Origin of the sequence: Phenylobacterium kunshanense (assembly GCF_003254525.1) — a bacterium.
GTDB classification, from domain to species: domain Bacteria; phylum Pseudomonadota; class Alphaproteobacteria; order Caulobacterales; family Caulobacteraceae; genus Phenylobacterium; species Phenylobacterium kunshanense.
This window is the reverse complement of the sequence record NZ_QFYS01000002.1, coordinates 56,439-166,147: the sequence shown is the minus strand read 5'-3', so window position 1 is coordinate 166,147 and position 109,709 is coordinate 56,439. Positions and strand designations below refer to the sequence as shown.

Annotated in this window: 113 protein-coding genes, 1 tRNA gene and 2 pseudogenes (1 of these 116 only partly in view); 60 read left to right on the top strand and 56 right to left on the bottom strand. The window is 69.6% G+C overall.

Annotated features, from left to right (window positions below):
* The first annotated feature begins 127 nt into the window (after positions 1–127).
* Positions 128–1,246: a DNA polymerase III subunit beta gene (gene dnaN / locus DJ019_RS05100; RefSeq protein ID WP_111274919.1), complete on the top strand. Its 1,119-nt coding sequence runs from the start codon at positions 128–130 to the stop codon at positions 1,244–1,246.
* 6 nt (positions 1,247–1,252) lie between these two features.
* On the opposite strand, the gene nth is transcribed toward dnaN, so the two are convergent.
* From nth to DJ019_RS05085, 3 genes are read right to left on the bottom strand one after another with little or no spacing between them, the layout of a single operon-like run.
* Entirely contained in the window at positions 1,253–1,945 is a 693-nt protein-coding gene (gene nth, locus DJ019_RS05095) for an endonuclease III (protein ID WP_111274918.1), read from the bottom strand.
* A 1-nt stretch (position 1,946) separates the two neighbouring features.
* Positions 1,947–2,717: an SDR family NAD(P)-dependent oxidoreductase gene (locus DJ019_RS05090; protein WP_240606377.1), complete on the bottom strand. Its 771-nt coding sequence runs from the start codon at positions 2,715–2,717 to the stop codon at positions 1,947–1,949.
* Positions 2,714–3,280, bottom strand: a complete 567-nt coding sequence (locus DJ019_RS05085; RefSeq protein ID WP_165843900.1) for a DJ-1/PfpI family protein — start codon at positions 3,278–3,280, stop codon at positions 2,714–2,716. The genes DJ019_RS05090 and DJ019_RS05085 overlap by 4 nt, the downstream gene beginning before the upstream one ends.
* Before the next feature lie 52 nt (positions 3,281–3,332).
* On the opposite strand from DJ019_RS05085, the gene DJ019_RS05080 reads away from it, so the two are divergent.
* Together DJ019_RS05080 and DJ019_RS05075 are read left to right on the top strand one after the other, a co-directional pair.
* The gene (locus DJ019_RS05080) at positions 3,333–3,869 is read left to right on the top strand and encodes a DUF2244 domain-containing protein (protein ID WP_165843899.1); all 537 of its coding nucleotides are present in this window, start codon (positions 3,333–3,335) and stop codon (positions 3,867–3,869) included.
* Positions 3,870–3,880: 11 nt separating this feature from the next.
* Positions 3,881–5,023 carry a DmpA family aminopeptidase gene (locus DJ019_RS05075; RefSeq protein WP_111274915.1) on the top strand — a complete coding sequence of 381 codons (1,143 nt, stop codon included), beginning with the start codon at positions 3,881–3,883 and terminating at the stop codon, positions 5,021–5,023.
* Here DJ019_RS05075 and DJ019_RS05070 read toward each other — a convergent pair.
* Genes DJ019_RS05070 through hslV form a run of 4 tightly spaced genes read right to left on the bottom strand, consistent with a single transcriptional unit; the run spans position 5,020 to position 8,556 of the window.
* Positions 5,020–5,796 carry a M48 family metallopeptidase gene (locus tag DJ019_RS05070; RefSeq protein WP_111274914.1) on the bottom strand — a complete coding sequence of 259 codons (777 nt, stop codon included), beginning with the start codon at positions 5,794–5,796 and terminating at the stop codon, positions 5,020–5,022. The two genes, DJ019_RS05075 and DJ019_RS05070, sit on opposite strands and share 4 nt — an antisense overlap.
* Positions 5,796–7,100, bottom strand: a complete 1,305-nt coding sequence (gene hslU, locus DJ019_RS05065) for an ATP-dependent protease ATPase subunit HslU (protein ID WP_111274913.1) — start codon at positions 7,098–7,100, stop codon at positions 5,796–5,798. Before hslU ends, DJ019_RS05070 begins: the two co-directional genes overlap by 1 nt.
* 18 nt (positions 7,101–7,118) lie before the next feature.
* Complete coding sequence (locus DJ019_RS05060; protein WP_111274912.1) at positions 7,119–8,018, bottom strand: DUF4440 domain-containing protein; 900 nt, start codon at positions 8,016–8,018, stop codon at positions 7,119–7,121.
* The gene (gene hslV / locus DJ019_RS05055) at positions 8,005–8,556 is read right to left on the bottom strand and encodes an ATP-dependent protease subunit HslV (protein ID WP_111274911.1); all 552 of its coding nucleotides are present in this window, start codon (positions 8,554–8,556) and stop codon (positions 8,005–8,007) included. Before hslV ends, DJ019_RS05060 begins: the two co-directional genes overlap by 14 nt.
* Before the next feature lie 53 nt (positions 8,557–8,609).
* Between hslV and DJ019_RS05050 the strand changes: the two genes are divergently transcribed.
* Together DJ019_RS05050 and DJ019_RS05045 are read left to right on the top strand one after the other, a co-directional pair.
* Positions 8,610–9,359 (top strand): HesA/MoeB/ThiF family protein, encoded by a 750-nt coding sequence (locus tag DJ019_RS05050; RefSeq protein WP_111274910.1) that lies wholly within the window; start codon positions 8,610–8,612, stop codon positions 9,357–9,359.
* A complete protein-coding gene (locus DJ019_RS05045) occupies positions 9,356–9,775 on the top strand; it encodes a bleomycin resistance protein (protein WP_111275475.1) in 420 nt (139 codons plus the stop codon). Before DJ019_RS05050 ends, DJ019_RS05045 begins: the two co-directional genes overlap by 4 nt.
* A 6-nt stretch (positions 9,776–9,781) precedes the next feature.
* Here the strand turns inward: DJ019_RS05045 and DJ019_RS05040 are convergent, their stop codons facing one another.
* Together DJ019_RS05040 and DJ019_RS05035 are read right to left on the bottom strand one after the other, a co-directional pair.
* Positions 9,782–11,791 (bottom strand): alpha/beta hydrolase family protein, encoded by a 2,010-nt coding sequence (locus DJ019_RS05040; RefSeq protein ID WP_133255247.1) that lies wholly within the window; start codon positions 11,789–11,791, stop codon positions 9,782–9,784.
* A gap of 73 nt (positions 11,792–11,864) precedes the next feature.
* Positions 11,865–12,851 (bottom strand): 2-hydroxyacid dehydrogenase, encoded by a 987-nt coding sequence (locus tag DJ019_RS05035; RefSeq protein WP_111274908.1) that lies wholly within the window; start codon positions 12,849–12,851, stop codon positions 11,865–11,867.
* A gap of 119 nt (positions 12,852–12,970) precedes the next feature.
* On the opposite strand from DJ019_RS05035, the gene DJ019_RS05030 reads away from it, so the two are divergent.
* From DJ019_RS05030 to DJ019_RS04985, 10 genes are read left to right on the top strand one after another with little or no spacing between them, the layout of a single operon-like run.
* Positions 12,971–13,468 (top strand): SH3 domain-containing protein, encoded by a 498-nt coding sequence (locus tag DJ019_RS05030; RefSeq protein WP_111274907.1) that lies wholly within the window; start codon positions 12,971–12,973, stop codon positions 13,466–13,468.
* A 56-nt stretch (positions 13,469–13,524) separates the two neighbouring features.
* Positions 13,525–14,052, top strand: a complete 528-nt coding sequence (gene fabA, locus DJ019_RS05025; RefSeq protein WP_111274906.1) for a 3-hydroxyacyl-[acyl-carrier-protein] dehydratase FabA — start codon at positions 13,525–13,527, stop codon at positions 14,050–14,052.
* A 31-nt stretch (positions 14,053–14,083) separates the two neighbouring features.
* Complete coding sequence (fabB, locus tag DJ019_RS05020; RefSeq protein WP_111274905.1) at positions 14,084–15,289, top strand: beta-ketoacyl-ACP synthase I; 1,206 nt, start codon at positions 14,084–14,086, stop codon at positions 15,287–15,289.
* 59 nt (positions 15,290–15,348) lie between these two features.
* On the top strand, positions 15,349–15,999 hold the full coding sequence (locus DJ019_RS05015) for a hypothetical protein (protein WP_111274904.1): 651 nt from the start codon (positions 15,349–15,351) through the stop codon (positions 15,997–15,999).
* Between the two features lie 57 nt (positions 16,000–16,056).
* On the top strand, positions 16,057–17,046 hold the full coding sequence (locus DJ019_RS05010; RefSeq protein WP_111274903.1) for an adenosine kinase: 990 nt from the start codon (positions 16,057–16,059) through the stop codon (positions 17,044–17,046).
* Positions 17,047–17,051: 5 nt separating this feature from the next.
* Positions 17,052–17,642 carry an imidazoleglycerol-phosphate dehydratase HisB gene (gene hisB, locus DJ019_RS05005; protein ID WP_111274902.1) on the top strand — a complete coding sequence of 197 codons (591 nt, stop codon included), beginning with the start codon at positions 17,052–17,054 and terminating at the stop codon, positions 17,640–17,642.
* Between the two features lie 11 nt (positions 17,643–17,653).
* Positions 17,654–18,289 carry an imidazole glycerol phosphate synthase subunit HisH gene (gene hisH / locus DJ019_RS05000; protein ID WP_111274901.1) on the top strand — a complete coding sequence of 212 codons (636 nt, stop codon included), beginning with the start codon at positions 17,654–17,656 and terminating at the stop codon, positions 18,287–18,289.
* Entirely contained in the window at positions 18,286–19,008 is a 723-nt protein-coding gene (gene hisA / locus DJ019_RS04995) for a 1-(5-phosphoribosyl)-5-[(5-phosphoribosylamino)methylideneamino]imidazole-4-carboxamide isomerase (protein WP_240606376.1), read from the top strand. Before hisH ends, hisA begins: the two co-directional genes overlap by 4 nt.
* A complete protein-coding gene (gene hisF, locus DJ019_RS04990) occupies positions 19,005–19,778 on the top strand; it encodes an imidazole glycerol phosphate synthase subunit HisF (RefSeq protein WP_111274899.1) in 774 nt (257 codons plus the stop codon). Before hisA ends, hisF begins: the two co-directional genes overlap by 4 nt.
* Positions 19,775–20,101, top strand: a complete 327-nt coding sequence (locus tag DJ019_RS04985; RefSeq protein WP_111274898.1) for a phosphoribosyl-ATP diphosphatase — start codon at positions 19,775–19,777, stop codon at positions 20,099–20,101. The genes hisF and DJ019_RS04985 overlap by 4 nt, the downstream gene beginning before the upstream one ends.
* A gap of 30 nt (positions 20,102–20,131) precedes the next feature.
* Here the strand turns inward: DJ019_RS04985 and pyrF are convergent, their stop codons facing one another.
* Positions 20,132–20,854, bottom strand: a complete 723-nt coding sequence (gene pyrF / locus DJ019_RS04980; RefSeq protein WP_111274897.1) for an orotidine-5'-phosphate decarboxylase — start codon at positions 20,852–20,854, stop codon at positions 20,132–20,134.
* A gap of 57 nt (positions 20,855–20,911) precedes the next feature.
* Here pyrF and DJ019_RS04975 point away from each other — a divergent pair, with 57 nt between their 5' ends.
* Complete coding sequence (locus tag DJ019_RS04975) at positions 20,912–21,598, top strand: MarC family protein (protein WP_111274896.1); 687 nt, start codon at positions 20,912–20,914, stop codon at positions 21,596–21,598.
* Here the strand turns inward: DJ019_RS04975 and DJ019_RS04970 are convergent.
* The gene (locus tag DJ019_RS04970) at positions 21,595–22,395 is read right to left on the bottom strand and encodes an SDR family NAD(P)-dependent oxidoreductase (protein ID WP_111274895.1); all 801 of its coding nucleotides are present in this window, start codon (positions 22,393–22,395) and stop codon (positions 21,595–21,597) included. The genes DJ019_RS04975 and DJ019_RS04970 overlap by 4 nt on opposite strands.
* A 182-nt stretch (positions 22,396–22,577) precedes the next feature.
* On the opposite strand from DJ019_RS04970, the gene DJ019_RS04965 reads away from it, so the two are divergent.
* The 3 genes from DJ019_RS04965 to DJ019_RS04955 all read left to right on the top strand — a co-directional run bounded on the left by DJ019_RS04965 (position 22,578) and on the right by DJ019_RS04955 (position 26,167).
* Positions 22,578–24,500 carry a potassium transporter Kup gene (locus DJ019_RS04965; protein WP_111274894.1) on the top strand — a complete coding sequence of 641 codons (1,923 nt, stop codon included), beginning with the start codon at positions 22,578–22,580 and terminating at the stop codon, positions 24,498–24,500.
* A 1-nt stretch (position 24,501) separates the two neighbouring features.
* On the top strand, positions 24,502–24,873 hold the full coding sequence (locus DJ019_RS04960; protein ID WP_111274893.1) for a hypothetical protein: 372 nt from the start codon (positions 24,502–24,504) through the stop codon (positions 24,871–24,873).
* A gap of 67 nt (positions 24,874–24,940) precedes the next feature.
* Positions 24,941–26,167 carry an argininosuccinate synthase gene (locus DJ019_RS04955; RefSeq protein ID WP_111274892.1) on the top strand — a complete coding sequence of 409 codons (1,227 nt, stop codon included), beginning with the start codon at positions 24,941–24,943 and terminating at the stop codon, positions 26,165–26,167.
* Here DJ019_RS04955 and DJ019_RS04950 read toward each other — a convergent pair.
* The gene (locus DJ019_RS04950) at positions 26,164–26,370 is read right to left on the bottom strand and encodes a KTSC domain-containing protein (RefSeq protein WP_111274891.1); all 207 of its coding nucleotides are present in this window, start codon (positions 26,368–26,370) and stop codon (positions 26,164–26,166) included. The two genes, DJ019_RS04955 and DJ019_RS04950, sit on opposite strands and share 4 nt — an antisense overlap.
* Positions 26,371–26,506: 136 nt before the next feature.
* On the opposite strand from DJ019_RS04950, the gene DJ019_RS04945 reads away from it, so the two are divergent.
* Complete coding sequence (locus DJ019_RS04945) at positions 26,507–26,911, top strand: MAPEG family protein (RefSeq protein ID WP_111274890.1); 405 nt, start codon at positions 26,507–26,509, stop codon at positions 26,909–26,911.
* 82 nt (positions 26,912–26,993) lie between these two features.
* Positions 26,994–27,575: a CC0125/CC1285 family lipoprotein gene (locus DJ019_RS04940; RefSeq protein ID WP_111274889.1), complete on the top strand. Its 582-nt coding sequence runs from the start codon at positions 26,994–26,996 to the stop codon at positions 27,573–27,575.
* Between the two features lie 28 nt (positions 27,576–27,603).
* On the opposite strand, the gene DJ019_RS04935 is transcribed toward DJ019_RS04940, so the two are convergent.
* Positions 27,604–29,349, bottom strand: coding sequence for an ATP-binding protein (locus DJ019_RS04935; RefSeq protein ID WP_111274888.1), 1,746 nt, complete (start codon positions 29,347–29,349; stop codon positions 27,604–27,606).
* A gap of 207 nt (positions 29,350–29,556) precedes the next feature.
* Between DJ019_RS04935 and DJ019_RS04930 the strand changes: the two genes are divergently transcribed.
* Both DJ019_RS04930 and DJ019_RS04925 read left to right on the top strand, forming a co-directional pair.
* Positions 29,557–31,590 (top strand): caspase family protein, encoded by a 2,034-nt coding sequence (locus DJ019_RS04930; protein WP_111274887.1) that lies wholly within the window; start codon positions 29,557–29,559, stop codon positions 31,588–31,590.
* 21 nt (positions 31,591–31,611) lie between these two features.
* Positions 31,612–33,054, top strand: coding sequence for an SH3 domain-containing protein (locus tag DJ019_RS04925; protein ID WP_133255246.1), 1,443 nt, complete (start codon positions 31,612–31,614; stop codon positions 33,052–33,054).
* A 46-nt stretch (positions 33,055–33,100) separates the two neighbouring features.
* Here DJ019_RS04925 and DJ019_RS04920 read toward each other — a convergent pair whose 3' ends face one another.
* The 5 genes and pseudogenes from DJ019_RS04920 to DJ019_RS21735 form a co-directional block, all read right to left on the bottom strand.
* On the bottom strand, positions 33,101–34,078 hold the full coding sequence (locus tag DJ019_RS04920) for an NAD(P)H-dependent flavin oxidoreductase (RefSeq protein WP_111274885.1): 978 nt from the start codon (positions 34,076–34,078) through the stop codon (positions 33,101–33,103).
* A gap of 131 nt (positions 34,079–34,209) precedes the next feature.
* Positions 34,210–34,284 (bottom strand) — tRNA-Gly (locus DJ019_RS04915).
* A gap of 92 nt (positions 34,285–34,376) precedes the next feature.
* Entirely contained in the window at positions 34,377–35,120 is a 744-nt protein-coding gene (locus tag DJ019_RS04910) for a DUF6065 family protein (protein WP_111274884.1), read from the bottom strand.
* A 130-nt stretch (positions 35,121–35,250) separates the two neighbouring features.
* Positions 35,251–35,349, bottom strand: a pseudogene (locus DJ019_RS21640) (PEPxxWA-CTERM sorting domain-containing protein); the annotation flags it as partial.
* Between the two features lie 27 nt (positions 35,350–35,376).
* Positions 35,377–35,811, bottom strand: a pseudogene (locus DJ019_RS21735) (Npun_F0296 family exosortase-dependent surface protein); the annotation flags it as partial.
* Between the two features lie 321 nt (positions 35,812–36,132).
* On the opposite strand from DJ019_RS21735, the gene DJ019_RS04900 reads away from it, so the two are divergent.
* The 4 genes from DJ019_RS04900 to DJ019_RS04885 all read left to right on the top strand — a co-directional run bounded on the left by DJ019_RS04900 (position 36,133) and on the right by DJ019_RS04885 (position 38,505).
* Positions 36,133–36,651, top strand: a complete 519-nt coding sequence (locus DJ019_RS04900; protein WP_111274882.1) for a prolyl-tRNA synthetase associated domain-containing protein — start codon at positions 36,133–36,135, stop codon at positions 36,649–36,651.
* A 68-nt stretch (positions 36,652–36,719) separates the two neighbouring features.
* Positions 36,720–37,634 (top strand): thioredoxin family protein, encoded by a 915-nt coding sequence (locus tag DJ019_RS04895; protein WP_111274881.1) that lies wholly within the window; start codon positions 36,720–36,722, stop codon positions 37,632–37,634.
* A gap of 9 nt (positions 37,635–37,643) precedes the next feature.
* Entirely contained in the window at positions 37,644–38,300 is a 657-nt protein-coding gene (locus tag DJ019_RS04890; protein ID WP_111274880.1) for an LON peptidase substrate-binding domain-containing protein, read from the top strand.
* A 10-nt stretch (positions 38,301–38,310) separates the two neighbouring features.
* Positions 38,311–38,505: a Trm112 family protein gene (locus DJ019_RS04885; RefSeq protein WP_111274879.1), complete on the top strand. Its 195-nt coding sequence runs from the start codon at positions 38,311–38,313 to the stop codon at positions 38,503–38,505.
* On the opposite strand, the gene DJ019_RS04880 is transcribed toward DJ019_RS04885, so the two are convergent.
* Entirely contained in the window at positions 38,506–39,759 is a 1,254-nt protein-coding gene (locus tag DJ019_RS04880; RefSeq protein ID WP_111275474.1) for a UbiH/UbiF/VisC/COQ6 family ubiquinone biosynthesis hydroxylase, read from the bottom strand. It lies immediately after the preceding gene.
* 162 nt (positions 39,760–39,921) lie between these two features.
* Between DJ019_RS04880 and DJ019_RS04875 the strand changes: the two genes are divergently transcribed.
* Genes DJ019_RS04875 through DJ019_RS04865 form a run of 3 tightly spaced genes read left to right on the top strand, consistent with a single transcriptional unit; the run spans position 39,922 to position 43,284 of the window.
* Positions 39,922–41,034, top strand: coding sequence for an HlyD family secretion protein (locus DJ019_RS04875; RefSeq protein ID WP_111274878.1), 1,113 nt, complete (start codon positions 39,922–39,924; stop codon positions 41,032–41,034).
* Positions 41,035–41,038: 4 nt separating this feature from the next.
* Positions 41,039–42,676 carry a DHA2 family efflux MFS transporter permease subunit gene (locus tag DJ019_RS04870; RefSeq protein WP_420849838.1) on the top strand — a complete coding sequence of 546 codons (1,638 nt, stop codon included), beginning with the start codon at positions 41,039–41,041 and terminating at the stop codon, positions 42,674–42,676.
* Positions 42,676–43,284, top strand: coding sequence for a TetR/AcrR family transcriptional regulator (locus DJ019_RS04865; protein WP_111274877.1), 609 nt, complete (start codon positions 42,676–42,678; stop codon positions 43,282–43,284). The genes DJ019_RS04870 and DJ019_RS04865 overlap by 1 nt, the downstream gene beginning before the upstream one ends.
* Positions 43,285–43,287: 3 nt before the next feature.
* Here DJ019_RS04865 and DJ019_RS04860 read toward each other — a convergent pair whose 3' ends face one another.
* The gene (locus DJ019_RS04860) at positions 43,288–44,109 is read right to left on the bottom strand and encodes an enoyl-ACP reductase FabI (protein WP_111274876.1); all 822 of its coding nucleotides are present in this window, start codon (positions 44,107–44,109) and stop codon (positions 43,288–43,290) included.
* Positions 44,110–44,190: 81 nt separating this feature from the next.
* Positions 44,191–44,484 (bottom strand): zinc-finger domain-containing protein, encoded by a 294-nt coding sequence (locus DJ019_RS04855; RefSeq protein WP_111274875.1) that lies wholly within the window; start codon positions 44,482–44,484, stop codon positions 44,191–44,193.
* A gap of 86 nt (positions 44,485–44,570) precedes the next feature.
* Between DJ019_RS04855 and DJ019_RS04850 the strand changes: the two genes are divergently transcribed.
* On the top strand, positions 44,571–45,524 hold the full coding sequence (locus tag DJ019_RS04850) for an ABC transporter ATP-binding protein (protein ID WP_111274874.1): 954 nt from the start codon (positions 44,571–44,573) through the stop codon (positions 45,522–45,524).
* 50 nt (positions 45,525–45,574) lie between these two features.
* Positions 45,575–46,201, top strand: coding sequence for a trimeric intracellular cation channel family protein (locus DJ019_RS04845; RefSeq protein WP_111274873.1), 627 nt, complete (start codon positions 45,575–45,577; stop codon positions 46,199–46,201).
* A 9-nt stretch (positions 46,202–46,210) separates the two neighbouring features.
* Here DJ019_RS04845 and rimM read toward each other — a convergent pair whose 3' ends face one another.
* From rimM to DJ019_RS04810, 7 genes are all read right to left on the bottom strand, one after another.
* Complete coding sequence (gene rimM / locus DJ019_RS04840; protein ID WP_111274872.1) at positions 46,211–46,720, bottom strand: ribosome maturation factor RimM; 510 nt, start codon at positions 46,718–46,720, stop codon at positions 46,211–46,213.
* Positions 46,721–46,731: 11 nt separating this feature from the next.
* Positions 46,732–47,247: a 30S ribosomal protein S16 gene (gene rpsP / locus DJ019_RS04835; protein WP_111274871.1), complete on the bottom strand. Its 516-nt coding sequence runs from the start codon at positions 47,245–47,247 to the stop codon at positions 46,732–46,734.
* 24 nt (positions 47,248–47,271) lie between these two features.
* Complete coding sequence (gene ffh, locus DJ019_RS04830; RefSeq protein WP_111274870.1) at positions 47,272–48,804, bottom strand: signal recognition particle protein; 1,533 nt, start codon at positions 48,802–48,804, stop codon at positions 47,272–47,274.
* A gap of 164 nt (positions 48,805–48,968) precedes the next feature.
* On the bottom strand, positions 48,969–49,520 hold the full coding sequence (locus DJ019_RS04825) for a P-loop NTPase family protein (RefSeq protein ID WP_111274869.1): 552 nt from the start codon (positions 49,518–49,520) through the stop codon (positions 48,969–48,971).
* Between the two features lie 26 nt (positions 49,521–49,546).
* On the bottom strand, positions 49,547–49,798 hold the full coding sequence (locus DJ019_RS04820) for a hypothetical protein (RefSeq protein ID WP_111274868.1): 252 nt from the start codon (positions 49,796–49,798) through the stop codon (positions 49,547–49,549).
* 72 nt (positions 49,799–49,870) lie between these two features.
* Positions 49,871–51,100, bottom strand: coding sequence for a CaiB/BaiF CoA transferase family protein (locus tag DJ019_RS04815; protein WP_111274867.1), 1,230 nt, complete (start codon positions 51,098–51,100; stop codon positions 49,871–49,873).
* Positions 51,101–51,118: 18 nt separating this feature from the next.
* Entirely contained in the window at positions 51,119–51,859 is a 741-nt protein-coding gene (locus DJ019_RS04810; protein ID WP_111274866.1) for an IclR family transcriptional regulator, read from the bottom strand.
* A gap of 137 nt (positions 51,860–51,996) precedes the next feature.
* On the opposite strand from DJ019_RS04810, the gene DJ019_RS04805 reads away from it, so the two are divergent.
* The 3 genes from DJ019_RS04805 to DJ019_RS04795 are packed head-to-tail and all read left to right on the top strand — an operon-like array spanning position 51,997 to position 54,759.
* On the top strand, positions 51,997–53,163 hold the full coding sequence (locus DJ019_RS04805) for an acyl-CoA dehydrogenase family protein (protein WP_111274865.1): 1,167 nt from the start codon (positions 51,997–51,999) through the stop codon (positions 53,161–53,163).
* Entirely contained in the window at positions 53,160–53,942 is a 783-nt protein-coding gene (locus DJ019_RS04800; protein WP_111274864.1) for an enoyl-CoA hydratase/isomerase family protein, read from the top strand. Before DJ019_RS04805 ends, DJ019_RS04800 begins: the two co-directional genes overlap by 4 nt.
* A gap of 1 nt (position 53,943) precedes the next feature.
* Positions 53,944–54,759 carry a hypothetical protein gene (locus DJ019_RS04795; RefSeq protein ID WP_111274863.1) on the top strand — a complete coding sequence of 272 codons (816 nt, stop codon included), beginning with the start codon at positions 53,944–53,946 and terminating at the stop codon, positions 54,757–54,759.
* 8 nt (positions 54,760–54,767) lie between these two features.
* On the opposite strand, the gene DJ019_RS04790 is transcribed toward DJ019_RS04795, so the two are convergent.
* From DJ019_RS04790 to otsB, 5 genes are all read right to left on the bottom strand, one after another.
* The gene (locus tag DJ019_RS04790; protein ID WP_111274862.1) at positions 54,768–56,261 is read right to left on the bottom strand and encodes a carboxylesterase/lipase family protein; all 1,494 of its coding nucleotides are present in this window, start codon (positions 56,259–56,261) and stop codon (positions 54,768–54,770) included.
* Positions 56,262–56,354: 93 nt separating this feature from the next.
* On the bottom strand, positions 56,355–56,816 hold the full coding sequence (locus DJ019_RS04785) for a chemotaxis protein CheW (RefSeq protein ID WP_111274861.1): 462 nt from the start codon (positions 56,814–56,816) through the stop codon (positions 56,355–56,357).
* A gap of 136 nt (positions 56,817–56,952) precedes the next feature.
* Positions 56,953–59,577 carry a DNA ligase D gene (gene ligD, locus DJ019_RS04780; RefSeq protein ID WP_111274860.1) on the bottom strand — a complete coding sequence of 875 codons (2,625 nt, stop codon included), beginning with the start codon at positions 59,575–59,577 and terminating at the stop codon, positions 56,953–56,955.
* Positions 59,577–60,971: an alpha,alpha-trehalose-phosphate synthase (UDP-forming) gene (gene otsA, locus DJ019_RS04775; RefSeq protein ID WP_111274859.1), complete on the bottom strand. Its 1,395-nt coding sequence runs from the start codon at positions 60,969–60,971 to the stop codon at positions 59,577–59,579. The genes ligD and otsA overlap by 1 nt, the downstream gene beginning before the upstream one ends.
* Positions 60,968–61,717, bottom strand: coding sequence for a trehalose-phosphatase (gene otsB, locus DJ019_RS04770; protein WP_111274858.1), 750 nt, complete (start codon positions 61,715–61,717; stop codon positions 60,968–60,970). The genes otsA and otsB overlap by 4 nt, the downstream gene beginning before the upstream one ends.
* A 144-nt stretch (positions 61,718–61,861) precedes the next feature.
* Between otsB and zwf the strand changes: the two genes are divergently transcribed.
* On the top strand, positions 61,862–63,319 hold the full coding sequence (zwf, locus tag DJ019_RS04765) for a glucose-6-phosphate dehydrogenase (protein ID WP_111274857.1): 1,458 nt from the start codon (positions 61,862–61,864) through the stop codon (positions 63,317–63,319).
* Positions 63,320–63,323: 4 nt separating this feature from the next.
* Here the strand turns inward: zwf and DJ019_RS04760 are convergent, their stop codons facing one another.
* Genes DJ019_RS04760 through DJ019_RS04750 form a run of 3 tightly spaced genes read right to left on the bottom strand, consistent with a single transcriptional unit; the run spans position 63,324 to position 68,449 of the window.
* Positions 63,324–65,216, bottom strand: coding sequence for a glycoside hydrolase family 15 protein (locus DJ019_RS04760; protein ID WP_111274856.1), 1,893 nt, complete (start codon positions 65,214–65,216; stop codon positions 63,324–63,326).
* A 16-nt stretch (positions 65,217–65,232) separates the two neighbouring features.
* The gene (locus DJ019_RS04755) at positions 65,233–67,386 is read right to left on the bottom strand and encodes an amylo-alpha-1,6-glucosidase (RefSeq protein ID WP_111274855.1); all 2,154 of its coding nucleotides are present in this window, start codon (positions 67,384–67,386) and stop codon (positions 65,233–65,235) included.
* A gap of 13 nt (positions 67,387–67,399) precedes the next feature.
* Entirely contained in the window at positions 67,400–68,449 is a 1,050-nt protein-coding gene (locus DJ019_RS04750; protein ID WP_111275472.1) for a glycosyltransferase family 4 protein, read from the bottom strand.
* 148 nt (positions 68,450–68,597) lie between these two features.
* Between DJ019_RS04750 and pgl the strand changes: the two genes are divergently transcribed.
* The 3 genes from pgl to glk are packed head-to-tail and all read left to right on the top strand — an operon-like array spanning position 68,598 to position 72,047.
* Positions 68,598–69,260, top strand: a complete 663-nt coding sequence (gene pgl / locus DJ019_RS04745) for a 6-phosphogluconolactonase (RefSeq protein WP_111274854.1) — start codon at positions 68,598–68,600, stop codon at positions 69,258–69,260.
* Between the two features lie 4 nt (positions 69,261–69,264).
* Complete coding sequence (edd, locus tag DJ019_RS04740; protein WP_111274853.1) at positions 69,265–71,076, top strand: phosphogluconate dehydratase; 1,812 nt, start codon at positions 69,265–69,267, stop codon at positions 71,074–71,076.
* Positions 71,076–72,047, top strand: coding sequence for a glucokinase (glk, locus tag DJ019_RS04735; RefSeq protein ID WP_111274852.1), 972 nt, complete (start codon positions 71,076–71,078; stop codon positions 72,045–72,047). The genes edd and glk overlap by 1 nt, the downstream gene beginning before the upstream one ends.
* Positions 72,048–72,051: 4 nt before the next feature.
* Here glk and ku read toward each other — a convergent pair whose 3' ends face one another.
* Together ku and DJ019_RS04725 are read right to left on the bottom strand one after the other, a co-directional pair.
* The gene (gene ku / locus DJ019_RS04730) at positions 72,052–72,921 is read right to left on the bottom strand and encodes a non-homologous end joining protein Ku (RefSeq protein ID WP_111274851.1); all 870 of its coding nucleotides are present in this window, start codon (positions 72,919–72,921) and stop codon (positions 72,052–72,054) included.
* Between the two features lie 42 nt (positions 72,922–72,963).
* Positions 72,964–74,493 carry a carboxylesterase/lipase family protein gene (locus DJ019_RS04725; RefSeq protein ID WP_165843896.1) on the bottom strand — a complete coding sequence of 510 codons (1,530 nt, stop codon included), beginning with the start codon at positions 74,491–74,493 and terminating at the stop codon, positions 72,964–72,966.
* A gap of 138 nt (positions 74,494–74,631) precedes the next feature.
* Here DJ019_RS04725 and DJ019_RS04720 point away from each other — a divergent pair, with 138 nt between their 5' ends.
* The 9 genes from DJ019_RS04720 to DJ019_RS04680 all read left to right on the top strand — a co-directional run bounded on the left by DJ019_RS04720 (position 74,632) and on the right by DJ019_RS04680 (position 84,664).
* Complete coding sequence (locus DJ019_RS04720; protein WP_240606374.1) at positions 74,632–76,815, top strand: TonB-dependent receptor domain-containing protein; 2,184 nt, start codon at positions 74,632–74,634, stop codon at positions 76,813–76,815.
* A gap of 70 nt (positions 76,816–76,885) precedes the next feature.
* Complete coding sequence (locus tag DJ019_RS04715; RefSeq protein WP_111274849.1) at positions 76,886–77,689, top strand: ImuA family protein; 804 nt, start codon at positions 76,886–76,888, stop codon at positions 77,687–77,689.
* Positions 77,592–79,142, top strand: a complete 1,551-nt coding sequence (locus DJ019_RS04710; RefSeq protein ID WP_111274848.1) for a DUF6504 family protein — start codon at positions 77,592–77,594, stop codon at positions 79,140–79,142. Before DJ019_RS04715 ends, DJ019_RS04710 begins: the two co-directional genes overlap by 98 nt.
* An 8-nt stretch (positions 79,143–79,150) precedes the next feature.
* Positions 79,151–79,555 (top strand): VOC family protein, encoded by a 405-nt coding sequence (locus tag DJ019_RS04705; RefSeq protein WP_111274847.1) that lies wholly within the window; start codon positions 79,151–79,153, stop codon positions 79,553–79,555.
* Positions 79,552–82,755 carry an error-prone DNA polymerase gene (locus DJ019_RS04700; protein ID WP_111274846.1) on the top strand — a complete coding sequence of 1,068 codons (3,204 nt, stop codon included), beginning with the start codon at positions 79,552–79,554 and terminating at the stop codon, positions 82,753–82,755. The genes DJ019_RS04705 and DJ019_RS04700 overlap by 4 nt, the downstream gene beginning before the upstream one ends.
* Before the next feature lie 26 nt (positions 82,756–82,781).
* Entirely contained in the window at positions 82,782–82,955 is a 174-nt protein-coding gene (locus tag DJ019_RS04695; RefSeq protein WP_111274845.1) for a CopG family transcriptional regulator, read from the top strand.
* Between the two features lie 36 nt (positions 82,956–82,991).
* Entirely contained in the window at positions 82,992–83,222 is a 231-nt protein-coding gene (locus tag DJ019_RS04690) for a type II toxin-antitoxin system RelE/ParE family toxin (protein WP_205854109.1), read from the top strand.
* A 60-nt stretch (positions 83,223–83,282) separates the two neighbouring features.
* Positions 83,283–84,404 carry a WD40/YVTN/BNR-like repeat-containing protein gene (locus DJ019_RS04685; RefSeq protein ID WP_111274844.1) on the top strand — a complete coding sequence of 374 codons (1,122 nt, stop codon included), beginning with the start codon at positions 83,283–83,285 and terminating at the stop codon, positions 84,402–84,404.
* Positions 84,401–84,664: a MoaD/ThiS family protein gene (locus DJ019_RS04680; RefSeq protein ID WP_205854089.1), complete on the top strand. Its 264-nt coding sequence runs from the start codon at positions 84,401–84,403 to the stop codon at positions 84,662–84,664. The genes DJ019_RS04685 and DJ019_RS04680 overlap by 4 nt, the downstream gene beginning before the upstream one ends.
* On the opposite strand, the gene DJ019_RS04675 is transcribed toward DJ019_RS04680, so the two are convergent.
* The 6 genes from DJ019_RS04675 to DJ019_RS04650 form a co-directional block, all read right to left on the bottom strand.
* Positions 84,661–85,398 carry a glutathione S-transferase family protein gene (locus tag DJ019_RS04675; RefSeq protein ID WP_111274843.1) on the bottom strand — a complete coding sequence of 246 codons (738 nt, stop codon included), beginning with the start codon at positions 85,396–85,398 and terminating at the stop codon, positions 84,661–84,663. The two genes, DJ019_RS04680 and DJ019_RS04675, sit on opposite strands and share 4 nt — an antisense overlap.
* Positions 85,399–85,463: 65 nt before the next feature.
* A complete protein-coding gene (gene serA, locus DJ019_RS04670) occupies positions 85,464–87,038 on the bottom strand; it encodes a phosphoglycerate dehydrogenase (protein ID WP_111274842.1) in 1,575 nt (524 codons plus the stop codon).
* Positions 87,039–87,113: 75 nt separating this feature from the next.
* Positions 87,114–88,298: a phosphoserine transaminase gene (locus DJ019_RS04665; RefSeq protein WP_111274841.1), complete on the bottom strand. Its 1,185-nt coding sequence runs from the start codon at positions 88,296–88,298 to the stop codon at positions 87,114–87,116.
* A 122-nt stretch (positions 88,299–88,420) separates the two neighbouring features.
* Positions 88,421–88,858 (bottom strand): hypothetical protein, encoded by a 438-nt coding sequence (locus tag DJ019_RS04660; RefSeq protein ID WP_111274840.1) that lies wholly within the window; start codon positions 88,856–88,858, stop codon positions 88,421–88,423.
* Between the two features lie 31 nt (positions 88,859–88,889).
* Positions 88,890–89,339 (bottom strand): hypothetical protein, encoded by a 450-nt coding sequence (locus tag DJ019_RS04655; protein ID WP_111274839.1) that lies wholly within the window; start codon positions 89,337–89,339, stop codon positions 88,890–88,892.
* Between the two features lie 83 nt (positions 89,340–89,422).
* Entirely contained in the window at positions 89,423–89,758 is a 336-nt protein-coding gene (locus tag DJ019_RS04650; protein WP_240606373.1) for a hypothetical protein, read from the bottom strand.
* 222 nt (positions 89,759–89,980) lie between these two features.
* Between DJ019_RS04650 and DJ019_RS04645 the strand changes: the two genes are divergently transcribed.
* Together DJ019_RS04645 and DJ019_RS04640 are read left to right on the top strand one after the other, a co-directional pair.
* A complete protein-coding gene (locus DJ019_RS04645; protein ID WP_111274838.1) occupies positions 89,981–91,873 on the top strand; it encodes an ATP-binding protein in 1,893 nt (630 codons plus the stop codon).
* Between the two features lie 134 nt (positions 91,874–92,007).
* A complete protein-coding gene (locus DJ019_RS04640; RefSeq protein ID WP_240606372.1) occupies positions 92,008–92,406 on the top strand; it encodes a hypothetical protein in 399 nt (132 codons plus the stop codon).
* 64 nt (positions 92,407–92,470) lie between these two features.
* On the opposite strand, the gene DJ019_RS04635 is transcribed toward DJ019_RS04640, so the two are convergent.
* Positions 92,471–93,289, bottom strand: a complete 819-nt coding sequence (locus tag DJ019_RS04635; protein ID WP_111274837.1) for a PhzF family phenazine biosynthesis protein — start codon at positions 93,287–93,289, stop codon at positions 92,471–92,473.
* A 96-nt stretch (positions 93,290–93,385) separates the two neighbouring features.
* Here DJ019_RS04635 and DJ019_RS04630 point away from each other — a divergent pair, with 96 nt between their 5' ends.
* The gene (locus DJ019_RS04630; protein WP_111274836.1) at positions 93,386–93,832 is read left to right on the top strand and encodes a GNAT family N-acetyltransferase; all 447 of its coding nucleotides are present in this window, start codon (positions 93,386–93,388) and stop codon (positions 93,830–93,832) included.
* Here the strand turns inward: DJ019_RS04630 and DJ019_RS04625 are convergent.
* Positions 93,820–94,398 (bottom strand): nucleotidyltransferase family protein, encoded by a 579-nt coding sequence (locus DJ019_RS04625; RefSeq protein ID WP_111274835.1) that lies wholly within the window; start codon positions 94,396–94,398, stop codon positions 93,820–93,822. The genes DJ019_RS04630 and DJ019_RS04625 overlap by 13 nt on opposite strands.
* Entirely contained in the window at positions 94,395–95,195 is an 801-nt protein-coding gene (gene thiD, locus DJ019_RS04620; protein ID WP_111274834.1) for a bifunctional hydroxymethylpyrimidine kinase/phosphomethylpyrimidine kinase, read from the bottom strand. Before thiD ends, DJ019_RS04625 begins: the two co-directional genes overlap by 4 nt.
* A gap of 165 nt (positions 95,196–95,360) precedes the next feature.
* Here thiD and DJ019_RS04615 point away from each other — a divergent pair, with 165 nt between their 5' ends.
* Positions 95,361–95,570, top strand: coding sequence for a hypothetical protein (locus DJ019_RS04615; RefSeq protein WP_133255245.1), 210 nt, complete (start codon positions 95,361–95,363; stop codon positions 95,568–95,570).
* 4 nt (positions 95,571–95,574) lie between these two features.
* Here DJ019_RS04615 and DJ019_RS04610 read toward each other — a convergent pair whose 3' ends face one another.
* A complete protein-coding gene (locus DJ019_RS04610; protein WP_111274832.1) occupies positions 95,575–96,270 on the bottom strand; it encodes a GGDEF domain-containing protein in 696 nt (231 codons plus the stop codon).
* 129 nt (positions 96,271–96,399) lie between these two features.
* On the opposite strand from DJ019_RS04610, the gene purE reads away from it, so the two are divergent.
* Positions 96,400–96,879: a 5-(carboxyamino)imidazole ribonucleotide mutase gene (purE, locus tag DJ019_RS04605; protein ID WP_111274831.1), complete on the top strand. Its 480-nt coding sequence runs from the start codon at positions 96,400–96,402 to the stop codon at positions 96,877–96,879.
* A gap of 11 nt (positions 96,880–96,890) precedes the next feature.
* Positions 96,891–97,970: a 5-(carboxyamino)imidazole ribonucleotide synthase gene (locus tag DJ019_RS04600; RefSeq protein WP_111274830.1), complete on the top strand. Its 1,080-nt coding sequence runs from the start codon at positions 96,891–96,893 to the stop codon at positions 97,968–97,970.
* Here DJ019_RS04600 and DJ019_RS04595 read toward each other — a convergent pair.
* Positions 97,967–98,623, bottom strand: coding sequence for a COQ9 family protein (locus DJ019_RS04595; RefSeq protein WP_111274829.1), 657 nt, complete (start codon positions 98,621–98,623; stop codon positions 97,967–97,969). The two genes, DJ019_RS04600 and DJ019_RS04595, sit on opposite strands and share 4 nt — an antisense overlap.
* Positions 98,624–98,762: 139 nt before the next feature.
* Between DJ019_RS04595 and DJ019_RS04590 the strand changes: the two genes are divergently transcribed.
* On the top strand, positions 98,763–99,440 hold the full coding sequence (locus tag DJ019_RS04590) for a DUF1013 domain-containing protein (RefSeq protein WP_111274828.1): 678 nt from the start codon (positions 98,763–98,765) through the stop codon (positions 99,438–99,440).
* A gap of 39 nt (positions 99,441–99,479) precedes the next feature.
* Here DJ019_RS04590 and DJ019_RS04585 read toward each other — a convergent pair whose 3' ends face one another.
* Positions 99,480–99,653 carry a YdcH family protein gene (locus tag DJ019_RS04585; RefSeq protein ID WP_111274827.1) on the bottom strand — a complete coding sequence of 58 codons (174 nt, stop codon included), beginning with the start codon at positions 99,651–99,653 and terminating at the stop codon, positions 99,480–99,482.
* 126 nt (positions 99,654–99,779) lie between these two features.
* Between DJ019_RS04585 and DJ019_RS04580 the strand changes: the two genes are divergently transcribed.
* The 3 genes from DJ019_RS04580 to DJ019_RS04570 are packed head-to-tail and all read left to right on the top strand — an operon-like array spanning position 99,780 to position 101,061.
* Positions 99,780–100,388 carry a UbiX family flavin prenyltransferase gene (locus tag DJ019_RS04580; RefSeq protein ID WP_111274826.1) on the top strand — a complete coding sequence of 203 codons (609 nt, stop codon included), beginning with the start codon at positions 99,780–99,782 and terminating at the stop codon, positions 100,386–100,388.
* 1 nt (position 100,389) lies between these two features.
* Positions 100,390–100,833, top strand: a complete 444-nt coding sequence (locus tag DJ019_RS04575; RefSeq protein WP_111274825.1) for a TIGR02444 family protein — start codon at positions 100,390–100,392, stop codon at positions 100,831–100,833.
* A 12-nt stretch (positions 100,834–100,845) separates the two neighbouring features.
* Complete coding sequence (locus DJ019_RS04570; RefSeq protein WP_111274824.1) at positions 100,846–101,061, top strand: YdcH family protein; 216 nt, start codon at positions 100,846–100,848, stop codon at positions 101,059–101,061.
* A gap of 9 nt (positions 101,062–101,070) precedes the next feature.
* Here the strand turns inward: DJ019_RS04570 and folP are convergent, their stop codons facing one another.
* The 5 genes from folP to DJ019_RS21520 all read right to left on the bottom strand — a co-directional run bounded on the left by folP (position 101,071) and on the right by DJ019_RS21520 (position 107,036).
* The gene (gene folP / locus DJ019_RS04565; protein WP_240606371.1) at positions 101,071–101,907 is read right to left on the bottom strand and encodes a dihydropteroate synthase; all 837 of its coding nucleotides are present in this window, start codon (positions 101,905–101,907) and stop codon (positions 101,071–101,073) included.
* Positions 101,908–101,926: 19 nt separating this feature from the next.
* The gene (locus DJ019_RS04560; protein ID WP_111274823.1) at positions 101,927–102,595 is read right to left on the bottom strand and encodes a hypothetical protein; all 669 of its coding nucleotides are present in this window, start codon (positions 102,593–102,595) and stop codon (positions 101,927–101,929) included.
* A 91-nt stretch (positions 102,596–102,686) separates the two neighbouring features.
* Complete coding sequence (gene ftsH / locus DJ019_RS04555) at positions 102,687–104,573, bottom strand: ATP-dependent zinc metalloprotease FtsH (RefSeq protein WP_111274822.1); 1,887 nt, start codon at positions 104,571–104,573, stop codon at positions 102,687–102,689.
* Positions 104,574–104,837: 264 nt separating this feature from the next.
* Positions 104,838–105,071 (bottom strand): 30S ribosomal protein S21, encoded by a 234-nt coding sequence (rpsU, locus tag DJ019_RS04550; protein WP_111275467.1) that lies wholly within the window; start codon positions 105,069–105,071, stop codon positions 104,838–104,840.
* Positions 105,072–105,224: 153 nt separating this feature from the next.
* A complete protein-coding gene (locus DJ019_RS21520) occupies positions 105,225–107,036 on the bottom strand; it encodes a M57 family metalloprotease (RefSeq protein WP_111274821.1) in 1,812 nt (603 codons plus the stop codon).
* Between the two features lie 120 nt (positions 107,037–107,156).
* On the opposite strand from DJ019_RS21520, the gene dapB reads away from it, so the two are divergent.
* Complete coding sequence (gene dapB, locus DJ019_RS04540; protein WP_111274820.1) at positions 107,157–108,062, top strand: 4-hydroxy-tetrahydrodipicolinate reductase; 906 nt, start codon at positions 107,157–107,159, stop codon at positions 108,060–108,062.
* A 4-nt stretch (positions 108,063–108,066) separates the two neighbouring features.
* Positions 108,067–109,530, top strand: coding sequence for an amidase family protein (locus tag DJ019_RS04535; protein WP_205854088.1), 1,464 nt, complete (start codon positions 108,067–108,069; stop codon positions 109,528–109,530).
* 22 nt (positions 109,531–109,552) lie between these two features.
* Here DJ019_RS04535 and DJ019_RS04530 read toward each other — a convergent pair whose 3' ends face one another.
* Positions 109,553–109,709: the 3' portion of a copper chaperone PCu(A)C gene (locus DJ019_RS04530; RefSeq protein WP_165843895.1), read on the bottom strand. The gene runs 284 nt beyond the window's last position; only the last 157 of its 441 coding nucleotides appear in the window; its start codon lies off the right edge, out of view; its stop codon occupies positions 109,553–109,555.

The window sequence follows — 109,709 nt, the reverse complement described above, 5'->3', positions numbered from 1 at the left end:
GTGGGTGAGGCCCCGTCGGGCTTCCACACCCTTAGGAATTCGCTAATGTCGCAAGTCCCCTCCCTTCGGGGCGTGCGCCGGCTCGGGTGATTCGCCGACGGCGCGCGATTGGCGAGCCGGGACCGATATGAAGCTGACGATTGAACGCGCCGCGCTGCTTCGCGCGCTGGGACACGTGCAGAGCGCGGTGGAGCGCCGCAACACGATCCCGATCCTGTCGAACGTGCTGCTGTCGGCCGACCGCGACCGGCTGACCTTCTCCGCCACCGACCTCGACATGGAGATCGTCGACGAGGCCGTGGCCCAGGTGGACCAGCCCGGACAGATCACCGCCCCAGCGCACACCCTGTACGAGATCGTCCGCAAGCTGCCCGAGGGCGCCGACGTCTCGCTCAGCTTCACGGGCGAGGATCCGCGCCTGACCGTCGCCGCCGGCAGGTCGCGCTTCAACCTGCCGGTGCTGCCGGCCGGCGACTTCCCGGTGATGTCGTCCGAGGGTTTCGCCGGCTCGATGGCCGTCGACGTGAACGACCTGATCCGGCTGATCGACAAGACCCGCTTCGCCATCTCGGCGGAGGAGACCCGCTACTACCTGAACGGCCTCTACCTCCACACGATCATCGTGGACGGCCAGGCCCGTCTGCGCGCGGTGGCCACCGACGGCTCCCGCCTGGCCCTGGCCGACATGCCGGCCCCGGAGGGCGCGGCCGGCGCGCCCGGCGTCATCGTGCCCCGCAAGACCATCGGCGAGGCCCGCCGCCTGCTGGAGGACGCGGGCGAGACCGTCGACCTGCAGATCAGCCCGCAGAAGATCCGCATGGAGCTGAACGGCGCGGCCCTGACCTCCAAGGTCATCGACGGCAACTTCCCCGACTACGGGCGCGTCATCCCCAAGGACAACAACCGTACGGTGATGGTCGACGCCAAGCTGTTCGCCCAGGCGGTGGACCGCGTCGCCACCATCTCGGCCGAGAAGAGCCGGTCGGTTCGGATGGCCATCGAATCCGGGCGGGTCGTCCTGACGGTCCGCAACATGGAAGCTGGCCAGGCGGTGGAAGAGCTCGAGATCGACTACGACGGCGAGCCCTTCGAGCTGTCGTTCAACGCCCGCTACCTGCTGGACATCACCGACCAGATCTCGGGCGGCACTGCCGAACTGCGGTTCGGCGGCCCGAACGACCCGGCCCTGGTGCTCGACCCGGCGGACGCCGACGTCCAGTACATCCTGATGCCGCTGCGGGTCTGATCCCGCTCAGGATCCGACGAACAGATGCCGTGACGGGCAGAGGTCCGCCACGGGGCAGTCCTCGCACTTGGGCCGCCGGGCGACGCAGACGTAGCGCCCGTGCAGGATCAGCCAGTGGTGCGCCCGCGTCAGGTACGGCTCGGGCACGACGGCCATCAGTTCGGCCTCGACCGCGTCGGGCGTCTTGCCGGTCGCCAGCCCCAGCCGGTGCGAGACCCGGAAGACGTGGGTGTCGACCGCGATGGCCGGCTCGATCCTGAGCTCGTTCAGCACCACCGAGGCGGTCTTGCGGCCGACCCCCGGCAGGGCCTGCAGCTTCTCCCGCTCCAGCGGGACCTCGCCGCCGTACTCGTCCACCAGGATCTGGGCCGTGCGGATGACGTTCTTGGCCTTGGTGTTGAAGAGGCCGATCGAGGAGATGAACGGCTTCAGCCCCTCCTCGCCCAGCGCCAGCATCTTCTGCGGGGTGTCGGCGACCGCGAAAAGCTTCGCCGTGGCCTTGTTGACCGACACGTCCGTCGCCTGGGCCGACAGCGCCACCGCCACGACCAGGGTGTAGGGGCTGGAATAGTCCAGCTCGGTGCGCGGGTCCGACTCCTGGGCCTGGAACCGCTCGAACAGCTCGGCGATCCGGGCCTGTTCCGCGGGCTTCAGCTTCTTCGGAGCGGGCCGCTTCGTCTTCGGTGCGGGCCTGGCCACGTCAGCCGCGGTCCACGGCGAAGGGCGAGAAGGCCTGCTGCACCGGCATCAGCTCCAGGGTGTTCACGTTGATGTGGGCCGGCAGGCGCAACACCTGCTCGCACACCAGGGCCACGTCGTCGGCGCTCATGGCGTGGACGCCCTGATAGACCTTTCCGGCCGCGCCCTCGTCCCCCTTGAAGCGGACCACCGAGAACTCCGTCTCGGCCATGCCCGGCTCGATCGACGTGACCCGCACTTTCGTGCCCAGCAGGTCGGCGCGCAGGTTCAGGGAGAACTGGCGCACGAAGGCCTTGGTCGCCCCGTAAACATTGCCGCCCGGATAGGGGTAGGTCGCCGCCACCGACGAGATGTTCATCACGTCGCCGCGGTTACGGGCGACCATGCCCGGCAGCACCGCCCGGGTGATGCGGACGAGGCCGGTGACGTTCGTGTCGATCATCGTCGTCCAGTCGTCGAGGTTCGCCTCGTGCGCCTTGCCCAGGCCCAGGGCCAGGCCGGCGTTGTTGTAGAGTACGTCGATCGCCGCGAACTCGGCGGGAAGGCTGGGCAGCAGGGCGTCGATGGAGGCCGCCGAACGGACGTCCAGCTCCCGGGTCAGCACCTGTTCGCCCAGATCGGCGGCCAGCGCCCGAAGCCGGTCGGCCCGCCGGCCGGTGGCGATCACCTTGGCCCCGCCGGCGACCAGCCGCCGGGTCATGGCCTCGCCGAAGCCCGAGGTGGCCCCCGTCACCAGGGCGATGCGGCCCTCCGCCCAACGTTCGGTCATCATTCCACCTTCGCCACGGAATCCACGATCTGCGTCGCCGCCTGCGGACCGACGAGCCGTCCCACGATCCAGGCCGCCAGGTCCTGGCAGGCCAGGCAGCCGCCGCCGGTGGCGACATTGCCGTGGATCACCAGGGGCCGCCGCTCGGTGCGCACGCCCATCGCCTCCAGTTCGGCGAAGATGCTGGGATAGGTGGTTGCGCTGAGCCCTTCAAGCAGGCCCAGCGCCGCCAGCACCAGCGCGCCGGAGTCGATTGCGGCGACCATCTGCCGGGCGGGATCGAGCCGCAGGGCCGCCAGGAATGCCGGGTCCCTGATCTTCCGCCGGCTGCCGACGCCTGAGACCACGAACACCGCATCCGCCCCCTGCGCCCACTCCAGCGGCTCGTGCCGGTCTATGGCGAGGCCGGAGTACGACGTGATCCGGGGCGTGTCGGCGCAGATGCGCACGTCCCATGCCCCTTCGTAGGCGGCATAGGTTGGGTCCTTGACCCGGTAGAACAGGTCCCAGGGCAGGAAGAGGTCGACGTCGGTGAACCCGTCGTACGCGACCATGGCGATCTTCATGGCAGGTCTCCTTGCTGTCGCGCCGAAATCTGGGGCGCGGGAGACCTTTGAGGTGAGCGCCAGTTCCGCGACGGTGGACTTGGCGCCCGGCCGGCGTAGTGTCCGCCCCATGCCCGCCGCGCCCCTCTTCATGGACGCCGAGATCCGCCCGAACCGCTCGCTTTCGCGGCGCGGCTTCATGATCCTGATCGCCGTGGTGACGGCGGCCAATGTGGCGGCCGCCCTGGTGTTCCTGTCGCAGGGCGCGTTCCTGGTTCCGATCTTCATGGGCATCGATGTGTTGGCGGTGGTCGTGGCGTTCATGGCCAACTACCGGTCCGGCCAGATGGTCGAGCGCGTGCAGGTCAGCCCCAGCCACGTGAAAGTGACCCACGAGGCCGGGGGCGCCGTGCGGCTGGTCTGGGAGAGCCCGACCGCCTTCACCCGCATCACCCGCGAGCATGACGAGGAGGACCGGGTCATGGCCCTGGGCCTCGCGCTGTCGGGCCGCGGGACGCCCGTGGCGGCCAGCCTCAGCCCCGGAGAGCGGCGCGAGTTCGGCCGCGCGCTGGAGGAGGCCATCTGGCGCGCCCGGCGGCACCGCGACTGAAAGGACATTCCATGCGTGCGTTGATGCTGGCTATGGCGCTGGCCACCCTGGCCGTCAGCGGGACGACCGCCGCCGAGCGTCCGCGGGCCCGCGACCTCGGCATCGCACCCGGCGTCCTGGCGACGGGCCCGCACAACGCCATCACCGACGTCTCCGGGGTGCTGGTGGGACACGTCACACGGATAGAGGGCGAGGATGTCCGGACCGGCGTCACCGCCATCCTCCCGCACGGCGGCAACGTCTTCCAGGACAAGGTCCCGGCCGGCCTCGCTATCGCCAACGGCTTCGGCAAGCTGACCGGGATCAGCCAGATCGTCGAGCTGGGCGAGATCGAGACCCCCATCGTGCTCACCAACACCCTCTCGGTCTGGCGGGCCGCCGACGCCCTCGTCACCTGGACCCTGGCCCAGCCGGGCAATGACAAGGTGCGGTCGGTGAACGCCGTGGTGGGCGAGACCAACGACGGCTACCTGAACAACATCCGCAAGCGCGTCATCACCGAGGCCGACGTCCTGACGGCGCTGCGCGAGGCCAAGGCGGGCCCAGTGGCGGAGGGCGCCGTCGGCGCCGGAACCGGGACCATGGCCTTCGACCTCAAGGGCGGCATCGGCACCAGCTCGCGCGTCCTGCCGGCGAAGCTGGGCGGCTACACGGTGGGCGTCCTGGTCCAGAGCAACTACGGCGGCTCGCTGGTGATCGACGGGGACCCCGTCGGCCGCCGTACGGGCCGCTTCTACCTGCGGGAATACGCACCCGCCGCGGCGTCGAGCCCCTCGGTGGCCGACGGTTCGATCATGATCGTCATCGCCACCGACGCGCCGCTGGGCGACCGGGCCCTGACACGGCTGGCGCGGCGCAGCTTCGCAGGCCTCGCGCGAACGGGCTCGGCCTTCACCAACGGGTCGGGCGACTACGCCATCGCCTTCTCCACATCCGCCTCGGTGCGTCGCACGCCTGCCCGCCGCCTGGGCGTAGCCAAGGTCGAGGAGGTCGCCAACGACGACACCTCGCCCCTCTTCGTCGCGGTAGCCGACGCCACGGAGGAGGCGATCTACAATTCGCTGCTCAAGGCCCGCACGATCGAAAGCCGCGACCTCGACGGCCGGCCTGTAAAGGGCGAGGCGCTCGATCCGGCCCTGCTGCGGAAGCGCTAGACGGCGGGGGCGCCCGCTACCGCCGCCTTCAGCTCGGCCAGCCGCCGCTCATCGGCCGGATGCGTCGAGATCACTTCCGGGGGTCGCTGAGCCTCGGCGCCGCGGGCCACCATCCGCTCCCAGAACCGCACCGCCGCCGACGGATCGAGGCCGGCCTTGCGCATCAGGTCCACGCCCACGCGGTCGGCCTCCAGCTCGTGCTTGCGCGAGTAGGGCAGGATCACGCCGTAGACGGCCCCCATCCCGAGCGCGGCGCCGATCTCGTCGGTGTACTCGCCCGCCTGGTCGGAGATCAGCATCTGGGCGATGGCGACGCCCGCCTGGGCCGCGATCTCCTGGCTCATCCGCTCTGCCGCGTGGCGCGCCAGGACGTGGCCGACCTCGTGGCCCAGCACCGAGGCGACCTCGTCGTCGCTCTTCGCCAATTCCAGCAGGCCGCGGAAGAAGCCCACCCGCCCATTCGGCAGGACGAAGGCGTTCAGCTCCGGGCTATCCAGCACCGTGAACGACCAGTCGAGGTCGGTGCGGCCCGAGGCCTTCACCAGGGGCGCGCCGATCCGCGCCAGCCGCGCATGCGCCGCGGGGTCGGCCACCGGCTTCACCTTGGACAGCACCTCGTTCCAGGCCTGGTCGGCCATGCCGGCGAGCTGGCCATCGTCGACCACCACGAATTGCTTGCGCCCGGTGGCGGCGTTCTCGCTGCAGCCCGCCAGGGCCGCCGCGCCGATACCGGCCAGCACCCAGCGCCGCGAAAGCGCGCAGCGGCAGCACATCAGAGGATGAACTTCGACAGGTCGGCGTTCTTCGCCAGGTCGCCGATCCGGCTGGTGACGTAGGCCGCGTCGATCACGATGGTCTCGCCCGTGCGGTCGGCGGCGGTGAAGCTGATCTCCTCCATCACCTTCTCCAGCACGGTCTGCAGGCGGCGCGCCCCGATGTTCTCCACCGAGCCGTTCACCGCCACAGCCGCGTCGGCCAGCGCATCGACGGCGTCGTCGGTGAAGGTGACGGTCAGGCCCTCGGTCGCGAGCAGCGCCTGGTGTTGCCGGATGAGGTTCGCCTCGGGCTCGGTCAGGATCCGGCGCATGTCGTCGCGGCTCAGGGCCTGCAGTTCCACGCGGATCGGCAGGCGGCCCTGCAGCTCGGGCAGCAGGTCGGACGGCTTGGCCACGTGGAACGCGCCCGAGGCGATGAAGAGGATGTGGTCGGTCTTTACCGGACCATGCTTCGTGGAGACGGTCGTGCCCTCGATCAGCGGCAGCAGGTCGCGCTGCACGCCTTCGCGGGAGACATCGGCGCCCTGGCGCTCTGAGCGGCTGGCCACCTTGTCGATCTCGTCGAGGAAGACGATGCCCTGGTTCTCGGCCAGCTCCAGCGCCTCGGTGGTCAGGGCCTCCTGATCCACCAGCTTGTCGCTCTCCTCGGCGATCAGCGGCGCCCAGGCGCCCGACACCGTGGTCTTGTGCGTCTTGGTCCGCCCCCCGAACGCCTTGCCGAACATCTCGCCGATGTTGAGCATACCCATCGAGGGGCCCGGCTGGCCGGGGATGTCCATCATCCCGAGCGGCGAGGCCGTGTCGGCGAGCTGTAGTTCGACCTCCTTGTCGTCCAGTTCCCCGGCGCGCAGCTTCTTGCGGAAGCTCTCGCGCGCGGCCGTCGAACCGGGTCCCGTCAGCGCGTCGAGAATCCGCTCCTCGGCCGCCGCTTCGGCCCGAGCGCGCACGCCGGCGCGGCGCTTCTCGCGCACCATGGCGATGGCGCTTTCGACCAGGTCACGGACGATCTGGTCCACGTCGCGGCCCACATAGCCCACCTCGGTGAACTTGGTGGCTTCCACCTTCAGGAACGGCGCCTGGGCCAGCTTGGCGAGCCGCCGGGCGATCTCGGTCTTTCCGACGCCGGTCGGCCCGATCATCAGGATGTTCTTCGGCGTCACCTCGTCGCGCAGGTCGTCCGCCACGCGCCGCCGCCGCCAGCGGTTGCGCAAGGCCACGGCCACCGCGCGCTTGGCCTCGGCGTGGCCGACGATGTAGCGGTCGAGCTCTGAGACGATCTCGCGGGGGGAAAACTCGGTCATGGCCCGCTAGATAGGGGATCAGCCCGCGCCTGACACCCCTGCCGGCGCCTGGGGAGCGACGGGCGGCGTCTTCAGCGGCGGGCCGGGCAGCAGCTCGTCGAACAGCAGGCGCCAGCCGACGGCGTCGTTCCGCCAGATCCGGACGTAGTGCCCGCGACGTTCGCCCTCGGCCTCGGTCCAGCGGGCGACTCCATAGGTCCAGGCCATGTCGCCGGCGCTCGACGCCGATCCGCCGAGAGGGCCATAGGTGATCGAGGATGACCGCCGGCCGAGTTCGGTCTCCAGCTCGGCGCGGCCGGCCGGCGGCCGGGCCTTCGAGCCCACCACGCGCCCGTCCTCGGCGAGGACGTCCAGAAACGCGGACTTCACGTCGTTGCGGGCCGAGGCGTGCAGCGCCGCTTCGGCGGCGGCCACCTCCGCCATCGCCTTGGCGGGCGAGCCTGCCACCCGCGTGGAAAGCCGCGCGTAGGCGACCGGGGAATCCTTGGGCGGCGCCCCGGTGGAGTCGCTCGGCGCGCCGCCGTCGAACACCCACTTCCACGACCCGTCGGCCCGCCTCGTCCAGACGGTGAAGTAGTACCCCCGCGGCTCGCCGCCGAAGGTGTAGGGCCCGGTCGTGAACCCCAGGTCGCCGGACCGGGCGATCCCCGCCCACAGCGGCCACCACACCAGCGGCGCGCCCTTGGGCCGGGGCTCGCCATAGACCGCGTGCGCCAGCACCGGCTCGGGCGCGAAGACGATGCCGTCCGGCGCGGAATGTTTCAGGAAGCTCGCCTGTACGCCCAGCTCCAGCCCGTCGGCCGCGAACGCGCGCTCCGCGGCGACCACCGGCGCGGGGTCGATCTCGGCGGCGACGGCCGGCGAGGAGCTGACCAGCAGGGCGGCTATCAGGGCGGCGCCAGACCTAGAGCGTTTCAACGGTCAGGTTTCCGTTGGTGTAGACACAGATCTCCGCGGCGATCGCCATGGCCTTGCGGGCGATGGTCTCGGCGTCGAGGCCGTCGACGTCCACCAGCGCACGGGCCGCGGCCAGGGCGTAGTTGCCGCCAGAGCCTATGGCTGCGACCCGGTGCTCGGGCTCCAGCACGTCGCCGGCGCCGGTGACCGTGAAGATGCTGTCCTTGTCCGCCACGATCAGCATGGCCTCCAGCCGCCGCAGGTAGCGGTCGGTCCGCCAGTCCTTGGCCAGGTCGACGCAGGCGCGGGCGAGCTGTTCGGGATACTGCTCCAGCTTGGCCTCGAGGCGCTCGAGCAGGGTGAAGGCGTCGGCCGTGGAGCCGGCGAAGCCCGCGATCACCCGCCCGCCGGCCAGCTTGCGCACCTTCTTGGCGGCGCCCTTGACGATGGTCTGGCCCATGGAGACCTGGCCGTCGCCGGCGATCACCGTGCGGCCGTCCTTGCGCACGGCCAGGATCGTGGTTCCGTGCCAATCGGGGAAGGTTGAGGTATTCGACATCGGCGCGATGTGAGCAGCACGCTCCCTCGGGTCAAGTACGCCACGACGAGACCATGACTTTCACCGACGAAGAGATCGAGCGGTACGCCCGCCATCTGGTGCTCCGCGAGGTCGGCGGCCCCGGCCAGCAGAAGCTGAAGGCAGCCAGCGTGCTGATCGTCGGCGCTGGCGGGCTGGGCTCGCCCGCGGCGCTCTATCTTGCCGCGGCGGGCATCGGCACGATCGTGATGGCCGACCCGGACGAGGTCGACCGTTCAAACCTCCAGCGGCAGGTGATCTACGCCGATGAAGACCTCGGCCGGCCGAAGGTCGAGGCCGCCGCCGACCGCCTGGCCGCCCTAAACCCCCATGTCTTCGTCGCCGGCTTCCATGGGGCCTTCGACGCGGAAAGCGCCGACCGGCTGGTGGAGGGGGTCGACCTGGTGCTGGACGGCACCGACGACTTCGGAGTCCGCTTCTGCGTCAACGAGGCCTGCGTGCGCCACGGCAAGCCCCTGGTTTCGGGCGCCATCGGCCGCTGGACCGGCCAGGTGGGCGTCTTCGGGCGCCAGCCCTGCTACCGCTGCCTCGTGCCCGAGACCCCGCCCGACGCCGAGACCTGCGTGGCGGTGGGCGTGGTGGGCGCGCTCGCGGGGGTCATCGGCTCGATGATGGCCCTCGAGGCGATCAAGACCATAACGGGAGCGGGAGAGCCGCTGGCCGGCCGCCTCCTCGTCTACGACGCCCTGGCCGCCGAGACTCGGACGGTCCGCGTGGCCGGCGATCCGGAGTGCCCGGTGTGCGGGAGCGGCGGTGCGCCGTGACCGCCGCTGTCGTACCCGAGCTGGACGTGTCCGACCTGGCCGACAGCCTGCGGTTCTATGTGGGAACGCTCGGCTTCGCTGTCCGATACGAGCGCCCAGAGGAGCGCTTCGCCTACCTGGAACGCGGCCAAGCCGAGCTGATGCTGGAGGAAGCGGACGGCCCCGGTCGCCGCTTCCGGACCGCGCCCCTGGAGCGGCCGTTTGGCCGGGGGGTCAATCTGCAGATCGCCTGCGCCGACGTGGAAGCGCTCCATGGTCGCGCGGTCATCGCCGGCGCCGAAGTCATCGTTGGGCTCGAGACCCGCTGGTACCGCGCCGGCTCCGTGGAGAAGGGAAACCGCCAGTTCGTCGTTGCGGACCCTGACGGCTACCTCCTCCGCTTATTCCAGGACCTGGGCGAACGTCCCCCGACGTAGTTCGCCTCAGATCCGCTCGCCGATGAAGGCGGTCGCCTTTTCCAGCACCGTCTTCCAGGTGGCCGCATCCCAGTTGTTGTGGCCCTCGCCGTTCAGCTCCACCAGCTCGCAGCCTTTCCCGGCCGTCTTGAGCGCCTTGGCCATCAGGCGGGACTGTCTCGGGTCGACAATCCGGTCATCCGTGCCGTGGATCAGCAGGACCGGCGCCGCGATCTCGGCCGCGCGGCGGGCGGGGGAGGCGCGCACCAGCATTGCTTCGTCGGCCTTCGGGTCGCCGATGGAGCCGCGCCAGTAGGCGTAGGCGGGGGAGTCCGCCCCATCCTCACGGCGGGAGAACGCCAGCGTTTCCAGGAGGTCGGCGTCGCCGGCCACCGACACCACCGCCTTGTATGCCTGCGGCCGGCGCACGGCGCCCATCAGGGCCGAGTAGCCGCCGAAGCTGGCGCCGAAGATGGCCAGGCGTTTCGCATCGGCGCGTCCGGCGGTGACGACGTGGTCGACGGCGTCCTCGATGTCGGCCTGCATCCGATCGCCCCACTGCCGGCGGCCCTGGTCGGCGAAGGCCTGGCCATAACCGCCCGAGCCGCGGAAATTGGGTTGCAGCACCAGCCAGCCCCTGGCCGCCAGCGCCTGGGCGCTGGTGTCCCAGTCGAGCGTGTCGCGCAGCTCAGGACCCCCGTGGGGCATGACCACCATCGGCAGCGGGCCGCCGCCGGCGCCGACGGGCGTAGTCAGATAGGCCGTGATCTCGGCGCCGTCGCGCGTCTTCACCCGCAAGGCCTCGGTCCGGGCCAGCCGGTCTGGCGAGAGCCAGGGCTTGGCGTGGCCCACATACTCCAGGGCCTTGCGCTCGCGGTCGTAGACGACGAAAGCCCCCGGCTCCTGCGGCCCGGTGGTCCGGAACAGCAGCCTCCGGTGATCCGTGTCGATGTCGTAGAGTTGGACGTTGCAGGCGTTCTTCAGCGCGGCGTTCACGGCCCGGAAGTGCGGCGCGAGCGCCGGGTCGGCGAAGTGGTAGTTCAGCCGGTCGTCCCAGTAGGCGCTGGCCACGAGCCGCTGGGATTCGTCCACGAACGCTCCCTCCAGGTCGCGGTCCGGCCGCTCGGCCACCACCTCGCCGAACTCCAGGGTGGCCAGGTCGAACGTACGAATAACCCGGGTGTCCCGCCCCTCCGGCCGCTGGCAGACGAGGAACACGCCCGCCCGTGGGGTCGGCCCGACGACATCGAAGTCGGGGAACTTCTTCAGCTCGTTGAACCGCGACCGGCGGACCAGCTTCCAGTCCTTCTCGCCGGGCGCGCGGCCGTAGATCCAGCCCACCGTCCCCCGGGCGTTGGTGTCGACCCGCAACATGGCCACGCCGTCCTGGGTGAGCCAGTAGTCGGTCGCCGGCGCGCCCTGCTCCACCAGTTCGGCTTCACCCGTGTAGACGTCGACCCTGTAGAGCGCGTACGCGCCGCGGCTCTCGTTCCAGGCCTGCATGAGGATGTGGCGCGGATCGTCCTTCACGAAGTCGACGACCCGCGAGGCGTCAAACCCGCGCCGGAGCACCGCCGGCGTTCCCGAGAACATGACCACCGGGTTCTTGCCCTCGAGGTCGACCGACACGACCCGCCGAACCGGGATCGGCACGAAGGTCCCGTAGAAGACGACGCCATAGGGCCGGCCCCGGTCGTCCGCGTCGAAGGTGATCCAGATCAGCAGGCGCTCGTTGTTGGCCCACTCGACCTGCTGGGCCTTCTGCTCGCCCAGCTTGACGACGGCGGGGGGCGCCGAAAGATCGGCCATCCGCGACAGCGTGACGTAGGCGGTGGTTTTGCCATCGCCGCCCGGCTGGGTCCGCAGGATCGCGAGCTGCTCGCCGTCGGGCGAGATCGCCGCGTCACGCAGGTGCGGCTCGGCCAGCAGTTCGTCGATCGTCGGCGGCCTGGGGCCTTCGGTCGCCGCGCGGAGCACGCTGGGCGTCATCGCCGGCGCTGCGGCGCCGGCCGCCAGCATCGAGCGACGAGTCAACATCCTGGGCGCCCCGAACCCGCGGTTACTTCAGGCGACGTTGCGATTCCGAGCCGTGGCCGTCAATGCGCCGCCGCTAGAGCATCTGTGGCAGGACGCGGTCGGGCGGGCGATGTCCGTCCATCCAGGTCTTGATGTTGATGATCACCTTCTCGCCCATGTCGACCCGCGCCTCGACCGTGGCGGAGCCCATGTGAGGCAACAGCACCGCGTTGGGCTGCTTCAGGAGCTTCGGATTGATCCGGGGTTCGTGCTCGAAGACGTCGAGGCCCGCGCCGGCCAGCTTGCCCTCGGCGAGGAGGTCGGCCAGGGCCTGTTCGTCGATGATCTCGCCCCGGGCCGTGTTGATCAGCACAGCGTGCGGCGGCATCAGCTTCAGGCGCCGAGCCGAGAGCAGGTGGTAGGTGGCCGGCGTATGCGGCGAGTGGACCGAGATGATGTCCATCCGCGCCAGCATCTGGTCCAGGCTGTCCCAGTACGTCGCCTCCAGCTCCTCGGCGACGCGAGAGCTGACCGGCTTGCGGTTGTGGTAGTGGATCTGCAGGCCGAAGGCGCGGGCGCGCCGGGCGACGGCGGTGCCGATCCGGCCCATGCCGATGATCCCCAGCCGCTTGCCGGTGATCCGCCGGCCCAGCATCCATGTCGGCGCCCAGCCGGTGAACTCGCCGGCCTGCACCGCATTGGCCCCCTCTATGACCCGCCGAAGCGTGGCCATCAGCAGGGTCATGGTCAGGTCGGCGGTGTCCTCGGTGAGCACGCCGGGCGTATTCGTCACCATGATCCCGCGGGCGTTGGCGGCGGCGACGTCGATGTGGTCGACCCCCGCGCCGAAGTTGGCGATGAGCTTCAGCCGCTCGCCCGCCTTCTCGATCAGCGAGGCGTCGATCTTGTCGGTGATCGTCGAGGCTAGCACGTCGCAGCGGCCCACCGCCTCCACGAGCTGTTTGCGGGTGAACGGCTCGTCGGTGACGTTGAGTTCGGTATCGAACAGCTCGCGCATCCGGGTCTCGACCTGATCCGGCAGTCTGCGGGTGACGATGACTTTCGGCTTGCGGGCGGGCATGGGCCTACGGAAAAAGGGACGTTTCCCGCGCCGCTTCTGGCGCGTCGTTGTGCCAATCCCTTAGCAAAGGGGCCCGGCACGGCCAAGGCGAGGCTGACGGCTTGAGGTTAAGGAGGCGCATGGCGCCGGCGCTGGCGGCGCTCGTGATCGGAACCGTGGCGGCCACGGCCGCGGCAGCCGACGTGGGCCGCGTGACGCCGTCGGGCTACCCGGTGCCCCGCTACGTCACGCTCAAGTTCGGCAAGGTGAACGCCCGCGCCGGCCCGGGCGACGACCACCGCCTGCTGTGGGTCTATTCGGCGCGGGGCCTGCCGGTGCAGGTGGTCGCCGAGACCGCGGAGTGGCGGCGGGTGTGCGACCCGGATGGGGGCCTCGCCTGGGTGCACAAGCGCGTGACCGACGGCCGCCGCTCGGTGATCAACACCCGGAACCGGCCAGCGCCGCTTTACCGAAAGCCCAAGGCTGGCGCCGAGACGATCGCCTATCTGAACAGCCGCGCGCTGGCCTCGCTGGTCCGCTGCGAGAAGGGCTGGTGCCGGGTGAAGACCGACCGCACGTCGGGCTGGGTGCGCGAGGGAACGCTTTGGGGCACGACCGAGACGGTGCAATGTCGTTGAGGCTCCGCACAGGCGTGTGGTAGGGCCGGCCCCTCTCTGATTTCGAGGTTTCCCAGATGAACGACGTGGCGAACCGGCCCTCCAGCTACAGCTACGAAGAGCTGCTGGCCTGCTCGCGCGGCGAGATGTTCGGCCCGGGCAACGCCCAGCTCCCCGCGCCGCCGATGCTGATGTTCGACCGCATCATCGAGATCAACTCGACCGGCGGCGAGCACGGCAAGGGCTACATCGAGGCGGAGCTCGACATCAATCCGGACCTCTGGTTCTTCGCCTGCCACTTCATCAACGACCCCGTCATGCCCGGCTGCCTGGGCCTGGACGCCATGTGGCAGCTGGTCGGCTTCTTCCTCGGCTGGAGCGGCGCGCCGGGCCGCGGCCGCGCCCTGGGCGCCGGCGAGGTGCGGTTCTTCGGCGAGGTCACCCCCGACATCAAGAAGGTGACCTACAAGATCGAGATGAAGCGGGTGATCCTGCGCCGCCTGGTCATGGGCATCGGCGACGCGGTTCTCCTGGCTGACGGCAAGCCCATCTATGAGGCCAAGGACCTGCGCGTCGGCCTGTTCAAACCAGAAGGCCAGGCGTGAAGGCCGGCAAGCGTTCGGAGGAGTGCGACTGATGCGTCGCGTCGTGGTCACCGGGATGGGCATCGTCTCGTCCATCGGCAACAACACCAACGAGGTGCTCGCCGCCCTGCGCGAGGCGAAGTCGGGCGTCACCGCGGCGCCGGAGTACGCTGAGCTCGGCTTCCGCTGCCAGGTTCACGCCCCGCCGCGCATCGACTGGGAGGCGATGGTCGATCGCCGCGCCGCGCGGTTCCTCGCCCAGGGCACGGGCTTCAGCCACATCGCCATGGAGCAGGCGATCGCCGACTCCGGGCTCGAGGAGGGCGAGGTCAGCCATGAGAAGACCGGCCTGATCGTCGGCTCGGGCGGTCCCTCCACCCGCAGCATCATCGAGGCGGCCCAGACCGCCAAGGAGCGCGGCCCCAAGCGCGTCGGCCCGTTCGCCGTGCCCAAGGCGATGAGCTCGGGCCCGTCGGCCACGCTCGCCACCTGGTTCAAGATCCGCGGCCTGAACTTCTCGATCAGCTCGGCCTGCGCCACCTCGGCCCACTGCATCGGCGTCGGCTATGAGCAGATCCTGATGGGCAAGCAGGACGTGGTCTTCGCCGGCGGAACCGAGGAGCTGGACTGGACCCTCAGCGTCCTGTTCGACGCCATGGGCGCCATGAGCAGCAAGTTCAACGACAGGCCGGAAGTCGCCAGCCGCGCCTATGACGTGGACCGCGACGGCTTCGTCATCGCCGGCGGCGCCGGGATCGTGGTGCTGGAGGAGTACGAGCGCGCCAAGGCCCGCGGGGCCAAGATCTATGGCGAGATCGTCGGCTATGCCGCCAACTCCGACGGCTTCGACATGGTCGCCCCCTCTGGCGAGGGCGCCGCGCGCTGCATGCGCCTGGCCAACCCCGAGGGCCGGGCCATCGACTACCTCAACCCGCACGGCACCGGCACGCCGGTCGGCGACCTGAAGGAGATGGAGGCCGTCCGCGCCGTGTTCGGCGACAAGGCGCCGCTGATCTCGTCCACCAAGTCCCTGACCGGCCACAGCCTGGGCGCCGCCGGCGCGCAGGAGGCGATCTATTCGCTGCTGATGCTCAACAACGGCTTCGTCGCCGAGAGCGCCCACATCGAGAACCTCGACCCGGCCTTCGCCGACATGCCGATCGTGCGCCAGCGCGTGGATCGGCAGCTCGAGACGGTGATGAGCAACAGCTTCGGCTTCGGCGGCACCAACGGCACTCTGGTGATGGCGCGGGTCTGAGCCCGCTGTTCACGGCTTCGTGATCCGCATAAGGTGACGCTCCGGATCGGAGACGCCGCATGCGGTCGCTTGGGTTGCTGGCGCTGGTTGCTTCCACAGTGCTGGCGGGATGCAACCTGGTCATTACGGACCGGCCGATGTTTGATCGGGAGGCGGTCGCGGAGCGGGCCTTCAAGGCCGGCGTCTGGGCTAGCGTTCAGGCCGATTGCCCGATCCCTCGGGCTGGGGAAACGGTTCAGCACTGGCCCACCTGCGCAAGCGCTCGCATCTTACGGCCAGGGATCGAAGGCCTCGTGCTCGCACGCGGCGATCCGATGATCTACCAGCTTCGCATGACGACCGATGAGGGCTCGTCCTATGCCTACGCGGGCCTTCGGCCCACGCACCTCGACAAGTCAGGAAAGATCGACGCTTTCGAGCTGTGGCCGGTCGAATGCGGACCACCGGTGATCACGCCTGAGGGTGAGCGAAGACCGACGAAGACGCCTGGGCCCGGTCTGACGATGAATGGAGAGGAGCCCAGCTCTTGCCGCGCAGAGGATGCAAGCGCCGTCCGTAGGGCGGCCAAGGACAGCCGAAACTGGGCGCCCGTGAAGGTCTTCATCTGGGTTCGACCCCGGAAGCTGTTAGACAAGTCCCCGCCCTTGGCTTGGGAGATGGATACGGCCTACGGCATGAAGAAGGCGGAGCCGCCGTCCGCGCCCCGCTAGCGCCGCCGCGGCTTTCCCTGTAATCGGCCCCGGCCTACGCCACCGGAAAGCCCCCTGATGCCCGAGCTTTACGACGTCGCCGCCATCGGCAACGCCATCGTCGACGTGATCGCGCCCTGCACGGACGCCTTCCTTTCGGATAACGGGTTGACCAAGGGGGCCATGATGCTGGTCGACCCCGACGCCAGCGCGGCGCTCTATTCGAAAATGGCCCAGGCGGTGGAGGCCTCGGGCGGCTCGGCGGCCAACACCATCGCGGGCCTGGCCAGCTTCGGCGGCAAGGGCGCCTTCATGGGCAAGGTCGCCGACGACCAGCTCGGCCGCACCTTCGCCAACGACATGCGCGCCATCGGCGCCCGGTTCGAGAACAAGCCGCTGGTCGGCGGGCCGGCGACGGCGGTCTCGATGATCAACGTCACCCCCGACGCCCAGCGCACCATGTGCACCTACCTCGGCGCCTCGGTGGAGTTCACCGACGACGACGTCGAGAAGGACATCGTCGAGGCGGCTAAGATCGTCTACCTCGAAGGCTACCTGTTCGACGCCGAGGCGGCCCGCAAGGCCTTCGCCAAGGCGGCCGCCCTGGCTCACGGCTCGGGCCGGATGATCGCCCTGACCCTCTCGGACAGCTTCGTGGTGGAGCGCCACCGCGCCGCCCTGCTGGGCTTCATCGAGGGCCAGGTTGACCTCTTGTTCGCCAACGAGGACGAGCTGAAGTCGCTGTTCCAGACCGACGACTTCGACGCGGCGCTGAACGCTCTTCGCCCCCACGTGAAGATCGCCGCCGTGACCCGGAGCGAGAAGGGCTCGGTGATCATCGACCACGGCGAGCGGCTGACCGTCGCGGTGGAGCCTGTGGAAAAAGTCGTGGACTCGACGGGCGCGGGCGACCAATACGCGGCCGGGTTCATGTTCGGCCTCTCGCGGGGACGGCCGCTGCAGCAGTGCGGCAAGCTGGCCAGCCTGGCCGCGGCCGAGGTGATCTCGCACTACGGCCCGCGTCCGGCGGTGTCGCTGAAGGAACTGGCCGAGTCGAAGGGATACTGACCGCGATGAGCCGCAAGGCCGAAGTCGTCCGCAACACCAAGGAAACCCAGATCCGCGTCGCCGTGGACCTGGACGGAACGGGTGCATCGAAGGTCTCCACGGGGATCGGCTTCTTCGACCACATGCTGGATAGCTTCGCGCGACACGGCGGCATCGACATCGAGGTCGAGGCCAAGGGCGACCTGCACATCGATATGCACCACACGGTCGAGGACACCGGCATCGTCCTCGGCCAGGCGATCAAGCAGGCGCTGGACGGCTTCAAGGGCGTCCGCCGCTTCGGCCACGCCTACATCCCGATGGACGAGACACTGTCGCGGTGCGCCCTGGACCTGTCGAACCGGCCCTACCTGATCTGGAACGTCGAGTTCCGGACGCCCAAGGTCGGCGACATGGACACCGAGCTGTTCAAGGAATTCCACCACGCCTTCGCCATGAACGCGGGCGCGTGCGTGCACCTGGACCTGCTGCGCGGGACCAACAGCCACCACATCGCCGAGAGCGGCTTCAAGGCCCTGGCTCGCGCCCTGCGCCAGGCCGTCGAACTCGACCCCAAGACCCACGGTCACGCCCCCTCCACCAAGGGCGTGCTCTAGGAAGCTTCCTGATGAAGAGCGTCGCCCTGATCGACTATGGGTCGGGCAACCTCCGCTCGGCCGAAAAGGCTCTCGTCCGCGCCGCCGACGGCCGGGCGAACATCGTCGTGACCCATGACCCCGAGTTCGTGGCCGCCGCAGACGCGGTGGTGCTGCCGGGCGTGGGCGCCTTCGCCGCCTGCATGGCCGCGCTCAGCGCCCGGGACGGGGTGATCGAGGCCATGGAGACGGCGGTCCGCCAGCGCGGCGCGCCGTTCCTCGGCATCTGCGTCGGCATGCAGCTCATGGCCAGTCGCGGCCACGAGTTCGGCGTCACCGCCGGCCTCGGCTGGATTCCCGGAGACGTCCGCAAGATCGCGCCTGCCGATCCGGCGCTGAAGGTGCCGCACATGGGCTGGAACAATCTGGACGTGGTCTCGGACCTGCCGATGTTCGCCGGCCCCAAGGCCGGCCAGCCGGTCTATTTCACCCACTCGTTCGCCATGTTCCCCGAGGATGAAGCCGATGTGGCCGCCTGGGTCGACCATGGCGGACGCTTCCCCGCGGCGGTGGCGCGCGGCAACATGGTCGGGGTGCAGTTCCACCCCGAGAAATCCCAATCCGTCGGGCTCGGTCTGCTCGCCGGCTTCCTGGAGTGGCGACCGTGATCCTTTACCCCGCGATCGACCTGAAGGACGGCCAGTGCGTGCGCGTCCTGCATGGCGACCTGTCCACCGCGACGGTGTTCAACAACGACCCGGGCGCGCAGGCGAAGTCCTTCGCGGCCGCCGGCTTCCACTGGGTGCACGTGGTCGACCTGAACGGCGCGGTCCAGGGCAAGGCGATCAACGCCTCGGCGGTCGAGGCGATCCTCTCGTCGGTCTCGATCCCGGTGCAGCTCGGCGGCGGGATTCGCACCCTGGCCGACATCGAGCGCTGGATCGAGGCGGGCGTCAGCCGCGTGATCCTGGGCACGGTCGCCGTGAAGCAGCCCGAGATCGTCATCGAGGCGGCGCGGAAGTATCCCGAACAGATCGCCGTCAGCGTCGACGTCCGCAAGGGCAAGGTCGCCGTCGACGGCTGGACCGCCGACTCCGACCTGGACGCCATCACCGTCGCCAAGCGGTTCGAGGATGTCGGCGTCGCGGCCCTGATCGTCACCGACATCGACCGCGACGGCACCGTCATGGGCTTCAACGTCGAGGCCTTCGGGGCCATGGCCGACGCCGTGTCGATCCCGGTGATCGCCGCCGGCGGCCTCGCCAGCGTCGACGACATCGCCAAGCTGAAGGCGCGTAAGGGCGTGCCGGTGGCGGGCGCAGTGCTCGGTCGCGCGCTCTACAATGGAGCCATCGACCCGGCCCAGGCGCTGGAGATCGCCGCGTGAGCTTGAAGGTCCGGGTCATTCCGTGCCTGGACGTCAAGGACGGCCGGGTGGTGAAGGGCGTTCAGTTCGTGAACCTGCGCGACGCCGGCGATCCGGTGGAACAGGCGCAGGCCTATGACGCGGCCGGCGCGGACGAGTTGATGTTCCTCGACATCACCGCCAGCCACGAGAACCGCGGGACGATCCTGGACGTGGTCGCCCGCACGGCCGAGGTCTGCTTCATGCCGCTCAGCGTGGGCGGGGGCATCCGCAGCGTCGAGGACGGCCGCAGGCTGCTGCTGGCGGGCGCCGACAAGATCTCGATCATGACCGCGGCGGTGAACGACCGCGACGTGGTCGCCCGCTGCGCCGACGCCTTCGGCAGCCAGGCGGTGGTGGTTTCGGTCGACGCCAAGCGGACCGGCGACCACTGGGAAGTGTTCACCCATGGCGGCCGCAATCCCACCGGCCTCAACGCCGTCGACTACGCGGTGGAAGTGGTCGCCAAGGGTGCGGGCGAAATCCTGCTGACGTCCATGGACCGCGACGGCGCGAAGATCGGCTATGATCTCGACCTCGTGCGCGCGGTCAGCTCGGCGGTGTCGGTGCCGGTGATCGCATCGGGCGGGGCGGGCAACGTGCAGCACCTGGTCGAGGGCGTCCGCGCCGGCGCCGATGCGGTGCTGGCCGCCTCCATCTTCCACTTCGGCGAGGTCGGGATCGGCGAGGCCAAGGCCGCCATGGCCGCCGCCGGCATCCCCGTGCGCCTGACGGAGCCTGTCGCCGCATGAGCCGGTTCACCGAGGTCATCGGCCGGCTTTCGGCCACCATCGAGAGCCGCAAGGGTGGCGATGCGTCCACGTCCTACACGGCGCAGCTCCTGGCCGACATCGACCGGGCGGCCAAGAAGATGGGTGAGGAAGCCGTCGAGGCGGTCATCGCCGCCGCCCAGGGCGACCGGGACGCCCTCACCGCCGAGAGCGCCGACCTCATGTACCACTGGCTGGTGCTGATCGCCGCCGCGGGGGTGAGCCTCGACGAGGTCGCCGAGAAGCTGGAGGCCCGTGAAGGTGTCTCTGGCCTGGCGGAGAAGGCTGCGCGAAAGGGCGGCTGAGCCCTGCGCCGAACCCGGGTTCCGGAGCTCTCAGGCCCCCGCCATCTCCGCGGCGACGCGGCGGGCGGCCGTCTGCGGATCGTTCGCCGCCGTGATCGGACGGCCGCAGACGATGTGCGAGGCGCCGGCCTTCAGGGCGTCGCGCGGGGTCGCGGCGCGAGCCTGGTCGTTCTTGGCCGCCCAGTCAGGCCGCACGCCGGGGGTCACCACCAGGAAGTCCTTGCCACCCAGCGCCCGAGCCAGTTCGGCCTCGTGGGGGCTGGCGATCACGCCGTCACAGCCGGTCGCGATGGCCTGGTGGATCCGCCGCTCTACAAGCTGGCGGGCGGTCTCGTGGTAGCCGGTCTCGACCAGGTCGTCGTCCGTCAGGCTGGTGAGGACGGTCACGGCCAGGATCTTCAGGTTCGACTTGCCCTTGCCCCGCACCGCCGCGGCCATCACCTGCGGCTCGCCGTGCACGGTGAGGAAATCGCAGCCCGAGCCGGCCAGAACCGCGGCCGCCCGCTGCACCGTGGTGCCGATATCGTGCAGCTTCCAGTCCAGGAACACCTGCTTTCCGGCGGCTTTCAGCTCGCGCGCCAGGGTCATGCCCTCGCCGCCGGCGAACAGCTCCAATCCCACCTTGTAGAAACTCACGGCGTCGCCCAGCGCGTCGACCATGGCCCGAGCCTCGTCGACCGTCGGCAGGTCCAGCGGAATGATCAGCCGCGGGTCGGCTTTGACGGCGGGTTGCGCAAGATCGGCGGCGGCCATGGCTTGGCTCCGTGGGCGGGGTGGTCCGCAGGGTTCGAATAGGGCTAAGTGCGCTGCATGAGCCAGACCGAGTTCGCGGTCAACTTCTTCGTCGCGCTGTTCGCCCTCCTGGACCCGGTGGGGAATGTGCCGCTGTTCGCCGCGGCCACGGCGGGGGCCAAGTCGAAGGATCGCGCCTGGATCGCGCTCTACATCGCGCTGTTCGCTTTCGGCTTCCTGACCTTCTTCTACTTCTCGGGCCTGTCGCTGCTGGAGTTCTTCGGCATCTCGCTGCCGGCCTTCCGCATCGCCGGCGGCGTGATCCTGTTCCTGCTGGGCCTCGAGATGGCCCGCGACGACTTCACCTCAACCTTCGCCGAAGCGGCGGATGCGCCGAACGGCACGGGCCGCGCCTATGCCCGCAAGCGGTTCGAGCGGATGATCGTGCCGTTCGCCATGCCCCTGCTGATCGGGCCGGGCGCGATCTCCAGCGTCGTGATCTATGCCAGCCAGGCGCGGCAGTTCGGGCTTCAGGGGGCCTTCGTCGGCGTAGGCGTGATCGGCGCGGTGGCGGTGGCGACCCTGCTGTCGTTCCTGGCGACGCCGATCCTGTCGCGGATCCTGGGCCGCATCGGCCTCAGCATCGTCGTCCGGGTGCTGGGCCTGATCCTCTGCGCCCTGGCGGTGCAGTTCATCCTGGCCGGCTTCGCCGAGAGCACCAGCGGCTTCATCCGGCCGTCGATCGCGAATCCCTACGGCCACTAGACCTTTCGGAAACGCCCGCCCTGCGAGGCCATCAGCGCCAGCGCCCACTCGTCGGGGATCGCCTTGGCGATGGCCGAGATCGCCTTGTTGGGCGCCCCGGGCACGCAGACGGCGCGGTTCGCCTCCATGGCCTCGTAGCCGGCGGCAGCCACCTCGTCCGCGCCCATCCACAGCCACGCCGGGGTCGATGAGCTCGCCAGGGCGCGGGTGCCGTTGACGTCGTGGAATTCCGACCAGGTGAAACCGGGGCACAGAGCGGTGACGTGCACGCCCTCGGGCACATTCTCCAGGTGCAGGCTCTGCGAGAACTTGATCAGGAAGGCCTTGGACGCGGCATAGAGCGTATGGCCGGCCGCCGCGGGGACGAGACCCGCCAGTGACGCCACGTTGACGATGCGACCGAACTTGCGCTGCTGCATCCCCGCCAACACCCGGTGCGCCAGTTCGCAGGGCGAAGTGACCATCACCTGGATGAACGCCGCCTGTTCTTTCCAGCGGGTCTCCGCGTAGGCGCCAGGCAGGCCATAGCCGGCGTTGTTGATCAGGCAGTCCACGGTCCGGCCGTGGGCGGTCAGGTGGTCGAGGATGGTTCCCGGCGCGTCCGGCTCGCTCAGGTCGGCCGCGACCGTCAGGGTCTCGACCCCGTACCGGAGCCGCACTTCCTCGGCGATCGCGTCCAGCCGTTCGACGCGGCGGGCGGTCAGCGCCAGGTCATAGCCGTGGCTGGCCAGGATGCGGGCAAAGGCTGCGCCTATGCCGGCCGAGGCGCCTGTCACGAGCGCAAGTTTGCGGTCCATACCGGTCCCCGAATGCGACCCGCAGAAACTACGGCCTGTGCGGAACGGTTCAAGGTTACGCTTGCGGCGGATTCGCGCGAAGGGCGTCGTGCGATTGAACCGCGTGATGATTGGGTGTATTCGCGCCCGCCGCGACGGCATAGGGCCGCCTTGGGGACCTCCCGGTCACCCGGAGATTTGGGATGGCTGATCAGGCCGTCGACGCCGACAAGGCGAACGGAGACTCGTCGCACTCTGGCCACAAGGAGGGATTCTGGGCGCTCGCCATCGGATCCATCGGCGTGGTCTTCGGCGACATCGGGACCAGTCCCCTCTACGCCATGCGCGAGGCCCTCGGGCACTCGCGCGGCGGCGGCGGCGGCGAGATGGCCGTGCTCGGCGTCGTGTCGCTGATCACCTGGGCCCTGATCCTGATCGTCACGGTCAAGTACGTCGTCTTCCTCATGCGGGCCGACAACAAGGGCGAGGGCGGTACGCTCGCGCTCATGGCGCTGGCCCAGCGGGTCAGTCCCGGGGGGCGTTCCCGGATCATCTTCATCCTGGGTGTGCTCGGGGCGGCGCTGTTCTACGGCGACGGGATCATCACCCCCGCGGTATCGGTGCTGGGCGCGGTGGAGGGCCTGCGCGATGCGCCGGGTGTCCCCGCCGGCGCGGAGGACCTGGTGCTGCCGATCTCGGCGGGCATCCTGATCGCGCTGTTCCTCATCCAATCCCGCGGCACGGCCAGCGTGGCGAAGTTCTTCGGCCCGATCACCGCCGTGTGGTTTCTGACCCTGGGCGGCCTCGGCCTGTTCCACATCTCGGACGACATCTCGATCCTGCGGGCGCTGTCGCCGTGGTACGGCGTCACGTTCCTGATCGACAACGGCTTCCTGGGCTTCATCATCCTCGGGTCCGTCTTCCTGGCGGTGACGGGGGCGGAGGCGCTCTACGCCGACATGGGGCACTTCGGGAAAAAGCCGATCCGATATGCCTGGCTGGGCCTGGTGCTGCCGTGCCTGGTGATGAACTACTTCGGCCAGGGCGCCATGGTGCTGGCGCACCCGGAAGCGCGGGCCAATCCCTTCTTTGAGATGGTCCCCCAGGCGATCTACTGGCCGGTGCTGCTGCTGGCGACGGCCGCGGCCATCATCGCCAGCCAGGCGGTGATCACGGGCGCTTTCTCCATGACCCAGCAGGCGGTCTCCCTGGGCCTCTTCCCGCGCATCGACATCCGCCGCACGTCCGAGACCCAGGCCGGCCAGATCTATGTGCCGCAGGTCAACACGATGCTGCTGATCGGCGTCCTGGTGCTGCTGTTCATGTTCCGCACCTCGTCGAACCTGGCCTCGGCCTATGGGATCGCGGTCACCGGATCGATGTTCGTCGACACCCTGCTGTTCTTCTACATCGTCCGCTACATGTGGAAGCGGCCGGTCTGGCAGGCGGCGGGCGCGTCGCTGGCCTTCGGCCTCGTCGACGTCGTCTTCATCACCTCGAACCTGCTGAAGTTCTTCGACGGCGCGTGGATGCCGCTGGTGCTGGGCGCGGGCCTCGTCCTCATCATGTGGACCTGGAACCGCGGCGCGGCGATCCTCGCCGACAAGACGCGTCGCGACAGCGTTCCCCTGGCCGAACTCGCCGACATCCTGAAGGCGCGGTCGCCGCATAGGGCGCCCGGTACGGCGATCTTCCTGACCTCCGACCCCGATACGGCGCCGGTCGCGCTGATGCACAACCTCAAGCACAACAAGGTCCTGCACGAGAAGAACATCATCCTCTCGGTCTCCACCGCCGAAACCCCCCGCGTCAGCGAGGAGAACCGCGTGCGGATCGAACCGTTGAACGACGACTTCAAGAAGGTCATCATCAACTACGGCTTCATGGAGAGCCCCAATGTGCCGAAGGCGCTGGGCCTTTGCCGCAAACTGGGGCTGAAGTTCGACATCATGGCCACCAGCTTCTTCCTGGGCCGTCGCTCCGTCGTGCCGTCGGCGCAGTCGGGCATGCCGCTCTGGCAGGACAAGCTGTTCATCTTCCTGATGCGGAACGCGGCCAACCCCACCGACTTCTACAAGATCCCACCCGGCCGCGTGGTCGAGATGGGCGCCCAGGTCACCGTCTGACGTGCCGCTCAGCGTTCTATCCATCCTGGGCGACGCCTTCTGGATCGTCGCTACGGCCATGATTGCGTCGGCGACGCGTGGCGTCTGGCGGGCCCTGCCGGCGGACGCGCGGCTGCCCATGCAGTGGGGGCTGAACGGCAAGGTGGGATGGCGGGCGCGCAAGGCGCCGGCGCTCGGCCTCGCATTGGGGTTCGCGATCGTGTTCGGCCTGGTCCTGTCGGCCCTGGCCCGCGCCCCGCAGTTCGCGCCTGACGAGCTGCTGATCCTGTTCCTGGTGCGCGCGGCCACGGCGCCGCTGTTCATCCTCGTTCACATGCTGTGGCTGCGAGGAGTCTTGCGCACGCTTGCCGCCGAAGGCGTGCTTAAGCCTTGAACCCGCGGCCCGCCTGTCCTTAAAGGCGCGCGACCTCTCCACACCTCTTCGAAAGCCCTTCCACGCCATGGCCGACAAGTCCGTCAAGAAGGTCGTCCTCGCCTATTCCGGCGGGCTCGACAGCTCCACCATCGTCAAGTGGCTGCAGACCGAGCTGGGCGCCGAGGTGGCGACCTTCACGGCCGACCTGGGCCAGGGCGAAGAGGTCGAGCCGGCGCGCCACAAGGCCATCACCCTGGGCGTGAAACCCGAGTACGCCTTCGTCGAGGACGTGCGCGAGGAGTTCGTGCGCGACTACGTCTTCCCGATGTTCCGCGCCAACACGGTCTACGAGGGCCAGTACCTGCTGGGCACCTCGATCGCGCGGCCGCTGATCGCCAAGAAGCAGATCGAGATCGCCCGCAGGATCGGCGCGGACGCGGTCGCCCACGGCGCCACTGGCAAGGGCAACGACCAGGTCCGCTTCGAGATCGCCTACTACGCCCTCGAGCCCGACATCCACGTCGTCGCCCCCTGGCGCGAATGGGACTTCAAGAGCCGCGAGGCGCTACTGGACTTCGCCGAGAAGCACCAGATCCCGATCACCAAGGACAAGCGCAACGAGGCGCCCTTCAGCGTCGACGCGAACCTGCTGCATTCCTCGTCCGAGGGAAAGGTCCTGGAGGATCCGGGTGTCGAGGCCCCCGAGTACGTGCACATGCGCACGATCAGTCCTGAGGCCGCGCCCGACACGCCCACCGTCTTCACGATGGACTTCGAGAACGGCGACCCCGTCGCCATCGACGGCCAGAAGCTGTCGCCGGCCGCCCTGCTGACCAAGCTGAACCAGCTCGGCCACGACAATGGCGTCGGCCGCCTGGACCTGGTCGAGAACCGCTACGTCGGCATGAAGTCTCGCGGCGTCTACGAGACCCCGGGCGGCACGATCCTTCTGCACGCCCACCGCGGCATGGAGAGCATCACCCTCGACCGGGGCGCCATGCACCTCAAGGACGAGCTGATGCCGAAGTACGCCTCGCTCATCTACAACGGCTTCTGGTTCGCCCCCGAGCGCGAGATGCTGCAGGCGGCCATCGACCTCAGCCAGAAGAACGTCACAGGCCAGGTGCGGGTGAAGCTCTACAAGGGCAGCGTCACCGTGATCGGCCGCACCAGCCCCTACTCGCTGTACGACCAGGAGCTGGTCACGTTCGAGGAAGGCAAGGTCGCCTACGATCACCGCGACGCGGCGGGCTTCATCAAGCTCAACGCCCTTCGCCTCCGCGTGGCGGCCAAGCGCGACCGGCGGGGCTAACGCTCCAGCCGGTTGTAGGGATACCGGTCCCGGATCTCGGCCTGGAAGAACCGACCCTTGGAGTCGGCGTCCACGAACGAGCGATGCACCTCGCCGGGGACGCCGACGTAGACGTATCGCTCTCCGCTGACGAAGCGGACGAAAAGCTTGGCCCGGTCCTGGTCGTAGTCGATCGCCTGGATAGCCGCTGAGTCGACGTCCATCGGCCTGCTCCCTGCCGTGGATATGACCTTAGAAACGCCCGGGCCCGCGGCGCTGGTTCCCCTTGGGCCCGGATGGCGCCAAGTTCCTTCCCACAAGGCGAAGCTTCGCCGCCAATCAAAATGAGGGGAGGACGGGATGCAGTCCCATGCCTACGTCGCCATCGTCAGCCTGCTGGCGCTTCTGACCTACTTCTGGATGGGGCTCCAGGTCGGTCGCGCCCGACAGAAGACGGGCATCGCCGCGCCGGCCATGACGGGCGACCCTCTCCTGGAGCGGAGCATCCGCGCCCACCACAACACCCTCGAATGGCTGCCGCTGTTCCTCGTGCCGCTGTGGCTCTTCGCGCTCTACTGGAACGACCTCGTGGCCGCCGGCGTCGGCGTGGTCTGGATCGTCGGCCGGGTGCTCTACCAGCTCGGCTATGTGAAGGACCCCGCCAAGCGGGAGCTGGGCTTCCTGATCCAGGCGCTGGCGGTGGCCGTTCTGCTGTTCGGATCCCTGGGCCGGATCATCTATGTGGCGTTCGTCACGCAAGCTTGACCTATCGCAACCACAATTGCGGCGGAGTGTTGTGGACCTTACGTTCCCCACCGCGGGGGACGCCCGAGTTCGAGACCTGATCATGTCCAGGAATTCTGTAGCCGTCGCCGTGGCCGTCGCCCTCTCGGCGGGCCTCGCGGCCTGCGCCACGCCGACGCCGTACCAGCCCAACGTGCGCGGCAGCGCCACCTCGGGCGGCTATTCCGAGGTGAGGCTGGAAGCTGACCGGTACCGCGTGACCTTCGCCGGAAACTCGCTGACCAGCCGCGAGACGGTGGAGGCCTACCTCCTGTTCCGCGCCGCCGAGCTCACGGTGCAGAATGGGTACGACTGGTTCTCCGTCGTCGAGCGCGACGTGGACAAGAAGAGCCGGACCTATGTGGAGCCCGATCCGTTCTATCGGCCCTGGTACGGCAGCTACGGTTTCTGGCGTCCGTCGTGGCGCTACTACGGCCGCGGTTTCGGCTGGCGTTCCTGGGATCCGTTCTGGGGCGACCCCTTCTGGGCCGACCGGGTGGATGTCCGGACAGTGGAGCGTTTCGAAGCCTCCGCAGAGATCTTCATGAGCCGGGGTCGCAAGCCCGAGGGCGACGTGCGCGCCTTCGACGCCCGGGCGGTGATCGAGAACCTGCGTCCGCGGATCCAGTATCCCGCGCCGAAGTAGGCTCAGCGCAGCGCCGATCGTCGGAGGCTCAGGCCACCGCTGCGGCGTCGCCGCGACTCGACTGGGCCGCCGAGGCGATGGCCTCGTAGAGCTGTGCAGCATCGATCGGCTTCGCGACGTGGCCGTCCAGGCCGGCCGCCAGATAGGCCGTTACCTGGTGCTGCATCGCATTGGCGGTCAGGGCCAGGATCGGCGTCCGGGGGCGGCCCTCGGCGGCCTCGGCGTCTCGGATGGCGCGGGCGGCGGCGACCCCGTCGAGCACCGGCATTTCGACGTCCATCAGGATCAGGTCGCAGGGGGTCGCGCGCCAGGCCTCGACCGCCGCCGCGCCGTCGCCGACGATCACGGGGTCGATGCCGATCTGTTCCAGCAGGGTCCGGAGGACGAGCTGGTTCACCGCGTTGTCTTCGGCGGCCAGCACGCGAAGGGGCGGTCCGCCCTCGGCAAGCGCGGCGGCGGAACGCTCCGCCGGGGTCTCCACCTCACGCAGTTGGGTCTCGGCGTCGCCGACGCGCCTCAGCGGCAACAGAAGGGTGAATCTAGCGCCTGTTCCGGGCGCGCTGTGGGCCTCGATCGCGCCGCCCATCAGTTCGGCCAGCTCGCGGCAGATCGAGAGCCCCAGACCGGTCCCGCCGTACCGCCGCGTCGTCGAGGTGTCGACCTGCTGGAAACGGCTGAACAGGCGCGCGAGGTCCTCGGGCGCGATCCCGACGCCACTGTCCGATACCTCCACCTCGAGCACTTCATTGCGCCACGAGACGGCCAGCGCCACCTCGCCGCGGTCGGTGAACTTCACGGCGTTCGAGAGCAGGTTGTAGAGGATCTGACGGAACCGCGTCGGGTCGCCCAGGTAGACGCCCGCGGCCCTGGGGTCGAGGTCGACGCGGAAGCTCACGCCCTTCGTGGCCGCCTGGGGTCCGAACGCCTCCTGGGCGGCGCGTACGACCTCGCCGAGATCGAACGGGATCTTCTCCAGTTCCAGCCGTCCGGCTTCAACCTTCGAGAGGTCGAGGATGTCGTTCAGGATCACCAGGAGGCTCTCCCCGGACTCCTGGATGACCGACAGCCGGCGCCGGTGCTCCGGCTTCAGGTCCGTCTCGGCCGCCAGGGCCTGGGCCATGCCAAGCACGCCGTTCAGAGGGGTGCGGATTTCGTGGCTCATCCGGGCCAGGAACGCGCTCTTGGCGTCGCTGGCGGCCTCGATGGCGGTCTGCGCCTCCTGGAGCGCGCGGGACTTCCGTAGGCTGACCCACATGCTGACCAGCGTATGCAGCGACACCACCAGCATGGACAGGCAGACCAGCGCCTGGTCCGAACCCTGGAAATGGGGCAGGGCCAAGGGCACGCCCGCCGGAAGCAGCACCGCCGGCAGGGTCGGGATCGCCGCTCCGGGGGAATGGGCGTGCAGGGCCTGGATGTACATCAGGTGGCTGGCGAAGAAGGCGGCGGCGGCCACCTGGCACGCAACGCTGTCCGCGCTCCAAAGCAGGACGCCGGCCATGCTCCAGGTGAGGACGGCCAGCATGTAGACTAGGGCGCATGCCCGGCCCGAGATGGCCCGTCCCTGCGGCGCGCGGGCGGTCTGCCGGGTGGCGATCAGCAGCGCGGCTTCGGCCAGAAGCGCCGCGGCGCACCATGGCAGGGCCGCCGCCCAGCCCACGCCCATGCCGACGAAGATCGTGACGGCGACGCACAGGACGAGGCGCACGGGCGCGTAGGCGTAGATTCCCGCCGCCGCCCCTGCAAACCGCTCGTCGAAGAGACTTCCGAACACGAGCCCCCCCCGGCGCTCACTCGCAATCGGCATAGCCTCCGACCGGCGAACGCTGGGTTAACGCCGGGTCCGCCGGCGCGTCCAACCGTCGTCGCGGCACGAATATGCGGACGGGAGCCTCACGCCAGACACCCGATCGGGGGGCGTCTGGCCGCGACACGGCCTCTTAGAGTAAACTGTCCAGCTGTGGGTTTGAGGGTACGGCATATGCGCGAGGCGCGGCCCAGTGATCATCTCCGGCACGGACGCCGGTGGAAGGCGGTCATCATCGCGGTGATGATCAACGCCGCCGCCGTTCCCGGCGCCTGGGCTGCGAGTCGTGTCGCCCTGATCGTGGGCGTCTCGAAGTACGACAAGGTCCCCAGCCTCGCCAATCCGTCCAAGGACGCCCAGCTCGTCCAGAAGACGCTCCAGAAGCTCGGCTTCGAAGTGAAGGTGCTCACCGACCCGAACCGTTCGCAGCTCATCGAGGGGCTTGGCGAGTTCGAACAGGCGGCCGCCGGCGCTGAAGCGGCCGTGATCTACTACGCCGGCCACGGGGCGATGATCGAGGGGGTGAACTACCTCCTGCCGAAGGACGCCATCGCCACCACCAAGTCCGCCCTGACCGGCAGTGCGGTCGAGTCGGCCCGGCTGGGCGCGGCGATGACCGGCGCCAAGGCGGTCCGCCTGATCATCCTCGACGCCTGCCGCAACAACCCCACCGCCACCCGGAGCCTCGGCGGCAACACCCGCGGCCTGGCGCGCGAGGCGGGCCCCACCAGCGTGCAGGTCGTGACGCTGATGGCCGCCGGCCCGGGTGAGGTGGCCCAGGACGGTTCGGGTGGCAACAGCCCCTTCGCCATCGCCCTCACCGAGGGCCTGACCCGTCCCGGCATCACGGTCGGCGAACTGCCAAGCTACGTGCAGGCCGAGGTCGAGCGGATGACCGAGGGCCAGCAGACGCCCGACCTGCAGGGCATCTGGCCTAACGTGCACTGGAGCTTCGACCCCAACGGCCCGGCCCGCCAGGCGCAGGCCAACGCCGCCGACCTCACCAAGATCAAGTGGGAGAAGGACCAGGCCTTCTGGACGTCGATCAAGGATTCCGACGATCCGGCCGACTTCAAGGCATACATGGAGGCCCAGGATCGCGGCGAGATCACCGGCTCGTTCCGTCGCCTCGCCGCCAACCGCATCCGCGCGTTGGAGAAGCTGCCGGCGGGCTCGTTCCAGATGGCTTCCCGCTCGGCCCAGCCGGGGCAGGAACTGGTCACCTCCGCCCGGGAAGCCTTCGCCCGCGGCGACTATCGCCGGGCCGCCGCCGACTGGACCACCGCGGCTGAGGCGGGCAACGGCGCGGCGATGTATAACCTCGGCGTCCTGTCCCTGACCGGCAAGGGCGCGACGAAGGACGTGGCCGCCGCCGCGCGGTGGTTCAAGGCCTCGGCCGACGCCGGCCATTCGGGCGGCATGGTCAACTGGGCGCTCTGCCTGCTCAACGGCTTCGGGACCGGACGGAACGAGGCCGAGGGCTTCCGCTGGCTGGAGCAGGCGGCCAGCAAGGGTTCGGCGACCGGTATGGGTATGCTGGCCGAGGCCTATCTCCGCGGTCGCGGCGCGCCGGCCGATCCGCGGGCCGCCGCGGGCTGGCTGCAGAAGGCCGTCGATGCCGGGGATGGCCCGTCGATCCTGCAACTCGCCGATCTCTACGAGCGGGGCGAGGGCGTCCCGCGCGATACCCGGCGGGCGTTCACCCTCTTCGAACGCGCGGCCGTCGCGGGCGACGCCGACGCCATGGTCCGCCTGGGCTATGCCTACGAGGACGGCGAGGTGGTGGCCAAGGACGAGGTCCAGGCCGCCACCTGGTACCAGCGGGCCGCGGAGGCCGGGAACAGCGAGGGCATGTCGAGCCTCGCCGTGATGCTGGAGAATGGCGCTGGTCTGCCCCAGGACCACGCGCGCGCCGCAGAATACTACCGTTTGGCCGCAAACGCGGGTGACGCGCGCGGCTATCTGGGGCTAGGCAGCCTGACCGCGCGCGGCGCGGGGGTGCGGGCCAATCCGGCCGAGGCGATCCGCCTCTTCCAGGCGGCCGCCGACCGAGGCAGCGCTGCGGCGATGCGCAACCTGGGGATCATGTACGAAACCGGGCAGGGCGTCCGCGCCGACCGGAAGAAGGCGATCGACTACTACCGCAAGGCCGCCCAGGCCGGAGATGAGGCCGCCAGGGGCGAGCTCGACCGGCTTGGCGTGAGCTGAGCAAGGATGATGGGGGACGATATGGACAGGCTTCGCAACGATCGGCGGTTGAGGGTGGCGGTGAGCGTGATCGCCCTTCTCGGCGTCACGGCCCAGCCGGTGCTGGCGCAGAAGAAGGACGCGGACGCCTGCGCGGCCGAGCGGGCGCCACTCGTGAAGCTCGACAAGGAATATGACGACCTCAAGCGCTCGAAGATGAGCAAGGCCATCGGCGAGGGCCTCAAGTCCGGCGCCATGGTGCTCGCCAAGGGCGTGGCCAGCGGCAACATCGGCCTTCCCGGCGGCCGGGGTGGCGGCTTCGGCGGCATGGGGGGCATGGGCAGCCTGATGGGGGCCGTCGGCGGCCTTGCGATGCAGAGCGCGGCCCAGCAGCAGACCGGCGGGGCGGCTCCGGCGCCGTCGGGCCTGATGTTCGGCCCTGACATGCTGGCCGGCGCGTCCGGCCTCTATGTGCCTGGCGTCACCAGCTATGGCGGCTTCGGCGGCGGCGACAACGGCAAGGCCTACGCGGCGCTGGCGGTGCTGGTGGCCATCGTCGCCACGGCCGACGCCTACGCCAAGCTCAAGGAAGAAGAGGCGGGCGGCGACCTCAGGAAGGCCTCGCACAACATCGACCAGGACGCCGGTCGCCAGCTCGAGGTGGCGCGCCAGATCTCCGATTCAGGCAACGCCCTCGTGGAATGCCGCAGCCGACAGCTCAACGACATCAACACCCGCCTCGCCAGCGCCAGCAACGATAAGGATCGCAAGGCGATCAGGCGCGAACGCACCGAACTGATCAGCGACCTGAAGAAGGATATCGACGTCACCGGCAGCGTGGTCGAACAGCACACAGGTATGGCCAAGACCTTCACCCAGGGCCGCGCCATGACCGATGGGGCGTCCGAAGCCGATGTGCTGGGTGGCCAGGCGCCGGCCTACGCCGCCGCGCCGGAGGTGACGCGGCTGTCCATGCCGAAAGGCGCGGCCTCGTCCGGAGGCGCGCCCCAGCAGGCGTCCGCGCCCGCCGCCGCGCCGGCCGCACTCGTGACCACCAGGGTCGCTGTGCTCCGCTCCGGGCCGGTGGCCTCGGCGGCTCCGGTCCGCAACCTGCCGGTGGGCACGGCGCTGCAGGCCAAGACGGCCAATGCCGAGGGCGGCTGGTGGGAAGTCGATGTGGAGGGCGAGACCGGCTATGTCCGGGCCGCCGAGGTGGGGCCGCCCGGTTCCGCGCCCGCCGCTCCCGTCCAGACAGCCGCGGCAGGAAAGGGGCGTGGCAAGGGCCCGCCCCCCAAGGCTGCCGCCGCTGCGCCCGCTCCCCCGGCGGTGGCCGGCCCGACGAACATTCGCGCCTACAACCGCCAGGTCATCGTCGCGCGTGACGAGGGCAAGGGCCGCCTCGGCGCGCTGATGACCGACATCCAGGCCGCACAGCGGCGGGACAACGTCTTCTACGCCATGCTCTCGAACTGGCGCTGGAGCTGAGACCGGCCAGGCCCGGCCGGCGCGCGACCGGGCCCGCCCGAGGCCGTCAGTCGTCGAGCAGGCCGACCAGCCGCTGACGGATGATGTCGTTGGCCTGCTTCATGATCCGGTCGATCAGCTCCTGCACCGAGGGGATGTCGTGGATCAGGCCGGCCACCTGGCCGCAGGACCAGCCGCCGGCGTCCATCTCGCCATCGCGCATGATCCTCGGATAGACGCCGGCCACTTCGGGCGCGATGTCGTTGAAGGTCAGCTTGTCCCCAAGGGTGCGCTCCTTTTCCAGCAGGCGCTCCACGCCGGCGTTGTTGAGCACGCGCTCGGTGTTGCGCAGCGGGCGCATGATCAGGCGGGTGTCGAGCTCGCTCGCGGCCACCAGGGCCTGCTTCACGTTCTCATGCACCGGGGCTTCCTTGGTGGCGATGAAGCGGGTGCCCATGTTCATCCCGTCGGCGCCCATGGCCAGGGCGGCGACCAGGCTGCGGCCGTCGGCCATGCCGCCCGAGGCCAGGAACGGCACCTTCAGCTCCTCGCCGGCGCGCGGCAGCAGGATGAAGTTCGCCACATCGTCCTCGCCCGGGTGGCCGCCGCACTCGAAGCCGTCGACGCTGACCGCGTCGCAGCCGATGGCCTCGGCCTTCAGGGCATGGCGGACGGACGTGCACTTGTGGATCACCTTGATCCCGGCGTCCTTCAGAGCCGGCAGGTACTTCTGCGGATTGTTGCCAGCGGTCTCGACCACCTTCACGCCGCTCTCGATGATCACCTGCACCAGGCCCGGATAGTCGGGCGGCGTCACCGCAGGCAGGAAGGTGAGGTTCACGCCGAACGGCTTGTTGGTCAGGCCGCGGCACTTCTCGATCTCGGCCCGCAGCTTGTCGGGCGTGCCCTGGGTCAGGCCGGTGATGACGCCCAGGCCGCCGGCGTTCGACACCGCCGCCGCCATCTCGGCGAAACCCACATAGTGCATGCCGCCCTGCACGATCGGGTGGCGGATGCCCAGCATTTCGGTGATGCGCGTCTTCATGGTCGTTCCCCTGCCATCGGCGTTGCTTTGGATAGGGAACTAGCCGGCTTTCAGCCCGCGCGCCATCGCTCCGAGGCCCGAAGGCCTCGTGTCTTCCGCTAGGTACGGCAGAGTCTGAGACTCTCGCAAAATGGAGCGGGCGAGGCGATTCGAACGCCCGACCCCAACCTTGGCAAGGTTGTGCTCTACCCCTGAGCTACGCCCGCGCTCCGTGGGGGTTTTTGTGGCCCCCAAATGCGAGAGGCGGCCTTATGGCAGACCGCTTTCCGGTTTGCAAGCGCCTCTCCGAAGAGAATTTTCAGCGGAATTTCGGAGCCTTCAGCCGGCGCTTGTTGATGTGCCCTTCCGGGTTCGGCGCGCCCGCTTCCTCGGGGAACTCGCCCTTGAAGTAGAATCGCTGCCAAGCCTCCTTGGTGGCCTCGGGATCGCCGCGGAAGATCTTCTGGTTGAACTCGCTGCGGTGCTTTTCCCAGACGTCGTACTGGTGGCGAAGCTCGGGGTCGGAATCCATGCGCCGGATCACCGGCTGGATCTCGTGCAGGGTGTGGTCCTGCAGCAGGGTGATGAAGCAGAAGGGCTCGCCCTTCTCGAACCGCACCCGGCCAGGCCGGGTGAAGATCCAGTTCATCGTGAAGGGAAAGGGCAGCCAGTCGGTCTCGACCACGCCGGCCAGGGGCTGAATGCCGTCCTTCACGTGGTTGGGCGGCCCCATCACCCACATCGACCAGCCCGGCGGCGTGCGGAACAGGTAGCCAGAGTGAAAGGTCAGGACCCCATGGCTGAAGTGGCTGGTGGCCAGCTTGTGGAAGTCTGGGTTCGGGTGATCGGGCGTCAGGGTGATGTCGGTCTGCATGTTCCCGCCGTTCCACTCGGCGGTGAAGGCGGTGGGACAGAGCAGCTCCCAGCCCGAACAGTTGGCCATCGACAGCGGCAGGCATCGATAGGGATGGCGCGAGGCGAAACGGTCCATCCAGGCCCGCTGCGGGCGCCCGGGAATCAGCTCGGGCGGCCGTTCGGTGGTGGGGAAGCATTCCAGTTCCATGGCCCTCGCCTGCGCTGACTGTTGCCGGCCCCTCTAAGCGCGGCGGGCGCGCGGCGTCCAGCACACAAGCAAAGGCCCCGGATCGCGGCGCGATCCGGGGCCTGCCGTGAATGCAGTGGAACGTCTGGCGTCAGGCCGCGACGATGCGACGGCGCTGGCTGCGGAGCATGGCGCCCGCGCTGCCGAAGCCGAGGATCATGAGCGCCCAGGTGCCGGGTTCCGGCACGGCCAGCGTGCCCGCGAGTCCATCGAACTCGAATGCGTCCTGAGTAGACGAGAATTCGATCGAGCTGACCCTCGAGCCACCGAAGTCGTAGTAGACGCGGTAGCCCTGCGTCCGGTCGCCGGTGCCCGCCGGGGTGCCGCCCCAGATGTCTTCGCCGACGAACTCGTCGAATCCGCCCCCGACGTAGTTGAACCTCACGCGGTTATAGGTGTCCGGCGAGCCCATGTAGAAGCTGAACGACGTCAGGAAGTAGCCGTTCAGGGCGGAGAAAATCCCCGTCTGGCCGCCCTGGACCGAGGCGTATAGCGTCGGGTCCGCGTCGTAGGGATTGCCACCGGCGCAGCAGATGGTCGTTCCGCCGGTAACCGGCGGCGCGGCGGAGTCGCTCACCGGATTTTCCAGGCTCTGAACATTGCCGACGTAGCTGACATTGGCGTTGGGGATGCCGTCGAAGTCGAGCAGCATCGTCTGGCCGTACTTGAGCGGCGCGCCGTAGAGGTTGTTCGCCTCGGATTCGAGCCAGGAGACAGCAGCGGACGCGGAGCTGGCCCCTCCCAACAGTAGGCCGACAGCCGACATGGCAACGGTTAGCTTCTTCATCTTCCGACTCCCCAACATTCGGCCCTGTGGCCGCGAAGGCATCGTGTTAACGATACATTAATGAAACGCCGTTCGTCGAATCGAATCGCCAGAAAAGGGAATTGCAACCCGTTTCACACCAGGAGCTTGCTTCTATCGCGCGCCAAGGCGGTTGCCCCCTGACGGGCGGGCATCGCATTACGGGGCATGCTCGCTCGCGATGATCTGCTCGACTTTCTCGCCGACCACGGCGTGCAACAGACCACCCACGATCACCCCGCGGTGTTCACCGTGGACGAGGGCGAGGAGATCAAGGCCCGGATACCGGGCGCGCACACGAAGAACCTGTTCCTCAAGGACGCCAAGGGCCAGCTCTGGCTCGTCTCGGCCGAGGGCCACGCGCGGATCGACCTGAAGAAGCTGCACACCGTAATCGGTTCGGCCCGGCTGTCGTTCGGCAATGCCGAGCTGATGGCGGAGACGCTGGGGGTGGCCCCGGGCTCGGTGACGGCCTTCGGCCTGCTGAACGACAGCGGCCGCCGGGTGAGGTTCGTCCTCGACCGAACGCTGGCCGAGGCGGAGCTTGTGAACTTCCACCCCCTGACCAACACCGCGACCACGACCGTCAGCCAGGAGGGCTTGCGGCGGTTCCTGGCTGCTATCGGCGTGGAGCCGATAGTGGTGGATTTCGAGGCCATGGCGGTCGTCGAGCCGCTCGCGCGTTGAAGCGCGGGCCGGTTGCGACCATCTTGGCGGCAGGACGTTAGACTCTCACCTACAAGGAACGGACGGGCATGACCCTGATCGGGGAAACCCAAGGCCAACCGGCGGCCAACAAGGCGGACCTCATCAAGGACGCCACCGACCAGAGCTTCATGGCCGACGTGGTCGAGGCGTCGAAGACGACGCCAGTGATCGTCGACTTCTGGGCGACATGGTGCGGCCCATGCCGCCAGCTTGGCCCGGCGCTGGAGAAGGCGGTCCTGGCCGCCAAGGGCGCGGTGAAGCTGGTGAAGATCGACATCGACCGGAACCCCGCCTACGCGGGTCAGCTCCGTGTTCAGTCGATCCCGGCCGTGTTCGCCTTCGTGGACGGCCGGCCCGTGGACGGGTTCATGGGAGCCCTGCCCGACAGCCAGGTGAAGCAGTTCATCGACCGCATCGCTGGTATGGGCGGCGGCGGGAGCGGCTCGCCGGTGGACGACCTGCTGGCGCTCGCCAAGGAATCCCTCGAGCTCGGCGACATGGGCGGGGCCGCCCAGGCCTATGCTCAGGTGCTGCAGATGGACCCTTCGAACGTGAAGGCGATCGGCGGTCTCGCGCGCCTCTACCAACAGGCCGGCGACCTCGAGCGCGCGGCGGAGGTGCTGGAGATGGCGCCGGAGGACGCCAAGGACCCCGACATCGACGCGGTGCGCGCCGCGCTGACGCTGGCGGCCGAGGCGCCATCGGAGACGGCGGAGTTCGAACGACGTCTGGCCGCCGACCCTGACGACCATGAGGCGCGCCTGGAGTACGCCAAGGCCCTGGCCGGCCAGAACCGGCTGATGGAGGCGGCGGACCAGCTCATCGAAAGCATCGGCCGCGATCGGGAATGGAACGAGCAGGCGGCCCGCAAGCAGCTGCTCACCATCTTCGAGGCCGCCGGTCCGATGTCGGATGTCGCCAAGCAGGGCCGCCGCAAACTGTCCGCCATACTGTTCAGCTGAGGGTGCGCCATGGCGTCCTATCGCCAGACGTCGGAACTGCCGCAGCTCATCCCGGTGTTCCCGCTGGACGGGGCGCTGCTGCTGCCCGGCGGCGACCTGCCGCTGCAGATCTTCGAGCCGCGCTACCTGAACATGGTCGATGACGCGATGGCTGGGGACCGGGTCATTGGCATGGTTCAGACCCGGGGTGGGTCGCGGGCCCGGCCGATCCTGGAACACGTGGGCTGCCTCGGAAGGATCACGAGCTATGCCGAGACGTCGGACGGCCGCTATTTGATCACCCTCACGGGCGTGTGCCGCTTCGAGGTCGGCGAGGAACTCGACTTGCGCCTGCCCTATCGCCAGGTGCGGGCGAGATACGATCGGTTCGCCGGCGATCTCGCGCGCGACGAAGAGGTCGAGGTGGCGGCCCCTGCCCGCGCGCGTTTCGCCACCGCGCTCAAGCGCTACCTGAACCGGCGCGAACTGGACATCGACTGGGACACCGCCAGCGGGGCGCCGCTCGAGGCGCTGGTGAACAGCCTCTGCATGGGCCTGCCCTTCGAGCCGGCCGAGAAGCAGGCTTTCCTGGAGGTTCCCGACCTTCCGGCCCGGTTCGAGACGCTGACGACGCTGCTGGAAATCGACGCCAGCGACGCGGATGACGAGCGGCCGTCGCTGCAGTAGGACGAGGTCCATGAGCGAAACGAACGCCGCCGTCGATCCCCGCCTGCTGGAGATCCTGGTCTGCCCGGTCACCCGCGGGCCGCTGGACTACGACCGCGAGAAGGGCGAACTGATCAGCAGGGGCGCCCGCCTTGCCTATCCGATCCGCGACGGCGTGCCGATCATGCTGCCCGAGGAAGCGCGCGCCCTGGACGAGGGCGAGTAGCTACAGCGCCTCGCCGCGCAGCAGCTTCGGCAGGTCGCCGACGGCGCCGCCGGCTTCGTGCATGAAGAAGCGGCGGGCCGGCGCGATCCGGTTGACCGCGGCCATGCCGATCCCGCGACCCAGGCGCAGCAGCGGGTTGTCGTTCGAGAACAGGTGCACGAAGGCGTCCATGCCGGCGGACAGCATCACCGTGTCGAACCTTCGCCAGGCGGCGTAGCGCTCCAGGACGACTTCCGAGCCGATGTCCTCGCCGAGACGCGCGGCCTCGACCAGTGTTTCGGCGAGTGCGGCCGAGCCCTTCAGGCCCAGGTTCAGCCCCTGACCGGCGATCGGGTGCACGCCATGGGCGGCGTCTCCCAGTAGCGCCACGCGCGGCGCTGCGAGCCGCTCGGCGAGCTGCAGGTTCAGCGGATAGGCGAAGACCGGACCCTCCACCTGGACGTCGCCCAGGAAGTCGCCGAAGCGCCGTTCCAGGTGGGCCTGGAACATCTCAGGCCGCGCCGACTTCAGCGCCGCCCCCCGCGCCGCGCTCTCGGTCCACACCAGGCTGGCGCGGTTGTCGGTCAGGGGCAGGATCGCGAAGGGCCCGCCGGGCAGGAAGTACTCGTGCGCCACCCCCTCGTGCGGACGCTCGAGGCGAACGGTCGCCACGACGCCGGTCTGTCCGTAGTCCCAGCCGATGGCGCCGATGCCGGCCTGCTCGCGGATGATCGAGCCGCGACCTTCGGCTCCCACTACAAGCGGCGCCCTCAGCACGCGGCCGTCGGCGAGGGTCACCTCGGCGCAGCGCGCCCCGAACGTCGCCGAGGCGACGCGCGCCGGGGCCAGGACCTCGACGCCTGCCGCCGCCAGGGCGTCCGCTACCGCGGCGCGGACGTGGCGGTTCTCCAGGAGGTAGCCAAGCGGTTCGCCATCGGACCGGTCGGCGATCTCGTCGGAATCGAACCGGAGGAAGAACGGCGTCTGCGCCGCCGCCGCCGCGCCGGGCGTGCGGCCGTCGGTGACCAGGATCTGCTCGATCCGCTGGGCGTGGGGATCCAGCGCCTCCGCGAGGCCAAGCGCGCGCCACTGGCGGTAGGCCGCGTAGGCGATCGCCCAGGCCCTCCCGTCGAACGTGGGCGCCAGTTGGCTCTCGAAGGGCACGGGATCGATCAGCAGGGGTTTCAGCCCGCCCTGGGCCAACCCCAGGGCCAGGGTCGCCCCGGCCACGCCAGCGCCGGCGATGATGACGTCCGCGTCGAACCCTTCGCTCATGGCGCGGATAGGCCATGAAAAGACCGGCCGCGTCCAGTCGCCGCGGGCCGCCAAGACTGGACCGATGCGTCCATATTTCGCTTGCGACAGGCGGTTCGCGTCTCCATTTTCGAAGAGAATGGACTGCGTAGTCCAATTTTCAGTGCGGGACTGGATTTTCGAATGGCCGGTTTGCCGAAGGGTCGCGTCGTTCCCCTGGCCGCGGGGGGGCTGGCCGCGCTGGCGGTCGCCGTCGGCGGCGGGCTCTGGTGGGCCGAACGTCAGAAATACGAGACGACAGACAACGCCTTCGTCGCGGCCGACAAGGTGACGATCGCACCGCTCGTGGACGGCTATGTGGCCGAGGTCCTGGTGGACGACAACCAGGCGGTGACCCCCGGCCAGGTGCTGGTCCGCATCGATCCGGCCACCATCCGGGCGCGGCTCGCCCAGGCCGAGGCCAGCGCCCAGGCCCTGGAGGCGGCGGTCGCGGCTGTGGACGACAAGGCCCGCCTGGAACAGGCGCTGATCGCCCAGCGGGCCGCCGCGGTGGCCAGCGCCGAAGCCCAGGCGAAGTGGGCGACGTCCGAGCTGAACCGCTATGGCCAGCTTGCGAAGTCCGGCTGGGTCTCCACCCAGCGGGCCCAGACCGCCCGCACGACGCAGGAGCAGGCTGTCGCCGGCGTCACTCAGGCGCAGGCCGCCCTGGAGGCCGAGCGTAGGGTCGCGGAGTCGCTGGGCTCCGCCCGGGCTCAGAGCCTGGCCCAGGCGGCGGCGGCGCGCGCGGCGGCCGAGCAGATCCGCATCGATCTTTCCCGGACCGAGATCCGCGCGCCGACGGCGGGTGTGGTCGGGGCCCGCAGCGTGCGGGTCGGGCAATACGTCCGTCCCGGCGGCGCGCTGATGAGCCTGGTCCCGCTGCAGCAGGCCTATGTGGTCGCCAATTTCAAGGAGACCCAGGTCGCGCGCCTTCGCATCGGGCAACCGGTGGAGATCCGCGCCGACGCTTTCGGCGACGAGGCCATCCGTGGCCGGGTGGCGTCGTTCGCGCCGGCCACTGGGGCGGAGTTCGCCCTGATCCCCGTTGAGAACGCGGTCGGCAACTTTACCAAGATCACCCAGCGCCTGCCGGTCCGCATCGCCATCGATCGCGACCAGAAGCTGGCTGGCGGCCTGCGTCCTGGCCTGTCGCTGAAGGTGAAGGTGGATGTGACCCGCGACACGGGGCCCTCGTTCGCCGAGTCCGGCGCTTCCGACGCGGCGACCCGCCTCGCCCGCCAGGGCGCGCAGCGCTGATCCCGTGACCGACGCGGTCCTTCCCTCCGGCGGCAAGCGGCCCCGGCCGCCGCCCGCGCCCCCGCCCGCCGTGCTGGGGGCGGATGGCGCATATGTGGACTGGGTCAAGGTCTTCCTCGGCTTCGGCGGGATGGTCATCGGCCAGTTCATGGCCATGCTCGACATTCAGATCGTGGCCAGCTCGCTGGTGCAGATCCAGTCGGGCATTGGCGCCACCGCCGACGAGATCAGCTGGGTGCAGACCATCTACCTCCTGGCCGAGGTGGTGATCATGCCGCTCACCGCCTACCTGACCAAGATGTGGGGCACCCGCGCGGTCTATGTGGGCGCCGTCATCGGCTTCGTCATAACCTCCGCGGCGGTGGGACTGTCGTCCTCCGTGCCGCTCATGATCGGCTTCCGTGCGCTTCAGGGCCTGTTCGCGGGGGCGATGATCCCGCCGGTCTTCGCCACGGCCATGACGGTCTTCCCGCCCGAGCGCCGCGTGACCGCCAACGTCATCGTGGGCCTGATCGTGACGCTGTCCTCGACGATCGGTCCAACGCTCGGCGGACATCTCACCGACCTGCTGAGCTGGCGCTGGCTGTTCTTCATCAACATCCCGGTGGGTGTGCTGGTGATCTTCCTCGTCGGCCGCTACGCCGACTTCGACAAGGGCGACCCGAGCCTGTCGAAGGGGATCGACTGGTGGGGCCTCATCCTCATGGCGGTATTCCTGCTCTCCATGCAGTACGTCCTCGAGGAGGGGGCGAGCGAGAACTGGTTCGAGGACACCCTCATTCTGTGGTTGACCGTCACGGCCGTGATCACGGGCGTCGCCTTCATCTGGCGCCAGCTCGCCTACTGGCAGCCGATCGTGTCCCTGAAGCCCTTCCGGGATCCGAACTTCGCGCTGGGCATCCTGATGACCTTCGTCACGGGGATCAGTCTCTTCGGCGGCACCTTCCTGATGCCGATCTTCCTCGGTCAGATCCGCGGATTTTCCTCGGCCGAGGTGGGCACCACGATGCTGGTGTCGGGTCTCGCCATGTTCGTCTCCTCCCCGATCGCGGGCCGGATCGTCCGGATGATGGACTTGCGCATCTCCATGGTGGTGGGCTTCGCCATGGCCGCCTGGGCGATCCAGCTCGGCACGCGCGTGACGGACGAGTGGGGCTTCTGGGAGTTCTTCACCCTGCAGGCGGTGCGCGGCCTCGGCGTGATGCTGGCCATGATCGCCTCGCAGCAGATGAGCGTGGCCTCGCTCCCCGTCACCCAGATGAAGGACGCCTCGGGCCTGATCAACCTGACGCGCAACGTGGGCGGCGCCGTGGGGCTCGCGCTGCTGACGACGATCCTCAGCCACCAGACGGCGGTCCACTACATGGAGCTGGCCAGCGCAGCGAGCATGGCCAACGCCAACAGCGCGGCGCTGCTCGACGGTCTCACCCAGATGATGACGGCGGGCGGCACGGCCGATCCGGAAGCCGTCGCCCGAAAGGCCATGAGTGGCATGCTGCACAAGCAGGCGGCGGTGCTGGCCTTCGGCGACGCCTTCGCCTTCCTGGCCATCGGTTGCTGGCTGGCTCTGGGCCTGGCGTTCTTCACGCGGCCGGTGAAGATCCAGGCCGGTCCGGCGCCCAAGCCGGCGGGAGGCCACTGATGGCGCGCGCGCCGGGGCAGATCGACGTCTCGAAGAACGAAGCCATCCTGGATGCGGCCGTCGAGGTGCTGGCCGAGCGCGGGGTGACGGCGCCGATGGAAGACATCGCCCGCCGCGCCTGCGTCTCCAAGCAGACGATCTACAATCACTACGGCTCGAAAGCCGACCTCATGCGGGCGGTGACGGCCCGTCGAGTCCACGAGATCACCGCCTCGCTGGAGGCGCCGGATGCGGCCGAGCACCCGGCTGAGGCGCTGGCCGACTTCGCGCGGGGCATGCTGGGGTCGATCCTGACTCCTCGCAGCGCCGCCTTCATGCGGATGGCGATGCTGGGCGCACTGGAGATGCCCGAGGTGGCCGCCGCGATCTACGAGGCGGGTCCGCGCTCCACCCGTCGGCGGCTGGCCGAATTTCTCGCGCTCGAGACCGGCGCCGGGCGGCTCGCGTGTCCCGATGCGCAGGAGGCGGCCGAGTTTTTCGCCGGCATGGTCCTGGGCTCGTACCAGACCGCCGCCCTGCTGGGCGTGGAGCGGAACCTGGACGCGCCGGCGATCGAACGGATCGCCACCGAGGCGGCGGCTCGCTTCATGCGAGCCTACGCCCCGTAGGGATCAGCCCTCGCCGCCCTCGTCGTCCGAGAAGCCCATGATGTGGAAGCCGGCGTCCACGTGGACGCACTCGCCCGTGGTGGACAGGCCAAGGTCCGAAAGCAGCCACAGCGCCGCGCCGGCGACCCCCTCCATGGCGGTGTCTTCCTTCATGGCCGACAGCGACCGACCCTTGGCCAGCATGCCGCGGCCGCCGGAGATCCCCGCCAGCGACAGGGTCTTCATGGCGCCCGGCGACAGAGCGTTCACCCGGATGCCCTTCGGCCCCAGGTCGCGGGCCGCGTAGCGGACCGAGGCCTCCAGCGCGGCCTTGGCCACGCCCATGGTGTTGTAGTTCGGGATCGCGCGCTCCGAGCCCATGTAGGTCAGGGTCAGGATCGAGCCGCCGGTCTCGGGCATCATGGCGGCCGCGCGCCGGGCGCAGTCCACGAAGCTGAACGCCGAGATGTTCATCGCCCGGAGGAAGCCCTCGCGGGTGGTGTTGTCGACGAAGCTGCCCTTCAGCTCGTCCTTGTTGGCGAAGGCGATGGCGTGGACGAAGAAGTCGATCTGGCCAAACGCCTCCTTCACCGTGCCGAAGGCCGTATCCATGGCCGCATCGTCGGTCACGTCCACCGGCGCGAGAACCTTCACACCGATGCTTTCGGCCAGGGGCTGCACCCGGCGCTCCATGCCCGGCAGGTGCAGGAAGGCCATCTCGGCGCCCTGGGCGGCGAGCTGGCTGGCGATGCCCCAGGCGATTGACTGATGGTTGGCGACCCCGGTGACGATCCCGCGCTTGCCCTTCATTAGGGTCCCGGTCGGCATCTGATAGTCGTCGGCCACTGTGACGTTCTCCCTCGTTCGAGGCGGGTTTAGGACGATGCGCGGCGCATGGCCATCCCAGCCCGCCCCGCGAGGCGTCCGTCAGTGGCCGTGCGGGCCTTCGTAGACGCCGGGGGCCAGCACCTCGTCCTCGCGGCCCTCGCCCTCGCAGAGCACGAAGCGCCGGTCGCAGTAGGGGCACTCGACGAAGACGGCCTCGCCCATCTCCAGCCACACGCGCGGATGGCCAAGGGCGCCGCCGACGCCGTCGCAGGCGATGCGGCCCGAATGGACGTAGATCGTCTCGGGCGCCGCGTGGGAGGGAGTCAGCGCGGGCTTGGCGGGCGCCGGCTCGGGCTGGACCTGGGCGGCCTTCTTGCGGACTTTGGTAGCCATGGTGAACCTCTTTCCGCCCGCTTGGCGCGGAGGCGGAGCGCGCCTAGGTATGCGAGGCGGCCTTAGCCCGTCAACGACAGGACCCCATGGATCTTCCGGAATTCGCCATCGAGGCCAAGGGCCTGATCAAGACCTACGCCGCCACCAAGACCACGCCCGAGATGCGGGCGCTGAAGGGCCTGGACCTCGCCATCCCCCGCGGCTCGATCTTCGGCCTGCTGGGGCCGAACGGCGCCGGCAAGTCCACCTTCATCAACATCCTCGCCGGTCTCTGCCGCAAGACCTCGGGCGAAGTGAAGATCTGGGGCCGGGACATCGACCGCGAGCCGCGCGACGCCCGCGCCGCCATCGGGGTGGTGCCGCAGGAGATCGCCGCCGACCCCTTCTTCACCCCGCGCGAGGCGCTGGAGGTGGCGGCGGGCATGTACGCCGTGCCCAAGAGCGAGCGCCGCACCGACGAGCTGCTGGCCGCCCTGGGCCTCGCCGACAAGTCCAAGGCCTATGTCCGCCAGCTCTCCGGCGGCATGAAGCGCCGGCTGATGGTGGCCAAGGCCATGGTCCACAATCCGCCGGTCCTGATCCTCGACGAGCCTACGGCCGGCGTCGACGTCGAGCTGCGCCGCCAGCTCTGGAACTACGTCCTGGAGCTGAACCGCAAGGGCGTCACCATCGTGCTGACGACCCACTACCTGGAAGAGGCCCAGGAGCTCTGCGACCAGATCGCCATCATCAACAAGGGTCTGGTTGTCGCCTGCGAGCCCACGACCACGCTGCTCGCCAGGATGGACACGCGCAACGTGCTGGTCACGCCCGAGGAGCCGCTGACCGCCACCCCTGAGCTGCCGGGATTCGAGACGCGGCTGCTGAAGTCGGGTGGCTTCTCCGTCAGCTATCGGACCGGCCAGTCCAGCGTGGAGCAGGTGCTGGCGGCCATCCGCGCCGCCGGCCTGCACATCAAGGACATCTCCACCGAGGATCCCGACCTGGAGGACGTGTTCGTGTCCCTCACGTACGCGGCGGAGGAAGCGGCAGCCGTCTGAGGCCGCCCACACGGCTTGCCACCCCGCCCGCGTCGCCGCACAACGCGGCCATGGACGCCCTCGGCCAGGCCCTGACCATTCTGGACTACGCGGCGATCGCGGTCTTCGGCGCCTCGGGGGCGTTGGCCGCGGCGCGGCGCAAGCACGACATCATCACCTTCGGCTTCTTTGCGGCGGTGACCGGGGTCGGCGGCGGGACGCTGCGCGACCTTCTGATCGACGCGCCGGTGTTCTGGATCGCCCGATGGGAGTACCTGGCCGTCTGTCTGGCGGCGGCTGGGGCGGTGTGGCTGCTGGGCTGGGGGCGACGGGGCGAGCGGCTGCTGCTCTGGCTCGATGCGCTGGGGATGGCCGCCTATGCGGCCTTCGGGGCGCTGAAGGCGACGTCGCTCGGCGTGCCGCCGCTGCCGGCCGTGGTGATGGGGGTGCTGACCGCCACCTTCGGCGGGGTGATCCGGGACATCCTGGCGCACGAGCCATCTGTGCTGCTGCGGCGCGAGCTGTATGTGACGCCGGCTTTGCTGGGTGCGTCGGTGTTCGTGGGGCTGCACGCCCTCGACCTGCCGCCCATGGTGAGCGGACTGGCCGGATTCCTGGCCGCCTTCGCCGTTCGCGCAGGGGCCATTCTGTTCCACTGGCAGATGCCGGGTTTCCCGGGGCGCACGCCGCCGGAGTGACCGGTAGGGCTATTCCACTTCCTGAGGCCGCACGCCGATCACCTTGCCCGCGGCGAGGCGCACCTCGGGGACGGCTTCCTTCGTGAAGGGCAGGTACCAGGTCGCGCCGCCCTCGGGGGGCAGGATCTCGAGCAGGTCGCCGGCGCCGAAGTCCTGCACCGAGCGGATGGCGCCCAGCGGCTCGCCCTCGGGCGTCTCGACGGCGAGGCCGATCAGGTCGGTGACGTAGAACTCGTCCTCGTCATCCGTCTCGGGCAGGGTCGAGCGGGGAATGAAGAGCTTGAGGCCGCGCAAGGCCTCGGCCTGTTCGCGGGTCTCGATTTCCTTCGCGCGGGCGACGATCCCGCCCTTGGCCGGGCGGCCGGCGAGCAGCGTGAGGGCGGGCGCGCCGTCCTCACGCTTCAGATCGCGATAGTCCAGCAACGCCACGGGGTCCGCGGTGAAGCTGGTGATGCGGACCTCGCCGCGGACCCCGAAGGCGCCCGCGACGCGGCCCACCTGGATGAGATCGTCGCTCACCCAGGATCGCCTTAGGCCTGAGCTTCGCCTTCGGCGGCGGGAGCTTCCTCGGCGGCGGCTTCGGCGGCCGGGGCTTCCTCAGCGGCCGGAGCAGCTTCCTCGGCCGGAGCCTCTTCAACGGCCGGGGCGGCGGCAGCGGCGGCGGCGGCCTCGGCGGCCTCAGCCTTGGCGGCTTCCTCGGCGGCCTTGCGGTCGGCTTCGCGCTGGGCGCGCTCTTCCACGCGCTCCTTGGCCTTCTGGCCCGGCTCGCCCTTCTTCGGGTTGTTGCCGGCGGCCCACTTCACGAGGTCCAGCTTGCCGAGTTCGCGGGCGACGCGGTCGGTGGGCTGGGCGCCCTTCTTGAGCCACTCCTGGATGCGCTCGACCTTCAGGACGACGCGGTTCGGGTCGTCCTTCTTGAGCAGCGGGTTGTACGAGCCGACCTTCTCGATGAAGCGGCCGTCGCGGGGCGAGTGGCTGTCGGCGACGACGATCGAGTAGTAGGGGCGCTTCTTGGCGCCGCCACGGGCGAGACGGATCTTCAGCATTGTCGTTAAGTCCTTGGTCTAGTTCTATTTCTTGAACGGGTTGAAGCCCGGGGGCAGTCCGCCGCCCCCAAGGCCGGGAAGTCCGGGTAGTTTCGGCATGCCAGGGCCGGCGAGGCCCTTCAGCTTGCCGGCGATCTGTTCCATCTGCTCCGGGGTCGGCGCCTGGCCTCCCGTGAGCTGGGCCAGCTTCTGCGGGTCCATGTCGGGGCCGCCGGCGCCGAGCATCCGGGCCATCTGGGCCAGGCCCTTGCCGCCGTTCTTGCTCAGCGCCTTGAAGGTGTCGGCCATCTGGCGGTGCTGCTTCAGCAGGCGGTTCACCTCGGCCACGTCGACGCCCGAGCCGGCGGCGATGCGGCGCTTGCGCGAGGCCTGCAGGATGTCGGGCTTCTTGCGCTCCGCCTTGGTCATCGAGGAGATGATCGCGAGCTGGCGGTCGAAGGTCTTGTCGGTCAGGCCGCTCTCGGCGATCTGCCGCTTCATCTTCTGCACGCCGGGCAGCAGGCCCATCATGCCTTCCATGCCGCCCATGCGCTTCATCTGCGAGAGCTGGTCGGCCATCATGTCGAGGTCGAACTGGCCCTTGGCGAGCTTCCTGGCCGTGGCTTCCGCCTTGGCCATGTCCAGTTCCTGGGCGGCCTTCTCGACCAGCGCCACCACGTCGCCGCGCCCCAGGATGCGGCCGGCCACGCGGGCGGCGTCGAAGGCGTCGAGGCCGTCGATCTTCTCGGAGACGCCGAGGAACTTGATCGGCAGGCCGGTGACCGCGCGCATGGACAGCGCGGCGCCGCCGCGGCCGTCGCCGTCGGCGCGGGTGAGGACGAGACCGGTCAGCGGCAGGCGCTCGTGGAAGGCCTTGGCCGTGCGGACCGCGTCCTGGCCGGTGAGGGCGTCGGCGACCAGCAGGGTCTCGGACGGGGTCGCGATCTTCGCGATCTCGGCCGCCTCGCTCATCATCGCTTCGTCGATGGTGGTGCGGCCGGCGGTGTCGAGGATCAGGACGTCGAAGCCCTGGAGCTTGGCCGCCTGCATGGCGCGGCGGGCGATGTCGGGGGCCGACTGGCCGGCGACGATCGGCAGGAAGCTGGCGCCCGCCTGCTCGGCCAGCATGCCGAGCTGCTCCATGGCCGCCGGGCGGCGGGTGTCGAGCGAGGCCAGCAGGACCTTCTTGCGGTCCTTGACCAGCTTCAGGGCCAGCTTGCCGGCGGTCGTGGTCTTGCCCGAGCCCTGGAGGCCGGCCATCAGGATCACGGTCGGCGGGTTGAGCGAGAGGTTGAGGCTCTCGGGCTCGCCCTCGCCGCCCAGCATCTCGACCAGGCCGTCGTAGGTGATCTTCACCACCTGGTCGGCCGGGCGGACCGAGCGGATCACCGCCTCGCCGGTGGCGGCGTCCTTGGCCTTGGCGATGAAGTCGCGGACGACCGGCAGGGCCACGTCGGCTTCGAGGAGCGCGACGCGGATCTCGCGCATCACCTCGTCGACGTCCTTCTCGGACAGCACGCCACGACCGGAGAGCCGGTCGAAAACCCCTGTAAGCCGATCGGTTAGCGCGTCGAACATCGAAACCTCTATAGCCCCAAACGCAGTCGACCCCCGTGGACGATCACGTCGACGGGGGGCCTCGCCGCCCTCGTCCCATAAACATATGGGGGTCGTGGCGGTGGAGGGCGCTGACCAAGGTTGGCGCCGGAAGGGCGCGCTTATGCCCCTGTGGAGAACTCAGGTCAAGGAATCGCCGCGCGGCGCGAGAGCGCGGCCATCAGCGCCTCGGCCTGGCGGGGGTGGGTCACCCGGTGCTTCCGGAGGTGGCCGAGGGCCGGATCAGCAAACAGGCCTTCGTACTGTATTTTCCGGCGCCGGTAGGTGTCCCAGGCCCAGCGGATCGGGTGCCCCTTGTCGAGCCAGCGGCGGAAGTCCTCGCGGTTGCCGGTGCCGGGCCAGAGCTCCCGCCCGCTGACCGCCCGCCCGAACGAGCGGCGGATCACCCTCCACATGACGAGGCTCCGCGGATAGTCCAGCCAGACGAGGTCGGTGACCCGCGCCAGCAGCGGCGGACGGGAGGTGACGTAGTTGCCGCAGCTCACCCAGGCGTCCTCCCCCATCAGCGCCGCGGCCCGTCGCAGGAACTCCGGCGGGTCGGTCTCGTGCAGCGCGATCCAGCCCGGCTGCCAGGTGACGGCGTCGAGGTCGATGTGGCGCACGCCCATCGCCTTCGCCAGCGCGCCGGCGAAGGTGGTCTTGCCCGACCCGGACGTCCCGACCACCGCGACCCGCAACTTTGTTTCTGCCTTGCCGAACGCCACTAGAAGATGAGGTGGGACAGCCCGATCAGCCCACCCAGGGCCGCAAAGCAACAGAGGGCCAGTACGCCAGCGCGCCAGCCGGCCTTGCGCTGCGTCTGCGCCCCGCTCGCCGCCCCTTCGCGGACCGTCCCGTAGAGCTTCGCCTCATGAAGCAAGGCCAAGCGGACGGTCTGCAGGCGGCCAAGCGACCAGATGAAGCCTGCGAATGCGCCAAGCGTGAGGACCAACCAGATGCCCCGGACGAACATCATGGCGCGCGTGTCCTCCACAATGGCGTCTGGTGATGGAGCCTTTCGGAGGTGATCCCGTCAAGGCGCATCGGCTCAGTCCTCGTGGGCGCCGAACTCGGCCAGGATCTCGTCGGTGTGCTCGCCCAGCTTCGGCGGGTGGCGGCGGATATTGGCGGGGGATTTCGAGAACTTCACCGGCGGCTTCATCAGCCGGTAGGTCCCGACCTCGGGGTGCTCGTAGGTCTCGAAGAAGCCGACGGCCTTCAGGTGCGGGTCCTCGTCCAGGTCGGCGAGGCCGTTGGTCTTCACCACCGGGATGGACAGGGGCTTGAGGATATCCAGCCACTCCTGGGTCGTCTTGGTGGCGGCGGCCTGCTCGATCAGGCCGTAGAGCTCCTTGGTGTGCTTGGCGCGGGTGGAATAGTCGGCGAAGCGCGGATCGTTCTTCACCTGCTCGCCGTACCCCGCGGCGTCGAAGAACTGGTCCCACTGTCTGTCGGTGTAGGGCAGGAGGCCGATGTAGCCGTCCTTGGTGGCGAACGGCTTGCGGTTGGGGTTGATCACCCGCTGGTAGCCCCACTGGCCGGTCGGCGGGGCGAAGGTGTGGTCGTAGAGGTGCTCGACCAGCAGGAAGCTCGTCACGCACTCGAACATCGGCACCTCGACGAACTGGCCCTCGCCGGTGCGCGCCTTGTGCAAGAGGGCGGCGGTGACCGCCTGGGAGAAGAAGAGGCCCGAGACCTTGTCGGCCACCAGGGTCGGCAGGATGCGGGGAACCGGGTTGCCGTCGGTGCGCGGCAGGATGTCGGCCATGCCCGAGGCGGACTGGATCAGGTCGTCGTAGGCCGGCTCGCCCGCATAGGGCCCATCCGAGCCGTAGCCGGCGGCGTGGACGAAGATGATGTCCGGCTTGATGGCGGCGACGTCCTCGTAGGAGAGGCCCAGGCGCTTCATGCCGTCGTAGCGGATCGAGCTGGCGATCACGTCGCACGACTTGATGAGCCGGCGCAGGGCGCGCTTGGCGCTCTCCTGTTTCATGTCGAGGACGATCGAACGCTTGTTGCGGTTGATGGTCAGGAAGATGGGGCCCATGCCCTTCGGCGCGCCCTCGGGCAGGTGGCCGGCCCAGCGCATGATGTCGCCGCCCTCGCCTCGGCCCGAGCCGGGGTCCTCGACCTTGATCACGTCGGCGCCCTGGTCGGCCAGGATCTGGACGCCATAGGCCCCGTTGACCACGCTGGTCAGGTCCAGAATGCGGACGCCGCTCAGCGGTCCGGTCGGCTTGTCGGCCAGGGTCTGGCTGGCGTGGGTCTTGGCGCCCATCGGTCTCTCCCCTCTTGGTTACGCGTGCTCGAGCCGCAGGATCATGGCCTGCAGCTCTTCCACGATGATGTCCTTCTTGGCTTCCAGCCGTTCCACCCGACCGGCTACTCCCACCGCGAACATGCGGCCGAACGGCCCCTTGGGCAGGGCCGCGCCGATGATGCCGAGCCCGGGCGAGATACTGTTCCTGGAGAAGGCATAGCCGCGAGCGCGCACTTCGTTGACCCGCGCCATCAGTTCCTCGCGAGTCTGGGTGGCGCCGTCGCCCGAAGCGTTGATGCGCCGGCGCAGCCGCTCGATCTCCGCGTCGGTCTTACCGGAAAGTAGGACCAGGCCGAGTCCGGAGCGGGCCAGCGGGCGTCGGGTGCCGGGCGGGGCTCGGAACTGCAGTGCGTCGGCGGAGTGGATCAGGTGCACGTACTGGGCGTGCAGGTCGCTCTGCACCGCCAGGACCACGGTCTCGTCGAGGCGCCGGTGCAGGTCCTCGAGCGCCGGCAGTAGCGGGCCGTCGCCGAACAGCGCCGTGGGAACCCAGGCGCCCAGGGCGGCGATCCGCATGGTCGGAAAATAGGTGCGTCGTTCGCGGTCGTAGTCGAGGTACCCGAGGGCCACGAGAGACTTCATCAGCGCCGAGCCGCTGGAGGTGGGATAGCCGAGCTCCTCCAGCACCTCCTTGAGGGCCAGCGGCCGGCGATGGCGGCTGAACAGCTCCAGGATCTCCAGCGCCCGCTTCGCCGATTTGACCGCGTCCTCGGCCAAAATACCCTCGCCAGCTCTGTCCGTGGAGAAATCATCCACATATGTGGAAATACGATCCATATATGGGCGATTTCCGCAAGGCCTAGTATCCGTTCGCGCGGGCCTGTTCAATGGCCGCAACGACACGGGGAAACGCCATGGACTTCGAGCTCGCCGAAGAGCACCGGATGCTCCGCGACCTGGTGGCCAACTTCGTCCGCGACGAACTGATGCCGCTGGAAGCCGGGGTGATGGCCCGCGAGGCCGAAGGTAAGGGTCTCTATCTTGACGCCGAGACGCAGGCGCGCCTGGACGCCAAGGCGCACGAGCTGGGCCTGTTCGGCCTGGACGCGCCCGAGGACGTGGGCGGCTCGGACCTGCCCATGGTGGCCATGGTCGGGGTGGAGGAGGAGATCGGGCGTTGCGTGACGCCCTACACCCTGCCGCCCGACAGTCCGAACCTGCGGATGCTGATGCAGACAGTGAACGAGCGGCAGCGGGTGGCGTACCTGGCGCCCTACGTCGCCGGTAAGACTACGTCGGCCATCGGCATTTCCGAGCCGGGCGCCGGTTCCGACCCGGCCGCCATGACCACCCGCGCCGTACGCGACGGCGACGACTGGATCATCAACGGCCGGAAAATCTGGATCACCCGGGCGGCCGACGCCGACTTCACGATCCTGATGGCGGTAACCGACGTCGAGAAGGGCGCCCGGGGCGGCATCAGCGCCTTCCTGGTCGACAAGGGCACGCCCGGCTTCAACGTCCTGCGCCGCATCCCCATGCTGGGCGGGCAGTACACCTATGAGGTGGCGCTGGAGGACTGCCGGGTCGAGGGCTGGAAGCTGCTCGGCCAGGAGGGCCAGGGCTTCGCGCCGATGCAGACGCGCCTCGGCACCCGGCGCATCCAGATGGCGGCCTGGTCGATCGGCATGGCCCAGCGCGCCATGGAGATGGTCATCGAGTACGCCCCGCAGCGGAAGACCTTCGGGATGCCGCTGAGCGAGCGCCAGGCGATCCAGTTCTGGGTCGCCGAGGCGGCGACCAAGATCCACGCCGCGCGCCTGATGACCTACGACTGCGCGTGGAAGCTGGACAACGGGCGTGACGTGCGCTCCGAGATCAGCATGATCAAATGGTTCGCCACCGAGATGGCGTACGAGACCCTGGACCGGGCCATGCAGGCCTTCGGCGCCATGGGTATGACCAAGGAACTACCGCTGCAGCTCATGCAGGCGAAGCTGCGGACGATGCGGATCTACGATGGCCCGACCGAGGTCCATAAGTGGGTCGTGGCCCGAAACCTGTTGGGGACGAGACGATGAAGCAAGCTTACGGCGACCATGTGAAGGTCGCGCTGGACGGACACGTGGCCGTGGTCACCCTGGACCGTCCGCCGCACAACTTCGTCTCGGTGGAGTTCATGGCCGACCTGGCCGAGGCCATGGAGGCGGCCGACGCGGCCAACGCGGTGCGGACCATCGTCATCCAGTCCGAGGGCCGGACCTTTTCGGGCGGCGCCGACTTTTCCTCGCCCACCGACAAGGTGGCGTCGGGCATGGGCGGCGTGGGCGATCTGTACGACCAGGCGGTGCGGCTGTTCTCGATCCAGAAGCCGATCATCGCGGCGGTGCAGGGCGCGGCCGTGGGCGCGGGCCTGGGCCTGGCCATGGTCGCCGACTTCCGCGTCGCGGCGCCCGAAGCCCGGTTCGTGGCCAACTTCGTGAAGCTGGCGTTCCACCCCGGCTTCGGCCTGACCCACACGCTTCCCCGCGTCGTGGGCCAGCAACGCGCCAGCCTGATGTTCCTCACCGGCCGCCGCATCAAGGCGGAGGAAGGCCTGGCCTGGGGCCTCGTGGACGAACTGGTCCCGGCCGAGGAGCTGCGCGGCGCGGCCCTGCGGCTGGCGAAGGAGATCGCCGAAAACGCCCCGCTGGCGGTGGTCTCGACCCGCAAGACCCTGCGGGCCCAGCTCGCGGCCGACGTGCGCGCCCAGACCAAGATCGAGCACGAGGAGCAGACGATCCTGCGCGCCACCGAGGACTTCGCCGAGGGCGTCCGGTCGGTGGCTGAGCGCCGGCCCGGCGCGTTCCAGGGCAGATAGGATGCGATCCGGCCTCCTGGCGCTCGCTCTCGTCGCCGTCGCCTCGCCGGCGGCGGCGCAGATGCGGGCCGCCGTGGAGGTCCGTACGCGGCCCGACGCAGTCGGCGACCTGTATCGCTATCGCAGCGAGTCGAAATACGCCGAGACCAACGCCGACGGTTCGGCCCACCAGTCGAACACCCAGGTGTTCGACCTGGAGGTGCTTGGCGTTGAGAGCGACGGGTTGAAGCTGCGCTACACCCTGCGCGAGGCGAGCCTGACAGACACCTCGGGTCCGGCCATGGAGAGGGCGCTCAAGGCGCTGATCGGTATCCCGCTGGACTTCCAGCTCCGGGCCGATGGCGCCCTTGTTGGCCTGTCAAACTGGGAGGCGTTCAAGGTCGGGGTGCTCAAGGCGGTGGACGCGGCCCTGCCGGCGAACGACCCGATCCGGCTGACGTATCACCAGCGTTTCGGTCAGGCGCCAATGTACGCGGCCCAGGACATGGTGCTGGGCGACGTGCGCCTGCTGGCGATCATGGAGCCCAAGGGCGCGGTGCCGGTGGGCATGTCCGAGGTGACGGACGATCGTCGCACGCCGCCGGGCCGGGCGCTGTCGGATGTCAAGGAACTGAAGCCCGGCTGCACGGTGCGGATCGTGCGCGCCGCCGTCGGCCGCAACACCGGCATTCGGCAGGATTTCACCACCGAAGCCACCCTCTCGGTGCGCGACGGCCGGGTGATCGCCCTGACCCAGCGCCGCATCGAGGAAGCCCCGGGCGCTTCGGTGAACGAGCAGGTGACGATCCGCCGGGTGAGCCCTACGCCGGCGTGCTGAGCGGCCAGCTACCGCGCCGCGGTCTCGACCACGTCGCGCCAGTCCTTCAGGAACTGCTCACGCACCGCGACCTGACCGTCGGCGAACTCGACCTGCGGTTCCCGGGCGAGGTCGAACCTCGGCCAGGTCACGCCGCCGGCTGCCCCCGGCGCTCCAGTCTTCGCGAAGTTGGCCCAGAAGGTGGTCATGGCGTCGGACAGCGCCTTATCGGCGGCGTCGAACTTCGCGGCTGGGGCGCCGAAGACGAAGCGGATCTCGTCGGTATGGCGGGCGCCATAGGGTTGCGACGCCTTCTGCGCCGCCGGGACGTGGCTGAAATAGTAGAGATATGCCCGCTGGCCGGCCCGGGTGTGCAGCCGGGCCGCGTTGCGGTCGGGCTCGGTGATCATCTGGACGGTGACGAGATCGTTGACGACCCGGGCCCGGTCACCGGTCTCTTGCGGATCGAACACCTTCAGCACCGCGGCCTTGCGGTCCTCGGGCAGGGCGTCGAGCTGCGCCGGCTGGGGCCGCACGAGACTCGCCTCGTTGGAGTTGCCGCCGATCATCAGCGGAACCTTGGCCTGGCGCCCTGCCGCGAAGCCCTGGGCGACGCCGCCGGCGATCCAGGTCCCGTCCAGGATCGGACCGGCGCGACCCACGAAGCTGCCTGAATAGGGCATGGCCGACAGGGGAATTTTCCGGAGCGCCGCAGCCGCCTCGGGGCCGTCGCCCGTGACGCCCGCGGCCTCGGCGGCCTTGGATCCCGCCGCCTCGGCGGTCTTGAGCGGCGTGGGGTTGTGGCGGGCGAAGGCGCTCTGGCCGATCGCCTTGTGGAACAGGCCTTTCGCCTCCGGATACAGCATCAGGTACAGCACCGAGATGCCGCCGGCGCTCTCGCCGTAGATGGTGACGTTCTTGGGGTCGCCCCCAAACGCGGCGATGTTGGCCTGAACCCACTTCAGGGCCGCGACCTGGTCCATCATGCCGTAGTTGCCGGTAGCCCCCTCCTTGGTCAGCGCCGGATGGGCGAACCACCCGGCGCGGCCGAGGCGGTAGTTCAGGCTGACGTGGACGATCCCCTGCCGCGCGAAGTTCGTCCCCTCGGTGTCGCCGCCGAAGGCGCCCATGCTGGTCCCGATGACGTAGGCGCCGCCGTGGATCCAGACCATCACCGGCAGCTTCGCGCCAGGCCTGGCGTTGGCCGGTCGCACGACATTGAGGAACAGGCAGTCCTCGCTGGCCTGGCAGCTTGCGCCGGGCTTCGAGGCGTCGCGCTCACCGGTCCAGGGCGCGGGCGCGGCCGTCGGCCGCCACCGGAGGTCGCCGACCGGCGGGGCGGCGTAGGGGACGCCGAGGTGATAGGCCACCGCGTCCCTGACGGTTCCCCTGAGCGCGCCGTCGCGGACCTTGACCACCTGGGTCACGTCGGACGCGAAGGCGTCCGCAGGCGCCTGGGCGGCGGCGGGCAGGACGGCCAACGACAGCGCGAGAGCGCCGGCCGCCAGAGCGCGAAAGAGCATGTTTCCCCCGGATATTCTTTTCGAATTTCCGGTGTGCCTAGCGCCCGCCTGTTGCGCGATTGTGTCGGGGGGCGGCGAGCGACCCTGAACCCGTCAGGCGGCCAGGATCTCGTCCTCGGGGATCACCGCGTCCAGCGCCAGCAGGGTGACGATGGAGTCGTCCACCGTGATCACGCCGCGGACAAAGGTGCGCACCTCGGCCGATCCCACGTCCGGGGTCGCCTGCAGCATGCCGGCCTGGAGGGTGAGGATGTCGCAGACCGCGTCGACCAGCAGGCCCACGAGGCGGTCCTCGATCTCGGCCACGATGACCACGGAGGCAGCGTTCGGCTCGCTGCCGGCGAGGCCGAGGCGGGCGCCGAAGTCGATCACCGGCAGCACCTGGCCGCGAAGGTTGATCATCCCCAGCACGTGGCCCGGCGCATGCGGCAGGCGGGTGGAGGCCGTCCAGCCACGGATCTCGCGCACCGACATGATGTCGATCGCGAACCGCTGGCCTGCGATCTCGACCACGATCAGTTCGCGGCCAGCGGAGATTTCGGCGGGAAGGGACATCTTGTGAAACTCCGGCTGCTGCTCGCCAGGACCTGGTCAATACGCGTGTGAACTCAGCCTTTCCCTACAGGCCATCGCTTTCTCATTGGTGAATTGGGGGCGGCTTTGCTGCGGCGACTTGACGCAAGCTGCGCTGTCAGCCGCGTTTCAGCTTTCCGATCGCGTCGGTGAGGGGCCGTTCGGCCTCATCGTAGTCCGCCCAGGCCCTGGACTTTTTCAGGAGCGCCGGGACAGTGCGGATCGTCCAGGCCTTGGGATCAAGGCCTGGCTTCACCTGGCCCCAGGTCAGCGGGAACGACACGGTCGCCAACTGGCGCGCGCGGGGAGACAGGGGCGCGACCGCCGTGGCCATGCGGTCGTTGCGCAGATAATCAAGGAAAATCAGCCCTTTGCGCTTCGCCTTGGCCATGTTGACCGTGTAGCGGTCGGGCGCGTCGGCGGCGATGGCAGCGCAGACCCCCCGAGCGAAGGCCTTGGCGGCGGGCCAGTCCGCCTGCCCCTTCCCGCCCAACAGCGGCGTGACCACGTGCAGCCCCTTGCCGCCGGTGGTCTTGCAGAATGCGACGAGGCCCAGAGCCTCCAGACGCGCCTTCACCTCTTTCGCGGCCTCGATGACCCGGTCGAACGGAATGGCCTCGTCAGGGTCGAGGTCGAACACGAGACGGCCCGGGACCTCCGGCTCGAACGGCCGGCAGTTCCAGGGGTGGAACTCGGTGGCCCCGATCTGGGCCAGGGCGGCCAGCGCCTCGACCCTGTCCACCTGGAGGTAGGGCTTGTCCTCGCCCGCGATCTCGACCGCGGAGACCAGGGCCGAGGATCCCTTGCCGAGGTGACGCTGGAAGAAGCGTTCGCCTTGGATGCCCTCGGGGGTGCGGATGATCGAGCAGGGGCGGCCCTTGAGGTGGGGCAGCATCCAGTCGGCGACCGCCTCGAGGTAGCGGGCGAGGTCCAGCTTGGTGATTGCGCCGCCCCGGCCGTCGTCGGGCCAGAGCGCCTTGTCGGGGCTCGACAGGGTGACGCCCATGACCACGTTGTTCCCGGCCCCCGTCGGGGCGCCGCGGGCCGGCTTCGGCGTGGCCAGCTCTGCCTTGTTCACGGGTTGCGGCGTCTCGGCCTCCACCTCGCGCGCGGGCTTGTCTTCCCGAAGTCCCTTGAACGCGCCCTGCCGCACCATGCCAGAGCCGGTGAAGCCTGCGAACTCGATCTCGGCGACGAGCTCCGGTCGCGTCCAGTGCACGCCCTCACCCCCGCGGGGCGCGCCGGGACCGGAGAAGGGGTTTCGGTCCGCCCGGACCTGGCGAAGGCGCGGTAGAACGCGGGCGACCGTGTCGCGGCCGAAGCCCGTCCCCACGCGGCCGGCGTAAAGCAGCTTGCCGTCCCGGTTTACGCCCACCAGCAGGGAGCGGAGCTGGCCGGCCCCGCCCGTCCAGCCGCCGATCACCACCTCGTGCCCCGCGCGGCACTTCGACTTCAGCCAGCTGTTTGTGCGGTCCGACCGGTAGGGCGCGTCCATGCGCTTGGAGACGATCCCTTCCAGGGAGAGGCGGCAGGCAGACTGCAGCACCGCGTCGCCGGCGGTCTCGAAGTGGTCGACGTAGCGGATCCGCCGCTCCAGCTTCCGGCCGGCTCTCTTCATCACGGCCGCCAGCCGCGCCTTGCGCTCGGCGAGGGGCAGGCCGCGGAGGTCCTCTCCGTCCAGGAACAGGGCGTCAAAGAGGAAGTAGATCAGGTCATCCGTCCGGCCTTCCGAAAGCGCCGCCTGCAGGGCGGGAAAGTCGGGCGAGCCCGCGGCGTCGAGCGCGCAGGCCTCGCCGTCGTACAGCCCGTCGGGCAGGGCGGCGGCGTCGCGGGCGATGGCCTGGAACCGGGCCGTCCAGTCCAGGCCCTTGCGGGTCTTGAGGCTCGCCTTGCCCTCCAGGACGCGAAGCTGGAGACGGTATCCGTCGAACTTGATCTCGTGCGCCCAACCCTCGCCCTGCGGCGGCCGGTCCACGGAGGTGGCGAGCTGGGGCGGGACGAAGCCGGGCAGGGCGGAGGGCGCCGTCACCGTCGGCCGCTTCGCCTTCGGCGCGACGCGGGGCTCGGGATCCTCGCGCGGCTTCGACTGCCAGACGCCCTTGGAGGATGTGCGGCCTTTGCCGGTCATGAACTTCGACGGCCCCTTGCCGCGGCCGGCGGCGATGTCCTCCATGGGTCGGGCCGAGGCCACCGACGTCGTCTCGCCCTCCACCAGGCGTTCGCCGCGATCCTCCACAGCCCAGCCGTCGTGGTGCTTGATGAGCAGCCAGTTGTCGCGCTTTTCCCCCGCGCGGCGCTTCATCCGCACCAGCACCCACGAGCCCTTCATCCGCTCGCCGTCCAGAGTGAACTTCAGGTCCCCCTTCTTCAGCATGGCGTGGGGATCGCCCTCCGGCTCCCAGTAGCCGCGGTCCCACAGCATCACCGTGCCGCCGCCATACTGCCCCTTGGGGATCGTCCCCTCGAAGTCGCCGTAGTCGAGCGGGTGGTCCTCGGTCTGCACGGCCAGCCGCCGGTCGCTGGGGTCCAGGGACGGTCCGCGGGTCACCGCCCACGAGAGGAACACGCCGTCAAGCTCCAGGCGGAAGTCGTAGTGGAGGCGCGTCGCGGCGTGCTTCTGGACCACGAACCGCAGCCGGTTGGACGCTTGCGTACGGTCCGCCCCGGCAGGCTCCGCGGTCTTCGAGAAGTCCCGCATCGACCGGTATCGGGACAGGGAATCGGCCCTTTGGGGAGCGCCCATCAGACCGCGGCCTGGAGCGCCGCGTCGCCGGCCAGGGCGGCCACGAAGGCGTTCCGCCAGGCGGTGACGTCCTCCCGCTGCACCGACTCGAAGAGCGCCCGCCAGCGCCGGATCCGCTCGGGCTTCTCCATCGCCAGGGCGCGGCGCAGGGCGTCGGCTACCTCCTCGGCGCTGTGCGGGTTGACCAGCAGGGCGTCGGGCATCTGGCCCGCGGCGCCGGCGAAGCGCGACAGGACCAGGACGCCGGGGTCGTCGGGATTCTGGGCGGCCACGAATTCCTTGGCCACCAGGTTCATGCCGTCGCGCAGGGGAGTCACCAGCCCGACCCGCGCCGCGCCGTAGATCCCGGCCAGTTCGTCGCGGCGGTAGTTCTTGTTCACATAGCGGAACGGGGCCCAGTCCACGTCGGAGAACTCGCCGTTGATGCGGCCCGAGAGGGCGTCCAGCCGGCCGCGGATTTCCTGGTAGGCCTCCACCGCCTCGCGGCTCACGGGCGCGATCTGCAGCATCAGCACCTCGCGCCGCAGGTCGGGATTGTCTGTCAGGAACCGTTCGAAGCCCAGGAACCGCTCCTCCAGTCCCTTGGAATAGTCCAGCCGGTCGACGCCGACGATCAGGTGGCGGAACACGGTGCACGCCGTCATCAGGTCGCGCATCCGGTGGGCCCGCGGGCTCTTCACCAGCCGGGCGAAGTCGTCGGCATCGATGCCGATCGGGAACGCGCCGACCTCCACCGTCCGGCCAAACGCCTTCAGGCGGCCCGGGGCGGCGACCAGCCCATCGGCCTCGTTCAGCACATAGTCCTCGAAGGCCTGCTGGTACTCCGGGGTGTGGAAACCCACGAGGTCGTAGTCGAACACCGCCTCCACGAGCTGGCGATGGCGGGGCAGGTTGATCATCACCTGATGCGCCGGCCAGGGCACGTGCAGGAAGAAGCCGATCCGGTTCTTCACCCCCAGCGCCCTGAGCTCCCGAGCCAGGGGGATCAGATGGTAGTCGTGGACCCAGATCAGGTCGTCCGGGCGGATCAGGGGGCGCAGGGTCTCGGCGAAGCGGGCGTTCACCCGCCGGTAGCCGGCATCGTAGGCCCGATCGAAGGCCGCCAGGTCGGTCCGGTAGTGGAACAACGGCCACAGGGTCTTGTTGGCGTAGCCGTTGTAGTATTCGTCGAGGTCCTGGTCCTCCAGATCGACGGTGGCGGCGGTCACGCCGCCCACGGTCTCGATCCGCAGGTGACCGGTGAATTCGGGCGTGGTCTGGCCGCTCCAGCCGAACCAGATCCCGGAGCTCTGCTTCAACGCGGCCGCCAGCGCCATGGCCAAGCCGCCGACGCTTTCCTCGCCCTCGCCGCTGGGCGGGTTCACCCGGTTGGAGACGACGATCAGCCGGCTCATCGGGCGGCCTCCAGCCAGTCCAGCACGTCCTCGACGCCGCTCAGGCCGTAGAGCGCCGCGGTGGACCGCGGGCGGCCGACCAGCACGCCGTACCCGCCGAGACGGGCGACTTCGGCGAAGCCGTGTTCGTCGGTCGCATCGTCACCGGCGAAGATCGGCCGCGCGCCCTGGAACCGGTCGGTGGCCATGAAATCGCGAATGCCGTCGCCCTTGGCCGCGCCCGGCGGACGCAGCTCTTCCACCATGTCGCCTTCCTGCAGGGTGAGACCGGTCTCGCCGGCGAGCCGACGTGCGAGAGCCTGGGCTTGCGCGGCGCGGCCGGGCGCCAGCCGGTAGTGGAGGGCGACGCTGGGGCCTTTTTCCTCGACAATGACGCCTGGATCCCCCGCCGCAAACGCACGCAGCGCCTCGATGGCGTGCGCCAGTCCCGGGTGTTCAGGCGGCAAGTGCAGGCCGCCATCGGCGTCGCGGCGGACGAGACCGTGGACGGCGGCGACGCAGGCGATGCGCCCCTCAAGAATGCGGTCGACGTCCTCCAGGGTGCGCCCGGTGATGACGGCGAGACGTCCGTCCAATCCTTCGGCCAGCCGCTCGAGCAGCCGCGTGCGGCGCGCGTCGGGACGCACGTCCTGCGGCCGCGCGGCGATCGGCGCCAACGTGCCGTCCAGATCGAGGAACAGGGCCGAGCCCGCCAGCCGCAGGGGCTTGGGCGCAGGCAGGCCGAGGGCGATCGCGTCGAGCGTCATGGAACTCCCACCCGAGGTGCAACCTAAACGCGGATGGGCCTCGATCGATCCAACGAACGCGCGCTGCGCGGAAATGCAGCCTCGCCCCTTGACCCGCCGGGCGGCGCGCGGTGGTCTCCGGCCTCCGCAGAGGAAGGACCATCCATGCCCGTCGAAGCCGACGCCATCGTGCTCTTCGGCGCCACCGGCGACCTGGCGCGGCGCATGCTGCTGCCGTCGTTGTACTTCCTGGACGCCGACGGATTCCTGCCGGACGGATTCCGGATCGTCGCCACAGCCCGCGGCGAGCTGACCCGCGAGGCGTTCCTCGAGGTGGTACACAAGATCCTCAGCGACCGCCCCGAAGGCCTGGACGAAGCCATCTGGGCCCGCTTTTCCGCGCGCATCGCCTACGTCGGCGCCGACGCCACCACGCCCGAGGGAGCCCAGGCGCTGAAGGCCGGCCTCGGTGAGGCGACGCGGCCATTCTTCTTCCTCGCCGTCTCGCCCAGCCTGTTCGAGAAGATCTGCGTGTCGCTGGCGGCGGCCGGCCTCGCCACGCCCGAGTCCCGGATCGTGCTGGAGAAGCCGATCGGCCGGGATCTCGCCACCTCGCGACACATCAATGGCGTGCTGAGCGAGGTGTTCGACGAGAGCCAAGTGTTCCGCATCGACCACTACCTGGGCAAGGAGACGGTCCAGAACCTGATCGCGCTCAGGTTCGCCAACACCCTGTTCGAGCCGCTGTGGAACAGCCTGTCCATCGACCACGTCCAGATCACGGTGGCCGAGACGGAGGGGGTCGGCGCCCGCTGGCCCTACTACGACGAATACGGCGCCCTGCGGGACATGCTGCAGAACCACATGCTGCAGCTCCTCTGCCTGGTGGCCATGGAGCCGCCGGCCGACATGGAGCCGGACTCGGTGCGCAACGAGAAGGTGAAGGTGCTGCGCTCGCTGCGCCGCTTCACCCGCGTCGATGCGGCGGAGAAGTCGATCCGCGGCCAGTACACGCCGGGCGTCGTGGGCGGTAAGTCGGTGGAGGGCTATGAGGCCGAGCGCGGCCAGAAGAGCGGCACCGAGACCTTCGTCGCCCTGCGCGCCGACATCGACAACTGGCGCTGGGCCGGCGTGCCGTTCTTCCTTCGCACCGGCAAACGCCTCCCTGAGAAGCGGACCTCGATCTCGATCCAGTTCAAGCCGGTGCCGCACTCCATCTTCGGCCAGGCCTCGATCCACGACCTGTCGCCCAACCGCCTGGTCATCGACCTGCAGCCGGACGAGGACATCAAGCTCACCCTGATGAACAAGGCGCCGGGCCTGAGCTCTGGGGGCATGCGCCTCCAGTCGCTGCCGCTGTCCCTGTCGCTGCTGGGCGCCTACGAGGGCAAGGGCGGGCGCCGGCGGATCGCCTACGAGCGCCTGCTGCTGGACGTGATCAACGGCGACGCCACCCTGTTCGTCCGCCGCGACGAGGTGGAGGAGGCCTGGCGATGGGTCGACGGCGTCGCCGACGCCTGGGCCGAGGCCAATATCCAGCCCAAACCCTACGCGGCCGGAAGCTGGGGGCCGGCCGGGGCCTTCGCCCTGATCGAACGCTTCGGCAAGGCCTGGTCGGACTGAGGCGCTAACGCACGCTCGTCCAGGGCTTGGACAACAGCATGGCGCAGTTGATCAGGCCGACGAGGGAGTAGGTCTGGGGATAATTGCCCCACAGCTCCTGGCCATCGAGAGCGATGTCTTCCGACAGCAGGCCCGCCGCGGTCCGCCGGCCCAGCATCTCCTCGAACAGCGCCCGCGCCTCGGCTGTGCGGCCCGACAGGTGCATCGCCTCGATCAGCCAGAAGGTGCAGAAGTTGAACGCCGTCTTGGGCAGGCCAAAGTCATCGGGGATGGCGTAGCGCAGCATGTAGGGCCCACGGCGAAGTCCGTGCTCCACGGCCGCCATGGTCGCCTGCATCCGCGGGTCGTCGGGCGGCACGAAGCGGACGTCGACCAATTGGAGGAGCGAGGCGTCCAGCTCGTCGCCCTCGAAGGTGGCCGCGAACCGGCCCTCGGCCTCGTTCCAGGCGCGCGCCTCGATGGTTGCGCGCACCTGGGCGGCGCGGGCGTTCCAGAAGTCGGCGCGGTCGGCGAGCCCCAGCTTCGCCGCGGCGTTGCCCAGCCGGTCGCAGGCGGCCCAGCACATGACCGACGAGTAGGTGTGCACCGCCTCCCGGCCGCGGAACTCCCAAAGACTCGCATCGGGCTGGTCGTGCAGCTCGAATGCCCGCGCGGCTATCGGCTCCAGGGCGCAGAAGTCCTCCACGGTCGCCGGCCGAAGCAATCGCTCGTCGAAGAACGCCTGGACCGTGGACAGGATGATCTGGCCGTAGACGTCATGCTGCAGATGTTCATGCGCCTGGTTGCCGATCCGAACGGGCCCGATGCCGCGATAGCCGGGCAGGTGCGGTGCGATCCACTCGGTGAGCACCGGCTCAAGGCCCACCCCGTAGACCGGCTGCACGTGGCCGGCCTTGCCGTTCGGCGCGACCGCGCCGCAGATGCCGGGCAGCTCGGGCTGGGCGTGGGGTTCCGCGCGCGGGGTCGCCGACATGTCGCCCCGGTTGGCCTGGTCCACGAGGTTGCGCAGGTAGCCGAGGTAGTTCTCCAGCATGTCGGCTGCGCCGAGCCGGTTCAGCGCCTGGACCACATAGTAGGCGTCGCGCAGCCAACAGTAGCGGTAGTCCCAGTTGCGGCCCGCTCCGTCGTCGGCCGCATGCTCCGGGATCGAGGTCGTGAGGGCCGCGACAATGGCGCCGGTCTCCTCGTGCGCGCACAGCTTCAGCGTGATGGCCGCCCGGATTACGGCGGCCTGCCACTCGAGGGGCACCGACAGGGTGCGCACCCAGCCCTGCCAGTACGCGGTGGTCTCGCGCAGCATGCGGGTCGTCACGCTCGGCACATCGCCGTCGAGCGGCTCGTCGGGCCCGAGGAACAGCCCGATCGGCTCTTCCAGGCGGAAGGCGCGCTCGTCCAGGATGTGGCCCACCGGCGCATCAGTGGTCAGTCGAAGTGTCGCGATCTCGCCGACGTAGCGGATATGGTTCGACCCGGCGGTTCGGTAGCAGGGCCGCTCGCCGTAGTTCATGGTCGGTTTCAGCCGGATCCGGATCCGCGGCGCCCCTGCGAGGGGACGCACCATCCGCACGAAGGCGAGCGGACGGTATTGCCGGGCGTGGTGACGATAGCGCGGGCAGAAGTCGAGGATCTCCACGGCCGTCCCGTCGGCGTTCCGGATCTCCGTGCGCAGGATCGCAGTGTTGCGGACGTAGGCCTGGAGGATCTCAGTCGTCCCTTCCACCTCGATCGCCCACAGACCCTGGGCCTTTGGCGCTTCGGGGTCTCCGCCCAACAAGGCCGAGAAGAAGGGGTCGCCATCCACCCGCGGCACGCAGGCCCAGACGTACCGCCCCGACCGGTCGATGAGCGCGCTGGCCGCGCAGTTGCCGATCGGGAACAGGTCCACCGTGGAATTCAAGGATGGGCTCTCCTGCCTAGGTGTAGCGGACCCGCAGGCGGGGCCCGCGGCTGTTCGAATGCACGGCGATGCGCGCGCCCTGCCGCTCGAAGGCGAGGTCGATCGATCCGTCTCCCACCTGCAGGCCCATCACGCTGAGGCGATCGATGCCCGCTGGAAGGCTGGGGTCGCGGATCTCCACCTCGGCCGCCTCGCCATCGATCGACAGGCCGAGTCCGGCCTGAAGCATCATGAACACCGACCCCGCGGCCCAGGCCTGGGGCAGGCAGGCCACCGGGTAGGCCACGGGGGGCTCGCCAGCTCGCCGGGGGAAACCGCAGAACAGCTCGGGCAGCCGCATCTCGAACTGGGTCGCAGCCTCGAACAGCCCCGAGACCAGCCTGCCGACACCTTCGCGGTCGCCGTAGTACGACATCCCCAGCGCGCTCAGCGCCGTGTCGTGCGGCCAGACAGATCCATTGTGATAGGACATGGGGTTGAACCGTGGCTGATCCATCGCCAGCGTCCGCAGCCCCCACCCCGAGTGGAAGTCCGCCGAGAACAGCCGCTCCGTCACCTTCGCCGCCCGGTCCCCGCGGGGCAGGCCCGTGAAGAGCAGGTGGCCGGGGTTGGACGCCACGACCCGGCACAGCTCGTTCCGGCCATCGAGGGCGATGCCGTAGAATTCCTCCTCGGGCATCCAGAAGCGTTCCTCCACCACAGTGCGGATCGCCGCCGCGCGCGCGCTCCAGGACTCGGCGGCGTCGCAGTCGCCGCGACGGGCGGTGAGGGCGGCCATGCTGCGGTAGGCCGCGTAGGCGTAGCCCTGGACCTCGACCAGGGCGACGGGTCCGTCCGGGAACCGCCCATCGGCGTGGAAGATGGAATCGCCAGAGTCCTTCCAGCCCTGGTTGGCGAGCCCGCCATCCATGGCGCGGGCGTACGAGACGAGCCCAAGGGGGTGTTCGTCGGCCTTGGCGGCGATCCATCGCGCCGCCCGCTCCAACGCAGGCCACCAGCGATCGATCTGGTCGTAGTCGCCGGTCCGCTCCGCGTAGGCCCCGGCCAGGGCGACGAACAGGGGAGTGGTGTCGACGCCGCCGTAGTAGCGGCCGAAGGGCACCTCGCCGAGGGCCGCCATCTCGCCCCGACGGGTCTCATGCATGATCTTGCCGGGATCGGCGTCGCGGAAGGCCGAACTCTCGCGCGCCTGGTGATCGGCCAGATACGACAGCACGCCGCGTGCGAGGCCGGGGTCGACCCAGAGGATTTGCCACGCCGTCAGGATGCCGTCGCGACCGAAGGCCGTCGAGAACCATGGGATGCCGGCATAGGGATACGGACCGGTACGCATAGACGTTGTGAGTAGGGCGATATCCGCGCTGGACTTGTCGATCCAGGCGTTGAACAGGCGCCCGTTCGTCGAGATCCTGGCGCCCTGCCGTCGACGCGCCCGCATGGCGAACCGCGCCCGGGCGGCGGCGGCTCGAAAGCGCGCCCGGCAGGGGGGATCGGCCTGAGCGGCCCCGACCTCGACGAACACCTCGCGCCGTCCGTCCACGGGCAGCGCAACCTCGAACAGGGCCTCCCGCGCCGAGAGCTTCGTGGGCGGCTCCGAGAACGCCACCATGCTGCTCCGTCCGACGTCGTCGAGGCCGTCGTAGGCGAAGCGGACGACCTGCTCGCCCACCTCGGGCGGATGCAGCCGGCCGCGCTGGCGTCGCCTGGCGCCCCGGACCTCGAACATGTCGCGGAAGTCGGCGTCGAACCTGATCACCACCGGCAGGGCGATAGGGTCGGACGCATAGTTCGTCAGCCGAATGCGCTCGTAGAGCCGCTCATCCCAGAGAAAGCGCTTGCGCTCGATGTGCACCACGCCCGGCGGTCCGGCCGGGCCTGCCGGCGCCGGGATCGCCCGGTTCAGTCCGTGGGAGGTGAAGTAGACGTTGTCCTGGCTGACCGCCCCCGAGAGCAGGGTCGGCGATCGGTCGGCCAAGGTGACCTCCCAGCGCGAGAGGATGCGGGTGTCGTCGTGGAACAGGCCATCGGCCGCGCCGGCGATGTCGCCGTGGCTGTCGGCGACGATGAACGTGTCCCGGTCCTTGAGCGCGTAGAGCCGCTGGGGAACCCGTGGTTCCTCGATCTCTCCCCATTCGACAGGGGTGGTGTGGGACGGCGCCAGGTCGTTCATCGCGGGTTCGTCGTCAGGCGGCCTCCGTCAGGGGGCGGGCCTGGGGGAGGCGATCGTAGATCTCCAGGTAGCGCCGGGCCATGGCCAAGGCGGAGAAGCGTTCCTCGAAGCGGGCGCGGATCGCCGCGCGGTCCAGCTCGGGAAGGCGTTCCACGGCCGCGCAAGCCTCGGCTTCGGATCGGACCAGGAACCCGGTGAGACCGTGCTCGACCACCTCGGACGCGGAACCATTGTCCCAGGCGATCACGGGCGTGCCGCAGGCCATGGCTTCGATCATCACCAGGCCGAAGGGCTCGGGCCAGTCGATGGGGAACAGCAGCGCGTCGGCGCCGCCGAGGAAGACCGATTTCTCGACGTCGCCGATTTCGCCGATGTAGCGCACCAGGGGGTGGTCCAGCAGCGGAGCGATCCGGTCCTCGAAATAGGCCCGGTCTGCGTTGTCGACCTTGGCGGCGATGCGCAGCGGCCGGCCGACCGCCTTGGCGATCGCGATCGCGCGGTCGGGGCGCTTCTCGGGCGAGATCCGTCCCAGAAAGGCGAGATAGCCCTGGCCGGCCGCGCTGTAGCCGTAGAGATCGGTAGGCAAACCATGGTGCACCGTCGCCGCCCAGTTCGCGAAGGGCAGCGGCCGCCGCTGGTCGTCACTGATCGAGACCAGCGGAAACTGCGGCCAGCGCGCATAGACGTCCGGCAGGTCCTTCAGGTCCAGGCGCCCGTGCAGGGTGGTCAGCGTCTGCCCGGCCATCGTCTCGAACATCGGGAACTGGAGCATGTCCGTGTGGAAGTGGATCACGTCGAACGCGTCGGCGCGCGCGCGGACTTCGGCGAGCAGGGTCAGGTGGGCCGCGAGATCCGACTTGAGCGGAGCCGGGTCCAGCCGGATCGCCTGATCGCGGACGGCCGCCAGTCGCGCCGTCGTCCGGGCGTCGGCGCTGCTGAAGAGGGTGACGTCGTGACCCAGGGCGACGAGGGCGTCCGTCAGGTGGGCCACCACCCGCTCGGTCCCGCCGTAGAGGCGCGGCGGCACGGCTTCGTACAGCGGCGCGACCTGAGCGATACGCATCGGGAACTCCTCGCCGCTGTCCAGGAGGATCGCAGCGGCCCTGACATCCATGGCTAGGACGTCCGGGCGGCGCGCAGGTTCCATGCGTCACGGCGAAAAGTGAGCTTCCCCGGCGCCCTGCCGGCTTCGCGTGCGTTAGGAAGGCGGCATGATCGAGACCTACCCCAACGCCGGCGCCCTGGCCGACGCGGCCGCCCATGGGATCGTAGCGCAGCTCGCGGAAGCGCTGAGGATGCGCGGCCGCGCGGCGCTGGTGGCGACGGGCGGGCGCTCGCCGGGCCCCGTCTTCGACCGGTTGGCCGCCTCGGACGCAGTCGACTGGTCCCGGGTCGTGGTCACCCTGTCGGACGAGCGTTGCGTGGATGAGGCCGATCCAGCCTCCAACGCCCGGCAGGTGCGCGAACGGCTGTTCCAGGCGCGCGCCGCCAAGGCTCACCTTCTGCCGCTGTGGCCCCCGCCGGCGGTCGAGGCGCTGACCGCCCTCGCGCCCTTCGACGCGGTGATGCTGGGGATGGGCGAGGATGGACACATCGCCTCCCTGATCCCCGGCGATCCCGGCCTGCAGGACGGCCTCGCCACCAAGGACATGCTCCGGTCCGTTCCGGCCGGCCTCGGCAAGCCGCCTGTCGCGCGGATCACCCTGACGCTCCGGGCGTTGCTCGATGCGCGCGCCATCTTCCTTCTGATCGCCGGGGAGGCTAAGCGCGCGGTCATCGAGCAGGCGCTGGCGGGCGCGGACCTTCCCGTCGCCCGGCTGCTCGGGCAGTCGAAGGTTCCGGTCCGGATTCTCTGGACGCCGGACGGAGGTTGATCCGATGCATCCCGTCACCGCCGAGGTCACCCAGCGGATCGTGGAGCGAAGCCGTGAGGCGCGCGCCGACTACCTGGCCCGGATGGAGTCCGCGCGCCAAGCAGGTCCAGGGCGCGGCAAGCTGTCCTGCGCCAACTGGGCCCATGCCTTCGCGGCCCAGCCCGACGGCGACAAGCAGCGGATGCGGGACCCGACCGCCCCCAACGTCGCGATCGTCTCGGCCTACAACGACATGCTCTCGGCCCACCAGCCGTACGAGCGGTTCCCGGACATCCTGCGCAAGGCCGCGCGCGAGGTCGGCGGCACAGCTCAGTACGCCGGCGGCGTGCCGGCGATGTGCGACGGCGTCACGCAAGGGCGACCCGGGATGGAGCTGTCGCTGTTCTCCCGCGACGTGATCGCGATGAGCACGGCCATCGCCCTGACCCATGACGCCTTCGACGCGGCCCTGATGCTGGGCATCTGCGACAAGATCGTGCCGGGGCTCTTCATCGGCGCGGCCGCCTTCGGGCACCTGCCGACCATCTTCGTCCCAGGCGGCCCGATGACCTCGGGGATCTCCAACGCCGAGAAGGCCCGCACCCGCGCTCTCTACGCCGAGGGCAAGGTTACCCGCGAGGAGCTGCTCGACAGCGAGATGAAGAGCTACCACGGGCCGGGCACCTGCACCTTCTACGGCACCGCCAATTCCAACCAGATGATGATGGAGATGACCGGCCTGCACCTGCCCGGCGCGGCCTTCGTCTCGCCCAACACGCCCCTGCGCGACGCCCTCACCGCCGCCGCGGCCAAGCGCGCCATCGAGATTCGCGACGGTGGGAACGACTACGCCCCCTTCGCGGCGGTGATCGACGAGAAGAGCCTGGTGAACGCCATGGCCGGCCTGCTGGCCACCGGCGGCTCGACGAACCACACCCTGCACATCCTGGCCATGGCCCGCGCCGCCGGCGTGCTCGTGACCTGGGAGGACTTCAACGATCTCAGCCGCGTCACGCCGCTGATCGCGCGAGTCTATCCGAACGGCTCGGAGGACGTGAACGCTTTCCACGCGGCGGGCGGCATGGCCTTCGTCACCCGCCAGCTCCTCGACGCGGGCCTCGCCCATGCCGATGTGCAGACGGTCGCCGGAACGGGCCTGCGCCGCTACCAGCAGGAGCCCTTCCTCGACGGCGACCGTCTCGTCTGGCGCGAGGGGCCGGCGGCCAGCCTGGACCGCGAGATCCTGCGCCCGGTGGACGATCCGTTTCAGGCCGAAGGTGGCATACGGATGCTCTCTGGACCGCTGGGACGCGGCGTCATCAAGACTTCGGCCGTGAAGCCCGAGCACCGCATCGTCGAGGCGCCCGCGCTGGTCTTCGATGATCAGGACGAGCTGCTGGCGGCCCACAAGCGCGGCGAACTGAACCGCGACTTCGTCGCCGTGGTCCGGTTCCAGGGGCCGCAGGCCAACGGCATGCCCGAGCTCCACTCCCTGACCCCCGCCCTGGGCGTCCAGCAGGACAAGGGCTTCAAGGTCGCCCTCGTGACCGACGGCCGGATGTCGGGCGCCAGCGGCAAGGTGCCCGCCGCCATCCACATGACGGCCGAGGCCGCGGTCGGCGGCCCGCTGGCCTATGTCCGCGACGGCGATGTCATCCGACTCGACGCCGAGGCCGGGACGCTCGACATCCGGGTCGACCCGCGCGAGCTGATGGCTCGGCCCCGAGCCGCCCGTCCAGCGTCCACGCCCGGGTATGGCCGCGAGCTGTTCGGCTGGATGCGGCGGGCCGCAGGCCCGGCCGACGCAGGCGCCTGCTCGCTGTTCGAGGTGGCCTGATGGGCATCCAGTGGACAGGTCTCGTCGGCGACGTGGGGGGCACCAACGCCCGGCTCGCCCTGGTCGACCCGCAGGGACATATCCGTCACCCCCGGTCGTTCTCCAGCCGTGACTACCCCAGCCTGGCGGCCGTCATCGCCGAGTACCTTCAGGCCACCATGGGCCGGAAGCGGCCGCCCCGCGCGGTCATCGCGGTCGCGGGGCCGGTGGTCGACGGGGAGATTGAGTTCACCAACCTGGACTGGCGCGTCTCGGAGGGCGACCTGATCTCGGAGTTCGGCTTCGAGGCCGTGCGGCTGATCAATGATTTCGCCGCGCAGGCCGTGGCATGCCCCCTGTTCGACGGCGCGGACCTGCGGGCGCTGGGACCGAACCTTGGGCGGGGCGCCCATGACTGCCCGATCGTGGCCCTGGGGGCTGGCACCGGCTTCGGCGTCGCCGCCCTGGCGCGCAGCCCCCGCGGGGACGTCCCGATCTCGGCCGAGGGCGGCCACGCCGCCTTCGCGCCCACCGACGAGGTGGAGGTCGCGGTCTGGGCGCGCCTGCGCGAGCGTTACGGCCGCGTATCGATCGAACGGCTCCTGTCCGGGCAGGGGCTATACGACCTCTACGTCTGCCTCGCCGAGCAGGCGGGCAAGGCGCCGGAACTGGCCGACGAGATGGCAGTCACCAAGGAAGGCTTGGTGGGCGACCCGTTGGCGGCCGCGACCCTGGACCGGTTCGGGGCCATCCTGGGTTCGGTGGCGGGCGACCTGGCCCTGACCTATGGCGCGCGCGGCGGCGTCTACGTGTCGGGCGGCATCGCGCCGCGTATCGCCGAGCGCCTCGCCGCCGGGCCCTTCCGCGCCCGCTTCGAGGCCAAGGGACGCCTCAGCGACTACGTGCAGACGATCCCGACCTTCCTCGTGGCGCATCCCTATCCGGCCATCGTCGGCGGGGCCCGCCTGCTGGAGCAGATGGGACGGCTGTAGGCGTTCACGCGCGCTTCTTCGTCGGCGCCTTCCTGCCGGCGGGCTTCTTCGCGGCGGGCCTCGCCGCGCGGGTGGATGTCCGCGCGGCCGCCCGGCGTCGCTCGCCACCGCCGAGGCTGCGCTTCAGGGCCTCCATCAGATCGATGACCTCGGCTTCGCGAGGCTCCTCGACCTTCTTGACGCCGTGGCCCTTCTCCTTCTCGCGGATCAGCGCGCGCAGGGCGTCCTCGTAGCGGTCGTTGAACTGGCTGGGGTCGAAGGGGCCTTCCTGCTGCTCGATGATCCTGGCGGCGATGTCGACCATGGCGGCCGGAGGCTTGTGGGCCGGGATGCTGTCGAACACCTCGCCCGCGTCGCGCACCTCGCGGTTGGAGCGCAGGGTGTAGGCCACGATGCCCCGGTCGCGCGGCTCCAGCGCCATCAGCCGTTCGCGCTGGTGCATCACCAGGCGGCCGAGGGCGACCTTGCCGGCCTTCTCCATCGCCTGGCGGATGACCGTGAAGGCTTCCACCGCCATGTCGCCGTCAGGCGCAAGGTAGTAGGGGTCGTTCCAGTAGAGGCGGTCGATGTCGGCCTCGTCCACGAACCGTTCGATGTCCAGGGTGCGGGTCGTCTCCAGCCGGACGTTCTTGATCTCCTCGTCCGTGACGACGACGTAGTGGCCCTTCTCGATCTCGTAGCCCTTGACGATGTCGGCGCGGTCGACGGGGCCGGTCTCCGGATCCGTGGGGATCATGCGGATCCGGTTCATCGTCTCCTTGTGGAGCATGTTGAAGCTGACGTCGCTGGTGCGCGAGGTGGCGGTGTAGAGCGCCACGGGGCAGCTCACGAGCGAGAGGCGCAGATAGCCCTGCCAGGTCGGACGAGTAGCCATGGGGAGACTCCGGATTCCGGACTCGAACGCCCCACGGCCGAGTCAGTTCGGAGTCTTTTCCAGGCCAAGCGTCGGCAGGGCCTGAGCCTGCTGGGCGTCGAGCTGGGGTTTGCGGAAGTTGGCGCGGAGGCCGCCGGGCGAGCCGAACTCCATGAGGATATCGGCCTTGGGATCGTAGGCCGGCCAGGCTTCCGTCCCGCAGGTCGGCGCCCCGGCCTTGGCGAAGGCGACCCAGCAGGCGTGCATCAGGCCCGCCATCGCCCTGTCGTCGGCGCTGACCGCGCTGATTGGCGTGCGGCGACCCCAGTATTCGAACACGTACTGGATCTCGGCTGCATGGGCGGCGCGGGTCAGCATCGGCCGGAACCGGGAGCCGACGTAGGAGAAATGATAGAGCCAGGCCGGCTTGCCGCCGGATGCGGCCGCCGCGACCCAGCGGGCGGGAGCGACGAAGACGCGGTCGGTGAAGACGGCGCGGGCCAGGGTGTCGTCGCCCTTCGCGGCCTCATCGGCGTAGTACGGTTTCACCGCCGGCGGCACGAGGGCGGCGGCCTGGGCGCCCAGCGGCCGGAAGCCCAGCAGCGAATCCTCGCCCGAGTTGGCCCCGATGATCAGCGGCACGTCGGCGAAGGCGCCGCGGGCCAGGGCCTGGGTGGCGGTCTGCTTCATCAGCCGGCCGTCGACGAAGGGCTGCGGCTCGCCTTCCAGCCCGACCAGCGTCTCGACCGGCAGAGCGCGCAGATCCGCGGCCGTGGCGGAGCGGGCGACGCCGGCCTTCTCCAACGCCGCGAGGCCCTGGGTCTCCTTCTGCGCCAGTCTCACGGGCTCGAACCAGCCGACGCCACTCTGGACGATGGCCTTGTGGTAGAGGCCCTTGGCGGCCGGGGTCGCCAGCAGCGCCAGGGTGCTGACGCCGCCCGCGCTCTCGCCGAAGACGGTGACATTCTTCGGATCGCCGCCGAAGGCGCGGATATTCCGCTGCACCCACTTCAGCGCCGCGATCTGGTCCATCAGGCCGAAGTTGCCCGTGGGCTCGCGGCCCGCGGCCTTTGTCAGGGCCGGATGGGCGAAGTAGCCCAGGGCGCCCAGGCGGTAGTTGATCGCCACCAGCACCACCCCGTCCCGCGCGAAGTTCTGGCCGTCGTAGATCCAGCCTGCGCCGGTGCGGTGTCCGCCGCCGTGCAGCCAGACCATGACCGGCGCGGCCTTGGCTCCCTTGGGCGCGAAGACGTTGAGCTGCAGGCAATCCTCGGACGTCGGGCCGTTCGCGCTGCCGAGGTTGGGCGAGCCGTCGGCGTTCATCACCTGCGGGCAGGACGGGCCGGCCTTGGTGGCGTCGCGCGCGCCGGCCCACTTCGGCGCCGGCCTCGGCGGCGCCCAGCGCAGATCGCCGACTGGTGCGGCCGCGAACGGGATGTTGCGGAAGATATTCGCGCGGTCCGTGGCCTCGCCGGCGAGCAGGCCTGTCTCGACCCTCACGGTGACCGGCGCCTGGGCGAGCGCGGCGCCGGCCGACAGCAACAGCGCCGATAGGCCCAAGCTCCATCGCGCCCAAACCGCCGTCCGTCGCATTCCCGATGCCTCCGCCATGTTTCGGCCGGGATTGCCGGCCCTTTTCGCGCTTCTCAACTATGACGCTTGACGGCTTCCGCTGCGCCCAATAGTTGATATTTACAAATGTAATCCAAGAACTGATTTGGGGATCGTTCTTTGCTCAAGCGTACCATCTGGCTGGCGACCGCGGCCACGGCGATCTCCGCGACCTGCGCCATGGCCCAGCCGTCGGCCGCGCCTGCCGCCAAGGGGCAAGCCGCGCCGCCCACCGTGGGTGAAGTGAGAATCGAGGGAGCGCCGCCGCCGGTGCGGACCTCCATCGACCGCCAGAGCTACAGCGTCGCCAACGATCTGCAGACCAGCGCCGGCTCGATCAGCGACGCCCTGCGCAATGTGCCGTCGCTGGAGGTGGACGTGCAGGGCAATGTGGCGCTGCGCGGCGACACCAACGTCACCATCCTGATCGACGGCAAGCCCTCGGGCATGTTCCAGGGGGACACCCGCGCCCAGGCGCTGCAGAACCTGCCTGCGGACCAGATCGACCGCGTGGAGGTGATCACCAACCCCTCGGCCGCCTTCGACCCCAACGGCAGCGGCGGGATCATCAACCTGGTGACCAAGAAGACCCGAAAGGCCGGCGCGAACGGCTCGGTGCGGGCCAACGTCGGCTCGCAAGGGCGCCAGAACGGCGGCGTCAGCGCCTCGTACCGCGATGGCAAGCTGACCCTGTCGGGCGACGCCAGCCTGCGCCACGACTCCATCAAGCAGACCTATACGCGCGAGCGGGAGGCGACGGACCCGGCGGGCGGGACGATCCGCAGCCTGCAGCAGGGCACGGGCCGGGGGCGGGTGAACGTGCAGAACCTCCGCGGGGGCCTGGACTACGACATCACCGACGACGACCGGGTCTCGCTGGAGCTGCGCTACACCAACGTCGACTTCGCCGACCGCAGCTTCGAGGCTTTCGACCAGGTCTCGGGCGCCGGGATCGTGACGCGCGGCTACGACCGGTTGGGCAGCGCCAGCCAGGAGCGGCCGACCCTGGCCGGGACCCTGCGCTACCGCCACGTCTTCGGCGACGACCACCAGCTCGACATCGACCTCGGCCGCGAGCGCAACAGGACGGCCTTTGAGCGGGACTCCGCCTATGTCGACCGGATCCCGGCCGGCCCAGGGTTCTACGAGGCCCAGGACCAGGTGAACCTGTTCTGGAAGACCACGGCCAAGGTCGAATACACGCGGCCCATGGGTGAGGGGCATAAGCTCAAGCTGGGCTACAGCCTCGACGCCGACGACAACGACTACGACACCCTGGGCGTCCGGGGCCCGAACGAAGCGACGGCGACCCCCAACGCTCAACTGTCAAACAGCTACAGGTTCGACCAGCAGGTCCACGCGCTGTACGGCACCTACGAGCGCCCGTTCGGCAAGCTGACAGCCCTGGCCGGCCTGCGGCTCGAGGCGGTGACCATCGACATCAACAGTGTGACCCAGGCGATCACGGCCAGGAACGACGACGTCAGCGTCTATCCGTCACTGCACCTGAACTACGAGCTCACCGAGGCGCAGAAGCTGACCGCCAGCTACAGTCGCCGGATCCAGCGGCCCCAGCCGACGGACTACAACCCCTTCCGCCGCTACCAGGATCAGCAGAACTTCTCGTCCGGCAACCCCGACCTGAAGCCGCAGCAGACCGACTCCTTCGAGCTGGGCTATCAGTACCGGAAGAACGGGGCGATCTATCAGGCCACCTTCTATTATCGGGACATCCGGGACGCGGTGAACAATGTCACCCGCGACATCGGCGACGGGGTGTTCCTTGTCACCCAGGCCAATATTGGCGAAAGCCGCAGCGCAGGGGCGGAGGTGGTCGCCAACGGCAAGCTCTTCCCGCAGCTCTCGTACAACATCAGCGGCAACGTCGGCTGGACCCAGATCGACGCGGCGGGCCTGGGCTTCGGCAGCCGCCAGCGCGACGCCTTCACGGCCTCGGGTCGGGCGAACCTGAGCTGGCAGGTCACCGACAGGGACTTCCTGCAGGTGAACGGCTTCCTGAACGGCAAGCGCCTGACGCCGCAGGGCTATGTGCAGCCGCAGGGTGCGCTGAACCTGGGCTATCGGCGCAAGGTGAGCGACCAGCTGTCCTTCCTGGTCACCGCCCAGGACCTGCTCGGCACGCTGGAGTTCAAGCGGATCATCGACACGCCCGCGTTCAGGGATGTGGAGCATTACAAGGCGCGGCATCGCGGCGTCTTCGTCGGCTTCACCTATACCTTCGGCGGCGGCAAGGCGCGCGACCCGGGCTTCGACTTCGGCGGTGGCGGCGGCCCGCCCGGATAGCGATTCCCGGCCTTGACTCCAGGGCTCGGGAGTTCCAGAACAAAACTGGAACAAAAGGAGTCCCAAAGCCATGTCCGATTTTCGCGGCAGGCGGCTCGCCGTCATGCGGGCGAAGATCGCCGCCCTTGAGAGTGCGGGGCGGGCGGAGGCTGGCGTGCTGCCGTTCGGCAGCGCCGAGATCGACGCGCGGCTGCCCGGCGGCGGCCTGCCACTGGGGCGCTGGCATGAGGTGACGGCGGGCGGGATCGAGGCCGAGACCTCGGCTGCGCCGGCGGCCTTCGCGGCGCTGGCGGCGGCGCCGCTGGCCCGGCGGGGCGAGGCGGTCTGGGTGTTGCGGCGGGACGACCTGTGGGCGCCGGGGCTCGCCGGCCTTGGCTTTCCGTCAGGACGCCTGATCCAGGTCTGCGCCCGCGACGAGGCCGAGGCGCTGTCGGTGATGGAGGACGCCCTGGGGACGGTCGGCGTCTCGGCGGTGTTCGGCGAGGTGGAGGCGGTGGACCTCACCGCCGGCCGGCGGCTGCAGCTGGCTTGCGAGCGGCACGGCGGCACGGCCTTCGTGCTGAAGCGGCGGCCCTATGGCGGGGCGGGCCGCAAGGAGGCCGCGGGGTCGGTGGCCGCCACCCGCTGGCGCGTGGCCTCGGCGCCGTCCGAGCCGGCAGAGGGGACGTTCGGCCTGGGCGCGCCCCGGTTCGAGGTGGCGCTGGAACGCTGTCGGGGCGGGCGGCCCGGCGCATGGATCCTGGAGGCCCAGGGGGCCTATTCATGGGAGGCAGGCGATGTCGCGCATCCTCTGCGCCTGGTCGCCCCTGTGGGCGATCGCGAACTGGCGCCGGCGAGCGAACGCGAACGGGCCCCAGACCGACACGCCGCCTGAGGCCCCGTTCGCCCTGATCGAAACGGTGCGCCAGGTCCGGCGGCTGTCAGCGGTGAGCCCGGAGGCGGCGCGTCTGGGGCTTCGGGTCGGGCAGAAGGCGACCGACGCCGCGGCCCTGGTTCCGGAGCTGGCGACCGCCGACGCCGAACCCGAGGCGGACGCGGCGGCGTTGACCGAGCTGGTCCACTGGTGCGTGCGCTTCTCCCCGGCGGTGGCGGCGGACCCGCCCGATGGCCTCTTCCTCGACATCAGCGGCGTGGCGCACCTGTGGGGCGGCGAGGCCGAACTTATGGCCGACCTGCGCGTGCGGCTCCTCGCCAATGGCCTGCTGTTCCGCCTGACGATCGCCGACACGCCGGGCGCCGCCTGGGCCCTGGCGCACCATGGGCGGGACGGGACCATCGCTCCGCCGAACGGGCAGGCCGCCCTGCTGAAGCCCCTGCCGCCGGCCGCCCTGCGGTTGGACCCCGACGCCGCCGCCCAGATCGAGCGGCTGGGCCTGCGCCGGCTGGAGCAGCTCATGGATATCCCCCGCGCGCCCCTGGGCCGGCGGTTCGGAGCGGCGACGCTCATGCGGCTGGACCAGGCCCTGGGCCGCATGCCCGAGGCCCTGGCCTTCCGCCGCCCGCCGACGCCCTACGTCGCGCGCCTCGCCTTCTTCGAGCCGATCAGCGCGCCCGAGGACATGGCGCGGGTCACCGAGGACGTGGTGGCTAAACTCTGCGCCCGCCTGGAGGCCGAGGGTCGGGGGGCGCGGCGGTTCGAGATCGCCTTCCACCGGGTGGACGGCAAGGCGCCCAGCCTGGCGGTCGGCCTGTCGCTGGCCGGGCGCGAGGCCCGTCGCATCGCGCGTCTGTTCCAGCCGAAGCTGGAGACCGTCGATCCCGGCTTCGGCGTCGAGTCGGTGACCATCGCCGCCTATGCGGTGGAGGCGGTCTCGGGCCGCCAGGGGCGGATCGCCGGGGGCGACGCGGCGGCGGCCGAGGAGGGGCTGGCGGCCCTGGTCGACCGGTTGGCCAACCGCCTGGGACCGACCCGGGTCTGGCGCGCCGTCCCCGTCGAAAGCCATGTGCCCGAGCGCTCGGTCCGCGCCGAACCTCCGCTGGGCGGGTCGAAGGAGGAGGCCCGGACCTGGAATCCCGAAGCGCCGCGGCCCGTACGCCTGTTCCGCCGGCCGGAACCGCTGGAGCAGGTGATGGCCCTCACCCCCGACGACCCGCCCCGCCAGTTCCGCTGGCGGGGCCGGACACACCAGGTGCGCCGGGCCGAGGGGCCCGAACGGATCGGCGAGGAATGGTGGCGGCGCGGGATCGAGGAGGTCTCGGTCGTCCATGTGCGCGACTACTACCGGGTGGAGGACCAGGACGGCGCGCGGTTCTGGGTTTTCCGCGCCGGCCTCTACGGCGATCCCGCAGCCCCGCCGAAATGGTGGCTGCACGGCCTGTTCGGATAGGAGTTCAGATGAAACCCAAGATCAGCCTGATCACCCTGGGCGCCCGCGACCTGCCTCGGATGATCGCCTTCTATCGCGACGGCCTCGGCTTCCCGACGCACAACTACACGCCCGGCGACGACATGGTGATGTTCGCCCTGGAAGGGACCTGGCTTGGCCTCTTCCCGCGCGAGGCCCAGGCCGAGGACGCCCAGGTGACGGCCGGAGGCTCCGGCTTCCAGGGGGTTGTCCTTTCGCACAACGCCCCGTCGAAGGAGGAAGTGGACCGCGTCTTCGCCCAGGCCCTGGCTGCCGGCGCCACGGCGACGAAGCAGCCGCAGGACGTCTTCTGGGGCGGCTATTCCGGCTATTTCGCCGATCCCGAAGGCAATCTCTGGGAGGTGGCCTGGAACCCGTTCACGGACCTCACGTGACCCGGTACGCCGAGCTGCAGGCGGCCTCGAACTTCTCGTTCCTGCAGGGCGCCTCGCACCCCCACGAGCTGGTGACCGGCGCGGCGGCGCTGGGGCTGGAGGCGATCGGGATCTGCGACCGCAACAGCCTGGCCGGGGCGGTGCGCGCCTGGCGGCAGATGCGCGACCTGGAAGACCAGGGCGTGATCGTGCGGGCGCTGACCGGCTGCCGCCTGGACTTCGCTGACGGCACGCCCAGCCTGCTGGTCTATCCGTCCGACCGGGAGGCCTATGGGCGGCTGACGCGACTTCTGACCCTGGGCCAAAGACGGGCGGAGAAGGGCGGCTGCGAGCTGCGCTGGCGCGACTACCTGGACCACGCCGAGGGACAGCTCGTGCTGGTGGTCCCGCCCGAGCGACTGGACGCAGGCTTTGAGGCCGACTTGGCCCGGATCGCGCGGGAATTGCCAGATGTCTGGCTGGCGGCGGCGCGGCGCTATGGCCCCCGCGACCTCGACCGGCTCTCGCGCCTCGCGGCCCTGGCGCAGGCGTCGGGCGCGCCGCTGACCGCGGTGAACGACGTGCTCTACCACGGCCCCGAACGCCGGCCGCTGCAGGACGTGCTGACCTGCATCCGCGAAGGCTGCACAATCCACGAGGCGGGCCTGCGCCTCGCGGCCAACGCCGAACGCCACCTGAAGTCCCCGGCCGAGATGGCCCGCCTGTTCGCGAGGTTCCCGGGCGCGGTGGAACGGGGCGCCGAGATCGCCGGGCGGATCGACTTCGACCTGGGCCAGCTCCGCTACGAATACCCCGACGAGCCCGTGCCACCGGGCAAGACCGCCATCCAGCACCTGCGGGACCTGACCTGGGCCGGCGCGGAGTGGCGCTATCCGAACGGCGTGCCCGAGAAGGTCCGCGGGCTGGTCGCCCACGAGCTGGACCTGATCGAGAAGCTGGATTTCCCGAACTACTTCCTCACCGTCCACGACATCGTCCATTGGGCGCGGGAGCAGAAAATTCTCTGCCAGGGGCGCGGCTCGGCGGCCAACTCCTGCGTCTGCTTCTGCCTGGGGATCACGGCGGTGGACCCCACCAAGCCGGACCAGGACCTGCTGTTCTCGCGGTTCATCTCGGAGAAACGCGGCGAGCCGCCCGACATCGACGTCGACTTCGAGCACGAGCGGCGCGAGGAGGTGATGCAGTACGTCTACCGCCGCTATGGCCGGGAGCGGGCGGCGATCGTGGCGACGGTGATCCACTATCGGCCGCGCATGGCGATCCGCCAGGTGGGCAAGGCGCTGGGCCTGACCGAGGACATCACCGCCGCCTTGGCCGGCACGGTCTGGGGCAGTTACGGCGACGGCGTGCCGGACGAGCACATACGCCAGTGCGGCCTCGATCCCACCGCGCCGGAGATCCGCCGGGCCACGGCCCTGGCGCAGGAGCTGCTGGGCTTCCCGCGCCACCTGTCGCAGCACGTGGGCGGCTATGTGCTGACCAAGCGTCGCCTGGACGAGACCGTCCCCATCGGCAACGCGGCCATGGCCGAGCGCACCTTTATCGAGTGGGACAAGGACGACATCGATGCCCTGGGACTGATGAAGGTCGACGTGCTGGCGCTGGGCATGCTGAGCGCCCTGCGCAAGAGCTTCGCCCTCTTGCCGCCGATCGCTGGCCGGCGGGTCGTCGACATCGCCGACCTGCCCCAGGAGGACCCGGAGGTCTACGAGATGCTCTGCCACGCCGACTCCGTCGGCGTGTTCCAGGTGGAGAGTCGGGCGCAGATGTCGATGCTGCCCCGGCTGAAGCCGCGGAAGTTCTATGACCTGGTCATCGAGGTGGCGATCGTGCGGCCGGGCCCGATCCAGGGCGACATGGTCCACCCCTACCTGAAGCGCCGCGACGGGATCGAGCCGGTGACCTACCCCAAGCCGGGCCCCGATTTCCCGCAGGACGAGATGAAGTCGATCCTGGGCAAGACCCTGGGCGTGCCGCTGTTCCAGGAACAGGCCATGCGGGTGGCCATCGTGGGCGCCGAGTTCTCGGACGACGACGCCGACGGCCTGCGGCGCTCCATGGCCACCTTCCGCAACCTTGGCACGGTGGGCGAATACGGCGTGAAGTTCGTGGAGGGGATGGTGCGGCGCGGCTACGACCGCGACTTCGCCGAACGGTGCTTCAAGCAGATCGAGGGCTTCGGCTCGTACGGCTTCCCCGAGAGCCACGCCATCAGCTTCGCCCTGCTGGTCTACGCCTCGGCCTGGGTGAAGAAGCATCACCCCGACGCCTTCTGTGTGGGCCTGCTCAACAGCCAGCCGATGGGCTTCTACCAGCCCGCCCAGCTGGTCCGGGACGCGCGCGAGCACGGAGTGGAGGTCCGGCCGCCCGACGTGATGTTCAGCGACTGGGACTGCACGCTCGAGGAAAAGGACGATCCGCGGGAGCGGCTGCGGCCCGTCCGCCTGGGCCTGCGGCAGATCAAGGGCCTGAAGCAGGCGGACGGCGAGGCGCTGGTGAAGGCGCGCGAGATGGGGGCGCGCAGCGTCGAGGACTTCGCCCGCCGGGGCCGGCTGTCGCGCCGGTCGCTGGAGCTCCTGGCCGAGGCCGACGCCTTCCGCAGCCTGGGCCTTTCGCGGCGCGAGGCGCTGTGGGCGGTGAAAGGGCTGGCCGGCGAATGGGACGCCGAGCGGAACGCGCCCCTGCTGCTCCGGCAGAACCTGAAGGAGACCCAGGTCCCGCTGCCATTCATGACCGCCTCGCAAGGCGTGGCCGAGGACTACCGGACCACCAGCCTGTCACTGAAGGCTCATCCCATGGATTTCTTCCGGGAAGACCTGGCGCGGATGGGCGCGGTCCCCTGCGCGGCGCTGAAGACGGCGCGCGATCGCCGCCGCCTCTCCGTGGGCGGGCTGGTGCTGGTCCGCCAGCGGCCGGGCACCGCCAAGGGGGTGGTGTTCCTGACCCTGGAGGACGAGACCGGTATCGCCAACCTCGTCGTCTGGCGCGATGCCTTCGAGGCCAACCGGCGGCTGGTGATGGGCGCCTCGTTCCTGGTCGTCCACGGCCAGGTGCAGAAGGAGGGCGAGGTGATCCATGTGGTGGCCGAACGCTTCACCGACCTGTCGCACCGGCTGTCCGAACTGCGCGAAGACGAGGCTCCAGTGGCGGCGCACAACCGGGTGACCGGCCGCCTCATCCGCAGCCGGGATTTCCACTGAGGAGCTTGATCGTGTTAGATTTCGGAATGTCCGAGCCAACCCCCAAGCCCGAAGCCGAGGACGCAGCGGCCTTCGTCAGCGCCGTGGAGAAGGGCCTAGAGACTCTCGATCGGGGGCGTGGCGTCTCCTACGAGAAGGTACGGCGCTGGCTCCTCTCCTGGGGTACGGACAAGGAAACCGCCCCGCCGGAATGCCCGTAGTCTTCTCACCCGCGGCGCTGGCGGACCTAATCGAAAATCCGCGCCTACATCGGAGATCAGAATCCGGCGGCGGCGTCCCGGGTCGCCATCCAGATCATCGCCGCCTGCGACGCCCTTGAGCACCTTCCCGAACGTGGGAGACCTGGGCTGGTGTCCGGGACCCGGGAGATCAGCCTGATCTGGCCCTACGTCATCGTCTACCGGATCCGCCCGGAGACCGTCGAAATCGTTCGCATCTGGCACGGCGCCCAGGATCGGCGAAGCTGACGGCGACCGGTTGTCGGGCTAGGCTCCCCCCGGGCGTCCTTGGGAGTCGGAGGTTCCGAGATGACGCATGCCATTCAACTGCTGGTGGGCACCCGCAAGGGCGCCTGGATCCACACGAGCGACGCCGGGCGGGGCCGCTGGTCGCTCGAGGGACCGCTGTTCCTGGGCCAGATCATCAACCATTTCGTCCGCGACCCGCGCGACGGCCGCACGATGCTGATGGCCGCCTCCACCGGCCACCTGGGGCCGACCATCCTGCGCTCGACCGACGGCGGGAAGACCTGGGCCGAGGCCAGCCGGCCGCCGGCGTTCCCCAAGGGCGACCCGCACGGCCGGGCGGTGGACCATTCGTTCTGGCTCGAGCCGGGCCATGCCGACGAGCCCGGTGTCTGGTGGGCCGGAACCTCGCCGCCGGCCCTGTTCCGCAGCGCCGACGGCGGCGACATCTGGGAGGGGGTCGCCGGGCTGAACGAGCATCCGCAGGTGCTGGACTGGTTCCCGCCCGAGGCCGGCACGCCGGACGGGGCGATCCTGAACCAGGTGGTCGTCGATCCCCGCGACGCCCGGCACATGTACCTGGCCACCTGCTCGGCCGGGGTTCTGGAGACCACCGACCAGGGCGCGACCTGGCGGCCGCTGAACCAGAATGTCCGCTGCGACTTCCTGCCGGACCCCTATCCGGAATTCGGCCAGGACAGTCACTTCATCGCGCTAGCCCCCACGGATCCCGACCGCATCTGGCAGCAGAACCACTGCGGGATCTACCGCCTGGACCGGCCCGGCGAACGCTGGGAGCGGATCGGCGAGGCGATGCCGAGGGACATCGGCGACATCGGCTTCACCATCATCCCCCACGCCCGGGATCGCGAGACAGCCTGGGTCTGGCCCATGGACGGGACCGAGGTCTGGCCGCGGGTCAGTCCCGGCGGGCGGCCGGCCGCCTATCGGACCCGCGACGGCGGCGCCTCCTGGACGCGGCAGGATCGTGGCTTCCCGGCCGAGCAGGGCTGGTTCACCGTCAAGCGACAGGCGTTCTGCGGCGATGCGGCCGATCCCATAGGTCTCTACCTCGGCACCACGGGCGGCGAGATCTGGATGAGCGGCGATGAGGGCGAGAGCTGGCGCCAGATCGCCGCCCACCTGCCCGAGATCTATTCGGTGACGGCGGTCCCGGCGGGATGATCCGGGTCTCGATCCCCTCGCAGCTCATCGCCTACACCGACGGCGCGACGCGGGTGGAGGCCGAGGGCGCCACGGTGGCGGCGATCCTGGACGACCTGGATCGTCGCTATCCGGGGCTGAAATTCCGGGTCGTGGACGAGCAGGACCGCATCCGCCGGCACATGCGGATCTTCGTCGGTGACACGGAGGCCAAGCATGTGGACGTACCGCTCAGTAACGCAGCCGAATTGCTAATCTTCGGCGCACTCAGCGGCGGCTAGAGGGTCATCACGCCCTTGCGCGGGTCGCGCGTGCCGAGGCTTTCCGCGACCAGTGGCGCGCCCAGCGCCTGCAGGGCCGCACGGCGGCCGGCGGGCGCCACGCTGCGCTGGGCGTCCTCGAACGGCAGCAGGTCGGCGAGGCAGGCGTGGCCCAGCGTGCGCTCCACGTGGGCGGCGGTCTTCGGCCAGCGGACAGGGTCGATCGCGAAGCCGGCGTAGGCCGCATTGCGGAAAAAGCTGGCGATGGAGATGTCGGCAAGGCCGATGTCGCCGAACAGGAACCCTTCTCCGGGAAGCTGGCCCTCCAGATAGTCCAGCACCCTGGGGGCGTCCTCGATGAGGGTTTTCTCGACGCGGGCGGCGTCGCCCGGCTCGCCCCAGACCACGGGGTGGACAGCCTTCTGGTAGAACAGGCCCCAGATGAAGACGTCGCCCATGCGGGTGTCGGCGAACTCCTCCAGCCAGCGCGCCCAGGCGCGGTCCTTCGGGTCGGCGGGGAACAGCGGATGGCCGAGGTAGGCCTCCTCAAGGTACTGGCAGATCACCGAGGAGTCGCAGAGCGCGAAGTCCCCGTCGAGCAGCACGGGGATGCGGCGCAGCGGACTGATCCGTTCAAAGTCGTCGCCGCCGAAGAAGGGCGTGATCGGGTCGATCTCGTAGGCCAGACCCTTGAGATTCAGGCAGGCCAGGACCTTGCGGACATACGGACTGACGTAGCTGCCGACGATCTTCATGCGCCCCTCCCGGCTCCGAACCCAGAGGTAGGGTCCGAAGCCGGGCCGGCAAAGGGGCCAGTCGGTCAGAACCGGAGCGCCCGCACTTCCTTGACGTGGGGCAGGGCCTGGATCTTGGCCAGCAGCTTGTCGTCCGGCGCCTGGTCCACGCCCACCAGGGCGATGGCGTCGTCGCCGGCGTCGATCCGGCCGAGATTGAAGGTGGCGATGTTCACGCCCGCCTCGCCCAACATGCCGCCCAGGGCGCCGATGAAGCCCGGCTTGTCCAGGTTGTTCACGTACAGCATGCGCGGCAGGAACGGGGCGTCGAGGTCCATGCCCTTGACCTCCACGATCCGCGGCCCGCCGGCGATCACCGAGCCGGCGAACGAGCGCTTGCCCTTCTCGGTGGTGACCGTGATGCGCACGAGGCTCTCGTAGACGGGCGAGTCCTCCTGGCGGCTCTCGGAGACGACGATGCCGCGCTCCTTCGCCACCGCCGGGGCCGAGACCATGTTGATCTCGGCCAGCATCGGCCGCAGCACGCCGGCCAGGGCGGCGGCGCTCAGCGGCTTGACGTTCAGCTTCGCGACCTCGCCCTCGAAGGCGATGTCCACGGCCTTGATGCCGAAGTCGACCATCTGGCCGGCCAGGGCGCCCAGCTTCTCGGCCACGGCCACGTAGGGCTTGAGGCGCGGCGCTTCCTCAGCGGTGACCGAGGGGCTGTTGAGGGCGTTGGTGACGGCGCCGGTCAGCAGGTAGTCGCTGATCTGCTCTGCGACCTGCAGGGCGACGTTCTCCTGCGCCTCGTTGGTCGAGGCGCCGAGGTGCGGCGTGGCCACGAAGTTCGGGGCGCCGAACAGCACGTTCTCCTTGGCTGGCTCGACCGAGAAGACGTCGAAGCCCGCCGCGCCGATGTGGCCGCTTTCGAGGCCGGCGCGCAGGGCCACCTCGTCCACCAGGCCGCCACGGGCGCAGTTGACGATCATCACGCCCTTCTTGGTCTTGGCCAGGTTCTCGGCCGACAGGATGTTGCGGGTCTTGTCGGTCAGCGGGGTGTGCAGGGTGATGATGTCGGCGCGGGCGAGCAGCTCCTCGAGCTCGACCTTCTCGACGCCCATCTCCACGGCGCGTTCTTCCGAGAGGAACGGGTCGTAGGCGACGACCTTCATCTTCAGGCCCAGCGCCCGGTCGGCGACGATGCCGCCGATGTTGCCGGCGCCGATCAGGCCGAGGGTCTTGGCGTAGAGCTCGACGCCCATGAACCGGTTCTTCTCCCACTTTCCGGCCTGGGTGGAGGCGTCGGCGGCGGGGAGCTGGCGGGCCAGGGCGAACATCATCGCGATGGCGTGCTCGGCGGTGGTGATCGAGTTGCCGAAAGGGGTGTTCATCACCACCACGCCGGCGGCGGTGGCCGCGGGGATGTCGATGTTGTCGACGCCGATGCCGGCGCGGCCGATCACCTTGAGGTTCTTGGCGGCGGCGATGACGTCCTTGTTGGGCTTGGTGTCCGAGCGGACGACGAGGCCGTCGTAGTCGCCGATGACGGCGATCAGATCTTCCTTCGAAAGGCCGGTCTTGATGTCCACGTCGATCCCGCGCTGGCGGAAGATGTCGACGGCGGCGGGGCTGAGGCTATCGGCGATGAGAACGCGGGGCATGGGGAATCTCCCGAGATAGGCGCCCTCCCGGCCCGGCCGGGAGGGGCGATGTCGATGATGCGAAGGAGCGCGCGCCTAGGCGGCGGCGAGGTCGGCGGCGACGGACGCGAAGGCCCAGTCGAGCCAGGGCGTCAGGGCGTCGAGATCGGAGGTCTCAACGGTCGCGCCGCACCAGATGCGCAGGCCCGGAGGGGCGTCGCGGTAGCCGCCGATGTCGAGGGCCACGCCTTCCTTCTCCAGCAGCGAGGCCAGCTTCTTCGCGAAGTCGGCCTGGGCGTCGTCGGCGAGGCCAGTGACGCGCGGATCGACCACTTTGAGGCAGACCGAAGTGTTCGAGCGGGCGGCGGGGTCTTCGGCCAGGAACTCGACCCACGGGGTCTTGGCGACCCAGTCGGCGAGGATCGCGAGATTGGCGTCCGCGCGGCGCTGCATCTCGGTCAGGCCGCCGATGCCCTCGGCCCACTTCAGGGCGTCGATGGCGTCCTCCACGCAGAGCATCGAGGGCGTGTTGATGGTCGCGCCGTCGAAGATCTCGCGATTGAGCTTGCCGGCCTTGGTCATGCGGAACAGCTTCGGCATCGGCCAGGCCGGCGTGTAGCTCTCGAGCCGCTCAACGGCGCGGGGGCCCAGGACCAGGACGCCATGGCCGCCCTCGCCGCCGAGGGCCTTCTGCCAGGAGAAGGTCACGACATCGAGCTTGGTCCAGTCGAGGTCCTGCGCGAAGGCCGCGCTGGTGGCGTCGCAGATCGTGATGCCCTCGCGGTCGGCGGCGATGAAGTCGGCATTCGGGACGCGCACGCCCGAGGTGGTGCCGTTCCAGGTGAAGACCAGGTCGGCGTCCTTGCGGACCTTGGTCAGGTCGGGAAGCTTGCCGTAGGGCGCATCCAGCACCTCGGCGGGAATCTTCAGCTGCTTGGTGACGTCGGTCACCCAGTCCTTGCCGAAGCTCTCGAAGGCCAGCAGCTGCACGGGCTTGGGGCCCAGCATTGACCACAGGGCCATTTCTACCGCGCCGGTGTCGGAACCGGCGACGATGCCGACGAGGAAGTCGTCGGGGACCTGCAGCACCTCGCGGGTGCGGTCGATCGCTTCCTTCAGGCGCGCCTTGCCCAGCTTGGAGCGGTGCGAGCGGCCGAGGACGGCGTTGCTGAGATTTTCGGGGGTCCATCCGGGGCGCTTGGCGCACGGGCCGGAAGAGAATTCGGGTCGCGCCGGGCGCATGGCCGGCTTCGCCCCATTGAGGGTAGCGGGGGTAGTCATAGCGATGTCTCCCATCCTTGCAGATGGGCAGCGCCCCGTTGGGGGGGCGTGGCCCGCCGGCCAAAAGCCAGCGTTCCAGCTTCAGCGCAAGCGAAAGTTTTCTGGAAGGGGCGACAGCGGCGCTACGTCGCGGAGGGCTGGGCGACCTTCGTCCGACCTCGCCAGGCCACCGCCGTGCCCACGACGAGGCAGGCGATCACGCCCGCGAAGTCGACGTTGTTGATGAGGGCGTGCAGATAGTCGGAGTCGTCGCGGCCCATGACCATGTAGTAGGCGTGCATCGCAAACTGGACGGCGTAGAAGAACATGACGCCGATCATCCACGGGGCGGCGTAGCGGACGGTGACCGCCAGCAGGGCCAGGGCGGTAAGCCCATCGTTGGCGAAGCGGATCATGCCGTCCACGCCGCCAAGCGCTTCCACCAGCAGAATGGCGGCCAGCATGTTCACGGCGACGCAGGCGGCCGCCCATCGCTCCGCAGGCCCTCCCTTCCAGAACGCAAAGCCGAGGGCGACGGCGGAGGCTGCCGTCAAGGCCAGGACCAGGAGCGAGGTGGGCATGAGTGTGGGAGGCCGGAACTGGGGAGCCAGATCAGGCCGCGGCCGCTTCAGCTGCGCGGCGCGCGGTGCGCACCCGGCGGCGCCACGCCACTGCGGCGCCGATGATCAGGCACAGGTTGATGCCGATGAAATTGACGTTGTTGATCAGGGCGTTGAGGTAGTCGCCCGTCGGCCGGTCGGTCACCAGATAGTACGAGTGCATGGCGAACTGCGCGGCGTAGAAGAGCATCACCCCGCCCATCCAGAGGGCGCCATAGCGCACGGTGATCCCAAGGAGCACCAGCGCCGTCATGCCGTCATTGACCAGGCGAAGCACGCTGTCGCCGGACGCGCCCAGGAAGGTGTCGAGCTGGCCCACCGCCACGTTCGCGATCACGACCAGCGCGGCCAGTCGCTCGGCCTGGCTTCCCTTCCAAAGGGCGAACAGCGCTCCCAGGACGGAGAGGCTGTTGATCAAGAACCGGATGGGTATGTCTGGCATGATTAAGCGCCCCTAATCAGATTAGAGGCGCCTAACCAGTTAATCTATCGCAACGATCGGTCGAGTAGCCGACAGAAAGTCGACTAGACGGCCTTCCGCATCGTCGTCTGCTCACGGGCCGCGCCTTCGGCGGGCTTGTCCATGGCGTCCATCTTGGTGCGGATGCCGAGGCGAAGCTTCGCTTCGTTCAGCTCGTTGTGCACGCCGACCATGGCGGTCCGCGCTTCGCTGAGGGCCTTCATGGCCTCCATCATCTTCACCTGGACGTCGTCGGCGAAGACCAGCGAGGTATTCACGTCCTGACGGGCCTTGAGCATTTCGCTCATCAGCTCGGCAGCTTCGACAAGCGCGCCGTCCACGGCCGACTCGGTCGCGAACAGCTTCTTGGCCACGCGCTGGGCCACGAACACTTTTTCCATTTGGGCTACACCCCTGAGTTACCCGACATGGTTAAGGTAAATGCAAGGTTTACGTGCGCGCAATCCATTGAAGTGTTGTTAACCATATTTTCTGCTGCGACCGGTTGTAGCGTGGCGCCGAAACCACAGTTTTAATGTAACCTCCGCGTGCACATCCTGCGGTGGAAGCGAAGCGTTAGCACTCTTCCCCTATCGCTCGGGGGCATGAGCCTGCGGGGGGAAATGTCGGACGAACGCGCGCCTGCGAGCGCCGCGCCGACGGCTACGTTCCACGCCCGGGTGGCCGGCGTGGGCCTGGTCACCACGGTCGTCGTGCTGGTCGCCGCATGCCTGACCTTCATGCTGCAGCAGTGGGCCGTCGCCCGCACGGAAGCCCACCGGTTCCACGAGGACATGGCGGCCATCGTGGCCCAGATGGCCGTGCCGGCCGCCGCCGACGCCCGCAGCGACGACGCCCTTCGCCGGACGATGGACACGCTGCGCGCCAACCGAAACGTGGTCGCCGTCCAGCTGGTCGACGCCAACGGCGCGGTGCTGGCGAGCTATCGTGACTCGCGCCCGGCCGGCGCCACCGAGGTCATCCAGAAGGTCGTCGTGGCGGACGGCCGCACGCTCGGCCGGCTCAGCCTGACCGTTCGCCAGCCCGAACTGGCGCCATTGCTGCCGCAGTTCATCGCGCTCACCTTCGTTCTGCTCTTTGGCGGGGTCGGGGTGGCCCTGTTCCTCGCCCGCAGCCTGGCGCATCGGGTGATACAGCCGGTCCAGCGCCTGTCAGCGGCCATGCACGACGTCGCCGCCGGCGGCAGCTTTACCCCAGTGGCGGCGGACACTCGCGACGAGCTGTTCAAGAGCCTGACCGAGAGCTTCAACCACCTGCTCGCCAAACTGGCCGAGCGCGAGGATGACCTGCGCGCCGCCATGCGGGATCTGGAAGCGGCGCGCGATGCGGCCAACGCCGCGAACGTGCTGAAGACCCAGTTCCTCGCCAACATGAGTCACGAGATCCGTACGCCGCTGAACGGCGTGCTGGCGATGGCCGAGGTCATGGCCCTGGGCGACCTCGACCAAGTGCAGCGCGACCGGCTCGACGTGATCCGTCGCTCGGGCGGTCTGCTGCTGGCGGTCCTCAACGACGTGCTCGACCTCTCGAAGATCGAAGCGGGCAAGCTCACCCTGTTCGAGGAGGACTTCGACCTGGAGTCCACGGTGGAACAGGCGCGGGAAAACTTCGCCGTCATGGCGGAGGCCAAGGGGCTCACGTTCGACATCACGGTGGCGGACGAGGCCCGGGGTTGGTGGCGTGGCGACGCCGACCGGCTGCGCCAGATCGTCGGCAACCTGCTGTCCAACGCCATCAAGTTCACGCCGCAAGGCGCGGTGATGGCGCGGGTCGACGTCGGCGCCTCGGGCGGCCTGCGGATGGTGGTCTGCGACAGCGGCGTCGGCATCGCGCCCGAGAAGCTGCCGACCCTGTTCGAGAAGTTCACCCAGGCCGACAACTCCGCCACCCGCCGCTTCGGCGGCACCGGCCTGGGCCTGGCCATCTGCCGGGAGCTGACCCAGATGATGGGCGGCTCGATCGATGTGGAAAGCCTGGAAGGCCACGGCTCCACCTTCACCGTCGAGCTGCCGCTGGAGCGCGGCAGGCCGGCGACGATGCAGCAGCTCGAGCCGCCGCAAGGCGCCGATGAAGGCGCGCTGCGCCTGCTGGCCGCAGAGGACAATCCGACGAACCAGCAGGTTCTGGGCGCCGTGATGGGTTCGCTGGGCATCGAGGTGCACATCGTTCCGGACGGCAAGGAGGCGGTGGAGGCTTGGCGCACCGGCGCCTACGACCTGATCCTGATGGACATCCAGATGCCGGTGATGGACGGCATCACCGCCGCCTCGACGATCCGCGAGGCCGAGCGCGCTTCCGGCCGCCGGCGCACCCCCATCGTGGCGCTCACCGCCAACGCCCTGACCCATCAGGTCGAGGAGTACCTGGCGGTCGGGATGGACGCGCACGTCGCCAAGCCCATCGAGATCGCCAAGCTCTACGACGCCATCTCGGCCGTGCTGAACGCGGCCGCGACCGACGGCGTCTCGCCCGCAAAGGCCGGCGCGGCGGCCTGACGCCGCCCAATGACAGGGGCGTCATGTAGCTGAACCCCAGCCAACGACGGGCTCAGATGCCCGTCAGACGCCGCGTGGTTTCCTCAAGTCCATTGAAGGCCGGCTCCCCGGCCGACCCCTGGATCGGAGGACCGATGATGAAGAAGACGCTTTTCACCGCCCTGGCCGCCGCCACGGCCCTGACCGCCGTCGGCGGCGCGGCGACCGCCCAACCCTATGGCGGCGCCGACCGGTACGACCGCGATGGCCGCTATGAGCAGCGCTGGGAACGCAATCACATCAACCAGCGGCAGGCCCACATCGACCGCATGATCGACGTGGGCTTCCGGCGCGGTGACCTCACCCGCCAGGAGGCCTCCCGGCTGCACGACCAGGCCCGCGACATCGCGCGACTGGAGGCCCGCTACCGCTACAACGGCCTCACGAGCTGGGAACGCTCGGACCTCGACCGCAGGCTCGACGGTCTGGAAAGCCGGCTCTCGCGCGAACTGCGGGATCGCCAGTACGGCTATGGCTACGGCTATCGCCGCTGAGGCCTGACGCCAGACGTGACCAGCAGCGCGCCCCCGGAGCTCTCGCTTCGGGGGCGTTCCGCGTTCAGGGGACAAGTCGCAGGCGGCTCTCGATCACCGTGGCGGCGCTTCCGCGGATGAGCACGCGGTCGCCCAGGTGCTCGCACTCCAGGTCGCCGCCCCGGCCCGGATAGGCCTGGTGGAACCGCACCGTGCGGCGGCCGAGCTTGTCGGCGTAGAGCGGCGCCAGGATGCAGTGGAGGGACCCCGTCGCCGGGTCCTCCGGGATGCCGGAACCCGGGGCGAAGAACCGGTCGACCACGTCATGCGCCGCCCCGGCGCGCGCCATGGCCGCGACGCCCACGTTGCCGCGTCCGCCCGTCGCCTTGCCGGATATGAGGTTCAGCGCGGCGACGTCGGGCTTCAGACCGCGAACAGTGACCTCGTCGTCAAACAGCGCAACGAGATAGGTAGAGGCCCAAACCTCGGCGGGTTCTGCCCCCAGCGCTTCCGCGAGGCCGGCGGGAACCTCGGTGCGGACCGGCGGCTGGGCGGGAAAGTCCATTTCGTAGCCATCGGTCGTCCGGCGCACGATCAGCTCGCCGGATTGAGTCTGGAAGCGCACGGCCTCGGCGGGAAGGTCGAGTTCTGCGAACAGGACGTGGGCCGAGGCGAGGGTGGCGTGGCCGCAGAGCGGCACCTCCAGCAAAGGCGTGAACCAGCGCAGGTCGAACGAGGCCGGATCGCCCGTGCGGCGCAGGAAGGCGGTCTCGGCCTGGTTGTTCTCGGCCGCCAGGGCCTGCATCCAGGCATCCGCCGGCCAGGCGTCGAAAGGCTCCACCACACAGGCGGGGTTACCGCGGAAGGGGCGGGCGGCGAAGGCGTCGACGGTCCACTGGCGCATGAGTGGCCTCCTTGAATTCGGGCAGGCGGACTTGCGCCGCCAGGGCGTGAGCGGCAAGGGCCAGTTCCCGCGCGGCGGACCGAGGGAGGCTCAACGATGGCCCATGAGATCAATGACTGCAGCTTCGTCCTCAGCGACGATCCGGCCCGCTTCGACCTTGCCCGCGCGCATCGCTGGATCTCGCAGGAGAGCTACTGGGCCGAGGGCATTCCCTTCGAGACCTTCTCGCGTGCCTGCGCGAACAGCCTTGTCGCCGGCGTCTATGCGCCGGACGGTTCGATGGCTGCGATGGCGAGGGTGGTGACGGACCGGGCGACGTTCGGCTGGGTCTGCGACGTCTTCGTGGACGAAGCCTTCCGCGCACAGGGCCTTGGCAAACGGCTGATGGCCTATCTCCAGGGGCACCCCGACCTGCAGGGGTTCCGCCGCCTGCACCTGGCGACCCGGGACGCGCATGGGCTCTATCGGCAGTTCGGCTTCACCGGTCTCACCAACGCCGAGAACTGGATGGAGATCCGGGATCCGGACGTCTACCGGCGCTGATCGACGACTTCGATCTCGGGCCAGCGCGCCTTGGCGCGGGCGGCGATACCGGCAAAATTCCGCTCCGCGGGCCGGTTGGGATTGGGGCGGAGGACCCGGTCGAAGAGGTCCTCCAGTCCGAACGGGGCGACGATCGTCAGGCTGTCGTCCCGCTCGAGCCGGGCCCCGATGGCGAACATCGGGCTGACGAAGCGGGCCGGCGCCTCGGCCGAGCAGGAAAGCGGCGGGTAGGGCTCACCGAACTTTCCCTCGAACCAGACATGCACGCGGGCCTGGTTGCGAACCTCCACCATCTCGCGCAGCGGCGGTTCGAACGCCGCCGCGACCCGCCGGATGACCACGTCCTCGGCCTCGTAGGAGATGTCGGAGGCGTCGAAGTAGCCGACGTCGTAGTCCTTGATGCCGTAGTCCAGGTCGCGGCCGCCCAGATGGTTCAGCACCCGCTGGTAGACCGCGCCCGAGAACAGCAGCCAGTCGGGCAGGTCCAGGTCGCGCAGGGTCCGCATCACCCGCATCAGCGGCGTCGACGATCGCAGGATCGCCTCGAACTCCTCGGCGTGCTTCATGCGCGCCCCCTGAGTGGCCACCCGTGATCGAGGGGGCCGTGGCCGGCGCCGAGGCCCGGCGCCCGCAGCATGGCCTCGTGCACATAGTCCCAGGCGCGGGCCACGGCGACGGCCAGCGGCAGGCCCTGGGCCAGGCCCGTGGCGCAGGCCGAGGCGAGGGTGCAGCCGGTGCCGTGCGTGTGGCGGCTCTCGATCCGCTCGCCTTCGAAGGCCGTTTCGCCCTCGGGGGTCATGAGGACGTCGACGACCCGCTCGCCAGAGATGTGGCCGCCCTTCATCAGCACGGCCTTCGCGCCCATGGCCAGCAGGGCCTCGCCGGCCCGTCGCAGGTCGTCGGTAGTCTCCACCGCCAGGCCCGTGAGCGCGGCGGCTTCGGGCGCGTTTGGCGTCAGCAGCGACGCCAGGGGGACCAGCCGCTTACGGAGGGCGACAATCGCCGCGTCCGCCAGCAGGGAAGCGCCGCCCTTGGCCACCATCACCGGATCCACCACGGCGGGAACTCCCGCCTCGGCGATCAGGTCGGCCACGAGCTCCACTGTGGGCGCATCGCCCAGCATGCCGGTCTTGATGATGTCGGCCCCGATGTCCGAGAGCACCGCGCGCGCCTGGGCCGCGACGATGTCCAGCGGGATCGGGTGGACGGCCGTGACGCCCAGGGTGTTCTGGACCGTGATCGCGGTGATGGCCGTGGCCGCATAGCCGCCCAGCGCCGTGACGGTCTTGATGTCGGCCTGGACCCCGGCGCCGCCGCCGCTGTCGGAACCGGCGATGATCAGGACTCTGCCGAGGGTCTGCATGGCCCATGGGGTAGCCCGCGGCGCGCGCGATTGCATCGGGATTTACGAACGATCCCCAACCGGCGAGCTTGGGCGCATGGATCCGCAGGTCTTCGCCGCTCGCCGCGTCCAGACATTCAAGATGGAGAGACCCGACCCATGGCCCACAAGTGCGAGAGCTGCGGCATGCCCATCGAAACTGGCCCCTATTGCCAGTATTGCGTCGATGAGACGGGGGCCCTGCAGGACTTCGAAACCCGTTTCGCCCGGATGGTGGACTGGCAGCTGCGCGAGAGAGGCGGTCCGCGTGAGGCGGCCGAACAGGCGACGTTGGCCTATATGGCCACGCTGCCCGCGTGGCGGGACCACCCCAGGGTCAAAGCCGCACGGGGATAGGGGGTCAGCCCGTTCTGCGATCCCGCTTGGCGGCGAACATCGCCTGGTCGGCCGACGCCAGCAGCGTCTCGGCGTCGCTGTCGGCGCTGATCTCGCGGACACCCCAGGAGCAGGCGACGCCATGCGGCGGGGCCGCGATGGCCTGGGCGAGCGTCGCGGCCTTTGCACGGGCGGTCGCTCCATCGGTGTGCATCAGGATCACGGCGAATTCGTCGCCGCCCATGCGCGCCACCACGTCGGCCTCGCGGACGTTGGCGACCAGGCGTTCGGCCACGGCCTTGAGCGCCGCGTCCCCGGCGGCATGGCCCTCGCGGTCGTTGATGGCCTTGAAGCCGTCGAGGTCGAAATAGACGAGGCTCGCCGGCGTACCGTAGCGGTCGCCCATCGCGCTGATCCTGCCCAGCTCCCGCACGAAGGCGCGTCGGTTGAGCAAAGGGGTAAGGGCGTCGCGGTCGGCCAGGTCCTCGGCGCGCGCCAGGCGGCCCTTGAGCTGGGCCACCTCGTTCCGCAGGGCGTCCAGCTCGGACAACAGGGTCTCGATCGCCTGCTGGACGGCGGGCGTCATCTCGGCGCGCGAGATCCCCAGGAATGCCGCGCTGTCCACGCGGGTCGGCGCGGAGATGGACGTGCCCGCCTGCGCGGCCCCGGCGCGGCGGCGCGGCGCGGACAGTGGTTCGGTGCGGGCGCCGGTGACCTTCATGGGCTTCCTGCAAAGGTTAAATTATTCGACGCTACCGCGGTTAAGAGAATCTAACCGTCCTGAGTTGTACCTGCAAAACCGGCGCCTATACTCCGCGCCCTTCCGGGAACAGGCAGGAATCCAGTACGCATGAGCGCGCCCGTCGCCATCATCATGGGCAGCCGGTCGGACTGGCCCGTCCTGCGCCACGCCGCCGAGGCGCTGGATGCGCTTGGCGTCGCCTACGAGGCCAAGGTGGTCTCGGCCCACCGAACGCCCGAGCGGATGTACGAGTTCGCCAGGGGCGCCAAGGCGGCCGGGTTCAAGGTGATCATCGCCGGCGCCGGGGGCGCGGCCCACCTGCCGGGCATGACCGCCTCGCTCACCGACCTGCCCGTTCTGGGGGTGCCAGTCGAGTCGCGGGCGCTCAAGGGCATGGACAGCCTGCTCTCGATCGTCCAGATGCCCGGCGGTATCCCGGTCGGGACGCTCGCCATCGGGGAGGCGGGCGCGAAGAACGCCGGCCTGATGGCCGCCCGCATCCTGGCGCTTTCGGACGCGGGCCTCGCCGATCGGGTGGCCGCCTTCGCCGCGCAGCAGACCGCCAGCGTCTCCGAGGCGGTCGAGTAGGTAAGAGACCCATGCCGACCCTTCCGCTACCGCCCGGCTCCACCATCGGCATCCTGGGAGGGGGGCAGCTTGGCCGCATGCTGGCCCTGGCGGCGGCTCGGCTCGGCTTCGACGTGGCCGTGCTGGAGCGTGACGCCGACTCGCCGGCAGGTCGGGTCGCGGCCCGGACGATCGTGGCGGCCTACGACGACGACGCGGCCCTGGCCGACCTCGTCTCCGTCGCCCAGGTCATCACCTATGAATTCGAGAACGTCCCCGCCGCCTCTGTGCTGAAGCTGGAGGCCATGGGCGCGGTCGTGGCGCCGGGCCCCGACGCCCTGTCGGTGGCGCAGGACCGCGTGGCCGAGAAGCAGTTCCTGAACGCCAGCGGCGCGCCGACCGTGGCCTTTGCATCGGCCGACAGCGCCGACGAAGCTGTGGCGGCCGCCCAGGAGATGGGCGCGCCCCTGCTGATGAAGACCCGGCGCGAGGGCTACGACGGCAAGGGTCAGCGGTGGGTCGAGCATGTCGCCGACGCGGCCGCCACCTTTGAAGCGCTGGGCGGCGTTCCCGTGATCCTGGAGGCGCCGGCCGAGTACGTGCGCGAGCTGTCCATCATCGCCGCCCGCGGCCGCGATGGGGCGACGGCGGTCTACCCGCTGGCTGAGAACCACCACGAGCATGGCGTGCTGCGCCGCAGCCTCGCGCCGGCCCAGGTCAGCGCGGAAACGGCGCTGCAGGCCGAGAAGATCGCCCTGCGGGTCCTCGACGGCCTGAACTACGTAGGCGTCATCGGCATCGAGCTGTTCGAGATGAAGGACGGCCAACTGCTGGTGAACGAGATCGCGCCGCGGGTGCACAACAGCGGCCACTGGACTCAGGACGGCTGCGAGGTCGACCAGTTCGAGCAGCATATCCGGGCTGTGGCGGGCTGGCCGCTGGGCCCGACGGCGGCGCGGGCCCGGGTCGAAATGCTGAACCTATTGGGCGACGAGGTGGAGACGTGGGCCAAGCTGGCGCACGAGCCCGAGACGCGCATCCACCTCTATGGCAAGCGCGCAGCCAAGACTGGCCGCAAGATGGGCCACGTCAACAAGGTGAAGCCGCTCTAGGTCCCGCGCCCGTAGCGCGCCTGACCCAGGCCATGGGCGGTGGCGGCCAGCCAGGTCTGAGGCCGGAACCTGGTCTTCGCCTTCCACGACTCGAAGGCCATGACGTTGTCGATCCGTCGGTCCACGAACTCCAGCGCGGCCTGTCGGCCCGATGCGATCCGCACGGCGGTCGCCGCCTGCAGGATCCCGCCCAGGATCAGGCGCTTGGAGTAGTGGTTCTCGTCGGTGGCCGTGTCGCCGGCCCAGCGCCAGAGGCCGTCGGCGCTTTCCCAGGCGAGACGTGCGCCCAGGGCCAGGTTCTGGGGCAGGGCCAGATAGCCGGTCCAGCGGCGGGTGGCCGGCTCGTCCTGCGCGGCGGCGTCCAGGCGGGCTTCGACGGCCCGGCGAATGCGCTCGCGGATCTTCAGGTTCGAGGCGTGCACGTCGGCCAGGGCCGCAAGCGCACGGTCGTCGTGGCGGCGGGAGAGCAGGGCGGCGAGGTCGGCGGGTCCGTGCGGGACCAGGAGCTCAGTCTCGCCGTCGGACATGCCCACGGCCTTGCCCGCCAGCTTGGTCATGCGCCACGTCCAGCCATGGGCGGGCACGAGCTTCAGCGCCTCGTCCAGAAGCTGCTGCTCGGCCTTCTCGGCCCATTCCTGCGCGGGTGTGGTCATGGCTTCCAGCTTACCGGCGGACGCCCTACGGCAACAATCCCGTTTCCAGTCGCGCGTAACAGGCCTATATGGAAATCCTCACCGCCCGGCCGAAAGGCCGGGCGCCTTCGTTTCCGGACCACGCCCCAGAGGCAAGAACATGACCCAGATCCTGATGCCCAAGGCGACCGCTGTCTGGCTGGTCGACAACACCTCGCTCACCTTCGACCAGATCGCGGACTTCTGCGGCCTGCACCCGCTCGAGGTGAAGGGCATCGCCGACGGCGAGGTGGCGCGCGACATTCGCGGCGCCGACCCGATCGCCAACGGACAGCTCAACCGCGAAGAGCTTGACGCGGCCGAGAAGAACGCCAGCTACCGCATGAAGGCCCAGAAGAGCCGGCACGCCGAGCTGCTCAAGCCGGTGAAGAAGGGCCCGCGCTACACGCCCGTGTCGCGCCGCCAGGATCGCCCGGACGCCATCGCCTGGTTCCTGCGCAACCACCCGGAAGTGCCGGACAGCCAGGTGGCCCGCCTGCTGGGCACCACCAAGGCCACCATCGACCAGGTGCGCAACCGCCAGCACTGGAACTCGGCCAATATCAAGCCGGTCGATCCAGTGACCCTCGGCCTCGCCACCCAGCTCGAACTGGACGCGGTGGTCAGGAAGGCGGCTGACAAGAAGGCCAAGGACGACGCGCGCCGCGGCGTCGTCGATCCCGAGGGCGCGACCCTGCGCCCGGCCTCGGAAGTCGGCCAGTACGAGGACTCCGAAGCCGTCGAGCCGCAGGAAAACGCCTACGCCGAAGAGTTCGGCGACGAGGGCGACGAGGACTGAATGCGAAACGCCCTCCCCATGGCGGGGAGGGCGTCCTTGTCAGTGCAGCTTTTCGCGAAGGGCTTCGATCTCTTCCTTGAGCTTGAGCTTCTGTCGCTTCAGCGCTCGGAGCTTGAGGTCATCGGCGTAGGGCCTGCGCATCTCGTCCTGGATGGCCTGTTCCAGGGACTGGTGGCGGGATCCGAGCTCGCGGATCCGGGCATCTAGCGCCATGGCGAAGAGCCTCCTCTCGTTTTGACGACATATCAGTGAACACCCGCTTCCCGCGGCTGTCAGATCACATATGTTTGCACCCTGGCTCGCGAACCGCATGGCCACGGGGATTGTTGGGGGCGTCTGATGGCAGGAGACAGGCCGCGGCTCATCGTCGGCGTCTCGGGCGCGTCCGGGATCGCCTATGGCCTGCGTGCGCTCGACGCGTGCCGCGACCTGAGCGTGGAGAGCCACCTGGTGATGAGCCGGGCGTCTGTCCTGACGCTCAGCCAGGAGACGGCGCTGTCGGTCGCCGACGTCCAGGCCCGCGCCGATGTGGTTCACAAGGCGGGCGACATCGGCGCCTCGATCTCGTCCGGCTCCTTCCAGACGCTTGGGATGATCGTCGCGCCCTGTTCCGTGCGGACGATGAGCGAGATCGCTACCGGCGTGACCGCTTCCCTCCTGACCCGCGCCGCCGACGTGACCCTGAAGGAGCGCCGTCCGCTGGTGCTGATGGTGCGCGAGAGCCCCCTGCACCTCGGCCACCTGCGCACCATGGTGCGGCTCGCGGAGATGGGCGCCGTGATCGCGCCGCCGATGCCGGCCTTCTACGCCCGGCCGCAGAGCCTTGAGGAGATGGTGGACCAGTCGGTCGGCCGGGCGCTCGACCTCTTCGGACTGTCATGGGCGCCGGTTAAACGCTGGGGCGAGGACATCCCGTCTCTTGGGACGACGTTGAAGGGCGAAGGCTGACGTGGCGATCTGGGAATGGGCGCTGGAGGCTTATGCGCGGCCGGGCGTGCCCGAGGCCTGCCTGAAGTTGCAGGACGAGCATGGCCAGAACGTCTCCCTGCTGTTGTGGGCGGTCCATGCCGAGACCAAGGATTCCGCCTTGCTGTCGCGCGCCGCGGAGGCCGCGCGCGCCTGGGACCAGGCGGCGCTGGTCCCCCTGCGCCAAGTGCGCCGGACCCTGAAGGCGCCGCTGCCGCCCGTCGACGACGATGCGCGCCTGTCGTTCCGCGAGGACGTGAAGGCTGTGGAGCTCGCCGCCGAGCGGCTGTTGCTGGAGACGCTGGAGGGCCTGACCCGCCGACAGTCCGGGGCGCACGCGCTGGACGCGCTGATGGCGGCCTCGGCGGCCTGGGGGACTCCGGCTCCGGCCGACGCCCTGGCTCAACTGGCCGCGGCGCTCGGTTAGGATGGCCTGCCCATGATCGACTATTCGACTTTCACCGAGGAAGCTCTCGAGGCGCGTCTTGCCGATCTGCGGCAGGACCACGCTGACCTGGACGCCGCCATCAACGCCCTGACCTCGGTCTCCGTGCCGGACCTGATCGTCATCGGCCGGCTGAAGCGCAAGAAGCTGGCGCTCAAGGACGAGATGGCCAGGATCGAGGACTTCCTGAACCCCGACATCATCGCCTGACGGCGTGGATCAGGGCGCGGTGGGCCGCGCCCCGCGGATCGCGGCCCAGACCGCGAGCGCCTGGACGGTCTCGGCCACGTCATGCACGCGCACGGCGGCCACACCGGCTTCGGCGCCGGCCAGGGCGGCCGCGATGGAGCCTCCAAGACGCCGATCGGGCGGCGCGTCGCCGCTGAGGGCGCCAATGAAGCGTTTGCGGCTGGCGCCCAGGAGGACCGGGAAACCCAGCGCCGCGATCCGGTCCAGGCCGGCCAGCAGGGGAAGGTTGTGTTCCAGCATGTGCTTGCCGAAGCCGATGCCCGGATCCAGCCAGATGCGGTCGCGGGAGACTCCCGCACCCATGGCCGCCTCGGCCCGCGCCTCCAGGAATGCGGTCACCTCGCCAAGCACATCGTCGTAGCGAGGCTCGTGCTGCATGGTGCGAGGTTCGCCCTGCATGTGCATCAGCACGACGTCGCAGCCCAGCTCGGCGGCGACGGCTTGGCTTTCAGGCGCATGGTTCAAAGCGGTGACGTCGTTCCAGATGGTGGCGCCGGCGGCCATCGTGGCGCGGGCCACCTGCGGCTTCATGGTGTCCACCGAAATGGCCACGTCGCTCTCCGCGCGGATCGCGGCGACGAGAGGGACCAGGCGTTCGATCTCCACCTCGGCCGGGACGGGGTCGGCGCCCGGCCGGGTGGACTCCGCGCCCAGGTCCAGGATGTCGGCCCCTTCCGCGATCAGGCGGCGCGCGTGGTCCAGGGCCGCCGCGGGCGCGAGGAACCGGCCGCCGTCCGAGAAGCTGTCGGGGGTGGCGTTCACGATCCCCATGACCCGGGGCCGGTCGATCTGGCGGGAAATGCTCATGGCGGCGCCTGGCGCGGGATCAGCCGCCCTTCCGGAGCGTCAGCGGCAGGACGGCGCCGCCCTGGCGCCACCGGCCGTCCAACGTCCCGCCGTCGGCCGACAACGCCCCCTCGAACTCGCCGATGCCACGCAGCTCGAAGGTGACGTTCTCGGCTTTGCGGGAGAGCTGGGCCACCAGCGGCAAGGGGCTCTGGTCTGGGCTCCGGAACAGCGCCAGGGTCCCTGCGGCGTCGGTCTTCACATCGAGCTGGATGCGCAGTTCGCCCTGGGGCGCCGCGATGACACCGGCCCAGGCGCCGTCCAGGCCCGAGACGACCGGCCGCGCCGGTGGAAGCCCCGGCGTCAGCCGTAGAGGCATGTCCGCGCCGTTCTGGGTGAGCGCGCCCACCCAGGCGCCGTCGTCCCATCTGCCCGCGAACTTCGCCCGCACCAGCGGCATCTCGAAACTGAGCGCGCCGTCCTCGGCCGTCACGTCGGCCATGGCCAGGGCGACGGTCGACTGGTCGGGGCTCTCGGCGTAGCCCTCCAGCCGTCCGTCGGGGGCCTTGCGGATGTGCGCGGCAAGGGTCAGTTCGATCCCGCCCGGCGTGACGACCTTGCCGATCCAGTCGCCGACGGGGTCCTGGGCGGCCGCGGTCCCGGTAAGCCCGAAGGCGGTGAGGGCGGCGACGAGGGTGACGATCTTCATGCGGCCAGGGTAAGCCCGGGGGCGTGCGCCGCCAACGAAAAGGGCGGCCGCATCGCTGCAGCCGCCCCATGATCACAGCTCGTACTCCGCCTTACGCCGGCTCGGCGCTGGGGCGGGGGGAGATGGGCACGGCCACCGAGGGGCCGCTCGGCCGCTTGGTGTCGCTCTCCTCGCGATGGGGCTTCACGCCCTTCATCACATTGATGATCTCGTCGCCGGAGAGGGTCTCGTACTCCAGCAGGGCCTTGGCCAGGGTGTGCAGATCCTCCAAGCGCTCGGTGAGGATGCGCTTGGCTTCCTCGTAGCCCGCCTGGACGAGGCGCTTGACCTCCTCGTCGATCAGCTTGGCCGTCTCTTCCGAGACGTTCTGGGTGCGCGACACCGAGTGGCCCAGGAAGACCTCCTCCTGGTTGTCGCCATAGGCCACCAGGCCCAGCTTGTCCGAATAGCCCCAGCGGGTGACCATGTTGCGGGCCAGGCCCGTGGCGGCCTGAATGTCGCTCGATGCGCCCGAGGTGATCTTGTCCTTGCCGAAGATCAGCTCCTCGGCCACCCGGCCAGCCATCATGATCGCCAGGCGCGAGGTCATCTGCTCGTAGTTCATGGAGTAGCGGTCGCCTTCCGGCAGCTGCATCACCATGCCGAGCGCGCGGCCGCGCGGAATGATCGTGGCCTTGTGAACCGGGTCGGCCGAGGGGACCGTCAGCGCCACCAGGGCGTGGCCGCCTTCGTGATAGGCGGTGTTCTTCTTCTCTTCCTCGGTCATGACCATGGACCGGCGCTCGGCGCCCATCATGACCTTGTCCTTGGCGTCCTCGAAGTCGCGCATGGTGACCATGCGGCGGTTCTTGCGGGCGGCCATCAGGGCGGCCTCGTTGACCAGGTTGGCCAGGTCGGCGCCCGAGAAGCCGGGGGTGCCGCGGGCGACGGTCTTCACGTCGACGTCGGCGGCCAGGGGCACGTTCTTCATGTGGACGCGCAGGATCCGCTCGCGGCCCGACACGTCGGGGTTCGGCACCACCACCTGGCGGTCGAAACGACCCGGACGCAGCAGGGCCGGGTCCAGCACGTCGGGACGGTTGGTGGCGGCGATCAGGATGATGCCTTCGTTCGCCTCGAAGCCGTCCATCTCGACCAGCAGCTGGTTGAGGGTCTGCTCGCGCTCGTCGTTGCCGCCGCCCAGGCCCGCGCCACGATGGCGGCCCACGGCGTCGATTTCGTCGATGAAGATGATGCAGGGGGCGTTCTTCTTGGCCTGTTCGAACATGTCGCGCACGCGGCTCGCGCCGACGCCGACGAACATCTCCACGAAGTCCGAGCCCGAGATGGTGAAGAACGGCACGCCCGCCTCACCCGCGACGGCGCGGGCCAGCAGGGTCTTACCCGTGCCGGGCGGGCCGACGAGCAGGGCGCCCTTGGGGATCTTGCCGCCCAGGCGCTGGAATTTCTGCGGGTCCTTCAGGAAGTCGACGATCTCGGTCAGTTCTTCCTTGGCCTCGTCCACGCCGGCCACGTCCTCGAAGGTGACGCGGTTCTTGTTCTCGGTCAGCAGGCGCGCCTTCGACTTGCCGAAGCCCATGGCGCCGCGCGCGCCGCCCTGCATCTGGCGCATGAAGAAGATCCAGACGCCGATCAGCAGCAGGATCGGCAGGGCGTTGAGGAAGAAGCTCAGGAGCCCGGGACCGCTGGCCGGCTTCACCGCGATATCCGCGCCCTGTCCCTCGAGCCGCTTCACCAGGTCGTCCTGATTGTTCGGCGTGATGGTCTGATAGGTGCGGTTGGACTGGTCGGTGACCTCGACCACCGCGCCGCGGATGGTCGCCTTCTTCACCTCGCCCGCGTTCACCTTGGTGAGGAGCTGCGAATAGGTGATGTCCTGGGCGCTGGCGTTGGCCCGGCCACCCCCCGTCATCATGGAGTAGAGCCCGATCAGGACGACGACGATGACGCCCCAGATGACGAGATTGCGGAGGTTCATGAGCGGACCGTTCCAAACATAGGCGGCGTAGGGACCATAGATAGGACGCCGACCGGTGATAGACCACTTAACGCGGGCTGGCCGCGACCCTAGATCGCGCCTTGAGCATGGCCATGACCGTGCTCAAAACCATCTAGTTCGCAGGTTCGCCGGTCCCAACCGGAATTCGACGAAACCCGAAGCCATATACGCAAAAAGGGCCGCGCCGGTGGCGCAGCCCTTCACATAAGCATCTTTCGTGCCAGCTTTTAGGCCAGTCCAGCCTTAGCGCGACGGCTTCTTCGGCGCGGCGATCAGGCCTTCGCGCTGCGCGCGCTTGCGGGCCAGCTTGCGGGCGCGACGCACGGCTTCCGCCTTCTGGCGGGCGCGCTTCTCGGACGGCTTTTCGTAGTGCACGTGCCGCTTCATTTCGCGGAACGAGCCCTCGCGCTGCATCTTCTTCTTCAGCGCCTTGAGGGCCTGATCGACGTTGTTGTCGCGGACGAAAATCTGAACCAGGGGACTCTCTCCTGTTGAACGCTTGCCGCCCGCCTCCGCCGGCAAGAAAGGCGGCGAGCGAACAAATATAGGTCGCCCGGAGGCGTTAGCCTTCGGGTTGAGGGGCGCGCAGATAGCAGAAGGACGAAGGCCTGTCCACGGGACTCCGCGGGGTCAGGCGCCGAAGATCCAGCCCGGTGTCAGCGACGAGAGCTGGATTCCCACGAGGATCATCTGGTCGCTCGGCGACCCGAGGGTGATCACGACATCCGCCCCCACCTGCGCCACCGAGAAGGTCGTGCCGGGGTCCAGCAGCACCCGGTCGCCCTCCGCCAGGTTGAAATCGAACACGCTGTCGATCCCCGCGTCCGAGGAAGTGTGGAACAGGTCGGCGCCGGCCCCGCCGGTCATGGTGTCCGAGCCGCGGTCTCCCGAGACATAGTCGTCCCCGTCGCCGCCTGAGAGGGTGTCGTTCCCCTGGCCGCCCCGGACGGTGTCGTTTCCGCTTCCGCCATGGACGGTGTCGTCGCCCAGGTTGCCGAACACCACGTCGCCGCCGGCGTCGCCGAAGAGCACGTCGTTGTCCTTGCCGCCCACCACCCAGTCGTCGCCGTCGCCTCCCGACGCCGTGTCGTTGCCGGTATTGCCGTGAATGTCGTCGAAGGCCGCGCCTCCGATGATGGAGTCGTTCCCGTCCTCGCCCCGCAGGTAGCCACTGCCGGCGCCACCCTCGATCGTGTCGTTCCCGGCGCCCGAGAAGATCCGGTCCGCGCCGGCGTTTCCGGCGATCCGGTTGGCGAGGGCGTTGCCGTTGATGGTGTCGGCGCCGAAGCCGCCGATCGCGTTCTCGATCTTCGCGCCCTGGGCTACAGCCACATTGCCCACCAGCGAGCCGACGTTCGAGAAGAACCCTTCGCGCAGGTCGATCGTCTGGTTCTGGGAATAGCCGGAGAAGTCGAAGGTGTCGTTCCCGCCGGCGTCCCAGACCGCGAAGATCAGCCGCGTGGAGCTGCTGGTCGCGGCGAACCAGTCGCGGCCCGCGTTGGCGTTGAACCCGTAGACGGTGTCGCCCGTCCGGGTGGTCATGTTGGCTCCGTACTCGATCTGGGCGGCGCGGATGTCGTCGAGCTGCGGCGCCGAGGCGTAGCGGCCGCCATAGCTGGCGCCCGTGTTGCTCTCGGAGAAGTAGCTCATGACCGTGTACTGGCGGGTGTCCTCGTAATACTCCGCGTCGCTCGAATAGGTGATGGCCCCACCGTCGGCGGTGGAATTGTAGTCTCCCGGGTGAGCCAGGCCGATGGCGTGGCCGATCTCGTGGATCAGCACGTGCGCGCCGTAGTTTCCCATGCTGGGGATCGAGTTCGAGCCCGCGGTGATGTTGATCCACACATCCCCCGCCGTGCTGCTGGCGGCGGTGCTGCCGGGGTAGCTCGCGAAGGCGGACGAGCCGCTTTCGCCGCTCGTGTAGTTGGAGAACAGGATCGCGGCGTTGTTGGAGTAGGCCTCCTCGCCCTCGGCTCCCGATCCGACCCGGACGAAGGTGATGTTCGCCACGTCCGACCAGGCCGCCAAGGCCTGTTCGGCCTGGTAGATCTGCTGGGCGTTGAAGCGTTGGAAGCCCTCGGTGTCGCTGGGCATGTTGAAGGGGGCCGACGAGCGGAAGGCGTAGGTGACCGTGAAGGCCTGGCCGGCCGTTCCGCCCCACCCCGGATAGGGCTGCATCGTATCGGGGTCGAAGCCGGTCATCTGCAGGCCGGCCCGATCGATTGAGAAGCTCTGCTTGCCGTTGACGACGGCGCCGGATCGCTGATCGGCGTTGAGGTAGCCTTGAAGGGCTCCTTCCCCACCGTCCTCGACCACGGTCACGGCCCCGCGGCACACCGGGCAGGCGCAGCCCAGCGGCGCTTCGCCGCCGAAGGGACGCACGCCCTGCGCGAAGATGTCCGTGGCCGCCTGGGCGGTGTCGGTGGCGGAAGCGAAGGGCATGGTCACACTCTACTGTCGCCCATCCCCTTCATTCGCTTAAGGGAATAGGTGAATTCCATCAATGTGCGGAGCCTGCGACGCCCGCGCGCATCTGTAGATACGCGGCGTCCCGGCGCCCGGATGGCGCGAGCTTGCCGCGTTTCGCACGCGCCAGCCAGCGTTCCCCAGACTGGCGCCCACCTCGCCATTGACCGCGCCTGCCGCACGCGGGACTTAAGGCGCGCACAGCCTCACGCCGGAGAGACCGCCCTGTCCGCCACCCCGATCAAGATCGCCATCGCCGGCGCCCTGGGCCGCATGGGTCAGGCGGTGGCGACGGCCATGGCGCAGGACCCCGCGCTCGAGCTGGTCGCCCGCTTCGATCGGCCCGACGCGCAGGGGGAGGGTCTCGTATCCCAGGCCGAGGCGCTGGCCGTGGCCCAGGTGGTGATCGACTTCACGCGCCCCGCGGCCTCGGCCGCCCTGGCTGCGGCGGCAGCCGAGCGTGGCGTGGCCGTGGTGATCGGCTCCACGGGTTTCGAGGGCGAGCACATCGCCGCGGTCGCGCAGGCGGCAAGGCGGACGGCGATTGTCCGGGCGGGCAATTTCTCCCTGGGCGTGAACATGCTGATGGGCCTGGTGCGCCAGGCGGCCCGCGCCCTTCCTGCCGAGTCCTACGATATCGAGATCACCGAGGCCCACCATCGGCACAAGGTGGACGCGCCCTCGGGCACGGCGCTGATGCTGGGCGAAGCGGCGGCCGAGGGCCGGGGCGTGGAGCTGGGCGAGGTGTCGCGCCGCACCCGTGACGGGATCACCGGCGAGCGGCCCGTGGGAGAGATCGGCTTCTCGGTCATCCGCGGCGGCGGGATCGTGGGGGAGCACAGCGTGATGTTCGCCGCCGACGACGAGATACTGACCCTGTCGCACTCGGGCCGGGACCGCACCCTGTTCGCGCGGGGCGCCCTGGTCGCTGCGCGGTGGGTCGCGAGCCGCCCGCCCGGTGAATACGACATGCAGGACGTCCTGGGGCTTAGGGAGCGCTAGCGCGTTGATCGAGCTGCTCGACCAGGACGCCACCAGCCAGCTCATCGCCCTGGCGTCGAAGCGGGTGTCGGCGGTCGAGCTGCTGAAGATGTCTCTGGCGCGCCACGCCGAGACCCACGCGCAGATCAACGCGGTGGTGGCCGCCGATCCCGAACGGGCGCTGGAGCGGGCGCGGGCGATGGACGACGCGCGGGTGCGGGGCGAAGCGCTGGGCCCGCTCGCTGGTCTGCCCATGACGGTGAAGGACACCTTCGACGTCGCCGGTATGGCCGCCTCCTCGGGACTTCCCGAACTGCGCCGCCGGATGACCGCGGACGCGGCGGCGGTCAGCCATGCCCGCCGGGCCGGGGCGGTGATCTGGGGAAAGACCAACACGCCGGCGATGGCCGGCGACTGGCAGACGTACAACGCCCTCTACGGCGCGACGAACAACCCGTGGGACCTTGCGCGCACGTCCGGGGGTTCCTCGGGCGGGGCCGCGGCGGCGCTGGCGGCGCAGGTCACCGCCCTGGAGATCGGCTCGGACATCGGCGGGTCGCTGCGCGTGCCGGCCAGCTTCTGCGGCGTTTTCAGCCATAAGCCGACCTGGGGCCTGGTCTCGCAACGGGGGCACGTGCCGCCCAGCCCCGACAGTCATGTGGAGCGGGACCTGAACGTGGTGGGGCCGATGGCGCGCTCGGCCCGCGACCTGCGGCTCCTGCTGTCGGTGATCGAGGCCGGGCCGCTGGCGCCCAAGGCGCCGCCCGCGGACCTGAAGGAGACGAAGATCGGCTTGTGGCTGGATGACCCGCTCTGCCCCCTGGATCCGGCGGTGCGTGCGGTCCTGGAGGGATTCGCCGAGGAGCTTCGCGCGGCGGGGGCGGAGGTGGAGCCGATCGCCAGTCCGGTCGACATGCGCGCCCTCCTGCATGCGTACCAGACCCTGCTGGGCGCCGTCCTCGGTGAGGACATGCCGCCCCGCATGCTGCGCAGCATGGAGCTGATGCGCCCCTTCGCCCGGCGGGCCCTGGCGCGCGGCGCCGGACCGCTGTCGAACGCCGCCGTGACCATGGCCTACACGGCGCGTCACCGGGAGTGGATGGCCGCCGATGCGGTGCGCCAGCGCCTACGGCACGAGATCGGCGCGGCCTTCGACCGCTATGCCGTCGTCCTGGCGCCCGTCGCCCCCGTCCCCGCCTTCCCGCATGACCGGCGAGCCTTTGCGCGCCGGTCGCTGAAGATCTCGGATGGGCGGACGATCCCGTACAACGCCATGCTCACCTGGGTCAGCACGGCCACGGCGTTGCGCCTGCCGGCCACGACGGTTCCCGCCGGTCGCACGGCCGGGGGATTGCCGGTGGGCGCCCAGCTCATCGGGCCGCTGGGCGGCGACGCCCGGACCCTCGCCGTGGCCCAGGCGATCGACGAGGCCGTGCGCGGGTTCGAGCCGCCGCCCCTGAACCTTCCCCCGCTCGACGGAGGCCGCTGAGGGGGGGAAGGCGAGGTCAGGGTCAGTGGTGGTGCTGGCCCTGAGCCGGCGGCCCCATGCCCACCACGAAGCTGGCCTTGACCTTGGCGCCGCTGGCGAACGTCAGGGTCACCGGTATGGCGTCGCCGGCCTTGAGCGCCCGTGTCAGCCCCATGAACATCAGGTGATAGCCGCCAGGG

Coding starts and splice junctions, on each gene's coding strand:
- dnaN (WP_111274919.1), top strand. CDS start 128: ATGAAGCTGACGATTGAACGCGCCGCGCTGCTTCGCGCGCTGGGACAC.
- DJ019_RS05090 (WP_240606377.1), bottom strand. CDS start 2,717: ATGATGACCGAACGTTGGGCGGAGGGCCGCATCGCCCTGGTGACGGGG.
- DJ019_RS05085 (WP_165843900.1), bottom strand. CDS start 3,280: ATGAAGATCGCCATGGTCGCGTACGACGGGTTCACCGACGTCGACCTC.
- DJ019_RS05075 (WP_111274915.1), top strand. CDS start 3,881: ATGCGTGCGTTGATGCTGGCTATGGCGCTGGCCACCCTGGCCGTCAGC.
- DJ019_RS05070 (WP_111274914.1), bottom strand. CDS start 5,796: ATGTGCTGCCGCTGCGCGCTTTCGCGGCGCTGGGTGCTGGCCGGTATC.
- hslU (WP_111274913.1), bottom strand. CDS start 7,100: ATGACCGAGTTTTCCCCCCGCGAGATCGTCTCAGAGCTCGACCGCTAC.
- hslV (WP_111274911.1), bottom strand. CDS start 8,556: ATGTCGAATACCTCAACCTTCCCCGATTGGCACGGAACCACGATCCTG.
- DJ019_RS05050 (WP_111274910.1), top strand. CDS start 8,610: ATGACTTTCACCGACGAAGAGATCGAGCGGTACGCCCGCCATCTGGTG.
- DJ019_RS05040 (WP_133255247.1), bottom strand. CDS start 11,791: ATGTTGACTCGTCGCTCGATGCTGGCGGCCGGCGCCGCAGCGCCGGCG.
- DJ019_RS05035 (WP_111274908.1), bottom strand. CDS start 12,851: ATGCCCGCCCGCAAGCCGAAAGTCATCGTCACCCGCAGACTGCCGGAT.
- DJ019_RS05030 (WP_111274907.1), top strand. CDS start 12,971: ATGGCGCCGGCGCTGGCGGCGCTCGTGATCGGAACCGTGGCGGCCACG.
- fabA (WP_111274906.1), top strand. CDS start 13,525: ATGAACGACGTGGCGAACCGGCCCTCCAGCTACAGCTACGAAGAGCTG.
- fabB (WP_111274905.1), top strand. CDS start 14,084: ATGCGTCGCGTCGTGGTCACCGGGATGGGCATCGTCTCGTCCATCGGC.
- DJ019_RS05015 (WP_111274904.1), top strand. CDS start 15,349: ATGCGGTCGCTTGGGTTGCTGGCGCTGGTTGCTTCCACAGTGCTGGCG.
- DJ019_RS05010 (WP_111274903.1), top strand. CDS start 16,057: ATGCCCGAGCTTTACGACGTCGCCGCCATCGGCAACGCCATCGTCGAC.
- hisB (WP_111274902.1), top strand. CDS start 17,052: ATGAGCCGCAAGGCCGAAGTCGTCCGCAACACCAAGGAAACCCAGATC.
- hisH (WP_111274901.1), top strand. CDS start 17,654: ATGAAGAGCGTCGCCCTGATCGACTATGGGTCGGGCAACCTCCGCTCG.
- DJ019_RS04985 (WP_111274898.1), top strand. CDS start 19,775: ATGAGCCGGTTCACCGAGGTCATCGGCCGGCTTTCGGCCACCATCGAG.
- pyrF (WP_111274897.1), bottom strand. CDS start 20,854: ATGGCCGCCGCCGATCTTGCGCAACCCGCCGTCAAAGCCGACCCGCGG.
- DJ019_RS04975 (WP_111274896.1), top strand. CDS start 20,912: ATGAGCCAGACCGAGTTCGCGGTCAACTTCTTCGTCGCGCTGTTCGCC.
- DJ019_RS04970 (WP_111274895.1), bottom strand. CDS start 22,395: ATGGACCGCAAACTTGCGCTCGTGACAGGCGCCTCGGCCGGCATAGGC.
- DJ019_RS04965 (WP_111274894.1), top strand. CDS start 22,578: ATGGCTGATCAGGCCGTCGACGCCGACAAGGCGAACGGAGACTCGTCG.
- DJ019_RS04955 (WP_111274892.1), top strand. CDS start 24,941: ATGGCCGACAAGTCCGTCAAGAAGGTCGTCCTCGCCTATTCCGGCGGG.
- DJ019_RS04950 (WP_111274891.1), bottom strand. CDS start 26,370: ATGGACGTCGACTCAGCGGCTATCCAGGCGATCGACTACGACCAGGAC.
- DJ019_RS04945 (WP_111274890.1), top strand. CDS start 26,507: ATGCAGTCCCATGCCTACGTCGCCATCGTCAGCCTGCTGGCGCTTCTG.
- DJ019_RS04940 (WP_111274889.1), top strand. CDS start 26,994: ATGTCCAGGAATTCTGTAGCCGTCGCCGTGGCCGTCGCCCTCTCGGCG.
- DJ019_RS04930 (WP_111274887.1), top strand. CDS start 29,557: ATGCGCGAGGCGCGGCCCAGTGATCATCTCCGGCACGGACGCCGGTGG.
- DJ019_RS04925 (WP_133255246.1), top strand. CDS start 31,612: ATGGACAGGCTTCGCAACGATCGGCGGTTGAGGGTGGCGGTGAGCGTG.
- DJ019_RS04920 (WP_111274885.1), bottom strand. CDS start 34,078: ATGAAGACGCGCATCACCGAAATGCTGGGCATCCGCCACCCGATCGTG.
- DJ019_RS04910 (WP_111274884.1), bottom strand. CDS start 35,120: ATGGAACTGGAATGCTTCCCCACCACCGAACGGCCGCCCGAGCTGATT.
- DJ019_RS04900 (WP_111274882.1), top strand. CDS start 36,133: ATGCTCGCTCGCGATGATCTGCTCGACTTTCTCGCCGACCACGGCGTG.
- DJ019_RS04895 (WP_111274881.1), top strand. CDS start 36,720: ATGACCCTGATCGGGGAAACCCAAGGCCAACCGGCGGCCAACAAGGCG.
- DJ019_RS04890 (WP_111274880.1), top strand. CDS start 37,644: ATGGCGTCCTATCGCCAGACGTCGGAACTGCCGCAGCTCATCCCGGTG.
- DJ019_RS04885 (WP_111274879.1), top strand. CDS start 38,311: ATGAGCGAAACGAACGCCGCCGTCGATCCCCGCCTGCTGGAGATCCTG.
- DJ019_RS04880 (WP_111275474.1), bottom strand. CDS start 39,759: ATGAGCGAAGGGTTCGACGCGGACGTCATCATCGCCGGCGCTGGCGTG.
- DJ019_RS04875 (WP_111274878.1), top strand. CDS start 39,922: ATGGCCGGTTTGCCGAAGGGTCGCGTCGTTCCCCTGGCCGCGGGGGGG.
- DJ019_RS04865 (WP_111274877.1), top strand. CDS start 42,676: ATGGCGCGCGCGCCGGGGCAGATCGACGTCTCGAAGAACGAAGCCATC.
- DJ019_RS04855 (WP_111274875.1), bottom strand. CDS start 44,484: ATGGCTACCAAAGTCCGCAAGAAGGCCGCCCAGGTCCAGCCCGAGCCG.
- DJ019_RS04850 (WP_111274874.1), top strand. CDS start 44,571: ATGGATCTTCCGGAATTCGCCATCGAGGCCAAGGGCCTGATCAAGACC.
- DJ019_RS04845 (WP_111274873.1), top strand. CDS start 45,575: ATGGACGCCCTCGGCCAGGCCCTGACCATTCTGGACTACGCGGCGATC.
- rpsP (WP_111274871.1), bottom strand. CDS start 47,247: ATGCTGAAGATCCGTCTCGCCCGTGGCGGCGCCAAGAAGCGCCCCTAC.
- ffh (WP_111274870.1), bottom strand. CDS start 48,804: ATGTTCGACGCGCTAACCGATCGGCTTACAGGGGTTTTCGACCGGCTC.
- DJ019_RS04820 (WP_111274868.1), bottom strand. CDS start 49,798: ATGATGTTCGTCCGGGGCATCTGGTTGGTCCTCACGCTTGGCGCATTC.
- DJ019_RS04815 (WP_111274867.1), bottom strand. CDS start 51,100: ATGGGCGCCAAGACCCACGCCAGCCAGACCCTGGCCGACAAGCCGACC.
- DJ019_RS04805 (WP_111274865.1), top strand. CDS start 51,997: ATGGACTTCGAGCTCGCCGAAGAGCACCGGATGCTCCGCGACCTGGTG.
- DJ019_RS04800 (WP_111274864.1), top strand. CDS start 53,160: ATGAAGCAAGCTTACGGCGACCATGTGAAGGTCGCGCTGGACGGACAC.
- DJ019_RS04795 (WP_111274863.1), top strand. CDS start 53,944: ATGCGATCCGGCCTCCTGGCGCTCGCTCTCGTCGCCGTCGCCTCGCCG.
- DJ019_RS04790 (WP_111274862.1), bottom strand. CDS start 56,261: ATGCTCTTTCGCGCTCTGGCGGCCGGCGCTCTCGCGCTGTCGTTGGCC.
- DJ019_RS04785 (WP_111274861.1), bottom strand. CDS start 56,816: ATGTCCCTTCCCGCCGAAATCTCCGCTGGCCGCGAACTGATCGTGGTC.
- ligD (WP_111274860.1), bottom strand. CDS start 59,577: ATGGGCGCTCCCCAAAGGGCCGATTCCCTGTCCCGATACCGGTCGATG.
- otsA (WP_111274859.1), bottom strand. CDS start 60,971: ATGAGCCGGCTGATCGTCGTCTCCAACCGGGTGAACCCGCCCAGCGGC.
- otsB (WP_111274858.1), bottom strand. CDS start 61,717: ATGACGCTCGACGCGATCGCCCTCGGCCTGCCTGCGCCCAAGCCCCTG.
- zwf (WP_111274857.1), top strand. CDS start 61,862: ATGCCCGTCGAAGCCGACGCCATCGTGCTCTTCGGCGCCACCGGCGAC.
- DJ019_RS04755 (WP_111274855.1), bottom strand. CDS start 67,386: ATGAACGACCTGGCGCCGTCCCACACCACCCCTGTCGAATGGGGAGAG.
- DJ019_RS04750 (WP_111275472.1), bottom strand. CDS start 68,449: ATGCGTATCGCTCAGGTCGCGCCGCTGTACGAAGCCGTGCCGCCGCGC.
- pgl (WP_111274854.1), top strand. CDS start 68,598: ATGATCGAGACCTACCCCAACGCCGGCGCCCTGGCCGACGCGGCCGCC.
- edd (WP_111274853.1), top strand. CDS start 69,265: ATGCATCCCGTCACCGCCGAGGTCACCCAGCGGATCGTGGAGCGAAGC.
- glk (WP_111274852.1), top strand. CDS start 71,076: ATGGGCATCCAGTGGACAGGTCTCGTCGGCGACGTGGGGGGCACCAAC.
- ku (WP_111274851.1), bottom strand. CDS start 72,921: ATGGCTACTCGTCCGACCTGGCAGGGCTATCTGCGCCTCTCGCTCGTG.
- DJ019_RS04725 (WP_165843896.1), bottom strand. CDS start 74,493: ATGCGACGGACGGCGGTTTGGGCGCGATGGAGCTTGGGCCTATCGGCG.
- DJ019_RS04715 (WP_111274849.1), top strand. CDS start 76,886: ATGTCCGATTTTCGCGGCAGGCGGCTCGCCGTCATGCGGGCGAAGATC.
- DJ019_RS04710 (WP_111274848.1), top strand. CDS start 77,592: ATGTCGCGCATCCTCTGCGCCTGGTCGCCCCTGTGGGCGATCGCGAAC.
- DJ019_RS04705 (WP_111274847.1), top strand. CDS start 79,151: ATGAAACCCAAGATCAGCCTGATCACCCTGGGCGCCCGCGACCTGCCT.
- DJ019_RS04695 (WP_111274845.1), top strand. CDS start 82,782: ATGTCCGAGCCAACCCCCAAGCCCGAAGCCGAGGACGCAGCGGCCTTC.
- DJ019_RS04685 (WP_111274844.1), top strand. CDS start 83,283: ATGACGCATGCCATTCAACTGCTGGTGGGCACCCGCAAGGGCGCCTGG.
- DJ019_RS04680 (WP_205854089.1), top strand. CDS start 84,401: ATGATCCGGGTCTCGATCCCCTCGCAGCTCATCGCCTACACCGACGGC.
- DJ019_RS04675 (WP_111274843.1), bottom strand. CDS start 85,398: ATGAAGATCGTCGGCAGCTACGTCAGTCCGTATGTCCGCAAGGTCCTG.
- serA (WP_111274842.1), bottom strand. CDS start 87,038: ATGCCCCGCGTTCTCATCGCCGATAGCCTCAGCCCCGCCGCCGTCGAC.
- DJ019_RS04665 (WP_111274841.1), bottom strand. CDS start 88,298: ATGACTACCCCCGCTACCCTCAATGGGGCGAAGCCGGCCATGCGCCCG.
- DJ019_RS04660 (WP_111274840.1), bottom strand. CDS start 88,858: ATGCCCACCTCGCTCCTGGTCCTGGCCTTGACGGCAGCCTCCGCCGTC.
- DJ019_RS04655 (WP_111274839.1), bottom strand. CDS start 89,339: ATGCCAGACATACCCATCCGGTTCTTGATCAACAGCCTCTCCGTCCTG.
- DJ019_RS04650 (WP_240606373.1), bottom strand. CDS start 89,758: ATGGAAAAAGTGTTCGTGGCCCAGCGCGTGGCCAAGAAGCTGTTCGCG.
- DJ019_RS04645 (WP_111274838.1), top strand. CDS start 89,981: ATGTCGGACGAACGCGCGCCTGCGAGCGCCGCGCCGACGGCTACGTTC.
- DJ019_RS04640 (WP_240606372.1), top strand. CDS start 92,008: ATGATGAAGAAGACGCTTTTCACCGCCCTGGCCGCCGCCACGGCCCTG.
- DJ019_RS04635 (WP_111274837.1), bottom strand. CDS start 93,289: ATGCGCCAGTGGACCGTCGACGCCTTCGCCGCCCGCCCCTTCCGCGGT.
- DJ019_RS04630 (WP_111274836.1), top strand. CDS start 93,386: ATGGCCCATGAGATCAATGACTGCAGCTTCGTCCTCAGCGACGATCCG.
- DJ019_RS04625 (WP_111274835.1), bottom strand. CDS start 94,398: ATGAAGCACGCCGAGGAGTTCGAGGCGATCCTGCGATCGTCGACGCCG.
- thiD (WP_111274834.1), bottom strand. CDS start 95,195: ATGCAGACCCTCGGCAGAGTCCTGATCATCGCCGGTTCCGACAGCGGC.
- DJ019_RS04615 (WP_133255245.1), top strand. CDS start 95,361: ATGCCCATCGAAACTGGCCCCTATTGCCAGTATTGCGTCGATGAGACG.
- DJ019_RS04610 (WP_111274832.1), bottom strand. CDS start 96,270: ATGAAGGTCACCGGCGCCCGCACCGAACCACTGTCCGCGCCGCGCCGC.
- purE (WP_111274831.1), top strand. CDS start 96,400: ATGAGCGCGCCCGTCGCCATCATCATGGGCAGCCGGTCGGACTGGCCC.
- DJ019_RS04600 (WP_111274830.1), top strand. CDS start 96,891: ATGCCGACCCTTCCGCTACCGCCCGGCTCCACCATCGGCATCCTGGGA.
- DJ019_RS04595 (WP_111274829.1), bottom strand. CDS start 98,623: ATGACCACACCCGCGCAGGAATGGGCCGAGAAGGCCGAGCAGCAGCTT.
- DJ019_RS04590 (WP_111274828.1), top strand. CDS start 98,763: ATGACCCAGATCCTGATGCCCAAGGCGACCGCTGTCTGGCTGGTCGAC.
- DJ019_RS04585 (WP_111274827.1), bottom strand. CDS start 99,653: ATGGCGCTAGATGCCCGGATCCGCGAGCTCGGATCCCGCCACCAGTCC.
- DJ019_RS04580 (WP_111274826.1), top strand. CDS start 99,780: ATGGCAGGAGACAGGCCGCGGCTCATCGTCGGCGTCTCGGGCGCGTCC.
- DJ019_RS04570 (WP_111274824.1), top strand. CDS start 100,846: ATGATCGACTATTCGACTTTCACCGAGGAAGCTCTCGAGGCGCGTCTT.
- folP (WP_240606371.1), bottom strand. CDS start 101,907: ATGAGCATTTCCCGCCAGATCGACCGGCCCCGGGTCATGGGGATCGTG.
- DJ019_RS04560 (WP_111274823.1), bottom strand. CDS start 102,595: ATGAAGATCGTCACCCTCGTCGCCGCCCTCACCGCCTTCGGGCTTACC.
- ftsH (WP_111274822.1), bottom strand. CDS start 104,573: ATGAACCTCCGCAATCTCGTCATCTGGGGCGTCATCGTCGTCGTCCTG.
- DJ019_RS21520 (WP_111274821.1), bottom strand. CDS start 107,036: ATGCCCTTCGCTTCCGCCACCGACACCGCCCAGGCGGCCACGGACATC.
- dapB (WP_111274820.1), top strand. CDS start 107,157: ATGGCGCGAGCTTGCCGCGTTTCGCACGCGCCAGCCAGCGTTCCCCAG.